Source organism: Streptomyces sp. HSS9-12 (genome assembly GCF_054963655.1).
Genome location: NZ_JBUEGC010000032.1, coordinates 1 through 83326 on the forward strand (window position 1 = coordinate 1; position 83326 = coordinate 83326).

The 83326-nt window shown below is 69.2% G+C and carries 54 protein-coding genes and 6 pseudogenes; 23 read left to right on the forward strand and 37 right to left on the reverse strand.

From position 1 onward, the window contains the following. Positions 1 to 23: 23 nt before the first annotated feature. The 8 genes from ACY34J_RS18190 to ACY34J_RS18225 form a co-directional block, all read right to left on the reverse strand. Positions 24 to 740 carry an ABC transporter ATP-binding protein gene (locus ACY34J_RS18190; RefSeq protein ID WP_462724785.1) on the reverse strand — a complete coding sequence of 239 codons (717 nt, stop codon included), beginning with the start codon at positions 738 to 740 and terminating at the stop codon, positions 24 to 26. After that, positions 737 to 1624: an ABC transporter ATP-binding protein gene (locus ACY34J_RS18195; RefSeq protein ID WP_462724784.1), complete on the reverse strand. Its 888-nt coding sequence runs from the start codon at positions 1622 to 1624 to the stop codon at positions 737 to 739. Before ACY34J_RS18195 ends, ACY34J_RS18190 begins: the two co-directional genes overlap by 4 nt. 5 nt (positions 1625 to 1629) lie before the next feature. Further along, positions 1630 to 3417, reverse strand: coding sequence for a branched-chain amino acid ABC transporter permease (locus tag ACY34J_RS18200; RefSeq protein ID WP_462724783.1), 1788 nt, complete (start codon positions 3415 to 3417; stop codon positions 1630 to 1632). Between the two features lie 5 nt (positions 3418 to 3422). Then, positions 3423 to 4352, reverse strand: a complete 930-nt coding sequence (locus ACY34J_RS18205) for a branched-chain amino acid ABC transporter permease (protein WP_462724782.1) — start codon at positions 4350 to 4352, stop codon at positions 3423 to 3425. A gap of 101 nt (positions 4353 to 4453) precedes the next feature. Next, a complete protein-coding gene (locus tag ACY34J_RS18210) occupies positions 4454 to 5668 on the reverse strand; it encodes a branched-chain amino acid ABC transporter substrate-binding protein (RefSeq protein WP_462724895.1) in 1215 nt (404 codons plus the stop codon). A 724-nt stretch (positions 5669 to 6392) separates the two neighbouring features. After that, positions 6393 to 6587 (reverse strand): hypothetical protein, encoded by a 195-nt coding sequence (locus tag ACY34J_RS18215; RefSeq protein ID WP_462724781.1) that lies wholly within the window; start codon positions 6585 to 6587, stop codon positions 6393 to 6395. 170 nt (positions 6588 to 6757) lie between these two features. Continuing rightward, positions 6758 to 7231 carry a PaaI family thioesterase gene (locus ACY34J_RS18220; RefSeq protein ID WP_462724780.1) on the reverse strand — a complete coding sequence of 158 codons (474 nt, stop codon included), beginning with the start codon at positions 7229 to 7231 and terminating at the stop codon, positions 6758 to 6760. An 83-nt stretch (positions 7232 to 7314) separates the two neighbouring features. Then, positions 7315 to 9588, reverse strand: coding sequence for an FdhF/YdeP family oxidoreductase (locus ACY34J_RS18225; protein ID WP_462724779.1), 2274 nt, complete (start codon positions 9586 to 9588; stop codon positions 7315 to 7317). Positions 9589 to 10125: 537 nt separating this feature from the next. On the opposite strand from ACY34J_RS18225, the gene polA reads away from it, so the two are divergent. From polA to ACY34J_RS18245, 4 genes and pseudogenes are all read left to right on the forward strand, one after another. Next, positions 10126 to 12858: a DNA polymerase I gene (polA, locus tag ACY34J_RS18230; protein ID WP_462724778.1), complete on the forward strand. Its 2733-nt coding sequence runs from the start codon at positions 10126 to 10128 to the stop codon at positions 12856 to 12858. 317 nt (positions 12859 to 13175) lie between these two features. Next, positions 13176 to 14471 (forward strand): lytic transglycosylase domain-containing protein, encoded by a 1296-nt coding sequence (locus tag ACY34J_RS18235; protein WP_462724777.1) that lies wholly within the window; start codon positions 13176 to 13178, stop codon positions 14469 to 14471. 185 nt (positions 14472 to 14656) lie between these two features. Beyond that, positions 14657 to 14792: pseudogene (locus ACY34J_RS18240) on the forward strand (SPW_0924 family protein). A gap of 46 nt (positions 14793 to 14838) precedes the next feature. Continuing rightward, positions 14839 to 15087: pseudogene (locus ACY34J_RS18245) on the forward strand (porin PorA family protein); the annotation flags it as partial. An 8-nt stretch (positions 15088 to 15095) separates the two neighbouring features. Here ACY34J_RS18245 and hrpB read toward each other — a convergent pair. Next, positions 15096 to 17687: an ATP-dependent helicase HrpB gene (gene hrpB, locus ACY34J_RS18250; protein WP_462724776.1), complete on the reverse strand. Its 2592-nt coding sequence runs from the start codon at positions 17685 to 17687 to the stop codon at positions 15096 to 15098. 74 nt (positions 17688 to 17761) lie between these two features. Next, complete coding sequence (locus tag ACY34J_RS18255) at positions 17762 to 18592, reverse strand: class I SAM-dependent methyltransferase (RefSeq protein ID WP_462724775.1); 831 nt, start codon at positions 18590 to 18592, stop codon at positions 17762 to 17764. A 360-nt stretch (positions 18593 to 18952) separates the two neighbouring features. On the opposite strand from ACY34J_RS18255, the gene rpsA reads away from it, so the two are divergent. The 4 genes from rpsA (at position 18953) to ACY34J_RS18275 (ending at position 22946) form a co-directional block, all read left to right on the forward strand. Further along, a complete protein-coding gene (gene rpsA, locus ACY34J_RS18260) occupies positions 18953 to 20446 on the forward strand; it encodes a 30S ribosomal protein S1 (protein ID WP_462724774.1) in 1494 nt (497 codons plus the stop codon). A 197-nt stretch (positions 20447 to 20643) separates the two neighbouring features. After that, positions 20644 to 21588 (forward strand): PAC2 family protein, encoded by a 945-nt coding sequence (locus ACY34J_RS18265; RefSeq protein WP_462724773.1) that lies wholly within the window; start codon positions 20644 to 20646, stop codon positions 21586 to 21588. Between the two features lie 170 nt (positions 21589 to 21758). Beyond that, on the forward strand, positions 21759 to 22364 hold the full coding sequence (gene coaE / locus ACY34J_RS18270) for a dephospho-CoA kinase (RefSeq protein ID WP_462724894.1): 606 nt from the start codon (positions 21759 to 21761) through the stop codon (positions 22362 to 22364). Between the two features lie 213 nt (positions 22365 to 22577). Further along, positions 22578 to 22946 carry a tetratricopeptide repeat protein gene (locus ACY34J_RS18275; RefSeq protein WP_462724772.1) on the forward strand — a complete coding sequence of 123 codons (369 nt, stop codon included), beginning with the start codon at positions 22578 to 22580 and terminating at the stop codon, positions 22944 to 22946. 59 nt (positions 22947 to 23005) lie between these two features. Here the strand turns inward: ACY34J_RS18275 and ACY34J_RS18280 are convergent. The 6 genes and pseudogenes from ACY34J_RS18280 to ACY34J_RS18305 form a co-directional block, all read right to left on the reverse strand. Continuing rightward, positions 23006 to 23287, reverse strand: a pseudogene (locus ACY34J_RS18280) (3'-5' exonuclease); the annotation flags it as partial. A 62-nt stretch (positions 23288 to 23349) separates the two neighbouring features. Further along, the gene (locus tag ACY34J_RS18285; protein ID WP_462724771.1) at positions 23350 to 24090 is read right to left on the reverse strand and encodes an SDR family NAD(P)-dependent oxidoreductase; all 741 of its coding nucleotides are present in this window, start codon (positions 24088 to 24090) and stop codon (positions 23350 to 23352) included. A gap of 533 nt (positions 24091 to 24623) precedes the next feature. Further along, positions 24624 to 24815, reverse strand: coding sequence for a DUF4236 domain-containing protein (locus tag ACY34J_RS18290; protein ID WP_462724770.1), 192 nt, complete (start codon positions 24813 to 24815; stop codon positions 24624 to 24626). Between the two features lie 194 nt (positions 24816 to 25009). Next, complete coding sequence (locus tag ACY34J_RS18295; protein ID WP_462724769.1) at positions 25010 to 25606, reverse strand: hypothetical protein; 597 nt, start codon at positions 25604 to 25606, stop codon at positions 25010 to 25012. Between the two features lie 59 nt (positions 25607 to 25665). Then, entirely contained in the window at positions 25666 to 26871 is a 1206-nt protein-coding gene (locus ACY34J_RS18300; protein ID WP_462724768.1) for an AAA family ATPase, read from the reverse strand. 351 nt (positions 26872 to 27222) lie between these two features. Then, positions 27223 to 27657 (reverse strand): ATP-binding protein, encoded by a 435-nt coding sequence (locus ACY34J_RS18305; RefSeq protein ID WP_462724767.1) that lies wholly within the window; start codon positions 27655 to 27657, stop codon positions 27223 to 27225. A gap of 442 nt (positions 27658 to 28099) precedes the next feature. Between ACY34J_RS18305 and ACY34J_RS18310 the strand changes: the two genes are divergently transcribed. Continuing rightward, positions 28100 to 28372 carry a helix-turn-helix domain-containing protein gene (locus ACY34J_RS18310; protein WP_462724766.1) on the forward strand — a complete coding sequence of 91 codons (273 nt, stop codon included), beginning with the start codon at positions 28100 to 28102 and terminating at the stop codon, positions 28370 to 28372. Between the two features lie 238 nt (positions 28373 to 28610). On the opposite strand, the gene ACY34J_RS18315 is transcribed toward ACY34J_RS18310, so the two are convergent. The 3 genes from ACY34J_RS18315 to ACY34J_RS18325 all read right to left on the reverse strand — a co-directional run bounded on the left by ACY34J_RS18315 (position 28611) and on the right by ACY34J_RS18325 (position 39431). Continuing rightward, the gene (locus tag ACY34J_RS18315) at positions 28611 to 30872 is read right to left on the reverse strand and encodes a UvrD-helicase domain-containing protein (protein WP_462724765.1); all 2262 of its coding nucleotides are present in this window, start codon (positions 30870 to 30872) and stop codon (positions 28611 to 28613) included. Further along, complete coding sequence (locus ACY34J_RS18320) at positions 30869 to 37795, reverse strand: DEAD/DEAH box helicase (protein ID WP_462724764.1); 6927 nt, start codon at positions 37793 to 37795, stop codon at positions 30869 to 30871. Before ACY34J_RS18320 ends, ACY34J_RS18315 begins: the two co-directional genes overlap by 4 nt. 196 nt (positions 37796 to 37991) lie before the next feature. Further along, entirely contained in the window at positions 37992 to 39431 is a 1440-nt protein-coding gene (locus ACY34J_RS18325; RefSeq protein ID WP_462724763.1) for a restriction system modified-DNA reader domain-containing protein, read from the reverse strand. Positions 39432 to 40058: 627 nt separating this feature from the next. Here ACY34J_RS18325 and ACY34J_RS18330 point away from each other — a divergent pair. From ACY34J_RS18330 to ACY34J_RS18355, 6 genes and pseudogenes are all read left to right on the forward strand, one after another. Next, positions 40059 to 40823: pseudogene (locus ACY34J_RS18330) on the forward strand (type ISP restriction/modification enzyme); the annotation flags it as partial. Between the two features lie 938 nt (positions 40824 to 41761). Continuing rightward, positions 41762 to 41887 carry a hypothetical protein gene (locus ACY34J_RS18335; RefSeq protein ID WP_462724762.1) on the forward strand — a complete coding sequence of 42 codons (126 nt, stop codon included), beginning with the start codon at positions 41762 to 41764 and terminating at the stop codon, positions 41885 to 41887. Positions 41888 to 42155: 268 nt separating this feature from the next. Beyond that, positions 42156 to 42524 carry an SseB family protein gene (locus ACY34J_RS18340; protein ID WP_462761965.1) on the forward strand — a complete coding sequence of 123 codons (369 nt, stop codon included), beginning with the start codon at positions 42156 to 42158 and terminating at the stop codon, positions 42522 to 42524. Positions 42525 to 42560: 36 nt separating this feature from the next. Next, a complete protein-coding gene (locus ACY34J_RS18345; RefSeq protein WP_462724760.1) occupies positions 42561 to 43172 on the forward strand; it encodes a hypothetical protein in 612 nt (203 codons plus the stop codon). Further along, positions 43172 to 47980: a putative T7SS-secreted protein gene (locus ACY34J_RS18350; protein ID WP_462724759.1), complete on the forward strand. Its 4809-nt coding sequence runs from the start codon at positions 43172 to 43174 to the stop codon at positions 47978 to 47980. Before ACY34J_RS18345 ends, ACY34J_RS18350 begins: the two co-directional genes overlap by 1 nt. Positions 47981 to 47987: 7 nt before the next feature. Beyond that, positions 47988 to 48425 (forward strand): DUF7919 family protein, encoded by a 438-nt coding sequence (locus tag ACY34J_RS18355; RefSeq protein ID WP_462724758.1) that lies wholly within the window; start codon positions 47988 to 47990, stop codon positions 48423 to 48425. Between the two features lie 125 nt (positions 48426 to 48550). Here the strand turns inward: ACY34J_RS18355 and mycP are convergent, their stop codons facing one another. From mycP to ACY34J_RS18370, 3 genes are all read right to left on the reverse strand, one after another. Beyond that, the gene (gene mycP / locus ACY34J_RS18360) at positions 48551 to 49843 is read right to left on the reverse strand and encodes a type VII secretion-associated serine protease mycosin (protein WP_462724757.1); all 1293 of its coding nucleotides are present in this window, start codon (positions 49841 to 49843) and stop codon (positions 48551 to 48553) included. Positions 49844 to 49933: 90 nt separating this feature from the next. Beyond that, entirely contained in the window at positions 49934 to 51382 is a 1449-nt protein-coding gene (locus tag ACY34J_RS18365; RefSeq protein ID WP_462724756.1) for a hypothetical protein, read from the reverse strand. Positions 51383 to 51442: 60 nt separating this feature from the next. Then, positions 51443 to 51778 carry a hypothetical protein gene (locus tag ACY34J_RS18370; protein ID WP_462724755.1) on the reverse strand — a complete coding sequence of 112 codons (336 nt, stop codon included), beginning with the start codon at positions 51776 to 51778 and terminating at the stop codon, positions 51443 to 51445. Positions 51779 to 52501: 723 nt separating this feature from the next. Between ACY34J_RS18370 and ACY34J_RS18375 the strand changes: the two genes are divergently transcribed. Next, entirely contained in the window at positions 52502 to 52852 is a 351-nt protein-coding gene (locus ACY34J_RS18375) for a hypothetical protein (protein WP_462724754.1), read from the forward strand. Between the two features lie 86 nt (positions 52853 to 52938). Beyond that, positions 52939 to 53173: pseudogene (locus tag ACY34J_RS18380) on the forward strand (hypothetical protein); the annotation flags it as partial. Between the two features lie 1023 nt (positions 53174 to 54196). Here ACY34J_RS18380 and ACY34J_RS18385 read toward each other — a convergent pair. The 3 genes and pseudogenes from ACY34J_RS18385 to ACY34J_RS18395 form a co-directional block, all read right to left on the reverse strand. Then, complete coding sequence (locus tag ACY34J_RS18385) at positions 54197 to 54361, reverse strand: hypothetical protein (RefSeq protein ID WP_462724899.1); 165 nt, start codon at positions 54359 to 54361, stop codon at positions 54197 to 54199. Between the two features lie 214 nt (positions 54362 to 54575). Continuing rightward, a pseudogene (locus ACY34J_RS18390) lies at positions 54576 to 55346 on the reverse strand (DUF262 domain-containing protein); the annotation flags it as partial. 4 nt (positions 55347 to 55350) lie between these two features. Next, a complete protein-coding gene (locus ACY34J_RS18395; protein WP_462724753.1) occupies positions 55351 to 55812 on the reverse strand; it encodes an ATP-binding protein in 462 nt (153 codons plus the stop codon). Between the two features lie 440 nt (positions 55813 to 56252). Between ACY34J_RS18395 and ACY34J_RS18400 the strand changes: the two genes are divergently transcribed. Both ACY34J_RS18400 and ACY34J_RS18405 read left to right on the forward strand, forming a co-directional pair. Continuing rightward, complete coding sequence (locus ACY34J_RS18400) at positions 56253 to 57071, forward strand: helix-turn-helix domain-containing protein (RefSeq protein WP_462724752.1); 819 nt, start codon at positions 56253 to 56255, stop codon at positions 57069 to 57071. Further along, positions 57068 to 57283 carry a DUF397 domain-containing protein gene (locus tag ACY34J_RS18405; RefSeq protein WP_462724751.1) on the forward strand — a complete coding sequence of 72 codons (216 nt, stop codon included), beginning with the start codon at positions 57068 to 57070 and terminating at the stop codon, positions 57281 to 57283. Before ACY34J_RS18400 ends, ACY34J_RS18405 begins: the two co-directional genes overlap by 4 nt. A gap of 173 nt (positions 57284 to 57456) precedes the next feature. Here the strand turns inward: ACY34J_RS18405 and ACY34J_RS18410 are convergent, their stop codons facing one another. The 3 genes from ACY34J_RS18410 to ACY34J_RS18420 form a co-directional block, all read right to left on the reverse strand. Then, entirely contained in the window at positions 57457 to 63129 is a 5673-nt protein-coding gene (locus ACY34J_RS18410) for a DNA methyltransferase family protein (protein WP_462724750.1), read from the reverse strand. A 28-nt stretch (positions 63130 to 63157) separates the two neighbouring features. Next, positions 63158 to 66154, reverse strand: coding sequence for an SNF2-related protein (locus tag ACY34J_RS18415; RefSeq protein WP_462724893.1), 2997 nt, complete (start codon positions 66152 to 66154; stop codon positions 63158 to 63160). A 200-nt stretch (positions 66155 to 66354) separates the two neighbouring features. After that, complete coding sequence (locus ACY34J_RS18420) at positions 66355 to 67677, reverse strand: serine/threonine-protein kinase (protein ID WP_462724749.1); 1323 nt, start codon at positions 67675 to 67677, stop codon at positions 66355 to 66357. 145 nt (positions 67678 to 67822) lie between these two features. Between ACY34J_RS18420 and ACY34J_RS18425 the strand changes: the two genes are divergently transcribed. Next, positions 67823 to 68032, forward strand: coding sequence for a hypothetical protein (locus tag ACY34J_RS18425; protein ID WP_462724748.1), 210 nt, complete (start codon positions 67823 to 67825; stop codon positions 68030 to 68032). Positions 68033 to 68054: 22 nt separating this feature from the next. Here the strand turns inward: ACY34J_RS18425 and ACY34J_RS18430 are convergent, their stop codons facing one another. The 5 genes from ACY34J_RS18430 to ACY34J_RS18450 form a co-directional block, all read right to left on the reverse strand. Then, positions 68055 to 68498, reverse strand: a complete 444-nt coding sequence (locus ACY34J_RS18430; protein ID WP_462724747.1) for a PfkB family carbohydrate kinase — start codon at positions 68496 to 68498, stop codon at positions 68055 to 68057. Then, a complete protein-coding gene (locus ACY34J_RS18435; protein ID WP_462724746.1) occupies positions 68495 to 69436 on the reverse strand; it encodes a pseudouridine-5'-phosphate glycosidase in 942 nt (313 codons plus the stop codon). Before ACY34J_RS18435 ends, ACY34J_RS18430 begins: the two co-directional genes overlap by 4 nt. 140 nt (positions 69437 to 69576) lie before the next feature. After that, complete coding sequence (locus ACY34J_RS18440) at positions 69577 to 70863, reverse strand: MFS transporter (protein ID WP_462724892.1); 1287 nt, start codon at positions 70861 to 70863, stop codon at positions 69577 to 69579. Between the two features lie 179 nt (positions 70864 to 71042). Next, entirely contained in the window at positions 71043 to 71576 is a 534-nt protein-coding gene (locus ACY34J_RS18445; RefSeq protein WP_462724745.1) for a methylated-DNA--[protein]-cysteine S-methyltransferase, read from the reverse strand. 178 nt (positions 71577 to 71754) lie between these two features. Next, the gene (locus ACY34J_RS18450; protein WP_462724744.1) at positions 71755 to 72660 is read right to left on the reverse strand and encodes a glycerophosphodiester phosphodiesterase; all 906 of its coding nucleotides are present in this window, start codon (positions 72658 to 72660) and stop codon (positions 71755 to 71757) included. A gap of 424 nt (positions 72661 to 73084) precedes the next feature. Here ACY34J_RS18450 and uvrB point away from each other — a divergent pair, with 424 nt between their 5' ends. Together uvrB and ACY34J_RS18460 are read left to right on the forward strand one after the other, a co-directional pair. Further along, on the forward strand, positions 73085 to 75208 hold the full coding sequence (uvrB, locus tag ACY34J_RS18455; RefSeq protein WP_462724743.1) for an excinuclease ABC subunit UvrB: 2124 nt from the start codon (positions 73085 to 73087) through the stop codon (positions 75206 to 75208). Positions 75209 to 75343: 135 nt separating this feature from the next. Continuing rightward, on the forward strand, positions 75344 to 75925 hold the full coding sequence (locus ACY34J_RS18460) for a TerD family protein (protein WP_462724742.1): 582 nt from the start codon (positions 75344 to 75346) through the stop codon (positions 75923 to 75925). A gap of 243 nt (positions 75926 to 76168) precedes the next feature. Here the strand turns inward: ACY34J_RS18460 and ACY34J_RS18465 are convergent, their stop codons facing one another. The 4 genes from ACY34J_RS18465 to ACY34J_RS18480 all read right to left on the reverse strand — a co-directional run bounded on the left by ACY34J_RS18465 (position 76169) and on the right by ACY34J_RS18480 (position 80117). Continuing rightward, complete coding sequence (locus tag ACY34J_RS18465; RefSeq protein ID WP_462724891.1) at positions 76169 to 77464, reverse strand: MFS transporter; 1296 nt, start codon at positions 77462 to 77464, stop codon at positions 76169 to 76171. 159 nt (positions 77465 to 77623) lie between these two features. Further along, entirely contained in the window at positions 77624 to 78682 is a 1059-nt protein-coding gene (locus tag ACY34J_RS18470) for a S66 family peptidase (RefSeq protein ID WP_462724741.1), read from the reverse strand. Between the two features lie 42 nt (positions 78683 to 78724). Beyond that, positions 78725 to 79381, reverse strand: coding sequence for an MBL fold metallo-hydrolase (locus ACY34J_RS18475; RefSeq protein WP_462724740.1), 657 nt, complete (start codon positions 79379 to 79381; stop codon positions 78725 to 78727). Positions 79382 to 79385: 4 nt separating this feature from the next. Further along, positions 79386 to 80117: a maleylpyruvate isomerase family mycothiol-dependent enzyme gene (locus tag ACY34J_RS18480; protein ID WP_462724739.1), complete on the reverse strand. Its 732-nt coding sequence runs from the start codon at positions 80115 to 80117 to the stop codon at positions 79386 to 79388. Between the two features lie 179 nt (positions 80118 to 80296). Between ACY34J_RS18480 and uvrA the strand changes: the two genes are divergently transcribed. Next, the coding region (uvrA, locus tag ACY34J_RS18485) for an excinuclease ABC subunit UvrA (protein ID WP_462724738.1) at positions 80297 to 83326 on the forward strand (3030 nt) is incomplete at its 3' end.

Consider the following 83326-nt stretch of genomic DNA (forward strand, 5'->3'; position numbering starts at 1 on the left):
GCCCCTTCACACGCGGTCTGGGATCAGTCCTCGCCGAGGTAGGCCTTGCGGACCGACTCGTCGTGCAGCAGGTCCTGGCCCGTGCCCGACAGTACGATCTTGCCGATCTCCATCACATGGCCCTGGTCGGCCAGCGACAGCGCCGCCTGCGCGTTCTGCTCGACGAGCAGGATCGTCGTGCCCTGCGCCTTCAGCTCGGCGATCGTCTCCATGATCTTCTGCATCATGATCGGAGACAGGCCCATGGACGGCTCGTCCAGCATCAGCAGCTTCGGTCGGGACATCAGCGCCCGCCCCATGGCCAGCATCTGCTGCTCGCCGCCCGACAGGGTTCCCGCCGCCTGGTTGCGGCGCTCGCCGAGGATCGGGAAGAGGTCGTATGCCTTCTGGATGTCCTTCTTGATGCCGTCGGTGTCGTTCCGCAGGAAGGCGCCGAGCTGGAGGTTCTCCGTGATCGTCAGCCGGGGGAAGATGCGGCGTCCCTCGGGCGAGTGGGCGAGGCCCAGTGCGACGATCTTGTGGGCGGGAATTCCGTTCAGCGGCTTGCCGTCGAAGCGGATCTCGCCGGCGAGCGGCTTGAGAAGGCCTGACAGGGTGCGCAGCGTTGTGGTCTTGCCCGCGCCGTTGGTACCGATGAGGGTGACCACCTGGCCCGCCTCGACGCTGAACGAGATGCTCTTGACGGCCTCGATCTTGCCGTAGGCGACCCGCAGGTCCTCCACTTCGAGCAGTGCGGTCATGCCTTTTCTCCCTCAGTGCCCTCGGCGCCTTCGGCGCGGGCCGTGCTGTGTGCCTCTGCCGCCTCGACCTCGGCGAGTTCCTCCTCGCCCGGGGCGCCCTCGAAGGGGGTGCCGAGGTAGGCGGCGATGACGCGCTCGTCGCCCTGGACGACCTCGGAGGTGCCCTCGACGAGCTTCTCGCCCTGGACGAGTACGGCCACCCGGTCGCAGAGGTTGAAGATGAAGCGCATGTCGTGCTCGATGACGAGGACGGCCGTGCCCTGGTCCCGGATGGCGAAGACGAGTTCTTCGGTGGCCCGGGTCTCCTGGGGGTTCATACCGGCGGTGGGCTCGTCGAGGAGGAGCAGGCCCGGGTCGCTGGCGAGGGCACGCGCGATCTCCAGCTTGCGCTGCTCGCCGTACGGGAGGTTGCGCGCCAGGTGGTCTGCCTTGTGGGCGAGACCGATGAACTCCAGGAGTTCCATGGCGCGGGCGTGCGAGGCCGCCTCGGCCTTCTTGAAGCCGGGCCCGCGCAGCAGCGCCGACCACAAGCCCTCCTTGGTTCTGGTGTGGCGGCCGACGAGGACGTTCTCCAGAACCGTCATGTTGGCGAAGAGCCGGATGTTCTGGAAGGTACGGGCGATGCCCGCCTGGGTGACCAGGTGCGGCTTGGCCGGAAGGACGGTGCCCTTGTAGGAGACCCTGCCCTCGGTCGGCACGTACAGGCCGGTGAGGCAGTTGAAGAACGTGGTCTTGCCCGCGCCGTTCGGCCCGATCAGACCGACGATCTCGCCGCTGTCTACGGTCAGGTCGACGGAGCGCACCGCGGTCAGGCCGCCGAAGCGCATCGTGACGCCCTTGGCGTCCAGGACGGTGGTCGTCGTGGTGGTAGCGGTTGTCGTCATGTCCTTCACGCCCCCGCCTTGGCGGCGCCGACGCCCGCGGTGTCGGGCAGCCGTTGATCCGGTACGTCGAGTTGGTCGGTCTCGTGGAATTCCAGCTGTGCGCGCTTGTTGGCCACCAGGCCCTCGGGGCGGAAGCGCATCAGCAGGACGAGTGCCACACCGAACAGGAGCAGCTGGTAGTCCTGCATGAAGTCCAGCTTGCGCGGGATGAGGTAGAGCAGCGAGGCGCCGATCAGCGGGCCGCTGATGGTGCCCATGCCGCCGAGGATCACCGCGGCGAGCAGGAAGGCGGAGTTGGGCGGCGTGGTGTTGGCGAACAGGTACTGCTCGGGTGTGATGCTGTACTGCACGTGCGCCTGGACGGTGCCCGCGAACCCGGCGAGGGTGGCGCCGAGCGCGAAGGCGATCAGCTTGACCCTGAAGCCGTTGATGCCCATGGCGATGGCGGCGGTTTCGTCCTCGCGGATGGCCACCCAGGCGCGGCCGATGCGGGAGTCGCCGGAGCGCCGGAAGACCAGCAGTACGACCGCGGTGAACAGCAGCATCAGGAGGAAGTAGTTGGCCGACCGGCCGAGTTCGTGACCGAGGACTTGGTGCGGCATCCCGAAGTCGAACCCGAGGATGTTCAGGTCCGGGATGTTGGGGATGCCCTGGGAGCCGTTGGTGAGGTCGGGGCCGCTGTTTCCGTTCAGGTTGTTCATGGTGATGCGGAAGATCTCACCGAAGCCGAGTGTCACGATGGCGAGGTAGTCGCCGCGCAGCCGCAGCGTCGGGGCGCCGATGAGGACACCGAAGATGAGTGAGACGACGGCACCGGTGAGCACGGCGGCCCAGAAGGGGAACTTGACGCCGAAGTAGGCCTGTGGCGAGCCGGAGACCAGGGCGGCGGTGTAGGCGCCGACGCCGAGGAAGGCGACGTAACCGAGGTCGAGGAGACCGGCGAGCCCGACGACGACGTTCAGGCCGAGGGCGACCGTCGCGAAGATCAGGATGTTGGTGCCGATCAGCGCGAACTCGTCGCTGCTCTGTGTGAAGGGGAAGCTGGCCGCGGCGACGAGGGCCGCGGTCAGGGTCACGCTGCGGTGCTTGGCGGTCAGTGTGGTGACCCGGTTCATCAGGCCGGCGCGGGCGACGGCGGTGAACCCGAAGCCCGTGGTGATCAGGAAGCCGATGAACAGCTCGGCGTAGGCCTCGATGCCGTACGAGAAGATGGACAGGCCGAGGCCGAAGGCGAGGGCGATGAGCAGGATCTCCGCCCAGGCGGGCAGCTCCTTGGCCCGCTTCGGCGCGGGCGCCTTGAGGGCGGCGCGGAAGCGCTGCCAGGGGTTCGGGCTCTCCTCCTCGGCGGGTACGTCACCGGGCAGGCCGAGCGCCGCGAGCGCGGCGAGGAGTGCGCCAATGCCGGAGACCCAGGCGCCGGGCTCGAGGTTGACCAGGCCGCCCAGCTGCACGGCGATGGCCCCAATGGTGTAGCCGGTGGTGCCGAGGACGGCCAGCGAGAACAGCAGTACGGGGCTGCTGGTGCCACCCGGGGTGAGCCACTTCAGTCCGCGGATGCCGTATCCCGACAGGGCGAACAGCGCGGTGAGCAGGGCCCCGACGAGGGTGAGGACCTGCAGTCCGCCGGGGTAGCCGGTGATGGTCAAGTTGCCGGGGAACTTGTCGGTCCAGGTCCAGGCGAGGAATGTACCGGCGAAGGCGACGGCGGAGCCCGCGAGGACGCCGAGGCGCGCGACGGCCGGGGACAGCGGCAGCACGGCGGAGTTGGTGGTCTTGGTGAGGTTGGTGGTCATGGGTATCACGCCCGATCCGCGACGCGCTCGCCGAGCAGGCCTTGTGGCCTGAACAGAAGGACGAGGATGAGCAGGCTGAAGGCCCACACGTCCTTCCAGGCGCCGCCGCCGAAGAGTTCCATGCCGGGGATGTCGCCGACGTAACCGATGGCGAGGGACTCGGCGACGCCGAGCACCAGTCCGCCGAGCATGGCGCCGTAGATGTTGCCGATGCCGCCGAGCACGGCAGCCGTGAAGGCCTTGAGGCCCATGAGGAAGCCCATCTTGAAGCTCACCTGGCCGAAGTGCAGGCCGTAGCCGACCGCGGCGACGGCCGCGAAGGCGGCACCGATGGCGAAGGCCATGACGATGATGCCATCGGTGTTGATGCCCATCAGCTTGGCGGTGTCCCGGTCCTGGGCGGTGGCCTGCATTCCGCGCCCGGAGCGGGTCTTGTTGACGAACCAGGCGAGGACGACCATGCACACGGGCGCGGCGATGATGATGAACAGGTCGCTGCGCTGGATGCTCGCGCCGAGGATGTCGAAGGGGTCACCGTCGAACTGCGGGAAGGTGATGTCCTTCTTGGCGTCGGGGTACCACTTCCAGACTGCCTGCTGGAGCGCGATGGACAGTCCGATGGCGGTGATCAGCACCGCGAGCCGTGGTGCGCCGCGCAGTGGCCGGTAGGCGAAGCGTTCGGCGGCGGTGGCGACGGCGACGGAGCATATGACGCCGACGATGATCATGAAGGGAATGGCGGCGAGGAGGGAGAAGCCTTCCGGCAGCCAGAGGAAGACGGTGAGGGCGCCGAAGCCCCCGACCATGAAGAACTCGCCGTGGGCGAAGTTGATGAGCTGGACGATGCCGTAGACCATCGTGTAGCCGATCGCGATGAGTCCGTACATCGCGCCGAGGATGAGTCCATTGGCCAGCTGTTGCGGCAGTTCGTTCACCGCAGGGCCTCCGTGGAGTGGTTCGGATATGGCGCCGCGCGGGAGCGCTGGTAGCGCCCCCGCGCGGTCTGGGGCATTGCCTGTGCTTGTTCAGCACCCGATCAGGGCTGGTACTCCTCGCTGTGCTCCGGCTTCCACGTGCCGCCCTTGACCGCGTAGGCGGTCATCATGGTGTTGGTGGTGTCCCCGAACTCGTCGAAGGAGATGGTTCCGGTGACGCCGTCGAACTTGACCTTGCTCATGCTCTCGAGGACCTTGGCGCGCAGGTCGTCGGGCACCTTGCCGTTGTTGGCCTCGACGGCGAGCTTCACGGCCTCGATGATCGACCAGGTGGCGTCGTAGGTCAGGCCGCCGTAGGCCTCGTACGCGTCCTTGTATCCGGCCGCCTTGTAGTCGGCGATGAACTTCTTGGCGGAGCCGAGGAGTTCGACCGGCTTGCCGACGGAGGTCGCGAGGTCGCCCTCGGCCTTCTTGTTCAGCTTCATGAACTCGGCCGAGTAGATGCCGTCGCCGCCCATCAGCGGGACCTTGGCGCCGCTCTCCTTGAGCTGCTGGCTCAGCGGGGCGGCCGCCGGGTACTCACCACCGTAGTAGACGGCCTTGGCCCCGGTGCCCTTGACCTTGTTGACGACAGACTTGAACTCGCGCTCCTCGGGGTTCACGTGGTCGCTGCCCACGATCTTGCCGCCCAGCTTGGTGAACTGGTCCTTGAAGGAGGCGGCGAGCCCGGCGCCGTAGGTCTTGTTGTCGTCGATCAGGTAGACCTCTTTGATCTTCGCCTCGTTGTAGAGGTACTTGGCGGCGAAGGCACCCTGGACCTGGTCGGTGGTCGCGGTGCGGAAGTAGCTCTTGAACGGACGCTTCTTGTCGCCCGACTTCCAGTTGTCGCCCTGGGTCAGCTCGGTGCCCGTGTTGGCGGGGGAGACCTGGGTGAGACCTGCGTCAGTGAAGGGCTTCTGCATCGACTGCGCGACGCTGGAGTTCAGCGGGCCGACGACGCCGACGACGTCCTTGTCGGAGATGAACTTCTGGGCGTTCTGCTGGCCCAGGGACGGCTGCGCCTGGTCGTCAGTGGCCTGCAGCTCAAACTCGACGCCCTTGACGACCTCGTCCTTGTTGGCGTTCTTCACGGCCAGGTCGGCCGAGTTCTTGATACCCAGGCCGAGGGCGGAAAGGTCGCCGGTCAGCGGAGCGTCGACACCGATCACGACGGTGGTCTTGCCTCCACCGCCCCCGCCGTTGCTGCTGTCGTCGCGCGATCCGCACGCGGTGAGGGTGAGGGCCCCTGTCGTGATCGCGGTGGTGAGTATGAGCAAGGAACGCTGTCGCACGAGAATTGTGTCCTCTCCCTGGCGCGGCCCTCTCCTGAGGTGCCGTGTCCGTACCGGACGTCTGCCGGCTTCTTTATGGCTGAGCTGTGAAGCTGCTGTGTGGCATCCGGCGGCGCGGTGACTGGCGGTGACTCTAAGCGCGGGCGAGGGCGGGGGGGCAGAGTGCGAGCCATGATGTGACTCTCTTGTTATGACCCGGGTCGAGCAGCGCTGTTGCTGTAGCAGCGATAAGGGTTCTTATAGGGAGAAAACGGGCTATACCCCACTGCCCATATGTTGAGAAGATGCAGTTCCGCTAAGACGTTGTGCATGCCGCGGGCCACATCGGGCGGAAAGTGGCGGACGGCGCCAGGCTGTGAATTTGCATGTATGTGCCACGGAGGTGTACGCGGGCATTTCGCATTGCGTGAGTGTTACGCAGCGTTACGAACGTCGAGATGGGGTGCCAGTGCGTGCGTACCTATTCCGGACGAACTCGGTTGCCTATCACCGGAAATCGGACTCTCCATTGCCTGCGAGGAAGACGGGTTTGTCCGCGGCCGCTACGCAGTGCTGTCGTGCCTGATGGACTCCCGCGTCTTCTGCGGCGGACCTACTGTGCCGCTCGCGCTCGGCCTGAGCCGCCGCGACGACATGGCCGAGGATGTCCGCTGGACGGTCGAGACCGTCTGCTCCCAATCCTGCCTGGCGCCCCGTCCAATCACGAGTATCACCTTCGCCCGTAGGTGGCCAGGGTGGTGCACGGCTCTTCCGGTGAGGTGGAGCGCGGGGCGGGGAAGTCGGTACCGGGCTGCCGTACGGCGGGTTCCGAGCCGCCGCAGCCCGACACGGCGATGACCGCCGACGGGGGAATCCCGGCGGCGGCCGTCCGGCTCCGAGCGGTGGTGCCCGGGGCAGATCTCATACGGGCACGCTGGTGCCGCGTCAGTCAGGGTTTGCCCCGCTCGCCGCCCTGGCACGGCCATCCGCTGCATTGCCCGATCGACCGAGTAGGCCCACTACGAGGCCGATCCGGCGCCTTGCAGCTGACCGCACCAGGTCACCTCGCTACCGGACACCCTGGCTGACGCGGCACTAGCCCGCCGAGGTCTCCTCGGCCGCAGTGCGGAGCAGGCACGTGAGGCGGGCGCTGCAGATGCGCCGGTCCTGCTCGTCGGTGATGACGATCTCGTACGTGGCGGTGGAGCGGCCGCGGTGGACGGGGGTGGCGACGCCGGTGATGAGTCCGGAGCGGATGCCGCGGTGGTGCGTGCAGTTCAGGTCCACCCCGACTGCGAACTTGCCGGGGCCGCCGTGCAGCATCGCGCCCACCGAGCCAAGGGTCTCGGCCAGCACCGCGGACGCGCCGCCGTGCAGCAGACCGTACGGCTGGGTGTTGCCCTCGACGGGCAGGGTGCCGACGACGCGCTCCGGGGAGGCCTCCAGGACCTGGAGGCCCATCCGCGCGCCGAGGTGGCCGGCGGAGAACAGGGCGGGTAGGTCAAGGCCGAGACCGGCCCACTGGTCCACGATCTCCTGCGGGAACTTGGTGCTGCTCTGCTCGCCCATGCGGCGTGGCTCCGATTCGTCCTCGGTCGGTATGTGTGCCCTACACGTGTGTACACCCGTCTTATCAGAAGCTGAGCGTCCGCTTAGGCTGGAGTGAGCTGGATCACTACGGACTTGCTGGCCGGGGTGTTGCTGGTGTCGGCGGTCGCGTCCAGCGGAACCAGGACGTTGGTCTCGGGGTAGTAGGCGGCCGCGCAGCCTCGGGCCGTCGGATAGTGGACGACCCGGAAGCCGGGGGCCGTACGGGTCGAGCCGTCGGTCCACTCGCTGGTGATGTCGGCGTAGTCGCCGTCGGCCAGGCCCAGTTCGCGGGCGTCCTCGGGGTGGACGAGGACGACGCGGCGCCCGCTCTTGATGCCGCGGTAGCGGTCATCGAGGCCGTAGATGGTGGTGTTGTACTGGTCGTGCGAGCGCAGTGTCTGCAGCAGCAACCGCCCTTCGGGGACCTTGGGGTATTCGACCGGGGCCGTGGTGAAGTTGGCCTTGCCGGTGGCTGTGGGGAAGCGGCGGTCGTCGCGCGGCGCGTGCGGCAGGGTGAAGCCGCCGGGGCGGCTGACCTTGGTCTCGAAGTCCTCGAAGCCCGGTACGACACGCGAGATACGGTCACGGATGCGGGCGTAGTCCTTCTCGAACTCCTCCCAGGGCGTAAGGCTGTCCGGTCCGAGGACACGGCGCGCCAGCCGGCAGATGATGGCCGGCTCGGACAGCAGGTGGCTGCTCGCGGGCTCCAGCCGGCCGCGGGAGGCGTGGACCATGCCCATGGAGTCCTCGACCGTGACGAACTGCTCGCCACCGGCCTGCAGATCCCGCTCCGTGCGGCCGAGGGTGGGCAGGATCAGGGCGCGGGCGCCGGTGACCACATGGGAGCGGTTGAGCTTGGTGGAGACGTGGACGGTGAGCCGGGCCCGGCGCATCGCCGCCTCCGTCACCTCGGTGTCGGGGGTGGCGGCCACGAAGTTGCCGCCCATGGCGAAGAAGACCTGCGCCTGGCCGTCCCGCAGGGCGCGGATGGACCGTACGACGTCCAGGCCGTGCTCGCGCGGCGGCGCGAAGCCGAACTCCTTCTCCAGAGCGTCGAGAAAGGCCGGTTCGGGGCGCTCGAAGATGCCCATGGTGCGGTCGCCCTGCACATTGCTGTGGCCGCGGACGGGGCAGACCCCGGCGCCGGGGCGGCCGATGTTTCCGCGCAGCAGCAGGAAGTTGACCAGTTCCCTGATGGTGGGCACGGAGTGCTTGTGCTGGGTGAGACCCATGGCCCAGCACACCACGGTCCGCTTCGACTCCAGGACCATCCGCAGCGCCCGCTCGATCTCGCCGCGCTCCAGGCCGGTGGCGCGCAGCGTCTCGTCCCAGTCGGCGGCGCGGGCGGCCGCCGCGAACTCCTCGAAGCCGTGGGTGTGTTCGCGGACGAACTCCTCGTCGACGGCTCCGTCTGTCTCCAGGATGAGCCGGTTCAGCATCCGGAAGAGGGCCTGGTCGCCGCCGAGCCGGATCTGCAGGAAGAGGTCGGTGAGGGCGGTGCCCCGGCCGGCGAGGCCGCGGGGGGTCTGCGGGTTCTTGAACCGCTCCAGGCCTGCCTCGGGCAGCGGGTTGACGCTGATGATGCGGGCACCGCCCGCCTTGGCCTTCTCCAGGGCGGAGAGCATCCGGGGGTGGTTCGTCCCCGGGTTCTGCCCGGCCACGATGATCAGGTCGGCCTGATGGAGGTCCTCGAGCAGCACACTGCCCTTGCCGATGCCGATGGTCTCGGTGAGTGCCGAGCCCGAGGACTCGTGGCACATGTTGGAGCAGTCGGGGAGGTTGTTGGTGCCGAATTCGCGGGCGAAGAGCTGGTAGAGGAAGGCGGCCTCGTTGCTGGTGCGCCCCGAGGTGTAGAAGACGGCCTCGTCGGGGGAGTCGAGGGCCAGCAACTCCTCGGCGACGATGTCGAAGGCGCGCTCCCACGGCACCGGTTCGTAATGCGTCGCCCCCGCGGCCAGGTACATGGGCTGGGTGAGGCGGCCCTGTTGGCCCAGCCAGTAGCCGCTGCGGGCGGCGAGGTCGGCGACCGAGTGCGCGGCGAAGAAGTCGGGGGTGACACGGCGCAGGGTCGCCTCCTCGGCGACGGCCTTGGCGCCGTTCTCGCAGAACTCCGCCGCGTGCCGCTTGTCCGCCTCGGGCCAGGCGCAGCCCGGGCAGTCGAAGCCGTCCTTCTGGTTGACCTTGAGGAGGGTGAGGGCGGTGCGCTTTACGCCCATCTGCTGCTGGGCGAGGCGCAGGGTGTGACCGATGGCGGGCAGCCCGGCGGCGGCGTGCTGCGGGGGTGTGACCTGCGGTGCGTCCTGGACGGGGTCGCCTGCGGGCGGCTTGCCTGCCATGTCCTCTCCCTTGCCATCGAGCGATGCGGATCTGTCCGCACGATCCTGCCACGACCAACTGACAGCACCACCCCAGCCCCTTGCGGCGTCGGCCCCTGCGGGCGCCCGTCCCGGGTCCTTGGGGAGCTGTTACGCCCAGGACTCCCACCCGCCCCCGGCCTTCGGCATGGGGAACCCCCACCGACACCCCACCCCTCCCGTCGGCCCAGCACGCGGTGTCCGGGGCCCGTTGGGCCGGCGCGGGGAGACTCTCCCGCCAGTGGTCGTCTTGCCACTGCTGCGGCCTGCGGCGCCTTGGCGCAAGGCGCCGAGCTGGGCAGTGGGCCCAAGGGGCTGGGTCGACGTCCGGTTCCCCCCGGCGCCGGGGGGATCAGGGCGGCGGGTTGCGAGCAGCCCCGCCGGCGCCGAGATCGGAGTCGGCACGATCCGCCGGGCGACTGGGCGAGCGGGCGCGGGGGCAGGGGCCCGCCCCTGGTTCCCGGCTCCGGCGGAGCCGGAGTCGGCCGGGTGTCAGTGGGCCGTGGCAGGATCGGGTGCGTGGCAGAGAAAGCATCGAAGAAGACCGCAGCGACCTCCCCCGGAGATGTGCAGGGCGACCGGCCCCGCCTGCTCCTGTTGGACGGGCATTCCCTGGCATACCGGGCATTCTTCGCGCTGCCCGCGGAGAACTTCACCACGACCACCGGACAGCCGACCAACGCGATCTACGGCTTCACCTCGATGCTGGCGAACACGCTGCGCGACGAGCAGCCTACGCATCTGGCCGTCGCCTTCGACGTCTCGCGGAAGACCTGGCGAACGGAGGAGTACGCGGAGTACAAGGCGAACCGCTCCAAGGCCCCGGACGAGTTCAAGGGCCAGGTCGAGCTGATCGGCGAGCTGCTGGACGCGATGAACGTCACCCGCTTCGCGGTGGAGGGCTTCGAGGCGGACGACGTCATCGCCACCCTCGCCACCCAGGCCGAGGCCCAGGGCTTCGAGGTGCTGATCGTCACCGGCGACCGCGACACCTTCCAGCTGGTCACCGACCATGTCACCGTCCTCTACCCGACCAAGGGCGTCTCGGAGCTGACCCGCTTCACCCCGGAGAAGGTGCAGGAGAAGTACGGCCTGACCCCGAAGCAGTACCCGGACTTCGCGGCCCTGCGCGGCGACCCGTCCGACAACCTCCCCGGCATCCCGGGCGTCGGCGAGAAGACCGCCGCGAAGTGGATCAACCAGTTCGGCTCGTTCGCCGAACTGGTGGAGCGGGTCGATGAGGTCAAGGGCAAGGTCGGTGACAAGCTCCGCGAGCACCTGGAGGCGGTCAAGCTCAACCGGCAGCTGACCGAGCTGGTGCGGGAGATCGAGCTGCCGGTCGGCCCGGACGCCCTCAAGCGCGCCCCGTACGACCGGCAGGCGCTCTCCGTGGTGCTCGACGCGCTGGAGTTCCGCCATCAGAACTTCCGCGACCGGCTGATGGCCGTCGACCCGGGTGCGGTCGAGGAGGAGGAAGCTCCGGCCGCGGGCGTCGAGGTGGACGGGCAGGTGCTCGCCACCGGTGAGCTCGCCCCCTGGCTGGAGCAGCACGGCGCCGGCCCGGTGGGCATGGCGACCGTCGACAGCTGGTCGCTGGGCAGCGGCCGGGTCGCCGAGGTCGCCCTGGCGCTGGGCTCGGGCCCGGCCGTCTGGTTCGACCCGACCGAGCTGGACGAGGCGGACGAACGGGCCTTCGCCGCCTGGCTGGCCGACGCCGACAAACCGAAGGTGCTGCACAACGCCAAGGGCGTCATGCGGGTCTTCGCCGAGCACGGCTGGGACGTCGCGGGCGTCACCATGGACACCGCGCTCGCGGCGTACCTCGTCAAGCCCGGGCGGCGCTCGTTCGCCCTGGACGCCCTCTCCGTCGAATACCTGGGCCGCGAGCTCGCCCCGCCCGCCGCCGACAGCGGCCAGCTGGCCTTCGGCGCCGACGAGCAGGCCGAGAAGGACGCGCTGATGGCCCAGGCCCGCGCCGTCCACGACCTGGGCGAGGCATTCGAGGCCAAGCTCCAGGCCGTGGGCGCCGCCGAGCTGCTGCGCGATGTGGAGCTGCCGACGTCCGCGCTGCTCGCCCGTATGGAGCGAGCCGGCATCGCCGCCGACCGGGGCTGGCTGGAGCGCATCGAGCAGCGGTTCGCCGACGCCGTCCAGCAGGCGGTGAAGGAGGCGCACGGCGCTGTCGGCCATGAGTTCAACCTCGGTTCCCCGAAGCAGCTGCAGGAAGTGCTCTTCGGCGAGCTCGGCCTGCCCAAGACCAAGAAGACCAAGACCGGTTACACCACGGACGCCGACGCCCTGGCCTGGCTGGCCACCCAGACCGACCACGAGCTCCCGGTGATCATGCTGCGCCACCGCGAGCAGGCCCGGCTGCGCTCCACCGTCGAGGGCCTGATCAAGACGATCGCGCCCGAGGGCCGCATCCACACCACCTTCAACCAGACGGTGGCCGCGACCGGCCGGCTTTCCTCCACCGACCCGAACCTGCAGAACATCCCGGTGCGTACGGACGAGGGCCGGGCGATTCGCCGCGGCTTCGTCGTCGGCGAGGGCTACGAGGCGCTGCTGACGGCCGACTACAGCCAGATCGAGCTGCGGGTCATGGCCCATATGTCGGAGGACGAGAGCCTGATCGAGGCGTTCACCTCCGGTGAGGACCTGCACACCACGGTCGCCTCCCAGGTCTTCGGCGTCGCCAAGTCCGCTGTGGACCCGGAGATGCGCCGCAAGATCAAGGCGATGTCGTACGGCCTGGCGTACGGCCTGTCCGCCTTCGGCCTCTCCCAGCAGCTCAACATCTCCGCCGACGAGGCGCGCAAGCTGATGGACACCTTCTTCGAGCGCTTCGGCGGGGTCCGCGACTATCTGCAGCGCGTCGTGGAGCAGGCGCGGGCCACCGGCTACACCGAGACGATCCTCGGCCGCCGCCGCTACCTCCCGGACCTCAACAGCGACAACCGGCAGCGCCGGGAGATGGCCGAGCGGATGGCGCTCAACGCCCCCATCCAGGGCACCGCGGCGGACATCGTGAAGATCGCGATGCTGCGGGTCGACGAGGCCCTCACCCGCGAGCAGCTGTCCTCGCGCCTACTGCTCCAGGTGCACGACGAAATCGTGCTGGAGGTCGCGCCCGGTGAGCGTGCGCAGGTGGAGGAGCTGGTGCGCCGCGAGATGAGCGGCGCGGTCGAGCTCCGCGCGCCGCTGGATGTGTCCGTGGGTTCTGGCGGGGACTGGGAGTCCGCCGCGCACTGACAGCCCTGGTGAGCCCCCCAATGAGCATTCAGGAGACGTTCATTGGGGGTTCGCTGCAAGGCGGTCCGCGGAATGGAAGCCCGTGTTGGGTGGATTCGCAAATCGGGCAACGCGTGCGTGCAAATGTGGTGAAGTATGGTCAGCGGTCGGTGACTTCGCGGCCGATGGTGTCGTAGTGTCACCTGAGTTGTCGCGCGGGGAGCGCGCATCGGGGCAACGGCGGACAAAACCGCCAGGGTCGGGGGCGCGGTCACCCATGCCGCGGTCTCTGGCCTTCGGGCCTTCGATATGGGTGACCCCCAGGGGAGGACGGACGTATGGCAGCGCAACTCGCTCGGCGGCTGCGCAGAGGGGCGGCGACCACCGCCGTGGCGGCTGTCGCGATGGCGGCGCTGACCGCATCGCAGGCCCCCAGCCTGCTGGGCGTGGACCGGCAACAGCAGTCGGAAGGCGCCACGCCGGCGACCGACGTCCCCATCGACGGTGGTTCCCCGTACCACACCGACCTGCCACCGCTGATCACGCCTGGCAAGCCCGGGACTTCCACCGAGCTGCCGGAGAGCGGCGCGGCGGAGGCCGGCATACCCGCGACCGTGCTGGCCGCGTACAAGAAGGCCGAGGCGGCACTCGCCCAGAGCCATCCCGGCTGCCACCTCCCCTGGGAGCTGCTGGCCGCGATCGGCAAGGTCGAGTCCGGCCAGGCGAGCGGCGGTCGGGTGGACGCCGAGGGCACGACCATCAAGCCCATCCTCGGACCGCAGCTCAACGGCAGTGGCTTCGCCCGCATAGCCGACACCGACAACGGCGCGTACGACAGCGACAGCCGCTACGACCGCGCGGTCGGCCCGATGCAGTTCATCCCGTCCACCTGGGCCACCTGGGGCGCCGACGGCAACGGCGACGGCAACAAGGACCCGAACAACGTCTACGACGCGGCGCTCGCCGCCGGCCGCTATCTGTGCGCCGACGGCCGCAATCTGTCGGTCCGGGCCGACCTTGAGCGCGCCATCCTCGGTTACAACCACTCGCAGGAGTATCTGCGCCTGGTTCTGACCTGGTTCGAGTTCTACAAGAAGGGCACGCACGAGGTGCCCGACGGCAACGGAGTGCTTCCCTCGGGCAGCGGCCCGGGCGGCGACGGCTCGGGTGGCGGCAAGGGGGCCAAGGGCTCGAGCGGTTCGAAGGACGCGAAGGGTTCCGGGGGCGGCGGCTCGAACGGCAGCGGCTCGGGCGGAGCAGGTGGCGGGTCCAGCCCGCGGCCCACGCCCTCGTGGACCGGCAGCATTTCGCCCGTGCCGGGCGGTGGCGGCGGTTCCAAGGCGTCCGACGCGCCGAGCAGCTCGAGTAATCCGGATGACCCCAGTGGGACACCGACACAGTGCCCGACCGGCTCGGCATCGCCGTCCCCCAGCGGAAGCTCCAGCCCGTCCCCGTCCGGCAGCGCGAGCCCCAGCCCCTCGCCCAGTGGCAGCGCGGGCGGATCGCCGTCACCGAGCCCCAGTGCCGGCGGCGACGACCCCTGCGGCAGCCCGGACAACGGGCAGGCCGCTCCCGAGCCGTCCCCGTCCTCCAGCGGTACGGCCGCGGGCAGCGGCGCCGCAAGCATCGCCTGAACCGCCCGGGGCAACTCGCCTCCCCTTGCCTCGCGCAACCGCCGTAGGCCGGAGCCCGGCCGCACATCCACCGTGCGGCCGGGCTCCCCGGTTCATACGGCGCGACGTGTTCTCATCTGCGCCCCCCATTGCTACGGTGCCTCACCTCTGACGACCCGTCAGGCATCGCCCACGGGAGGCCGACCATGCGCGCTCTCGCAGCCGCCGCCGTCGGACTGGCCGCCGCCCCCGCACTCGTCCTCATATGACGGCCATGGGCGCGCGCCCAGCGGCAAGACCTCTCCGAAGCCGCTGCTCACCACCGTCCCCAAGCACCCGTAGGCATCCGTACGCACCGCAGGCACCTGAACAGGGAGGGTCCACCGCCATGCGCCGCAAAGCCGGCCTGGTGCTGCTCGCCTTCGCCGCGTTCTTCACCGCCCTGTCGCCGCTCCTGCGGTGGTACGCCTTCCCCCGGTTCGTCAAGATCCCGGCCAATCAGTACCAGTCGGTCGTCCTGGAGGCGAAGAACGCCACCCTGCTCGACTGCGGCACCCTCCAGGCCAAGCAGGTCCCCCGGCCCAGCATCGTGCAGACCCTCCGCGGCAACGCCGAGGAGTCGCAATCATCGCCTGAGCCCAGGGATCAGCCCCGATTGAGGCGCGCCTTGGTGTGCCGGGTCGGTTCCGCGGTCGCCGGGTCCTCCGGCCACGGGTGCTTGGGGTAGCGGCCGCGCAGCTCGGCCCGTACAGACCGGTAGCCGTCTCGCCAGAAGGACGCCAGATCGGCGGTCACCGCCGCCGGGCGCCCGGCGGGCGACAGCAGATGAACGAGCAGAGGTACGCGCCCGCCCGCGATCCGCGGCGTCTCCTGCCAGCCGAACAGCTCCTGCAACTTCGCCGCCAGCACGGGCTGCTCGCCCCCGTAGTCGATACGGATACGCGAACCGCTCGGCACCTCGATCCGCTCCGGTGCCAGCTCGTCCAGGCGCGCGGCCTCGCCGGTGGCCCACGGCAGCAGCTGGGCGAGTGCCTTGCCCGCGTCCACCCGCTCCAGGTCCGCGCGCTTGCGGGCACGGTCAAGGCCGAGCCCCAGCCAGGCGTCTGTACGGTCCAGCAGCGCGGCATCCGACACATCGGGCCACGGGTCGCCGAGCTCCCGGTGCAGAAAGGCCATCCGCCGGCGCAGCGACGTCGCGTCGGCGGACCAGCGCAGCAGCCCCAGGCCCTCGCGGCGCAGGCCGTCCAGCAGGGCTGCGCGCACCAGGGCCGGATCGGGGCCGGCCAGCGGGCGTGTCTGCAGCTCGATGGCGCCGAGCCGCTCCACGCGTCGAGCCACCACATCGCGACGCTGCGCCGACCAGACCACCTCATCGGCGGCCTCGTACAGCGGCCCGGCGGCCAGGCGAGCGGTGTCCTCGTCGATCACCGCGGCGAGCCGCAACCGCGCCGAGGCCGCTGTGACGGGGCGGTCGGCGACGGCCACGGCCAGCCACCTGGCGGCACCGAGCCGCGACCCGCCCCCGAGCTCGGCGCCGGTCCCCGAGGCCATGAGATACGCCCCGCCTCTTTGCAGCCGTGCCACCCGCTCCGGAAAGGCCAGCGCCACGATGAGGCCTGCGGCGGCGTCATCACCAGGGGGTGGGCAGTCGTTGGTGCTCTCCGCGGCCGACTCAGCGCGCACCGCGCGCTCCAGGCGGCGGCCCTCCGCGCGCCAGCGGGCCGCGTACGCGTCGCCGCCCCGGCGGGCGGCGCGCCACACGGCCGCCACATCGTCCCCGTACTCGCGCGGCGGCTCCTCGCTCAGCAGCGCCACGACCTCCGCTGCCCGGCGCGCGCCGACCTCTCGCGCGCCGTCCAGGAGCGCCCGCGCCAACCGGGGGTGCACGCCCAGGCGTGCCATCCGCGCGCCCCGCTCGGTCGCGCGCCCGTCCGCGTCCACCGCGCCGACGGCGTGCAGCACCTCGCGCGCGGCGGACATCGCCCCGCCCGGCGGCGGGTCCAGCAGCGCCAGCCCCGACGCGTCCGGGTCACCCCAGCACGCGGCCTGCAGCGCGAACGCCGTCAGGTCCGCGACCTTGATCTCAGGCGACGGCCAGCGCGGCAGCCGGGCGTCCTCGGTCTCCGCCCAGCAGCGGTACACCGTGCCCGGCGCCTCGCGCCCCGCCCGGCCCGCGCGCTGCCGGGCCGAGGCCTGTGAGGCCCGTACGGTCGTCAGCGCGCTCAATCCGCGCGCGTGGTCCGTACGCGGCTCCCGCGCCAGCCCCGCGTCGACGACGACCCGCACGCCCGGCACCGTCAGACTCGACTCGGCGACCGACGTCGCCAGCACCACGCGCCTCGTGCCCGCACCGCCCGCGAGCACCGCGTCCTGTACCTCTGCCGAGGCGCGCCCATGAACCTGCAGCACTTCCGCACCAACGCCGCTCAGCTGCCCAGCCACGCGCCCGATCTCCCCGACGCCCGGCAGAAAGCACAGCACGTCCCCGTCCCGCTCGCGCAGCGCACGCCGTACGACAGCCGAGACATGCTCCAGCAGCGTGGGATCCACCCGCAGGCCGTGCGGCGGGCGTACGGGCCGCGAGGGCGGCGCCCACACCACCTCCACCGGGTGCGACACGCCAGGCGCCTCGACGACCGGCGCGTCCGCGCCGCCCAGGCCATCGCCACCGCCGCCGTTGACGCCGCCGCCGTTGACGCCGGCCCCGAGCAGCCGCGCCCAGCCCGCCGCGTCCGTCGTGGCCGACGCCGCGACCAGGCGCAGCTCCGGCCGCAGCGTGGCCCGTACGTCCAGCAAGAACGCGGCGACGGTATCGGCGTCCAGATGCCGCTCATGACACTCGTCCAGGACGACGACATCCACCCCGGCCAGTTCCTGGTCCCGCTGAAGCCGCTGCAGCAGCACGCCGGTCGTCACGACCTCGACAACGGTCCGGGACCCGGCACGCCGCTCGCCACGCACCGAGAAACCGACGCTCTCCCCGACGCTCTCGCCCAGGAGCCACGCCATCCGCCGTGCGGCGGCCCGCGCCGCGATCCGCCGGGGTTCGGCGACGACGACACGCCGCAGGGGTTCCCCGCCCCCGAGGAGCCCGGCGAGCGCCAGCGGCACGAGCGTCGTCTTGCCGGTGCCGGGCGGGGCGCACAGGACGGCGGTGCCGTGCCGCTCCAGCGCGTCCCGCAGCGCGGGCAGCGCAGCCCGTACGGGCAGTTGTTCGATGGCGTCGGTCCGGATCACGCGCTCCAGTCTCCCAGCGCGCCGTCGCCGACCTCGCCGCCCGGAAACAGGGCCATCGCGCCCCGATTCGAGCCTCAGTCCCGTACGCAGACGAAGATCGCCGTGCCCGGAATCACGTGCCCCCGCAGCGGGGACCAGCCGCCCCACTCCTGCTGGTTCCAGGCGGGCCACTCCGGCTCCACGAGGTCGACCAGCCGGAAGCCGGCCGCGACGATGTCGCGTACCCGGTCGCCGAGCGTCCGGTGGTGCTCCACGTACACCGCCCGCCCCGACGCGTCCTGCTCGACGTACGGCGTGCGGTCGAAGTACGAGGACGAGACCGACAGGCCCTCCGGCCCGGGCTCGTCCGGGAAGGCCCAGCGGATCGGGTGGGTCACCGAGAACACCCAGCGGCTGCCGGGCCGCAGGACCCGCCGCACCTCGCGCATCGCCCGCACCGGTTCGGCCACGAACGGAATCGCCCCGTACGCGGAGCACGCCAGGTCGAAGGACTCGTCCCGGAAGGGCAGCGCCCCCACATCCGCCTGCACCAGCGCCACATCAGCCCGGTGGCCGGCGGCGGGGACCTTGTCGCCGATCCGGAGCGCGTGCTGCAGCTGGCGGTGCGAGAGGTCGATGGCCACGGGCCGGGCGCCTTGAGCGGCGAGCCAGCGCGAGCACTGTGCCGCGCCCGCGCCGATCTCGAGCACGTCCAGCCCCTTGAGCTCGTCCGCCGGCCCGAGCAGCCCCGCGTCCTCCTCGTCGAGACCTTCCGGACCCCACACGAAGCGGTCGTCCCCCAGAAAGGCGCCGTGCTCCCGCTGGTAGTCGTCAGCGTTGCGATCCCACCAGCCGCGGCTCGCCCGGCTGCTCTCCGACTCCGACGCGTTACGCCGAGTGGCCTCAGGTTCGTCCTCTTGGTTCATGGCGCCTGTCGTCGTAGTCTTCCCCCGGTCCTGTAGCTGCGTCAGCGCAGCGCGGCCCTGGTGGCCGTGCAGAACGCGCGTTTTGCCAGGTGTTGGGGCGTTCGCCCCAGGTGTGCTCTTCGCGCATTGACCATGCCCGGCTGCCCCCGTATGCTACAAGTTGCGCTGCGGGCCTGCGCGCCTCGGACGGAGCAGGCTGCGCTCGCATCTGTTGTATGTCCCCTCGGTTGTCGAGGCGCGACTCCCACCTCGGGGTAGGTGACGCGTCTCCTTGGCTGTCCGGCTTCGGCGGTGCGATAAACGGGCTCTCGGCGTAGCAGTGCCTACGACACAATGTCCGTACCCGGAGCCCTTTCCCACATGACGAGCAGCACCGAGACCACCGCCACCAGCCCGCAGGTAGCGGTCAACGACATCGGTAACGAGGAAGCCTTCCTCGCCGCGATCGACGAGACGATCAAGTACTTCAATGACGGCGACATCGTCGACGGCGTCATCGTGAAGGTCGACCGGGACGAGGTCCTGCTCGACATCGGCTACAAGACCGAAGGCGTCATCCCCTCCCGTGAGCTTTCGATCAAGCACGACGTCGACCCGAACGAGGTCGTGGCCGTCGGCGACGAGATCGAGGCCCTTGTCCTCCAGAAGGAGGACAAGGAAGGCCGCCTGATCCTCTCGAAGAAGCGCGCCCAGTACGAGCGTGCCTGGGGCACCATCGAGAAGATCAAGGAAGAGGACGGGATCGTCACCGGCACCGTCATCGAGGTCGTCAAGGGTGGTCTCATCCTCGACATCGGCCTCCGCGGCTTCCTCCCCGCCTCCCTGGTGGAGATGCGTCGCGTCCGCGACCTCCAGCCCTACGTGGGCAAGGAGCTCGAGGCGAAGATCATCGAGCTGGACAAGAACCGCAACAACGTGGTCCTGTCCCGCCGCGCCTGGCTGGAGCAGACCCAGAGCGAGGTCCGCCAGACCTTCCTCACCACCCTCCAGAAGGGCCAGGTGCGCTCCGGCGTCGTCTCCTCGATCGTCAACTTCGGTGCCTTCGTGGACCTGGGTGGCGTCGACGGTCTCGTCCACGTCTCCGAGCTGTCCTGGAAGCACATCGACCACCCGTCCGAGGTCGTCGAGGTCGGCCAGGAGGTCACGGTCGAGGTCCTGGACGTCGACATGGACCGCGAGCGCGTGTCCCTGTCGCTCAAGGCGACCCAGGAAGACCCGTGGCAGCAGTTCGCCCGGACCCACCAGATCGGTCAGGTCGTCCCGGGTAAGGTCACCAAGCTCGTGCCGTTCGGTGCGTTCGTCCGCGTCGACGAGGGCATCGAGGGCCTGGTCCACATCTCCGAGCTGGCCGAGCGCCACGTGGAGATCCCGGAGCAGGTCGTCCAGGTCAACGACGAGATCTTCGTCAAGGTCATCGACATCGACCTCGAGCGCCGTCGCATCAGCCTCTCGCTGAAGCAGGCCAACGAGTCCTTCGGCCCGGACCCGATGGCGGTCGAGTTCGACCCGACCCTGTACGGCATGGCCGCGTCGTACGACGACCAGGGCAACTACATCTACCCCGAGGGCTTCGACCCGGAGGCCAACGACTGGCTGCCCGGCTACGAGAAGCAGCGCGAGGAGTGGGAGCGCCAGTACGCCGAGGCGCAGGCCCGCTTCGAGCAGCACCAGCAGCAGGTCGTCAAGTCCCGCGAGGCCGACGCCCAGGCTGCGGCCGAGGCCGGCCAGGCCGCTCCGCAGGCCCCGGCCGGCGGCGGCTCGTACTCTTCGGAGTCGACGGACAACTCCGGCGCCCTGGCGTCGGACGAGGCGCTCGCCGCGCTGCGTGAGAAGCTGGCGGGCGGCCAGAGCTGACAATGCTCTGACCTCCGCGGTCTCCGCTCCGGCACACGCCGGCTGAGCTGACAGTAAGGCCCGCTCCCCTGGGGGGCGGGCCTTACGCGTGCTCGATGCCGATGCGTTTCTTGTTGTGCGCGGTGTCGTGCTCCCTGGCGGGAATGCCCATGACAGGGCAGGGCGTTGGCGAAAGGGACACAGGGAGGACGTTCACGGTGCAGGATCCGCAGGGTTTGTACGAGTGGGAGCCGAACGGGCTCGCGACTGTCGATGCGATCAACAGCGATGACTCGGCCGGACTGGTGCTTCTGTACCACTTCGACGGCTACATCGATGCCGGGGACACCGGCGAGCAGATCGTGGAGCAGCTCCTGTACGGCGGGCTGCAGCGCCAGACGGTCGCCCGCTTCGACGTAGACCGGCTCATCGACTACCGGGCCCGCCGCCCGCTGCTCACCTTCCGGCGCGACCGCTGGACCGCGTACGACGCGCCCAAGCTCGAGGTCCATCTCGTCCACGACGCCACATCCGCTCCGTTCCTGCTGCTCGCCGGGCCCGAGCCGGACGTGGAGTGGGAGCGCTTCGCCGCCGCCGTACGCCAGATCGTCGAGCGGCTCCGCGTCCGCTTGGCCGTGAACTTCCACGGCATCCCCATGGGCGTCCCCCACACCCGCCCGGTCGGCATCACCCCGCACGGCAACCGTCTCGACCTCATGTCCGGCTACCGGAGCGTCTTCGAGGAGGCGCAGGTGCCCGGCAGCGCCGAGTCCCTCGTCGAGTTCCGGCTGGCCGAGGCCGGCCACGACGTGCTGGGTGTCGCCGCGCACGTGCCGCACTACATCGCGCGCTCGCCGTACCCCGACGCCGCGCTCACCGTCCTGGGAGCGATCACGGCGGCGACGGGCCTGGTCCTGCCGGGCGTCGCCCACGCCCTCCGAACGGAGGCGCACCGCACCCAGACCGAGATCGACCGGCAGATCGAGGAGGGCGAGGAGGAGCTGACCGCGCTCGTACGGGGGCTGGAGAACCAGTACGATGCCGCGGCCGGCGCCGAGACCCGCAGGAGCTTGATCGCCGAAGCGGTGGAACTGCCGTCGGCTGACGATCTGGCGCGCGATGTCGAGCGCTTCCTGGCGGAACGTGAGGGCGAGAGCCCCTGAGGGGCTGAGCCGACCGGCTGCCGTGTCGGCCTCATCAGGTAACTTGGCGTTGTTCCTCGCCTGGGCGGGCCCTCGCCCGGGCGGGGTGAGCCGGTGGCCTGACCGGCGGTATCGGTGCTGGTGAGGGCCCCGCACAAGGCGGGGTGACCGAGCGAGGGGAGGCGGGGGCCATGCTCTCCGTGGGCCTGACGGGCGGCATCGGAGCCGGCAAGAGCGAGGTGTCCAGGCTGCTCGCGTCGTACGGCGCGGTGATCGTGGACGCGGACAAGATCGCCCGGGAGGTTGTGGAGCCGGGGACTCCGGGACTGGCGGCCGTGGTCGCCGAGTTCGGCCCCGACGTCCTGACCGAGGACGGCCGGCTGGACCGCCCGAAGCTCGGCGCCATCGTCTTCGGTGACCCGGACCGGCTGCAGGCACTGAACGCGATCATTCACCCGCTCGTACGGGACCGCTCCGCCGAGCTGGTCGAGTCGGCGGGCGAGGACGCGATCGTGGTCCAGGACGTACCGCTGCTCACCGAGAACGGCCTGGGGCCGCTGTACGAGGTGGTGGTCGTCGTGGACGCGGCTCCGGAGACCCAGCTCGACCGGCTGGTACGGCTGCGGGGCATGGCCGCCGAGGAGGCCCGTGCCCGTATGGCGGCGCAGGCGACGCGGGAGCAGCGCCTGGAGATCGCCGACCTGGTGATCGACAACGACGGCCCGCTGGAGGCGCTGGAACCGCAGGTCAGGAAGGTGTGGGAGGAGCTGCGGGAGCGGGCGGCGGAGCGAGCCTGACGGTCTGGCCAGGCCGCCGAGGGACTGAGCCGGGGCAGTACGCCGCCCGGCTTGGCTCCCCACGACTGTGAGCCCTCCCAGCCGCCGGGCGCGCGGCGGAGGCATGATCGGGGCGCCGGGGGGAATAGGCGCACCCAACGCGACGTTGCATGCAACCGTCCGGCCCCACCGGCCCGGACAGGTCGTTGTGTGCCCACCTGAAGGAGGCGGCACATGCCCGAGCGCACGCCCGAGACCAACGTCATCGCCTTCCGCGCCGCGGAGCAGCTGCTGGACGCCCGCGACCCGCGGGGCGCGATCAAGCTGCTCGACTCGGTCATCGCCGCCCACCCGGAGAGCAGAGCGGCTCGTCTGCTGCGTGCGCGCGCCTACTTCTTGGCCGCCCAACTCCGCTCGGCGGAGCGCGAATTCCAGCACATCGTCGACCACGAGCCGGACAACGCCTTCGCCCACTTCGCCCTGGGCCGTACGCTCGAGCGCGCCAACCGCTCGCATGAGGCGCTGCGCCACTTCCGCCTGGCCGCGGCCCTGGACCCGCGCCCGGACTACGTCGAAGCGGCCCGCTTCGGCGAGATCGCCTGACGAACGCCGCTCCACTCCGCCGCCATGGCGTGGGGGCCCTCTGACCGCGGTGCATCCCGTCAGTTCTGCGTGGAGTTGATGAGCGGCTCGAGGAAAGGGCTCGGCGTGCCGTGCCAGAAGATGGCGAGACTGTCGCGGGAGCGGGTGGCGGCGACGAAGAGCAGCGAGCGCGCGCGCTGCACTTCCCGTCGGTGACGCGCCGGGTCCGACCGTCGCAGCTCGTTCACCGCGGCGCGAGGGACCAGGCCGTCGCTCACCGCGGCGATGATCATGCGCTGGTACTCCAGGCCCTTGAACCGGAACATCGTGCCGATGTGGACGCCGCATGAACCCCGCGGGCCTTAGGGGCCGATCTCGGTAGGGGGCGGGCCTGCCTGGGACAGCCGGCAGCCGAGCCTGCCCGTCAGGCGGTGAATCCTCCGTCGACCGTGATCGCCACTCCGGTGATGTACCCACCATCCGCGCTTGCCAGATGGGCGACGGTGGCTGCGATCTCCGCCGCCTCCGCATAGCGGCCCAGTGCGGTGAAGCCGGCGATCGCCGCGGCGTTCGGACCGTCGGCGGGGTTGGCGTCCGTGTCGGTGGGACCGGGGTGCACGAGATTGACGGTGATGCCGCGCGGGCCGAGCTCCCGGGCCAGGCCCTTGGTCATCCCGACGAGGGCGGTCTTGCTCATCGAGTACAGCGCGAAGCCAGAGAAGACCGCGCGCTCGGCCATATTGCTGCCGATGCTGACGATGCGGCCGCCCTGGCCCATGTGGCGCGCAGCGGCCTGGGAGGCCACGAACGGAGCCCGGACGTTCACCGCCAGAGTGCGGTCGATCTCCTCCGCCCCCATGTCCTCCAGCGGTCCGACGAGGAAGACCCCGGCGTTGTTGACCAGGACGTCCAGCCTGCCGAACGTCTCGGCGGTCTCGTCCACGGCCGCCGCCAGAGCCCCGGGAACCGCACTGTCGGCCTGGATGGCCAGCGCCCGGCGACCAACGGTTTTGATCTGCCCCACGATCCGGGCGGCACGCTCCACGCTGCTCTCATACGTCAAGGCCACGTCCGCACCCTCTTCGGCCAGCCGCAGCGCCACGGCAGCACCGATGCCCCGGCTTCCGCCGGTCACCAAGGCCACATTTCCTTCGAGTCGGTTCATGGCGTCGAGCATCGTGGAGACTGCCGCTGGATGCTGGCGAAAATCGGACCTCGCGGTGGGTCTACCGCGTCCAGGGCAGAAGCGGGGAGGAGTACGAGGGCCGGCGTCCGCAGGGTTGTCAACGCATTGGTCGAACCGCTGGACAACAAAGGAAAGCTGGTCCCCTACACCCATCCTGCGGGCGTACTCCGAATCCGAGTCGCCATAGCAGGCTCGGCGCGTCCCACGGAGGGGGCGACGCCGGCGCCGCTCCTCCGGCGAGGCGAAGGCGTAGCGCCGGCTGGAGAGGCCAGGCCGGGCCCCCGGCCCTCCGTGCTGCTGTTGTTGGCTTGTTACACGCTGCGGTAGACGGCGTCGATGCCGGGCAGCCTCTCGGTCGAAGTGGAAGCTGAGCGTGGCCATGGGCCCCCTGTGGATGCCGCTGTCCCTACGGGCAAACATCCTTTTCTCGTGTTGCTTGATTCTCTCGTAGTTCGCAGAAAAGCAAGGGGGTTGGCCTGTTCCTCGTGGACCGCTGCTTGTTGCGGAGAGGATCAGCCGCGGCGTGAGGTGGTTTTGCGGTAGCCGAAGGGGCCGGGGAGGTCCATGGAGGTCGTCTTGCGGCCGGTGGAGGAGTAGGTGCGCTTGGCGTCGCCCTTTCCGAGCGTGACGGAGACGGACTTGCGGTTGATGTTGAGCCGGACGCCGGGCAATACGCGGAAGCTCTTGCGGAAGGTAACGGGCACGGGATCTCCTTTCGTTGCCTCTTCGCCTTCCCCGCACGCGGGTTGGTACGCGGCCCGGACGTGAGTAATGGCTCCACCAGCGGTGCTGCCGTGTGTCGGCGATCCTGTTCCGTTCGTTGGACGCCATCGCTTGGGCGATCCACCAAAGCGGAATCGAAGCCGCATGCGGCTCGGGGGTGGGAGACGGCAGGCACCTAGCGAAGCTGCTGGAGATCTGCGACGAAGTCCGTGTAGGACTGGTTGCTGCCGACCGGACCGTTCAACAGCCCTCTCTCCTGAGCCGCGCGTGCGATGGGAGGGCCATCGCTCTCCCGGTATTTCGGATTGCCGAGCTTCGTTTGTAAGAGCTCCTTGGGGTCGCGCAGCAGTCCCGTGTTTCGGCCGGCCAGTCCCGGAGGGACGCGCCAGCCGGGACGTACGGAGGCGAAGGCTTCAGGGAACAGGAGCAGCCACGCTTCAGTCTCCCAGGCCGGAAGCGCCAGACACGTGGCACAGCCGACGGCCTTAGCCAGTTCACTGGATATGGCTTGCCGGACCTTGACGTAGTGCGGCCCGGTAACGGCGTCGAGATCCTCGTGAACGACAAGAGCCGTCAGTGCCGCGTCATCGCGTTTCGCGCGCGCACGCGCCTTGCCGACAAGGACTCCGACGCGCTGCCGAAGTGTGGCGTCGGTTGCCGACTTCAGCCTCACAGGGTCGCGGATCTCCACGATGGCACCCTGCAGATCGGGGCATAACCCGCGTATCAGTATCGAGACGATCTTGCGGTCATTGGTGTCCTCGCCCGCCACGACCACGACGGAACGGGAGGTCTGTGCCCCCTTGGCCTTCGAACCCTTTGCGTGACCGCTCAAGAGATCTCACCGCCGAGCGCGCCCGAGAACCACAATTCGCCCAAGGGCAGGTCCTCACTCTCGTCAACGATCTCCCGAACCCGCTCGGTGGTGATAGCGGGAATCACCGACGCCCCGGAGCTGTCCCGCTCACAGACCACGAACTCCTCCGGCCGTAAACGGTCCACCAGCGCCGGCGAATGGGTGGCCACGAGGAACTGACTGCGTTCGCTCGCTTCTCTCAGCCGCTCCACCAGGAGCTCCAGGGCCTGAGGATGCAGACCGTGGTCTATCTCCTCGACACAAGTCAGCGCCGGCGGGTCGGGGTCATACAGCAAGGCGAGGAGTCCCAAGAGCCGCACTGTGCCATACGAGGCATCACGCAGAGGGGTCGGTCGGCGCAGGCCCCGCTCGTTCAGCTCGACAACGAGATCCCCGACGTGTCCCACTTGAGAGAACTGAATGTGCTCCAGTTGCGGGAGAACGGTTCGAGCGTCGTCCAGCAGCCGTTCCCAAAGGTCCTCGTGGCGCTGCAGCGAAACGAGGAAATTCGCCAGGTTGCTCGCATCGGATGCCAACGGAGCCCAGTTGGAGGAGAGGCGCGACGGCAGTCGCGCTGAATCAACCTTTACGTCGAAGACCCGGAAGGAGGACAGCCGTTGGGCGACATTCGCCACTTCGGAGCCACCGGCATGGGCCGCCAGTCGCGGCAGTGTTGATAGGCCGCTGCTCAGTCTCTGCAGTCCGATCTGACTCTGCCGCGGCTCCTGACCGGTCCGGGTGTCCTCCACCGTCGCACGCTGGCCCGAAATCTTGATGCGTCGTCCCCGGCCCTGAGTGCGCTTGAACTGGAAGCTCTCCTCGCGCGAGAGGGTGTACTCGGCCTTTCCCCGCGAGGATGCCCGACGACGCACCGTCAACTCGTACTCGTCCGGAGCCCTGAGGCTTGCATGCGAGGTCCAGACCGCTTTGAGATTGATCCGCAGACTGCTGGGCGGACGATCGCCACCCCAGAACGAGACTTCGTCGAATCCACCGCGTGCGGTCAGAGCAGGTTCGAGGTCCGTGCGAATGATGTCGGCGAGGAAGTCGAAGACCTTGAGCACATTGGACTTGCCCACGCCATTCGGTCCCACGAGTACCGTGAGGTTGCCGAGAGGCAGGGAGATCTTCCGCAGGCTGCGGAAGTTCTCCACGTCGAGCTGGAGCAGTCGGCCGGTCATGGCGTGCAGCCTATCGGTGCGGGCCCGAAGGCCGATTGGTGATCCCGGCGCGCGCCGCCGTCGGTGAGCCGCCGCGTCTCGGCTCCTCGCAGCCCACATCGTCTCGACTCGGGGCCGAGGGCAGTGCCGTCTTGACGGAGCGAGTGGTCACCGGGGGTGGAGGGGGCGGTCACCGAGCGTCCTTGATCATAAAGAGACCATGCCACGCCGTACTGACAGTGCAGGCTGCGCCGGTTTGCGCCGCAACCGCACGCCGGGCGCCGCGGCCGGGCCCGCCCAGCCTTGTCTGCCCAACGCATCCCCTGCGTAGGGCCGGAGCGGCGCGGAGGGGGCACTCGCCGCGGCGAACGGTCATCGGCGCGGGAGCGTGGTGTCGAGTTCGGCCCATACCGTTTTGCCGACGGGGACGCGGTCGGTGACGCCCCAGCGGGTGGCGAGTGCTTCGACGAGCAGCAGGCCGCGGCCGGACTCCGGCGGAGGGACCGCGAACGGTTCGGTGAACGCGGGGATCGGGGCCGGGCGGACGGGCCATGATTCGCCGCGTGCGTCGGACACCTCGATACGGATCGTGGCGGGCGGGGTGGTGGCCCGGGTGACGGCGAGGCGGAGGGCGAAGTCGCGGCCCGGTACGTGGCCGTGGCGTACGGCGTTGGCGGCCAGCTCGCCGACGAGCAGCGCGGCGGTCTGCGAGTCCTCGCCGTCGTACGGGTACCCCCAGTCGTCCAGCCGCTGCACGGCGAGCCGGCGGGCGAGGCGCGCTCCGCGCGTCGTGGAGGTGAACTGCATCCGGAACTCGGGGCGGGTGGGGGCCGGTTGGCTGCCGTGGGGGCGGTAGAGGACGGTGCCGGGGGCGGCGATGGCGCAGGTGGGGGCGTGTTCGGGGCTGGGGTGCGGGCGCGCGTGGGGGGTGGGGTGGAGTGGTGGCGGAGGGGGCGAGTCTCGCGGTTCGGGCGTCGAGTGGAGGGGACGTTGGGGGAGCGGCGGGCGGGAGCCGGTGGGAGCGGGCAATTCCGCCTGGTGGGGGCGGGGTTGAGCGGTTGGCTCGGTCGGGGGAATTTCGGACTGCATGCCCACAACGATCTTCGGCTGTCCCTAGCCTGACCATGACCGCCGGGCGTACGCGGCCAGTTGTACGTGTCTGTAGGCGACGGGTACGAGCCGTTGTCCGTGACGCTGGACCCGGCGGGCGAGTTGATACGCGGTGCGGTGTTTCGGGGCGGTGGTAGCGGTGGGCCAGAACAACAACGACGCGGGGACGGCGACCCTCAAGTACTTCGGCAGCCAGATGAAGCTGTTCCGCGGCCGGGCGGGCCTGTCGCGGGCGGAGTTGGGGTCGAGGGTCGGTTACTCGGAGGCGACGGTCGCGAGCGTGGAGCAGGGGCGGCGGATCCCGCAACAGGAGTTCATCGATCAGGTGGATGAGGTGCTGGGGGCGGGAGGTGTGCTGCGGGCGGGGGCGCCGTTCGTCGGCTTCGCGACCGGGCAGCCGATCACGGACTGACCCACCAACGACGGCGCCCCGCCACCGGCTTGCGGGCCGGTGGCGGGGCGCCGTGCTGTTTGCGTCCGCTCGCCCCAGTCACTGCGTCGCTACCGCGAGTAAGTGGCCCTGATCACGGCCGTGGTGGCTTCAGAGCTGAGGGTGAAGAGGCCAGGCTGGTCAAGCAAAGAGGCGGCCCGCTTCGGCGAGAGCGCGTGACGAACGCCGCTCCCACTCCGCCGTCCCCGCTTGCCTCGCCTCATCCGGCCTGCCGGGGGACGGAGTTGATGAGCGGCTCGAGGAAGGGGCTCGGAGTGCCATGCCAGAAGATGGCGAGGCTGTCGCGGGAACGGGTGGCGGCGACGAAGAGCAGGGAGCGCGCCCGCTGCATTTCGCGTCGGTGACGCACCGGGTCCGACCGTCGCAGCTGGTTCACAGCGGCGCGGGGGACCAGGCCATCGCTCACACCAGCGATGATCATGCGCTGGTACTCCAGGCCCTTGAACCGGAACATCGTGCCGATGTGGACGCCGCCCGAACCCCGCGGGCCTTCGGGGCCGATCTCGGTTGCCTTGATCCCGGATTCGGCAAGGGTGAAGGCGATCTGGCCGGCCATGTCGTTGGTCGGCACGCAGATGGCGATTTGTTCGTGGGGGATGTCGGCCCAAGAAGCGATGCGCTCGGCGATGGCCTCCCGTTCGTCGTCCCAATCGGCCGTCGGGTGAAGCTCGGGGAGACTGCCGCTGAGCACCGAGCGGTATCCGGCGAGGTTTTCGTCGTTGCCGTCGAGGTCGTCATAGCTCTCGCCGCTCAGGAGGCCGAGGGCCGATCCGAGAATCTGGCGAGTGGTGCGGTAGCTCAGTGTCAGCTTGGCGGAGCGGCCGCGGATGTTGAGGCCCAGGCTGCTGAGTGTCACATGGTTGTTGTAGATGCGCTGGTGGGTGTCGCCCACCAGGAACAGGTCGTTCCGGCCGCGGGCCGTCATCGCCCGCAGCATCTTCCAGTGCGCGGCGTTCAGGTCCTGCGCCTCGTCGACGACGATGTGCCGGTACGGGTACCGCATCCAGCCGCCGGAGCCGGCCTGAAGATGAATGTTGTCCAGGCCTCCCGCATCCTCGCGCTGCTTGTCGATGGCTTGCATACGCCGTTCGCGTTCCATCTCCAGGCGAGCGGCTCGCTCCGCGACCTGACGCCAGGTCTGCTTGCCGAGCCGGTCCAGGCGCTGGGTGAAGCGCTCGGCGAGCTGCCAGATGTCCGCCCGTTCGGTGCGGCTGATGCTTCTGCCGCGGCCGGCTCTGCGGGCCCGGAAGTACTCCGTACGGGAGGCGATCGCCTGGCCGAGGATGATCTGTGACCACTCGTCATGGAGGAATTGCGGATCCCAGGTGTCCGAGCCGAGTTCGTCGAGCAGGGACCGCCATTCGCGCAGGGCCTGGTTGTCGTCGATGATCTGCTTCGCGTTGCCCGGCTCGGCCTGCCGCACCGTACGCAGGGCGAGTTGGTCCACATGCGTGATTTCGACGCGGGACAGGAGGGCTTCGCCGCCGAGTCCGAGCAGGCGGGAGCGGAGGTCGGCGGCCAGATTCTTGTTGAAGGTGGTGAGGAGCACCGGCTTGTCGTGGCCGGGGGGCAGCTGGTCCACCAAATGCCGGACCCGGTGCAGGGCGACGATCGTCTTGCCGGTGCCCGGGCCGCCGCCGACGCGGGCGGGCCCCGAGTAGTCGCGGTCGACCAGCTTGCACTGGGTGGGGTGCAAAAAGACCTTCCAGCGGCCGAAATCGCCGCTCTCCAGCGCCTCGCGCAGCGCGTCGTCCGTGGTGGTGACCACAGTCGCCGGGCGTTCGGCAGCGGCCCGGTAGTCCTCGGTGTCGACCGGTTCCGGTGCGGCTACGGGTGCGGTGACCTGATCGAGGACCTCGTCGTACGAGGCACCGTCGAAGAGGGCGAGGAGGACTTCGGCGGTGAGTTGCGGGGCGTACTCGGTCAGGCCGAGCAGTTGTTCCTCGGTGGTGAGGGTACGGATGACGGGGACCAGCGGTTCGGCGACGCCCAGGTCGATGAGTTGCCGGTCGGAGAAGCGGGCGAACAGCGTCTTGGCCTCTGACGGCGCGATGGGCTCCGCCCGCTGGGGGGCCGCTGCCGGCGGAGCGGGCAGCACCCGCCCCAGGATGCTGTCCTCCACGACCTGCAGATCGACATATTCGATGCCGCCGGTGATCTGGTTGATGCCGTACGCGAGCCGGTCGAGGTTCTCGTAGACCTGTTTGCGGTGCTTCACCGAGACGATCAGCCAGTCGCCGTCGTCGAGGTGGAGCAGCAGCGCGCGGTACTCGTCGTTGACCCGTGCGGACCACAGTCGGCTGTCGCCCTTGAGCTGCTTCAGCTGGAGCCCGGTCGCCTTCGGGTTCCCCTTGAACTTGTGCTGGAAGTCGTAGACCGCCCCCTTGACCGATCGGGGGAGCTTCAGGATTTCCTTGTCCGCCTTGTCGAGCAGACGCAGGGTCACGCTCGAGTTCTTCATCGCCGCTGCTCCCCGAGGGTTGTCGTGCTGCACTGCTGATCACGATGCGCGGCGGGGCCGGATGGTTGTACGCCGAGCAGGCTCGCCAGCTCCTCAGCGGTCCAATCGGCAGCGGGCCGGACCTCCCAGCCGGCGGCACCGAACGCCTTGTCGCGGTCCTCCGCCTCGTAGTCCGCCTCCTCTCCCTCCGGGCGGTGCGCGAGAACGACGCCGATACGGGCCGTCGGCCAGGCGAGCTCTGCCATCCAACCGTGGTCGTCGAGCTCGAAACCATCGGCCGGCGCGCGGACGCCCAGGTCGGCCAAGGCCTTCGAGAGCGCGAGAAGACCGGGCTCGTCCGGGTCGAGGTACTCCAGGACCCGGTCCCAGGCCGGGTCGCAAGCGGGTGCCGAAGGAGCCGCCGTCTCGGCGGTGGCGGCCGGCTCCGGGAGGGGCGGCCGCAAGGTGTACTCCATCACCGACGCCGAGACCGGCTCTTCGCCGGGGCCTGCGCAGGCTTCCTCCTGCGGCACGGCCAGGCGAGCGGAGGTGAGCCACCCCGCGCCGCCCGCAACCGCCAGTTCCTCGGGGGAGAAGCCGGCCAGGCCACTGGTCGTCAGCTGGGCGCTGTCGCCGCCGCCGTGTTCGAGGAACTGAAGCAGGTTGCTCCAGTACAGCCAGGACTGCCAGCGGCGTCGGTGCGCCGTCTCGTCGCGGGTGATCGCGGCCGTGCTGTCGTCGAGGACGGTGACAGCTGTCCATGCCGGGGGTTTGTGACGGCCGTCCGCCGCAGCCGTGAGCCGTCCGCCGGAGGCGTCAACGGCGGTCAGCACCTGGATCGGTCCCTGTGGGCCCGTCCCTGTGGGGGACTCGCCCCGGAGAGCGGCGCGGATGTGCTCGGCGACCTGTCCGGCCGCCGGTGCGGCACCACGCGCGCCCGCCCCGGTCAGGCCCGCGACGGCGGCTTCCGCGCGCCACAGCCAGCGGTCGGCGTCCGGGTCCCGAAGGTAGGCGATGAGCAGGTCCGCAGGGTTGATCCACATCGTCTCGGCCAGCTCACCGGGCATGCCACGCCGTACCTTCGCATAGTAGGAGCGGGCCTTGGCCTGAGCTTCCCTGCCATACGGCTCCCAGGCCGGAGAGGCAGGGCCCGAGGTCGCGTACCCGGCCTGGCGGACCCGCCTCTGCCACTCCTTGACGTCGCCATAGGCGAGCTGGAAGACCCGCAGGCCGGCGGCGCGCAGCCGGGTGCGCTTGGCCGCGTCGTCGGCGAGCCGGTTGTGCCGGGCACTCGCGTGGAACTCGTAACCGTCGAGGTAGAGGGCCAGTCGTCGGCAGGGTGCGTCGAGACGTTCGAAGAGCACGTCGGGCCGGGTACCGTCGAGCACGCGCTGCTGGGACACCCGCCAGCTGAGGGTCTTCCCATCGGCGGCGGTCAGCCGGAGATCGAGAGAGTACGTACCGGCGGTGGTGGTGTACGCGTCGGCACTGGCTCTCGACTCGGGCTGCTGGGCCCACTCCTGCAGAGTGTCGATGTACATCAGCTCGAGATCGCTCTCGGTCTGCCGTTCCAGCGGGATGTGACGGGCCGAGGCGACCGCGGAGGTCTGCCATGCCTCACCGCTCTCGCCGAGCAACTCCGCCAGCATCCACCGCACTTCATTGCGGCTGACCTTGTCGTAGTCGGCCGCCGGCACCCGGCGCAGCAGGCATCGATGGCAGCCGTCCAGGCCCTTCTGGATGCACGGGCAGCTCTCGATGACGTGACGGGCCGCGAGCAGGACCTCCCGGAAACCGTCCGCGCCGGCGAGCCGGTGCAGATAACCGGTGCCGCCGGGCAGCCGGTCATAGACGACGAGGAAGCGGCGGGGCCAGTCGGAGTGGCCGCCGTCCGGCATCGACGCGGGAGCTATGTCGATGTGGTCGGGGTCTCCGCCGTAGCGCGCGGCTATGCCGGTGAACATCGCCGCGGTGAACGAAGCCAGGCGCTCCTTGGCCCGGGCGACGGACGCGGGCAGCAAGATGCGCACGGCTTCGGTGACCAGCTCGTGGGCGAGCAGCAGCGGCACGTCCTCGCCTCTGCCCTGGCCGGTGGTGCTCATCGACGTGGTCCTGCGGCGAGGACACCACAGCAGATGGTGGGCACTGGCTCTCGTGCTGGCGGCAAGGGACTCGGTGAGCGCGTCCTGCGGGCGGTCGGCGACAGGATGGCCGTCCGCGGTGGCGCCGCCACAACTGGTACAGACGTAAAAGGGATTGAGCCGGACGTCGTCTCCGGCGATCGGGACGGTGCTGCTGCCATCCTGGCGGTCCAGGCCGAGGTTGAGCGTTCTGACCACGGCACGGCGGGTGAAGTCGACGCCGAACACGGCGGTGTCGTGCCGCCACGATCCCGGAGCCAGGTGAACCGGGTCGATGTCGACGGTGGTCAGCATCGCGTAGCGCCTGCTGTCCCGCTCGTCCTTGTCATCGCGCACCCGGGCGTCGTCGCGCTTGTCGCGGGCGATGACCCGCTTCGGTTCCAGTACGCGCTGCACACAGCCGGCGTCCGCGATCTCCCGGCCCGCGCACCGCGGGCACGGGGAGGTGTCGGCCAGGGCATTCTCCGTGCGCGCATAGCCGCAGGCCGGGCACAGGCGCCACACGGACCAGGCACGGCGCTCGGGGCTCCCGATGTCCAGGGCGCGCACGACGTGCTTGTAGCCATTGACGTAGAAGCTGTTTCCGGGGGCCAGCTCGGACAGGGCCGGTTTGCGCGAACGCTCGTAGTCGCGCACCTCGCTGCGGTAGGTCTTCCCCGCGCCTGCCTCCTCGGCGCCGTCCGGTTCCGCCGTCCAGTAGAGGGTGGCTTCGAGCTGTGTGGTGGTGTCGGCAAGGCTGTAGTTGGGGAGCAGGCCCAGTTCGACCAGGGCTCCGTGGGCGCTTGCCTGGCCCAGGTCGCGCAGCAGATCTCCCGTGGCGCGGCGCTCGGCCAGCAACTCCCTGCGCTCCGCGTTCTGTTCCGGATCGGTGCGTACCAAACCGTCCACGGCCTTGTCGATCGCCGCGATCCGCCGTCGCAGCTCCTCGCGCCGTCCGGTCCACTCCTCCTCGGCCTCCTGCACCGCCCGTGCGATCCCGCCCGTCGCGTAAGCCCGCAGCTCCTCGGCGGCATGCTCCGAGACACCGGCCTCCTCGGTGCCCGCGACGGAGGGGACCAGCGCGAGGAAACCTTCCGCCAGCTTGCCATCGTGGGTGAGCGCCGCGTCCGCCAGGTCCTGGCACCATCCGCTCGTCCCGAACAACGCCGACGCCAGGCGGGGTGCGGGCTGAAGCCGCTCACCGTCTGCCGTCGTCAGCCGGCCACGGGCGGCGAGGTCGAGCAGATGCGCCAGGTACTGGCGGCGCAGGATCTCGACGGCCGACAGGTAGCAGCCGGGCGGCACGATGGCTCCGGCGATCATCTCCCGCGGCTCGTCCAGGTAGTACAGGTCACGGGCCCGGCGGCCACCGAAGGCGACGACCAGGGCGTTGCCCGTCTTACGGCCCGCGCGCCCGGCCCGCTGGACGTAGTTCGCCGGTCCCTTGGGGAGCGAGCCGAGGAGCACGGCGGACAGGTCGCCGATGTCGATGCCCAACTCCAGGGTGGGCGTGCAGGACAGCACGTTGGGATCGGTGTAGTGGGTCCCGGCCCGGAAGGTCCGCTCGACGCGCTCCCGTTGCGGACGGGTCAGCATGCCCGTGTGCTCGGCGGTGACGACCCGGAAGGTGCCGCCCGTGAGGTAGAGGTGCCGGTAGTAGTCGTCGCGGTAGTCGCGGGGGCGGGTGCCACCGAAACCCGACGTGCTGCTGCCGGAGGAGGACATACCGGCCTGCGGAGGCGTCAACCGTCCGGCGCACCGGTACCGCGGGCACGGGTGCCCGTACCAGCGGGTGCGCCGCTCGGGGTGGACGACCTGCTGCCAGCCGCAGAGCTCGCAGCTCACGAACGCCTTGTTCACGGCGTCGTCGTGCAGCAGCCGCACCGCGATGTGCCCGGGCTGCAAGCCGTACACCCGGGTCGTACGATCCTGGGCGGTACGCACCGCGAGGACGCCCTCGTCGGCCAGCACGGACAGCAGGCGCCGCAGGTACTCCGTGGCGCCTGCCGCGTCCAGTCCGAGGCAACGCCGTGTCCAGTCCTGGTACCAGCCCAGCCGGCCGGTGGTCGTGTCGAAAGCCGACCTTTCCTTCTGCCCGTCCAGCAGGAAGCGGGGCGGGGCGATGCCGTCGGGGAAGGCGGGCATGCCGTCGGGGCGGCCGCCCCAGATCTTGAACCGGGCCACCCCGGCATCCCTCATCCACGGCTCCAGCCACCGGTGACGGACGCCGCCGCGCTGCCTGATCCGCTCCAGCAGGCCGCGGACGAACGCCAGATACCGGTCCGGCGTCGGCAGTCCGCCGGAGGCCACCAGCTGCCCCGGCAACGACAGATGGAGATCCCTGGCCAAAGCGGTGATCCGCTCCGGATCCTCGACCGTCACCTCGGCCGTCGCCGTACGCGTCAGCTCCAGCGTCCGGCCCTGGCGAGACCTCAGCCCGAACTCCATCACCGTCGCGAAGGCCAGCCGCTCCCCGATCAGCTTCCACGTCCGCAGATCGCCGGTGCCGCGCCCCGACAACAGCCGGTCGACACCCGGCTCGTCGTGCAGATCCGGTGGCACCACGGCGGCCAGTGCCTGGGCGTCGTCCACGGAGTCCAGCACGTTTCCGATCAGATCGTTCAGGGGGAGGGGCTCTCCGGACTCCTCCAGGTTGTGCGCCAGCAACGACCGCAGGGAAAAGGTGTAGGAGCGGTTGGCGACATAGCCGGCGCGATGGGCGGCGTCCTGCGTGGAGTCGTTGAACAGCAGCGTCTTGCGCTCTTCCGGCACGAGCGCGATGTCGCCGCCCGTGAACAGCTGGGTCACCGAGGCGGCTGCCAGAGCCGCCAGCCGGGTACCGAGGAAGCGCATCGCGTTGTCGCTGCCACAGGCCGGGCAGCGGTCGTCCAGAGCCGCCCTGTCGGCGGTCTTGCTGTCGGTGATCGCCAGGGCGAACCAGGCGTCCTGCAACGCCGAGGCATCCTCCGCCACCGGGAGTCGGTAGGTCCCCTGAGCGCCGTCCAGCAGCAGAACGAAGGCGGCGTCCCCGCTTCCCCCGGAGGACGGCTTCGCTCCCGTCAACGCGTCCAGCGCCTCCTGGGCCTCGGCGGCAGTGGCCGCGACGAAGTAGCGAATACGCCGCTTGTCGCGGCCCAGCCCGGCCCGCCAGATCTTGTCCTGAGCCATCACCAGCTGCTGCGGATCAGCCTCCGGCGAGATCGCCGCCCAGCCCGAACGCCCGCAGTTACGGCAGTACACGGCCGGCAGATGGACCTCGGCCGGGCGCGGCGCGGTGTCCGTGCCCGGAATCGACTGGGCACGTCGTGAGTCCCGCACCGGCCAACCGCCCGAGGACCCGTCCTCGCCGTCACCGCTCGCGGGCGGAGCCGCGGCCAGTCCTGCCCGGCGCGCCGCCGTACGGTCGTCCTCGTACCAACGGAACTGCGGGGTCCGCCCCACCCCCCGCACTATGCGCCCCACCGGCCGCACCCACAGATGCGCTTCGATGTGCAGTAACGGGCGCGGCCGATGCTCGTCCGACTCCGGGTCCCGAGCCGCCGACAGCAGCGCGACGAACCGCGACAGCGCCTGCAGCGCGAGCCGCGGATTGTCCCGGGCCGCCCGGCCCCACGCCCAGCCGAACCGGCCCAACCGGTCCCGCAGTTCCCACTCGCCCAGCGGTTCCCCGTTCAGCAGGGACAGCACGCCTTGCGTGAAATCGTGCCGCTTGAGGAGCCGGCCGACCTGGAAGGCCGTCAGCCCGGACTTCCCCAGCAGCCTGGCCGCCAGCGTGTCGAGATCGAGCCGGTCGGGGCGCGCCTCGACACCCGGTCCGCCCGAGCAGGCGATGACCTCCTCCGGAGATGGCGGTTCCGGGAGGCTGTAGTCCACGGCGCCGGTGAACCGCTCCGGCGACATCCGCTCCTCGCCGATCACCGCATCCGGCGGGAACGGCATGCCGAAGACCTGGGCGGCCACTTCCAGCAGCCCGGTCGAGCCGCTCCCTTGGGCGGCTCCCGCACCCGGCCCGTCCTGACCCAGGGTCGCCGAGGTGGCCACCGGGCAGATCGCCCCCAGCGGACGACCCGGTTCACTCCGGCCGGTGGCCGCGGCCAACCGCCGCAGCAGCATCGCCACATCGGTGCCCTGCGCGCCGTCGTAGGTGTGGAACTCGTCGAGCACCACATACGCGATCTCGGCCCCCTGCCACAGCGGGCGGTCCTCGCCGCGCTGCAGCAGCAGGTCGAGCATCTTGTAGTTGGTGATCAGCACATCGGGGGGCGCAAGACGCATCTCCTCCCGCCGGGTCATCACCCGCCGGAAGTCGGTGTCCGGCCGGTCGCCGATGTAGAGCCCCGCCGTCACCCGGGCCAGCTCCGGCTGCGCCAGATACTCCCCGATACGACCCGCCTGGTCGGTCGCCAGGGCGTTCATCGGATACAGCAGTACGGCCTTCACCCCGCCGCGGCCCCGGGCCCGCTCCCGCCGGCAGTGATCCAGCACGGGGATGAGGAACGACTCGGTCTTCCCGGACCCGGTGCCGGTGGTGATCAGCGTGGGATATGCCGGCCCGTGCAGGGTGCTCAGACGCTCGAAGGCCTTGGCCTGGTGCCGGTAGGGAGCGAAGCCGGGCGCCCACTCGAGATGCTTGCGCCAGCTGTCATCAGCCCTGTGGAAGGGGGTACGGATCCGCAGATACGGCCCACGGAAGATGCCGCCCTCCGGATCTTCGAGGAACCGCTCCAGCGCGACCCTGGTGTCCTCGTCGGTGAGGGCGTACGTCGTCGTCAGGTACTGGGTCAAACTGCCCCGCAACTGCGCGGCGGCCAGCGTCGGCCTCATGATCGGTCCCCTCCCACCCCGTACCTGACCAGGACGGCGGATCACACCGTATAACGGACCACTGACAGCGGAACCCGGGGTTCACGGATTGGTTGGTGGCCGGACCTGCGGGGACGGGCCGCATGGTGGGCCCGTGCGGCGGCGGACGCTTCCAGGCTGCCGGTAGCCTGCGGACCGCGGTGATCCTCCGGCGAGTTCAGGACTCGTACTCCCGCAAGACTTCGATCATCTTCCGCAGTTTGTGGACGGCGTCCCGGGGGAGCGAGTCCGGGTTGAAGTGCATGACGTCGTTGCGGATCTTGCGGATCTCGTCCAGACGCGCGCGGAAGGAGTTGCGGTGGAGCGACCAGCCGAGCCGCTGCCAGAGCTCCTCGTTCTGAAGGACTCGCTGGTAGTCGCCGATCGACATGTCGTCGAAGGAGGTGATGCGTGTCCGGCCCGGATCGCAGAGGGAGATCACCTCCTCTGTGGTGAACGTACGGCTGATCGCCAAGCGGAGCCTCTGGTCGAGTTCGCCGATCAGGAAGAAGGGCGCGGCCATGTCGCCGTAGGCCTGCACGACGTCCGTAGACGTGACGATGCCGGAGATCTCGTTCTTCTCATTCCTGACGAAGACGAAGTCCGATTCCTTAAGCACCGGCAGGATGTCGATCAGATCGTGGTCGTAGGAGATCTCCGGAACTGAGGTGATGATGGCGTCGGAGAACCGGGCATTCGGGCTGGCGTTACGAGCCCGGGCGATGGACTCCCACGTGACCGCGCCGCGCAACGAGCGCGTGCCCACCTGCACGGCGAGTTGGGAGTAGCCGTTGAGGACCATCAAGGTGATGGCTTCCTCAAAGGTGGCGTCGGGTGCCACGCCCACGACGCCCCCCATCGCGGAGGGGAGATTGCCGACGGTCAGGCCCACCTCGGAGACCTCGTCGTCGGCCGAAGCGATGGAGGCGGAGGTCGAGACGGGGACGAGGACGGGCGCAGCGGCGGCTGCGGAAGCCGCTCCGGAACTGTGCGAGTCCTCCAAAACCGCTGCCACTTGCCGCCGTGAAGCGCTGTCCAGCTGCACGGTCGCATTCAGTGGTACCGCGTGAAAGCTGGGCAACGTGACCAGGCCGTGGTTGGCGAGATCGGCTTCGATGCGCCGATTGATCACCGTCCCCCGCGCCTTCGCGTCCCAGTGGGCGATCAGCTTGCGCACCGTCGTGTGGACAGGCCTGTTCGCATCGGCTCGGCGGCGGGCGTCCTTCAAGAACGCGTGGCGCTTGAGCTCCGGTGCCGACGCCTTCGCGGCTGTGCTGCCGCCGGGTGAGGAGCCAGTCGCCGCCTTGTCGAGGAGCTGCTGGCGCAGCGCGTCCAGTAGGGCTCCCGACGGTACGACGAACCAGGCGTTCCATCCGTCATACGGGCCTGCTCCCGCCGCCACCGCGGCGGCCCGGGAAGGCGACTTGAACTCTTGGCCGTCTGCCAGCCTTATGCTGCCGCTCTCTGTGACCTCCGCTGTGTGCTCCATGCCGCGCTTGGGCTGTGGGAACCGCAACTTCGCCCCGACGTCGATCAACTTTGCGTCGATGAGGTCGGAAAGTGTCACCCTTCGACCGTCGAGCAGGTAGGACGCCTTGGCGTTGCGTTCGGTGGGCACGTCGGTGGCGGACCTTTCGGTGGGGTGGCCCCGGACCGGGGGCGATGACGAGGCAACTGCTGGCCGAAGCTGCATGGTAGAGAGCCCGCGAGGTGCTACGCGGGGGTATCGCCAAACGCTGTAAGGACGCGCCCCTGCGCGTTCCGTTGAAGGTCCACGACACGACGGCCACGTGCGCCCGTCGTGTCAACGTGCGCCCCATTCAGCGCGCTTGGTGTTTCCTCACCCCTTTCCTACCGTCTGAACCGGGGGAAGTCCCGGTGCCCGATTGTCGTAAGGGCGCGGCCGGTGGTCCCAGTGTCCGCTCGGCAGGCCGCCTCCACCGAGCCTCGCGTGCACGGGAGGGGTGGGCGCTCGTGGGAGACGACTGGCTTCAGGCCCTGGTCGCGGATTTCGGGGCCGAGTGCAAGGCACGCCTGGGGACCGGCGAACCGGAGGCGGCGATACGTCGCCCCGTCGAAGCCCTCCTGGAAGCCGCGGGTGACCGCTGGCGGCTCCAACCGCGGCTTTACCCGGAAGTCCGTCGGCCGGAGCTCGGCATACGCCCGGATTACGCCGTGCAGACTGCTGGTCACATCACCGGCTACCTGGAACTGAAGAGCCCGTACAAGGACGATGTGACCCCCGGTGGCCTCAAAGGCCGGGACCGGAGGCAATGGGAACTCATGTGCCGGCTTCCCAACGTTCTCTACACCAACGGGCGCTCGTGGGTCCTCTACCAGGGCCAAACAGAGCCCGTCCGCATCGTCCATCTCGAAGGCGACCTCACCCGATCCGGCCGGAAGCTGCGCGCTCCCGGCCCCGACGGCGCCACGTTCGGCCGCTGCACAGACGGACGGGTCGCCCAATGTGGCTCCCGGGCTGCTCCAGCACCTCAGCAACTCCTTCGGAGGAATACTGGTGACCGCTGACGACCTGGCCGCCTATATCGCGGCGGTCACCGCCCACCCCGCGTTCACTCGCTGCTTCGCCGATGATCTGAACACGCCCGGCATCCGCGTCCCGCTCACTGCCGACCGGGCGCTGTGGGCGGAGGCGCTGCCGATCGGCAGGAGGCTGATCTGGGCGGCCACCTTCGGTGAACGCTTCGCCGACGAGCGGGATGGGCGGCCCGCAGGAGCGAGCGCGGTCTGGGAGGCCGCCGAGCCGCACGTCCAATACCTGACCCCCGTGGGCAGGGATGAGCTTCCCGGCCGCGTGGAATACGACTCCACACATCGCGTCATGCGGATAGGCAATGGGGCATTTGGCCCCGTGACCGAGCGCATGCGCGCCTACGACCTGGGTGGTCAGAACGTACTCGATGGATGGTTGAGCCGCCGGGGCAGCCGACGGTCCGGACGCCGCGGCAGCGAATTGGACCTGATCCGCCCTCAGCAGTGGCGGCCGGAAAAGAGCACCGAGCTACAGGAGGTCCTTGCCGTCCTGTGGCATCTCACCGAACTCGAGCCCGCCCAGGCCCGCCTGCTCGACAGCGTTCTGGCGTCTCCCCTGATCACCGTTGCCGAACTCCGCCGACGTCGTATCCTCGCAGTCGCCGAGCGTGAGACCAAGCCGCGCCCCGCCCCGGAAGCCGACGATGTGCTGCCGGGGCTTGGAAGAGGCGGACGGGCGGGAAGCCCACCCCGTACAACCCCTCTCCGTGGAGCGGGAGAAAGAACGCGCACCGGAACCGTGGCAGCGGAGGGGGCGACGCCTTCGCCGCTCCCCCGGCGAGGCGAAGGCGTAGCACCTGCCGGAGAGGCCAGGCCGGGCCCCCGGCCCCTCCGTGCTGCCGTTGGCCTGTTACACGCTGCTCGACGCCAGGCAGCCTCTCGGTCGAAGTGGAAGCTGAGCGTGGCCATGGACCCCTGTGGATGCGGCTGTCCCCGACGTGCTCGCCGCCCAACGCAAGGAACGCGCCCGCATCCGCAGCGAGAAAAGGCATCCGCTGGGGGGCGCCCCCTCGCAACCGCAGCCTGACCAAGCGCGGCAGCGGAGAACGTCAGACCCTCGTACTACGGGCGATGCGGTAGAGCACGTTCGGACGCAGTGGCCCTTCGGGCACTCGGCGATGTTCGAGCGGTCGCGCTGGAGGTCCTGCGGGAACGCAGGGCCGCCCTGGTCGCCGATCCGCTCTCAGCCACGGTGCAGGGAGTCGCCACCGTGAACAATGCAGAGAACGTCCGTGCATTGGAGCGACAGATCGCAGACCTTGACGTAGTCGAAGAGCAGGCCCCAAACACGGTGACTCCGGTCGCCCTGGCCCGACGGCGCACACGCTAGGTCGTCGCGCATTCGGCGTTCCCTGCCGCGGCCTTCGCGGAGCTGGCAGACTTATCGGCACGGACATGCAGGCCCGGCTCGAGGAGTTCCACCGGCTGCTGGACCGCGTCGACGAACTCCGCGATCAGCGGGACTACGAGGCTGCATGCATGAAGACGATCACGGGTGGCCAACGACGCGCTCGGCCGTAGCGCGATCGGCTCCTTCCCGCGCATGACCGAGGCTGCCGAGGCCCTGAAAGCCGACCCGGCCTGTGGCGGCTCGACATGAAGATCGCGGGGCGAGAACGGTTCGCCCTCCTATCGGCCAGGACCTCGCCCACGCCGTCGTTGCCGTGTGCCAGGGTACGGAGACAACCGATATCGTGCTCCTGTTCGTTGGGCGGGCCTGCCTGTACTGAGGCGAGTGGGCATGTGAGAGGGGAAGCCATAGGTGTCGTTGCCGGAGGAGATCGCCCGGATGCATCGGGAGCAGGGCGTTCCGGCGGCTCTGGTAGGGGAGTTCCGTCGTACGGCCGTGCTGGTTCCGGTGGTCGACGAGGGGCTGTTGTCGGCCGAATACGGCGGCATCCGGTGGCTGTTCGCCTTCTCGGACGAGGCGGCGCTGGTGCGGTTCGCCATGGCCCGGGGTGCGTCGGCTGAGGATGGCTGGGAGTACGTGTCGGTCTTCGGGGCTCGACTGTTGGACGTGGTGATTCCCGCTATTGGGGCCCCGGCCGGAGTGGCGCTGGACGCTGGCAGCGAGCAGGGCGCTCTGTTTCCACCGGTGAGCGGCATCGTCCCACATGCAGTGACGGTGGATGTCGAGTCGGTGACGGCGACTGAGTAAACAGGCGGCACGCGGGTGTCGCCCGGGGGGTGTTGCATGGGTGTTCAAGACGAGTACGGGGTTGACCCGGATGCTCTGGCCCACGTGGCGAAGGGCATCAACGGGGCGATCGGCGAGCTCAAGGAGCTCGGGTTCGACATCGACGCGCAACTTGGGCACGGATTTGACGAGCTCACCCTGTCCAAGATGCAGCTCGGCCACGCCGGACTGGCGGCTGGCTTCGAGGAGTTTTGCGACCGGTGGAAGTGGGGCGTGCGCTCCCTGATCGAGGACGGCAACGACTTCGCCTACCGTCTTGGCCTGTCCGCGGGCCTCTACCACGAGCAGGAGCAGTACGTCTCCGGCACGCTCAAGACCGCGGTCAGTGCCGGGATGGGCAACCCGACCATGACCGAGGAGCAACTCCACGACAAGACCTGGGGCCAGGTCTGGTCTGACAACCCGATCACCCAGGTCCAGCACGCGGACTTCGACCCGACGTCCAAGGAATCGCAGGAGGCGTTCGAGCGGCAGAAGCAGGCGTGGGGCAACGCCGGGGAGGCATGGGAGAACCCGTCTCCGTTGACCCTCGGACCGCTCGGGGTTGGCATCGCTGCGGTGGACGACCTCGAGGAGCAAGTGAAGCCCGGCGATGGGGGTGACCGCTGATGGGGTGGGGCGACGATCTCGAGGCCGGCTTTGATGGCTTCGTCGACGGCGTGAAGAAGACGGCAGGCGAGGTCGTCGAGGCGGACACCGACCTTCTCGCTGGCGGTCTTCAGACGGTCGGGCTGGACGATGCCGCCCACGCGGTCCGGTCCGGCGGCAACAAGGTCGCGGATGCACTGGGCGCCGACATCCCCGAGCTGCAGCTGGGGGGCACGGACGACCCCAAGGAGCTGATCCACGGGGATATTTTCGCGATTCATGAGACCGCCCGGCACTTGCGGAAGTTCTTCCAGGCGTTCGAGCGCGTCGGGCAGGGCATGCGGAAGCTCGACGCGAGCCACTGGCGCGGTCAGGCGGCGGAGGCGTTCCGGGAGAGGTTCGAGCCGCATCCCAAGCAGTGGCTGCGGGCCGCGGACGCCTGCGAGGCAGCGGCCAAGGCGCTGGAGTCGTATGCAGACACGGTGAAGTGGGCCCAGGGCAAGGCCCAGGACGCCATTGACAAGTACAAGGCCGCAGCGGCGGAGTCGAAGCGGGCCGAGGAGGCCCACCAGCACCTTGTCGATGTATATGAAAAGGAGGCCGACAAGTACGGTGCCGCTCTGTCTCTGGGTATCGATCCGGGCAAGGAGCCAGAGAAGCCGGGCCCGCTCATTGACCCGGGCGAGGCCGACAGGGCTGCGGCTCGCGAAATGCTGGCTGACGCGCGTGGCCAGCGAGACGACGTGGCCCAGCGGGCGCACCGTGCAATCCAGACCGCGATGGAGCTGGCTCCGCAGAAGCCAGACTTCATGCACCGGATGGCCGCCACCGGCGAGGACATGGTGGTGGGCAACGGGCTGAACCTGATGCATGCGGGCGCCGGTGCGATCAAGGGCGTGGCGGAGACCCTCAAGCTCGCCCGCACGCTGGACCCGCATGATCCGTACAACGTCACGCACCCGTATCAGTACAACGCGAACGTCGGGATGACCCTGGCCGGCCTGGTCGGCACGGCTGCCCATCCGGAGAAACTGCCGAAGGCGATGCTGGGCAAGGGTTGGAGCCACGACCCGGCGGAGGCGTCAGGGAAGCTGATCGTCGACCTGCTCGGCGGCAAGGGGATCGGCGGGGCAGCCAAAGGAGGCATGGAGGCTGCGGCCAAGGAAGGACTGGAGGCCGGCCTCAAGGACGGCCTCGAGACCGGAATGAAGGAGGGCGCGGAGACAGGGCTGAAGGAGAGCGCTGAGCAGGCAGGGCGGAAGCAGCTGGAGGAGGAGGGCTTTCGCAACGCCGCGCGCGACGAGGGAGCTGTGACGGGCGCCGGCGACCCGGTGGACATAGCCACCGGACGAGTCTTCCTCCCACAGACGGACCTTGCCCTGTCCGGGAGCCTTGCGCTGGCCTTCTCGCGCAAGTACGAGTCCTCGTACCGCGCGGGTCGTTGGTTCGGACCCAGATGGTCCAGCACGGTCGACCAGAGGCTCGAGATCGACGCCGAGGGAGTCATCTTCATCCGCGAGGACGGCGTCATCCTGTCCTATCCTCACCCGGCGCCTGGCGTGCCGACCTTACCGGTTGAGGGGCAGCGCTGGCCCCTGGAGCGGGACGACAACGGCGACTACGCCCTCACCGACCTCGCCACCGGACGGACCTGGCACTTCGACGCACCGGTCCGCGGCGAGGACGGAATCGCGTTCCTTGACGAGGTCTCAGACCGAAACGGCCACTGGATCAGCTTCGAATACGACGAGAGCGGGTCACCCAGCGGCATCGTCCACAGTGGTGGCTACCACCTGCGCCTCGTCACGGAGGGCGGGCGCATCACCGCCCTGCACCTGGTCGGCAGCGCCCAGGACGGCGGCGACCAGCTCGTCGTCCGTTACGGCTACGACACCGCAGGCAACTTGGCCGAGGTCATCAACTCGTCTGGTCTTCCAACGCGCTTCGACTACGACGCGGAAGGCCGCTTCACCGCCTGGACGGACACCAACGGCAGCCGTTACGAGTACGCCTACGACGAGCGCAGCCGCTGCGTCGCGCAGGGCGGCGTCGAGGGCCACTTGCGCTATCGGTACGACTACGACCAGACGGATCCGAACACCGGGTACCGCATCACCGCGGCCACCGACTCGCTTGGCCACACGACGCGGTACGTGATCAACGACGCCCTCCAGATCGTCGCCGAGATCGCCCCGAGCGGCGCCGTCACCCGCTTCGAACGGGACCGTTACGACCGCGTACTGTCCACCACCGACCCGCTCGGCCGCACCACCCGCTTCACCCACGACGAGGCCGGAAACATCACCTCGGTGGTCCACCCTGACGGTCTCGCGTCTACTGCCGTCTACAACGACTTCGGCCTGCCGACAACCGTTACCGGACCAGATGGCGCCACATGGCACCAGGAATACGACGAGCGGGGCAACCGCACGGCAGTCATCGACCCGAGCGGGGCCACAACCCGATACACGTACGACAGCCGGGGACACCTGACCGCGGTCACTGACGCGCTGGGAAGCACCACGCACATCGACTGCAACGAGGCCGGACTGCCAGTCACCGTGACCGACCCACTCGGCGCGGTAACCCGCTACCGGCGCGACGGCTTCGGCCGTGTCACCTCCGTCACCGATCCGCTCGGCGAGACCACCCACTTCGTATGGACCGTCGAAGGCAAACTAGCCGCCCGCATTGCTCCCGACGGCACCGGAGAGACCTGGACATACGACGGCGAGGGCAACTGCACCTCACACACCAACGCGGCTGGCGCGACCACGACCTACGAGTACACCCACTTCGATCAACTCGCAGCCCGGACCGACCCAGACGGCGTCCGCCACGAGTTCACCCACGACACCGAGCTCCGCCTCGTCCGAGTCACCAACCCACGGGGCCTCACCTGGGACTATCGCTACGACCCGGCCGGCCACCTCGCATCTGAGACGGACTTCGACGACCGGACCCTCACATACGAACACGATCTGGCAGGTCGACTCACCTCCCATACCAACGCTCTCGGCGAAACGATCAGCTACTCCCACGACCCTTTCGGCCGAATCGTGGAGAAAAACGTCGGCGGCCAGATCACCACCTACCAACACGACAATGCAGGGCGCCTCCTCCAGACCACTGGCCCCGACGCGACAGTGGCCTACCAGCGAGACAGCATGGGGCGCGTCACCGCCGAAGCCGTCAACGGCCGGACGATGACGTACGCCTACGACGCTCTCGGCCGCCGCACCCGCCGCACGACCCCCACTGGCGCGACGAGCATGTGGACATACGATGCGGCAGGAAACCGCACGACCCTGACGGCCTCCGGCCACACGCTGGATTTCGAGCACGACGCCGCAGGCCGCGAAATCACCCGCCACTTCGGCGAGACACTAACGCTGGCCACAATGTGGGATGCGACCGGCCGTCTGAAAGCTCAGACGCTTACGGGAGCGGAGTCTCGTACCCTGCAGCGCAGGGCCTACTCGTACCGCCCCGACGGCAGCCTCGTTGGCCTCGACGACCACCTGAACGGCCCGCGCACCTTCGACCTGGACGTGGCAGGTCGCGTCACCGCAGTCCACGCCCGAGGCTGGACCGAAACCTATGCCTACGACCAGGCGGGCAACCAAACCGAAGCTCAGTGGCCCTCCATCCATCCCAGCGCAGAGGCATGCGGCACCCGCACCTACACCGGCACCCGAATAGCCAACGCTGGCAAGGTCCGCTACGAACACGATGCCCAGGGTCGCATCACCCTGCGCCAGAAGACCCGGCTCTCCCGCAAACCGGACACCTGGCGCTACACCTGGGACGCCGAAGACCGCCTCATCGCGGTCATCACGCCGGACGGCCAGTCGTGGCGTTACCTGTACGACCCGCTCGGCCGCCGCATCGCCAAACAACGCCTCGCCGACGACGAATCGGTCCTCGAGCACATCGACTTCAGCTGGGACGGCACCACCCTCGCCGAACAAACCACCAGCACCCCGGACTCACCCGACCCGATCACCCTCACCTGGGACCACCACGGCCTGCGCCCCATCGCCCAAACCGAGCGCAAGATCCTCGCCGACGCGCCCCAAGAGGAAATCGACCAGCGCTTCTTCGCCATCGTCACCGACCTCGTCGGCACCCCCACCGAGCTCGTCGACGAAACCGGCACCATTACCTGGCGCACCCGCGCCACCCTCTGGGGCACCACCACCTGGACCCATACCAGCACCGCCTACACGCCCCTCCGATTCCCGGGCCAATACTTCGATCCCGAAACCGGTCTCCACTACAACGTCCACCGCTACTACGACCCCGAGAGCGCACGCTATCTCTCGCCAGACCCACTCGGCCTGGCGCCAGCTCCAAATCCTGCCACCTATGTCGACAAGCCCCACACCTGGAGCGATCCGCTCGGACTCTCGCCCTATGGCAAGGGCACCGCGCCGAGCTTCGTCGTCGACTCATCGGGCGTCGCGCAGGATGTCCGCCACTTGGGGCGGCCGGACAATGAATTGGTTTTTAGTGGCCACGGCGGCATCGCAGTAGGTGACGGCACAGCCGTGACCGTCCCCGAAGGGACGTATGTCGCCACGTATGGCCCCCATGCGGAGACCATTTTTGACGACGTCGGGAACGCTATTGAAACAGGCAACCCGAAACCTCTAGAAGTGTATGGCCCAGGGGAGAAATTGCCGGACTATACATTGTTCCCGCCCGACGACCTCAATATTCTGGGAAGGCCCAAAAATTTGACCGTAACCGGCCCGACGCGTCTATCAGAGTTGCTTCAGCCGAATATGGGCAGAGTACACTGGGCCGCGTGTAGGTCGCTGTTCTAGTAGAAGAATGGTGTCGATTATGGCGAGTTATGCCGACCTGACTCCTTACTCATACCTCCCACAAACAGTTCCTGTCGGCAAGACGGTGCTGAACGTGGGCTGGCTGGAGCCGGGTGACGCATTCCCGGTGGGAAGCGTTCCAGAGGGATTCCTACAGGCATTGATCAAACTGGCGCGCGAGCACCCTTCTGCAAGGACGCGGGGATGGCACGCATGTGGCCTTGAGCACCCAGAGGGTAGACTGCCTTACCCCTTCACCGTCGAGAGTGATGAGGGAGCAATTCGGCTCGGTTCGGCGGAAATTCGCGTCCTGTCAGAAGACGGTACCATCTTGGCGGCCCCAAACCTTGTCTATCACTACGTCAAGGACCACGGATATCTTCCACCGGCTGCCTTTGGTGAAGCCGTGTTGGCGCAGCGTGCATTCGATGCTGAGTCAAAATGAGACTGAATGATGTGTGGCTCAGAGTGTTGAACTGAGCAGGTATGATCACGTGAGGCGCATCGGGGCCGGCGGAGTGGGTGGAAGCATCGCTCCGCCGGCCCTTGTGATGGCAATACCGGGTTTTACTACTGGCCCGGGTGCGGGGTGGGCGGACCAGGCGGGTAGGCGCCGGGAGCAGGATGATTCGTGTACGTGCTGGGCTGCTGAGGCGGGAAGCCGACGGTGCCCGGTGCGCCGTAGCCACCAGGGCCACCGGGAGGTGGGCCGTTTCGGCGGTTCTTCCGCCTCACAAGCACGATGACCACGACCACCACGGCAACCAGAACAACGACGATTCCGCTGAAGAGAATCCAGCGCTTCGCTTCGGATTTGCCGCCGTCGGGACCGGGGGCGGCGCTTTGGGGGGCTTGCGACGCAGATGACACCTCCGGTGACTTGAGTGGACCATTCTTCGGGCCAGTTGGGATGTCGCGCTTGAGCGCGGCCAACGGCTGGATGAAGCCGTAGCCGTACTTCTCATCAGGAACGGAGAGGCCCTTGGCCGAAGGGGGGATCCCAGCCGTCTTTACCAGGCGATTGACGATCTGTCCCGCAGTCAGATTGGGGAACTTGGCGCGGAGGAGTGCTGCGGCGGCGGAGACGTATGCAGTAGCGTTGGAGGTTCCCGTACTTTTGTGGTAGGGGAACGACTCTGTCCCGCCTCCCGCGGAGACAATGCCAGTGGCCGGCGCGGTCAGCAAGACTGAGGGCCCGTAGTTAGAGCGTTGCCAGATCTCCCCGTTGCTCTTGACGCCCCCAACGTCCACAACGCCCGGATAGCTGGCCGGGTATTCCTGGGCCTCTGGGCCTTTCCCGTCGTTCCCAGAGCCCGCTACCACTAGGACGTCTTTTCCCAGGGCGTAAGCCACAGCTTGGCGCTCGGCATCAGCGTCGTCAGGGGTTGCCTGGGAGATGTTGATCACTGAAGCGCCGTGGTCCACGGCGTATCGAATCGATGCGGCGAAGCCATTGGCGCCCGCTCCGTTGTCTCGGATGGCAAGGATCTTTGCTTGGGGAGCCAAGCCCTTCACGCCCTCCGCGGCCCCCGGCCCATGACCATGTGCAGCGATGATCCCAGCAATACCAGTGCCGTGGTGTTCCCCCGCCTCCGGTTCAGTGGAACCTCCATCAATGAGGTCCTTACCTTTCAGGACATTGCCTTCTAGATCCGGATGCCGGGCATCGATTCCATCATCGATGACAGCGACAGTGACCCCTTCACCTGAAGAGATCGGCCAGATCTCCTCGGCCTTGAACGCCCTGAGTGGCCACTGGTCCTCTCTGACCTGATCTGCGGAAGCGGCTGGCGCGGATCCGATGAGCAGCGCTCCCGCCATCACCACGCTGCCCATCGCATGCAGCGTCCGCGTGAAGCTCATGCTGTAGTACCTCTCCCTCGCAGAACGGGGCCCGCAGCCCAGGAACTGCGGGCCCCATCTCGTCTCCGCTGATTGCTATCCGGCAGCTACTTACTCGACGACCCGGGGAGCCACGTTACGCTGCGGCGCCCACGTCTCCTCATCCTCCACGAGGTAGTCGGGGCGCTCTCCCCGGCGTTCCTTCTTCTTCTCGTTGGCGCCATGTGCACCAGGTACGCCTGCCGCGCCTGTGCCACGGCCGCCGGCCTTACCCGCTTGGGTGCCGCCACGGCTGCGGTGCAGACCGGATCCTCCCTGCTCACCTGCGCCGGGCTCGCCCTCAACAGCACCCACGAACCCGCCACGCTTACGAGCCCAACCTCCGCCACGCCCAGTACCCTTGGCGTCCTTTGCGCCCTTCGCGCCTGCTCCGGCGCCGGGCCCTCCGCCCATACCGGGCTGGCCGGCACGACCGCTGCGCGCGCCCACGCCCGCACCGCTGCGGACTGCACCTCCTGGCACTCCACCCGGCGTGCCAGGCATGCCCGGGGCCCCAGAACCGGCTCCAGCGCGTCCGGAACCCGCGCCCACACCACCACCAAGGCCACCACTGCCCAGGCCACCACCGGCGCCGACCTCCGCCGTGCCGCCAGAGACTCCTTCGAGGCCAGTCCCAATCTGGGAACCCGGCTTCGGGGTGCTGCCGATGCCACCGCTGATGCCCTTCGGACGGGGAACCGCTGCATTACCCGGGGAGGTGTAACCAGAGCCCTTCGCGGAGGGAGTACGCGGTTGGCGGCTCACCGGTTCCGGACTTGACGGGCCGACCGGGATGACCGCCGGCACAGGCGCTTCACCGCCCGGCTCGCCCGGATAGTCGTCGTCGTCACCTACTGGCTTCGGAGTACGCCGCCACGTCCCCATGGTCTTGTACTGGGAGGCGTACGCGCCCCCCAGCTGCTCCATCTTCACGGCCATTTCCAGCTGGGCTTCTTTGCCCTTGGACAGGGAATCGCGGTTGTTGTCCAGCGCCTCCTGGGTGGTCATGTTCGGGTCCCCCAAGTCGCGCCGCAGGCCGGAGTCGTCACGGTCGCCCAGGTTCTTGACATAGTCCACGCCGCTGGAGACCGTCCCCGGCGGCTCCATGGCCTCGACTTCAGGCTTGATCTTCTCCAGGACGTTCGCGGAGCTCTGCATGGCGATGGAGGTGTACCGGGCGTACTCGGCGCCGTCGGAGATCTTCTTGGCGATCTTCTTCGCCTCGGCGGCGAACCTGTCGGCGGCCTCCCCCTCCCAGTCCTTCAACACCTCGTCGACCGCTGCGGTGAAGACCTTCTTGATGCCGCCGTTGCCGCCGCTGCCCTTGGCCGCGTTGCCACCCACGAGCTGGATGTACAGGTCCGCCCAGCCCTCGGCCACATCGCGGACCTCGCCGGGATTCGAGTTGCGGACCATGGATTTCATGGTTTCCATGTCCAGCTCGGCGAAGTTGGTCTCGTGCTCCGCCTTGTAGCACATCGCGGCTGGAATGTACTCGTATTCGTAGTGGCTACCACTCACGACCGAAGTCCCCCTTGTCTCCTCGTGCCGCCACCATGGCTGGTCCCGCCTGCCACATCATCACGCGCCACCAGACATGTCGCTCACGACACTGGCGTCCTGGTCCTGGTAGTTACCATGCACCTTCTTGGTCTTCTTACCGAAGTCGTCCATGACCTGGTTGAGGTGATCAATAATGCCCTCGATGTGCAGCTTCATGGCCTCGTGAGATTTGGTGAGTTTGCGGGCCTCCTTGAACGTAACGCCATTCGCGTCCGCTCCGAGGGCATTGGGCGACAAGGCGGTCTGGTGCTTGGAGTGAGAATGCGCATTCCCCAGGTCCCTCAGCACGCCATTGAGCTGCCTGATGACATTGTCAAGCGCGCTCAGATCAACCCGGTAGCCCCTGTTACTCATTACGTCCTCCCCGTGAATCACGAATGAAGTCCTGCGGCCGCCCGTTCGTAGAGGGCGTTCGAGGAGAGCCGACGGCCATCGCGACGGCAGGCAGCCCCGACGAGTGCGCACCTCCCGGTCCCGTAGCCAATAAGCCGCCCCGCGCGGTTGGGCCAAGGGCGAGCGTTTCTTGGGGCCTGCCGACGGTCACTCCAGCCGATCTGGCACCGGTTCGGCTCACCAGTTGGCTTGGCATAGTGGTCACGGCCGCAGGGAAGGTCTGGCCGCTGCACGCGACAATCTGGTCACGAAACGCCCGCCGTCACGTCTCCATCCCCCTGAAGCTCGCATGCCAACCGCAGAAGCCGCCGCATGTTCGACACCGCACACCCAATGCCACGACCACTCTAGCCACCGCTCTTCGACGTCCCCAACGTATGAAGGGGCTGTGGCGGGTTCCAGTTGCAACCGCCAACCCGCCTTCCACATATGAGACTTGGTCGATGGACTGGGGTATATCCATCCAAACCCGGACCTCGCTTGGCCTGCCGCCAGCAGTACAGCGTGCCGGAGGCTGCATCGAGCGCTCCCGTACGGTCAGGACCGCGCAGTGCAGGGGAGGTCGCGTATGCGCCCCAACGGGCCGCCGCACACATCGAAAGGACTGGCGGCCTCGAAGTCGTGCAACGTACGCTCACCCTGATTCTCTTCAGACTGGAACCGACGGACGGGGGAGCCAATTCCATGGACATCTTGCGGGGTGGACGGTGGTTGGGGAGTAAGGTCGGCTTCGTCGAGGCGAACGGAACCGTCTGGCGGGGTCGCCGCTTGACAGGCAGCAAGGTCGGCTTCGTCGAGGCGAACGGAACCGTCTGGCGGGGTCGCCGCTTGACAGGCAGCAAGGTCGGCTTCGTCGAGGCGAACGGGACCATCCTGCGCGGTAGCCGCTCGACAGGCCGAAAGGTCGGCTTCGTCGAGGCGAACGGGACCATCCTGCGCGGTAGCCGCTCGACAGGCAGCAAGGTCGGCGTGGTCGAGAGCATGACCGACATCCAGAAAGCCGGCGGGGCCGCGCTGCTCCTGTTGCTGAGCTGATCAATGCCCCCATCGGGATATCGCATAACACCGGGACACACCCACCAGCGAGATCACACCCCGAACCGATAACCGTAGCCGCAATCTTGCCGTTGCCGATACGGGAAGGGTGCCTCCCGGAGGTGTGGGTTCGAGGGAACCGGGGTCGAGGAATGGCAGGCGGTTCTCGATCTGATCGTTGTCAATGGCTGGAGGAGCGAGTACTCCGAAGGCGGTGTTGTTATGCCGCTGCCGCAGGCTGCGCGGGTGTTGTCCCGGCCTGCCGATGCCGAATGCGCGGACCTGGGGGTCTGGCCGGCTCATGACGTGCTGGCGATCTTCGGCGCGTACTACGTGCGCACTGGCGCCACCCACGCTCGCACCAACATCACCAGCGGTATCACCCTGCGGGACCGGGTACGCAGCACAGTCACCACGTACGACGACTACGGCATGGCCAGCAAGGTCGAGGACCAGGGCGATGACTGTGGCGGCCTAAGGTGCGGTCACAAGGGAGACGACTGCAGCGACCCCGATGTCTACTGCCACGACGCCGACAAGAATGGCCATCCCGTTGTCGACTACGGCGGTGGTGGCGGTGGCACCGCTCACACCAGCAGCACCGGGAATACCGGCTACGTCCCGAAACAGGAATTTGGCGCAGTGTGGTCTGGCGAACTGCTCCCACCCGGCCATACCCGGCCCTGAAGGTGCGTACTACAACCAGGGATACCAGGGCGGCCAGGTAGTTGAGCAGCGTTCCTCCCTGACGGACCAATTGCTCACGTCAAGCAAGTAAGGGAGTGATCACGTGGAGTCAGGAGCGTCCGAGGCGCTGACCAGCCTAATCCGCTGGGTCAATTCACTGGAGGAGTTGATTGAAGTCGCCAACCGGTGCGATCGGCATGAGGGGCTTTCGGCGCGCCTGGATCGCTCCACTGTGAGGGATGTCCTGCACCGGTGCGTATCCGGAGAGCTGAACGTCAACGAATTGCCTAGGTGGGCCGGAGCTGTGCATATGCTGGATCGTGTGGAAATCGAAGAGCAGGACGTTGAGTTGCTGACTCGGTTCCTCTTCGAAGTCTCGAGCCCAGAGCTATTTGAGCCGGTTACCGTTGACGTATGTCGGCGGTGGATCGCTCGGCTCGCATAGACCGCAGCGGCTGACTTACGCAGAGACCCCAGAGGCCCGGACGGAGATACTTCCGACTGGGCCTCTGGGCGCTTGACGGAAATGGTGACGGCAACGTCAGCGGACGACGGTCCCCGGTTGCCAGATCGGTGGCGGTGGCACCGCGACCGTCCGCGGCACTGGAAAGACGTCCTCCGGAACCGGCCGACATGTAAGGGCACCGGCCTGACGTCCTACTGCACAAAGGGCAGGAGGATTCGGTCCACTTCGTGGAAGCGAAGTCGCACTTTGCGTACGTCGCCGGTGCCGGAGGAGATGGCGTTGGTGAAGTCGGGCCGTTCCATCAGGCCGAGGAACTTGGCACGTACGTCCTCCCGGCGCGCGGCGAGGATGTCCACCTGCTCCGGTGTGTGCGTTGCGAGAGGTTGACCGCCTGTGCCTCGAACAGCGCCTTGTTGACGGGTGAGCGTCGGCCGTTCCCCCAGAATTGCTTAACTCGGTCATGACCGCCATGAAGCGCAGGAGGTCGCGGGCCTGCCCGGGGATGAGGACGTGCCGCAGCTCCTGCCAGGTCAGCGGCCTCCCCCTGGTGTTGATCCGGGCGAAGATGTTGAACTTCACCTCCTCCGGAGTTCTCCGCCGGATGAGGAGGAGCACCAGCTCGGTTTCTTCGATACGGGTCTGGAACCGGCCCGGCAGGTCATCGAACGTGAGACCTTCGTAGTCCTTGAGGTATTCCAGACCCGTCAGTCTCAGGGGTTCCGCGTCGATGGCGTCCGGGTCCACGAAGCGCGCGATCGTGGTCAGACGCTGAACTCCGTCGACGATGGCCCACCGGTCGTCCTCGCCTTCGGCGGCGTAGAGGGTGGGAAGCGTGATACGCAGCAGCATGGACTCGATGAGGCGGCTTTGCGCCTTGGGAGTCCAGATGCCGGGCCGCCGCTGGACGTCGGGTGAGAGATCAATGTGCCCGCGCCGGATGCGGTTCAGCAGCAACCCCACGGTCGGGTTCCGCGTCTGCACTTCGATCTGATCAGGGTCGAAGGGACTGTCGATACGTTCGCCGATGTCCTCGACTTCGACTCCGGTGCTGCGCCCGGTGTCGTCGAGCTCGACGGCGTACCCGGCGGGCTCCTCGAACGGGACCCGCTGTCGGATACGCCCGCTCGCAGCTCGGAATCCGCCATCACCCACTCCTTCGGAGAGCGTCCCAGCCGGTGGCTGTCCACGACCGCTGACAGCGATCGACTGATCGCTGTCAGGGTACGTGCAGGTACGGGCTGTACGGCGGTAGTGCGCGATACCGGGGCCGGTGGTCGCGCCGCTCTTGTCCGGCGCCGATCGGGGAGTGGGGGTACGTGCCCGGTCCGCTGCCTTTCCCATGGGCTCAGGACGGACTCCGGGGTGCGGCTGCCGTCGGCGGGGCGGCGGGTGTGTCCAGCTCGGCCCACACCGTTTTGCCGACGGGTACGCGGTCGGTGACGCCCCAGCGGGTGGCGAGCGCTTCGACGAGGAGCAGGCCGCGGCCGGACTCCGGCGGAGGGCCGGAGAACGGTTCCGTGGCTGCGGGGATCGGGTTCGGGCGTACGGGCCAGGATTCGCCGCGTGCGTCGGACACCTCGATACGGATGGTGGCCGGCGGGGTGGTGGAACGGGTGATGGCGAGGCGGAGGGCGAAGTCGCGGCCCGGTACGTGGCCGTGGCGTACGGCGTTGGCGGTCAGCTCGCCGACCAGCAGCGCGGCGGTCTGCGAGTCCTCGCCGTCGTACGGGTAGCCCCAGTCGTCCAGCCGCTGCACGGCGAGCCGGCGGGCGAGGCGCGCCCCGCGGGTGGTGGACGTGAACTGCATCCGGAACTCGGGCCGGATGGGGACTGGTTGGCTGCCGTGGGGGCGGTAGAGGACGGCGGCCGGGGCGGCGATGGCGGGGGTGGAAGAGTGCTCGGGGGTGGGGTGGGGGCGCGCGTGGGGGGTGGGGCGGAGTGGTGGCGATGGGGGCGTGTCGCGCCGTTCGGGGGTCGAGCGGTGGGGGCGCTGGGGGAGGGGCGGGCGGGATGCGGTGGGAGTGGGCAATTCCGCCTGGTGGGGGGGGTGAGCGGTTGGCTTGGTAGGGGGAATTTCGGACTGCATGCCCACAACGATCTTCGGCCGTCCCTAGCCTGACCATGACCGCCGGGCGTACGGGGCCAGTTGTACGTGTCTGTACGCGACGGGTACGAGCCGTTGGCCGTGACCCTCTACTCGGCGGGCGAGTTGATACGCGGTGCGGTGTTTCGGGGCGGGTGGTAGCGGTGGGCCAGAACAACAACGACTCGGGGACGGCGACCCTCAAGTACTTCGGCAGCCAGATGAAGCTGTTTCGCGTCCGGGCGGGCCTGTCGCGGGCCGAGCTGGGGGCGAGGGTCGGTTACTCGGAGGCGACCGTCGCGAGCGTGGAGCAGGGCCGGCGGATCCCCCAGCAGGAGTTCATCGACCAGGTGGATGAGGTGCTGGAGGCGGGGGGTGTGCTGCGGGCGGGTGCGCCGTTTCTTGTGCAGGCGCGGTATCCGGCGTGGTTCCAGGACTTTGCGCTGCTGGAGGCGGAGGCGGTCAGTCTCCACTCCTACGAGAGCCACGTGATGCCGGGTCTCTTGCAGACCGAGGAGTACGCGCGAGCAGTCTTCGGTACCAACTGCCCGCCGCTGGAGGACGAGGAGCTGGAGCGTCGAATCGAGGGCCGGTTGGACCGGCAACGCCTCATCACCCGTAAGCCTGTGGCGGTCCTGGGTTTCGTGATCGAGGAGGTCGTGATCCGGCGTCCCTTGGGTGGCCGAGCCGTTCTGAGGGGACAGCTGCTTCGGCTCCTGGAGATTGCGAGCAGGCGCAACGTCTCGGTACAGGTGATGCCGTCGATCAGGGAGACGCACGGCGGGCTGAGTGGCCCGATGGTGTTGCTGGAGACCCCGCAGCGCCGCAACTTGGCTTACGTTGAGGGGCAGAGCGGAAGCTTCCTGGTCTCGGAGAGAGACGAGGTGGGAGCACTCGCGCAGCGCTATGGCATCATCCGCGCACAGGCTCTGAACCCGGAGGAGTCCTTGCGACTCATCGAACAGGTTGCGGGAGAACAATGAACACCGAGCAGACCGTACCGAGCGCTGAACTGGCGTGGATCAAGAGCAGCTACAGCAGTGAGCAGGGCGGCAACTGCGTTGAGGTGGCGGCCACGCCCGGCGTGGTGCACGTGCGGGACTCGAAGGACAAGAAAGGCGGAGCGCTCGCCTTCTCGCCCGAGGCATGGGCCGCGTTCGTCGACTTCGCGGCCATGCAGATGGTCACGGACTGACCTACGGAACGACGGCGCCCCGCCACCGGCTTACGGCTGGTGGCGCTGCCACCGCTCAGGATGTTGACCGAAGGCATGCTTTGGGTCAGGTAATTGGGGGAGGCGACCGTATGGAGACGAGGGGCGACCGGGAGGCTGGTGGCGGGGCGCCGTGCTGGTCGGTGCGCTGACCGTCAGGCGTCGGCGGTCACGTCCATATTTTCGCGGGCGGGTGGAGTCCACTCCCCACGCGCGATGGCCTGATCCAGTCGCGCCTGGAAGTGCGCGTGCGCGGCCCGCATCTCAGTCTCCCGATCGGCCTTGTAGAACGGCCCGCTGTAGCCCTCAGGCGGCGGTGTGGCGCCGGTCTTGTCCTCCAGGTGGGCGAGGAGATCGAGGTAATCCTGCTTGGTCTGGCCGTGCCCGTACGTGTTGAAGTCGCCTGCGGTCTTACGGCCGTTGGCGTCGAAATAGGTCGCCGACTCGTAGTCGTAGAGCTGCGGGTAGCGCGACTTGAAGATCGCTACGAGCTGGTCGGCGGTGATGCCGAGCCAGACGGCGACGAGTGCGTCGAGCTCGACAAGTGCGGCGCGGCGCTCGTGCTCGGTGCGGAGCGGGGTGGAGTACTCCCAGGTCGGCTTGAGGCTGGCGGCGAGAGGCTTCAGGTGGGGCCAGCGGGGGTTGGCCCAGTCCTCGTAGCCTGCCCAGCGAGGGTCGAACAGCTCTGTCCAGAGCGGGGCGTAGTGAGCCGTGAGGGCGTTCAGGCGAAGGGTGCGGAGGAGGAGGGCGGGTGCTAGGGGGTGCTTCGGGTCGGGGGCGGGCATTTTAAGGGCTTCACCGGCCATGAGGTTTGCCCGGCCTGTGATGCGGAGGAGGTAATCGAGAGGGAGAGCGGCCCAGAAGCCTCCGTTAAGGACAGTTAGGCGATTGTGCGCTAGAGCGAGTGAGTGGACGCCGTGGATATGGGCGGGACCGGGCGGAAGAAGAGCAGCGTGCAGACTGCGGCTGGTATTGAAGGGAATCATGACTCGCCAGGCCAGCCGGAAGTACGTGGTGAACGGCCTCCCGAGCCAGGAGTCCTGGGCCGCGAGGTACGCCGCCTCGTCGGTGGCCCGCACATAGTTGGTCACGGGGACGCACGCCTCGGGCAGCTCCACCGGTACGAGCGAGTCCCAGTCCCTGTTGCTCCGGCAGGGGATCCTCGGTTCCTTCGAGAAGGGAAGCGACAATGCGAAGTGGGGCCCTTGGAGGATGACATCCGAGAGTTCGGGGACGGCCTGGTTGCCCCAGCGGATCAGTCCATCCTTCGTGGCTCCGGTTTCGTGGTACCCGCTTGAGATCATTGGGCGGTAATCAGCCAGGCTGCTGCGATGGGCAGCCAGCGCCTCGATCGCGCCTTGCTCGCCAACGAGAACCGGGTACAGCAGAGGGGTCTGTGCCGCTCCACGCGTCGAGCCCGTAAGAACCTGCCAACTTTCCAGCAGGACCGTGTTTACATGCACCACGCGTTCGCGGTGTGGTCGGATGTCCCACGAGCCGTTGTGCTTGATGCCGGGCGCCGCGCCTCGTCCGTCATGAGCCAGCGAATTGGGCAGGACCTCGGCGTCGCGGAGCTCGCTGACGTGCAGGAAGTCAGGATCCTGTGACGTGCCGTAAATGTGCATCCCGAATTGCTGGGCCCGGTCAAGATCTTCGAACGCCCAGTTCGCCGAGTTCACAAAATGCGCGTGAACCCGGAGGTGCCGGTACGCGGCGGCCCGGATGACACCCTCGCGTACGCCGCCGAAGTGTGTGTCCGGGTGGATCAGGCCCGCGCTGCCGTGCGGTGCGATGTGCTGCCACACCCGAGCCATGAAGGCCCGGTAGAGGTCGCCCTGCGTTCCAACGAGGAGCGGATACGTAGCCGCGCTGCCCAGCGTGGCGACGGCGCCAGCATGGGCGGCTAGCTCATTGAGAAGGGCATCTTGGCCGTCCGCACGCGTGGCCAGCACGTCTTCCTTACGGAGGTGCCATTCAGCCGGGCTCGGCTTGTCCGCCAGCACGAACCACGGCTCCAATTCCGCCAGTACCACATCCTCCTGCCACCGCGGCCTTACCCAAGGCGGATTCCCCACCTGCAAGTCGTACCCGCCCCGCTCAAAGACCTGCGCGAACTCCAATTCCCAATGGAAGAAGCCCTGCTGCTTCGCGATGTCCCTCGCGGTCGCCGCCCACGGGAAGCGGCTCTCCAACCAGTACGACCGGTCCATGCCCATGAGGTCCGGGAGCATGTCCTCGTAGGACTCCAGCTCGTCCAGCCGCTCGAAGTGGGCGACCAGCGATTCCCTCGGGACGTCCTGCGTGCCGAGCAGCGCTTCCGCGAAGTCCAGCCAGTCGTCAAGGTTCGCAAGCGGGATGACCGCCCGCCGCTGTTCCTTGATGGCCTCGGCCCGGCGGCCCGTCCGCTTCTTCTCGACCTTCTCCCGCGTCAGCGAGAGCTGCTTCGTCTCCGGCGCAAGACCCTCCAACGGCAGGGAGTCCGCCTCCCACGCCAGCAACACGTCATCGCCCGACCGCTCCTCGGCCTCCGGCTCCTCGTCCGCCGCGGCCTCAACACCGTCGCCCTCGCCGCCGTCGTCGTCCGGCCCGGCAGCCCCCACCACGGCCTCCACCACCGCGGACGCCTGCGCCAGTTCTGCCGCGTGCCGGTACCGCTCGTCCGTACCGTCCAGCAGAGACGCCGACTGCACCGGCCAGAACCACAGCGCGCACCAGGCGTCCATCAGCGTCTTGAGCCGCCAGTATGGGGTGTCCACCGCCTCCAGATCCGCCAGCACCTTTTCCCGAGGTACGGCTTCCTCCGGCCGCCGCAGCCACTCCGGCTCCGCGCCCCACACATCGATCTTCCGGCTGATCTCCCGTTCGGAGATCTCCAGACGCCGTACCACGAGCTGCCACAGGTACTCCGCCCGCCGCGCCAGTGCCTGCAACCGCGCGATCTGCTTCGCGCTCGGCGCCTTCGTGATCGCCCGCCGCCAGGCGCCCAGCGCCTTCGCCGCCTCCGGCGCCAGCGCCCTGGCCTCCTTCTCACCCGCGACCGCGCCCCACTCCTTCGCGGGCAGCAGGAAGTGGTGAACGGCCCCTTCCGGCAGGGCGTCCGCGCTCGGACGGCCGTCCCCGTCCCGCGCGTCGGTCAGCGGAAAGCGTTGCGGTGTCGTCCCCAGCCAGGCCGCCTTCTTCAGTTTGTCCGCCGGGTAGATCTCCCGCCGCCCGCCAATCAGTGAATTACCCCGCCGCAAATGCAGCCCGAACCAGGGGGCCTCCATGCCCGGGTGCATGGTGTTGAGCCACAGCGAGACCTCGGCCAGCTCAACAGCGGTCGAGTTGAGGTCGACGCCGTAGCAGTTGTGGAGGGCGATGTACGCCTTGGCCTTCTGGAGTTCGACCGGGTACTTCTCGGTGTCGATGGCCGTACCGAGTTCGTCCTGCCGTCGGCGCAGGTACTCGGCGGCGACCTGGTTGATGGCCTCGTTGAGGAACGCGCCCGACCCGAGCGCCGGCTCGCAGATCTTCCAGTCCAGCAGCTCGCGTGCCTGCGTGGTCGTACCGTCCTGGTCCAGCCGGTGCTGCAGGGCGAGCTGGACGGTGACCTTGGTCAGGGACTCGGGCGTGTAGTACGAGGCGGAGGTCTGGCGGTCGCGGCCGGAGAGGCGGTAGACGAAGGAGCCGACGGGGTAGCGGACGCGCTTGTCCTCGCCGGTCGTCTCGTCCTTCCTCCGCACGAAGACCTTGTCCTCGTACTCGTCGGCCCTGGAGGCCGGGACGAGCCAGCTGCCGCCGGAGGGGTCGCCGTTCTTGGCGACCTCGTACAGCTCCTCGCCGGCGATGAAGCCGGAGTAGGACATCAGGCCCTCGTACACCGCGCCGAGCTGGTTGATGCCGAGCTGGGCGTAGGAGATGAAGCCGCCGCGCTCGCCCTTCTTCTTGCTGCGGGTGAGCATGAGCAGCCGCAGCACGCGGTAGAGGGTGGCGTTGCGCAACCGGGTGTCGATGTACGGGGCCGTCGCGGGCTCGCCCGCGACGGCTTCGGACCGGAGACCGGTCCCGGCCATCGCTCCCGTTCCGGCCGCTCCGGCCGGGGCCTCGGGGCCGGTTTCCGTAAGGGCAGCCTCGGCGGGGGCACTTGTGCCCGGACTGGCGGTCACGGTCCCGGACGTGCGGGGGCCGGGCACCGTGCCGGCGTGCGGGCCCGAGACCGTGGCGGCCTCCGCAAGGAGGCCGGTCCCCTGTCCCGTACCGGCGGCCGCCCCGGCCTCGTACGCGGCCTCGTCCTCGTCGTAGCGGGGGTTGCGTACGGACTCGCGGCCGATGAGGCGGATCGACTCGGGCTCGAAGAGCTTGGAGTGCAGCGGTTCGAAGCGCAGGCCGATGTCCTCGGACACTTCGCCGTTCGTGTCGGTTTCGCCGTCGCCGCCCTCGCCGGAGGCGACCCCGTGCGTACGACGTGGGCGGTAGCCCTCCTGGACCTTGCGGAAGAGGAGGTCCAGCGACTCGTACAGGTAGAAGCCCTCGCGGGTCTTCTCGCCGACGAGATCGCGCTCGGCGACGAGTTCGCCGAGGCGGCCGAGGCCGTAGCCCTGGTGGTACTCGGGATAGTCCGAGGGCAGGATGCCCAGCTCGGGGCGGGCCTCGGCGTACAGCAGGAACAGGATGCGGTAGAGGTAGCGCAGGGACTCGCGGGTGAGCTGGTCGGCCAGCTCGGGGAGTTCCCCCACCTCCTCCAGCGGGGTGCCGGAGGCGCGGATGCGGTCCAGGACCTCGTTGGCGATGAGCTCCACGCTCCAGCGCAGGCCGTCGCGGAGGTCGGAGGAGACGCCGACGGCGTGCTTGGTCGACTTGTCGACGAGTTCGGCCAGCGGGTCCGTGCCGCCCTCCTCCGGGACGCGCAGCGAGTCGGCGCCGAACAACGCTGCTGCTGTGTCCAGTTCGCCGCCGGGCTTGGTGTCGTTGCGCTCCAGGGCGGCGTCCAGCGACGCGGCGAGGTAGCGGCCCTCGCCCCAGGCGGCGCGGTCGGCGAGGACGATGACGCCGCCGATGAGGAGCAGGATGTAGCGGGGCGCGGACTGGCCCAGGCCCTCGTACTCGCAGGCGAAGAGGAACGAGGCGAGCTTGGAGCCGGTGGTGATCCGCTCGGTGCCCTGGAGGGGGACCGGGTGGAGCAGCCGTCCGGGGCCGGCCGGGTCGAGGGCGCCGTCGGGTTCGGCGGCCCAGCCGCAGTCCAGGGCGATGAGGCCCGGTTCGGCGTGGGCGACCTGGACCTCGTAGGTGTGGTCGGCGCGCTGGACGGTGAGGGTCTGCGGCTTGGCGTCGTAGCCGAGGGCACGCAGCACGGACGCGTTGAGGCCTGCCGCGCGCTCGCGCCACTCTGGGCTGGCGTAGGTGACGGCGTCGGCGAAGGCCTCCGGGTCGGCGGAGGCGCCCCGGTCGGTGTCGATGCCGGCGTCGGCGGTGCTGCCCGCCGCGCGTTCGGCGAAGAACGAGCGGGACGTGAAGTACGGGCGGCGCAGCTCGCGCAGGCCCGCGCGGGGGGTGACGGGCAGGGCGTCGGCAGGGCGCGGGGTGGCCTCCGGGCTGGTCCGGGCGTGCGGGATGCGGGCCGCCACGCCGGACGCTTCACCGGATGCCGCCGCCCGGGGCGCGTCGGGTTGCGCCTCGCCGGGGGCCACGGCATCGGCTGCCGCCTTGGCCGCGTCCGCTTCGGCCTTCGCCGCCTCTTCGCGCTCCTTCCACTTCGCCAGCAGGCCCGACTTGAGGTCCTTGGGGAAGACCTCGGCGAGGTAGTGGGCGGAGAAGTAGTCGCCGCGGTTGACCAGGGAGTCATACGTCATGGTGCGGGAACCTTCCGGGGCGGCGCGGTCAGGCGGTGGCGGCGGGGGCGTCGACGGTGCCGCTCGCGGCGCCCGCGGCGCCTTCCGCGCCGGTGATGGGTGCGGCGTTCGCGGCGTCGAGGACGGCGAGGACGCGGAGCATGGGGCGGCCGGTGGTGAGGAGTGAGTCGGCGAGGTCCGCGAGGTGGCCGGCGGTCTCGTCGATGCCGCGCCGCGCCCTGCCCGTACGAGCGGTACGGCCGGTGGCGCCGCTGCCCGCCGGGCTGCCGGGGCCGGTGAGCTGGAGCTGACGCCAGTCGCCGAGGCGCAGCTTGTACTGCTCGATGGGGTCGCGCAGCGCCTGGTCCCAGCTCTTGCTGTGCTCGGTCAGGAACCGCTCGGCCTCGGCGAGCGCGTCCGGGATGAGGGCGGCCAGGCGGGGGAGGTCGTGCGCGGCGCGAGGGTTGGCCATCTCGGGGCCGATACCGGCGCGGCGGAGGACGCCGACCATGTCATCGGTGACCTGTGGGCCGGTGCCGCCCTGCCCGAGGCCGGTGACGGTCATCCATGTGACGACGGTGGGGCGGCCCAGGGCGTTGGAGTAGATGCCCTGGACGAGGAAGACCGGCTCGGCGACGTCGGCCGTGACGACCGGGGCCTGCTGGCGGCCGAGGCGGACCAGCACCTTGTCGGTCAGCCACTCGACAACCGGGTGGAGGTCGGTGAGCAGGGAGATGTCCGGCCAGCTGGACGTACTGGACTCGCGGGCGCGCTGGAGGCTGCGGTCGGCGAGCTTGCGGTTGAGGGTGACCTTCAGGCGGTCGGCGAGGCCCTGTTCGCGGCGGTAGTCCGGGGGGAGGGCCTTGAAGCGGTGGACCAGGTCGGCCGGGGGCTTGAAGGAGAGCAGGCCGGTGGCGGGGTCGCGGCTCAGGTCGAGGTCGCGGACCGGGTCGGCGTAGACCTCGCGCAGGGCCTCGTCGATGAACTCGCGGGTGCCGGTGAACAGGCGGGGCACGTCGGCCGGCGGCGGAGGGTCGTACGCGCCGCCGTTCCCGTCGCCGCCTGGCGGCTCGGCGCCGACGGAGCCGAAGAAGTCGGCAAGGAAGTCGGTCGTGGCGTCCGACTCCGCCTGCTGTGCGGAGTGGTCCAGGGACTCGTCGACCGTACGGCCGCTCAGCAGATCCTGGATGAGGGAGCGCTCCTCGGCCTCGGCCCGGTACAGCCCGGACACCGCCTCGGCCGTGCCGAGGCTGCGGTGGGCCTCGTCCTCGCGCTCCAGCAGGCGTTCGGCGACGGTGCGGTCGTCCTTCGCGCCGGGGACGGCGGAGGTGAGGATCAGGGCGCGGAACTGCGGCTGGTGCGCCTGCCCGTAGCGGTCGATGCGGCCGTTGCGCTGCTCGATGCGGATCAGCGACCACGGCACGTCGTAGTGGATCAGCTGGTGGCACTGGCGGTGGAGGTTGACGCCCTCGGAGGCGACATCCCCGGTGAAGAGGATACGGACGGGGGTGTCGGCGAGACCGAAGTCCTCCACGCACTGCATCTGCTGCTCGTCGGAGAGTCCGCCGTGCATCACGCGGGCGGCTTCCTGGGCGGCCTTGCCCTTGAAACCGAGCGCCGCCGGGACCTTCTCCCGCAGCCATTCGAGCGTCTGGACGCGCTCGGAGAAGACGACGACACGCTTCTCGCTGCCCGGGCCGACGCCGATGGTCCTCAACTGGCCGATCAGAGCCTGGAACTTCGCGGAGCCGGACTCGGACATGCCTGCGGCCAGCTCCCGGAGCCGCCCCAGCGCGGCGGTCTCCGCGGCCACCTTCTCGACGGCGGAGGGGTAACCGTCCTTGGCGGCCTGGGTGGCAAGGGTCTTGATGCGCGTGTCCACGGTGGAGGCGAGCGCGACATGAGAGGAGAGGAACGACTTGAGCAGGGTGTAGGGGAACAGGCGGCTGCCGCTCACCGAGGTCGCGCCTGGCTTCCCGCTGGGCAGCCAGTGCTGGGCCAGCTCCTCGAAGATCCTCTCCTCGGCCGGGGTCGCCGGGCAGTGCACCGACTCCGACGGGCCGCGGTCCGCCCACTGGCCGCGCATCTGGTCGCGGACCTCGGGGCTCACCTTCGTACGGCGGATGAACAGGTGCTCGATGTCCTTGGCCTCGTAGCGCTCCGGGTCGGCGATGGCCGCCGGGTCGAGGAGGGCGATCAGCTCGGCGAAGGAGCGGGCGTCGCCGTTGTGCGGGGTGGCGCTGGCCAGGAGGAGCGCGTCGGTACGCGGGGCGAGGAGCTGGGCGAGCTGGTTGCGCAGGCTGCCGCGGTTGATGAGGTTGTGGGACTCGTCGATGACGACCGCGTCCCAGGTGATGCGTTCGAGGTGGTGCTTGTACTGGTCGGTGTTCTTGAGGGTGTCGATGGAGACGATGACGCGCTTGAAGTAGGTGAACGGGTTGCGGCCGGCGGGGATCTCGCGCTGCACCTTCTCGATTCCGGCTGAGTCCAGGCGGATCAGCGGGATCGCGAACCGCGTCCACAACTCGTGCTGGAACTGCTCCAGGACGTGCTGCGGGGTGACGACGAGGATGCGATCGCCACGGCTGCGGCGGATCAACTCGGCCAGTATCAGGCCGATTTCAAGGGTCTTCCCGAGGCCGACGACATCGGCGATCAGCAGGCGGGGGCGGAGGTTGCGCAGGGACAGCGCGAGCTGCGCGGGCCGCTGCTGGTAGGGGAGAGCGTCGAGGAGGAAGCTGTCGGCGAGGGCCAGGCCCTTTTCGGACTGGGGGAGCGGGGTCTTGCGGAGCACGGCCTCCAGGAAGAGGCGGCTGCGGCGGAAGTTCGGGGAGTCGTCGGCGATCAGCTCAGTGCGCCGGGGGTCCATCAACTGGACCGGCTCGAGGCCGGTGAAGAACACCGCCTCCTGGTCGCGTACGAACTCCGAGACACCGACGGCCTCGATGCGGTCTCCATCGTGTGCGGTGCGCGTGACGTTTCTGACGAGCCACTCCTCGTCGCGTACGACGATCTGGGCGCCGGGCGGGAACTGGGTCTGCTCCATGCGCTGGGCTGCGCTGCGTACGTGGGTCGCGCTGCGTACGTCCTGCTCGACGGTCACCCGCGGTTCCTCCTGTTGGCGCTGCGGTCTGCGGGCCTTCATCGCTCAGGTGGGGGCAGCGCGAGTCCGGCGAATCGGGGTGAGCCGGTCACCCCTGATGGATCTTCTGTACGGCCTCTTGTGACGTCAAGAGGCGGGCCGGGCTAGAACGGCGCCTTCTGGGCGTAGGCTTCGCGCAGCTGCGCCGCGATCCGGCGGGCGGCGGCGGAGCGAACGGCGGGCCGACTGCCTGGGAGCCGTGAGGCTTTGACATCCTCCGCGGGCTTTGGCCCGCTGTGCTCATCGCGTTGTACGGACGTTTCCGACGGCGAGGCCGATCTCTCCGCCACGGGTGAGAGCACCGTGGGGATGCTGTCGGCTCGTGGGGTGGGGGCGTGCGTCGTCGTATCGACGCCGGTCTCGGTTGCGGGCAGCCGGTGGGTGAGGTCGGGGGACGTCGGCATCGGCACGGTTGCGGTGAGGCGCTCACGGGCATCCGCGTCGGCCGAGGGCGAGTCCGTACCCGCCGCGGGCATCGGCAGCGTTGCGTTCACCGCGACGGTCGTGGCCTCGGGAGTTACGACCGGCGGGAGCCGCGGATCCGGACCGGTGGGCGCGGTGAGTGTGGTCAGACGTCGTCTGGCCTGGGCGACGGTGCACCCCTGTGTCTCGATGATGGCGCGGCAAGCGCGGATCACGTCCTCCATCGACGGCCGGTCCTTGGGCGCGTGGGCCAGCATCGAGGAGAGAAGCGGAACGAACTGCTCGGGCGCTCCGGACAGATCGGGCTGCTGAGACGGGTCGACGATCCGGTGGAACAGCACCTGCACATGGTCGGCCCGGTACGGGTAGTGCTCGGTGAGTGCGAGCAGCAGGACCGCGCCCAGGGCGTAGACGTCCACGGCCGGGGTGAGGGGCTTCTCCCCGTTCGCCTGCTCAGGGGCCATGCAGGCAGGTGTGCCGACCACGACGTTCGGCGCGGTCAACGACGCGTTGGACTCGGTGAAGGCCGCCAGCCCGAAGTCGATGATTTTGGGACCGTTCGGGCCGAGCAGGATGTTGGCGGGCTTGAGGTCGCGATGCAGCAGACCCTGTCTGTGCACGCTGCCCAGCGCCTCGGCGAGAGTCGCGCCGAGGGAGGCGGCGAGCAGAGCGGACAGGGGGCCGTGGTCGGCGATATGACGGCGCAGGTCCGGGCCTTCCACGTACTCGGTGGCGAGCCAGGGGCGCTCCGCCTCGGGGTCGGCGTCGAGGAAGGCGGCGATGCGGGGTCCCCACACGGTCTTGAGGACCTCGATCTCCTGGGCGAAGCGTTGGCGGGTCTCGGAGTCCACCACCGAAGGCTTGATCACTTTCACCGCGGCGGGCTCACCACCGGGGGATTCGCCGAGGAAGACCTGGCCCATGCCGCCGGAGCCGATCCGCCCGAGGAGGGTGAAGCCACCCAGCGAGACCGGGTCGTCCGGGCTCAGCGGTGTCGCGCTCACGCAGGGCCTCCCCATCGCTGCTATCGGCCGGTACGTGCCGATCGCAACGGTAGTCCACGGGAGTGGCAGGACGCTCCGGGGTCAGGGCTTTCACCCGGAATGCCGCGGTGTCGCGGACGAAAGATGTCCTCTGATCGCCTCGCAGGTGACCAAACGCACCGGCCCTGGCACCTCGTACGCGTCGGCCGGAGTACTGCCCACCGGCGGACTCGCCTGGGTGGTCTGCCAGGGGCCGGGGAGCAGGGTCGGTACGACGTCGGTGTGGGACAAGCTGGACGACAGCCGCCGGGTGTCCGACTTCTACGTCGCCAACCCCGGCAACACCACCTTCAGCGGCCCCGCGCCCCGGTGCTGAGCGGCTTCGGCGGAGCTCCGGTTCAAGGCCGGGCCGGCGGGCGGCCGCCTGGGTGGGTGACCGATTGGGCTGCTGTACGGCAGGCGGACGTGGCGGCCGATGACGGGTCGGCGCCCGAGAGGCGGGCCGCCAGGAAGGCGCCGGTGAAGGCGTCGCCCGCGCCGGTGGCATCCACCAGGGCGATGACGACGGCGGTCGGCGCCTCACAATCGACGCACAGGTGCGGTTGCAAGCCGGCGCGGATGAGGGCTTCCCGGTGCCAGCCGGCGGCGTCACCGCCCACGCGCGCCAGCAGCCGTACGTCCGCGGCGCCCGCATGGGCAGCCCAGCAGGCCACGTTGGCGCCCGCCCCGCCCGGCAGCATCGCGATGTCGACCGCTGTGTCGGTCGCCGGGGCCAGTGGCGTACGGTGCCGGGCCACGATGTCGGTGACGACATCGCCGACGACCAGCAGCCCGTCGCTCATGCCGACCAGGCCGCGGCGATCCGGGCGGCGAGGCCCACGTTGCCGCGGACCGCCGCCAGATTGGCCTCCAGCGAGGCGCCGCCGGTGTGGCGGACGAGGTAGTCGAGCAGGAACGGCGTGACGGCCTGGCCCGTGACGCCCTCGCGTTCGCACGCGGCCAGCGCCTCGGCGAGGACCCGGTCGTGGAGCACCGGGTCGAGCTGTTCCGCCTCGGGAACCGGGTTGGCCACGATGAGGGCCGAGTCCGGGCCACCCAGCGCATCCTGAGCGCGCATCACCGCCGCAACGTCGGCCGGAGTGCCCACCGTCCAGTCCAACGGCTCGCCGCTGCTGCTGAGGTAGAAACCGGGGAAGCGGCCCGTACCGAAGCCCAGTACGCCGACGCCGAGCGTCTCCAGCCGCTGCAGCGTGGCCGGCACGTCGAGGATCGACTTCACGCCCGCGCAGACCACGGTGATGCGGGTCCGGGCGAGCAGGCTCAGGTCGGCGGACTCGTCCTGCGTCGTCGTCCACTCCCGGTGCACCCCGCCGAGCCCGCCCGTGGCGAAGACCCGAATCCCGGCCCGGGCGGCCAGGAATGCCGTACCGGACACGGTGGTCGCACCGCTGGCGCCCGCGGCGAGGGCCGGGGCGAGGTCGCGGTGACCGAGCTTGCGGATGCCCTCCCCGCCGGCGACGCGCGCCAACCCGGCCTTGCCCAGGCCGATGTGCGCCCGGCCGTCCAGTACGGCGATGGTCGCGGGTACGGCGCCGACGGCCCGTACGATCGCCTCCAGCTCCTCCGCCACCTGAAGGTTGCGGGGCCGGGGCAGGCCGTGAGCGATGATCGTCGACTCCAGGGCGACCACCGGATGCCGCCGCTCCACCGCGTCCCGCACCTCGTCGGACAGCACCACCGGCGGCTCTGGTTGATCCGGCAGTCCAGGCGTCTGCGGCATCCTCTTCGCACCTCCCGGCTCGTAGGCCACGCTCGTCCCATCCCTGGCGTACCAGGCCCGGCCTCAAACCTCCTCGCCGTCTGCGGGAGCGAGACCGTAGACCTGGACCATGGACGAGACCCCGTGGAGGGCGTGTCACCTCAGCTGGTGGCCGAGCCGGTGGCGGGCGGCGAGCTCCGATCGCGGCGGGTGAGCAGGGCCAGCGCGGCCACCGGCAGCAGCAGGGCAGCCCCTGCCACATTCAGCCAGCCGTAGCTCGACTGCGCGACGACGAGCCCGGCCGCCGCGCCGCCCGCACCCGCCGCTGTGTTCATGCTCAGGTCCGACAGACCTTGTACGGCCGCGCGTGCGGCCTGCGGTACGGAATCGGTCAGCAGCGCCGAGCCGGACACCAGGCCCGCCGACCAGCCGAGCCCGAGGAGGAACAGCCCCGCCGCCGTCTGCCCGTGGCTCCCGCCCGCCGTGCCGGCCAGCAGGGCCGCGCACGACAGCAGCGCCACGGCCAGGGCGATGACCGTGAAGCGGCCGGCGCGGTCGCACAGCCAGCCCATCACCGGCGCGAACGCGTACATGCCCGCGATATGGCCGCTGATCACCAGACCGATCAGCTGGATGCCCGCACCATGATGGCTCAAGGACACCGGGGTCATCACCATGATCGCGACCATCGCGGTGTGCGAGGTGCTGACGGTGACCAGGGCCAATCGCGCCCGCGGGGACGCCGCGACGGCGGCCAGGCCCGCGCGCAGCGAGCGGCCCCCGCGCGCGTGGTCGTCGGACGGTTGGAGCCTGCGGGCCGTGAGCAGCGGGTCCGGGCGCAGGAGCGCGAGGACCAGCAGGGCGCAGAGCACGAACACGGCGGCCGCCCAGAGGAAGGGACCCGCGGCGGCCGGAACGCCCAGCCCGGACACACTGCGGCCCGCCGGGGCGGCGATGTTCGGGCCGAGGATCGCGCCAATGGTCGTTGCCCACACCACTGTGGAGATCGCCCGGCCACGCTGGTCCGCAGGCGCCAGGTCCGCGGCCGCGAAACGTGCCTGCAGGTTGGCGGACGAGCCGGCACCGAATGCCGCCATACCCAGCAGAAGCACCGGGAAGTTCCGGACGACGGAGCCGAGGACGACGAGGCCGGCGCCCACCGCGCCGATCACATAGGCCAGGGTCAGACCAGGGCGCCGGCCCCGGGCGCTCATCAGGGCGGCGAGCGGAACGGACAGGACGGCGGTACCGGCCACGGCTGCGGTCGGGGCCAGGCCGGAGACTGCCTCCGAGCCGCCGATCTGCTGGGCGAGGACGGAGGAGAGGGCGATGCCGATGGCCACTCCCAGGCCGCCGAGCACCTGACTGGCGATGAGTACGGCGGCGATACGGCGACGCAGGGCCGGCAGGTCGAGCGCGGCTGCTGCCGGCGGCAGGTCGGCGGGTATGTCGCCGGGTTCGCGCGAGCGCGCGGCGGAGGGCGGGTCGGAGGCATCGGGCACGGGCGGCAGTGTGCCAGCCCGGATACCGGTATGGCCATGTATCGGACGCCAATCGGTCTCCGGCGCGGTCGGAGGACAGACTCCGAGTACGGATCAGGGGTCGCAGGCGCGGTCCGTCCGTCTGGTCAGAAAAGCGGCTGCGGCAGTACGCCCTCGAGTGCCAGCAGAGCTCGCTTGGTCTCCAGGCCCCCGCCGAACCCGCCGATACCGCCGTCGCTCTCCACCACCCGGTGGCAGGGGACGACGACCGGCAGCGGATTGGACGCCATGGCCACGCCCACCGCCCGCGCGGCCCCCGGCTCACCGACCCGGTCGGCCAGGTCCTGGTAGCCGACGACCGTGCCGTACGGAACGCCGGTCGCCAGCTCGCGGAGCACCCGGCGGTTGAATCCGCTCGTCAGGGACCAGTCCAGCTCGAGCTGGAAGTCGCGGGAGGTACCGGCGAAGTAGGTGCGCAACTGGCGGACGGCCTCGGTGAGCACGGGGCTGTCCGTGTCCTCCGCCGGCTCGCTGCCGAGCCGGCCGGCCAGGCGCTGCAGCGCCCGGCGCGCCGTGCTCTCGTCGGCGTGGAAGACGACGTTGACCAGTCCCTGGCCGGTCGCCGCGAGCAGCAGCGGCCCGACGGGGGTGCCAGTCACGGTCCAGATCACTGCGCTCATTCACGCAGCGTAGTAGGCCTGGCGGTCACGCGCGCGCGGGACGGCGGTTGTGCCGGTGTGCGAGCACCAACCGCGGAGAGCCGACGGCCACGCGCGCGTGGACGGCGGCGGGTGCGGCCGCGCCCGGGAGATACGCGGCCGCACCGAGCGCCGTAATCCGTGGCCTTGTGCCGTCGGGCTACGACGCGGCGCCGACGAGGGCGTCCGAGAGTCTCCTCGTCGCCGGATCGCGGACGACGTCGGGGTTGTTGGAAATGATGCCGTCCACCCCGAGTCCCGCGAGCCAAGCTGCTGTGGGCCTGTCGTTCACCGTCCAGGTGTAGACCTCCAGCGGCCTGCCGTGAACGCCGTAGAGACGGTGCACAGCCTGGATGTACTGGGGCGTCACCGTCCGGTAGCTGGGGTTGATCTGGTCGGTGAATTTCGCGTACGCCGGCAGCTCAGCGACCGGGGGAGTGCCCAGGAACCCCGTCTTCACGGCCGAGTTGAGCTTGTGAACCATCCTCACGCAGTTCACGCTGAAGCTCTGGATGATCAGTCGCTGCGTGACGTGTTGATGGTTCAGCCAGCCCTTGCGCCACAGCAGGAACAGCGTCTGGGCCTCGATGGCCGGGTACCGCTCGGGCGACTTGAGCTCCATCAGGAGACTCTGGTGGTTGCGCTCGACCGCGCTGAGATACTCCTCCAGGGTCGGGACCCGCTGGCCCTTGTACCGCGGTGAGAACCAGCTGCCGGCGTCGAGCCTCTTGATCTCCTTCAGGGTGAAGTCGGAGATCCTCCAGGGGGCGCGGCCCGGGAAGACCTGCTCCACGTTCGTGGTACGCGCGAGAGTGGTGTCGTGCATCACGATCAGTGCGCCGTCCCTGGTGCGCTGGACGTCGTTCTCCACCCAGGTGATGCCGAGCTGACGGGCCTTGTCGACGGCCGCCAAGGTGTTCTCCGGCGCATAGGCGGAGGCGCCTCTGTGGGCGACGGGCACCGGATGATTCGGAGCGTCGACGGCGTGGGCCGTCGATACAGGGACGCACAGAGCCGAGAACCCCAGAAGTGCGCCGACTACGGCTGCGACCGAGCGTGTGTGCACGTGGACTCCTCGCGTCGTTCTTCGCTGATGCGCAACAGGCGGATGCGCAACAGAGAGTCGCAGCAGTGGCACGACCTGTGACAGGCGCTGAAGGGACAAAGGTTGAACGTGAACACGCATGGGGGAATGTGGGCTGTTCCATTTGCCGATAGTCGGCAGTGTGTTCCCGTGCGCGGTGGTCGGAGGCCCGGTGAGTCACGAGGGACGACCGGGCCGGCACGGTGGACGCCGACTCCACTGGGCGGGCCGGAACGGACTGCAGCCACGAGATGGAGCGGAGCCTCTCGGCCGGCGCCGCCGAGGCGGCCCCATGGCCGGTGTGAGGGGCTCTCCAAAGCCGGTATCAAGCCCATCCGCCCTGGTCAGGCGGCCCCCGACGGCGCTCGCTCCGCGGGTTGTCAGCGGCGAGTCGTACGGTGGAGCCATGCGGCCCGTAACCCAGATCGAACGCAAGGTGGCGCCCTTCGAGGTCGTCAGCCCCTATCAGCCCAGTGGCGACCAGCCCACGGCCATTGCCGACCTGGAGCGGCGGATCCGGGCGGGTGAGAAGGACGTGGTGCTTCTCGGCGCCACCGGCACCGGCAAGTCGGCGACCACCGCCTGGATGATCGAAAGGCTCCAGCGGCCGACGCTCGTCATGGCGCCGAACAAGACCCTCGCGGCCCAGCTCGCCAACGAGTTCCGCGAGCTGCTGCCGAACAACGCCGTCGAGTACTTCGTCTCGTACTACGACTACTACCAGCCCGAGGCGTACGTTCCGCAGTCGGACACCTACATCGAGAAGGACTCCTCCATCAACGAGGAGGTCGAGCGGCTGCGGCACTCGGCGACGAACGCGCTGCTCACCCGGCGTGATGTGGTGGTCGTCGCCTCCGTGTCCTGCATCTACGGCCTGGGTACGCCGCAGGAGTACGTCGACCGGATGGTGCAGCTCAAGGTCGGCGACGAGATCGACCGGGACGAGCTGCTGCGCCGCTTCGTGAACATCCAGTACGCGCGCAACGACATGGCCTTCACCCGTGGCACCTTCCGGGTGCGGGGCGACACGATCGAGATCTTCCCGGTCTACGAGGAGCTCGCCGTCCGGATCGAGATGTTCGGCGACGAGATCGAGTCGCTCATGACCCTCCACCCGCTCACCGGTGAGGTCATCAGCGAGGACGAGGAGCTCTACGTCTTCCCGGCCAGCCACTACGTCGCCGGGCCGGAGCGCATGGAGCGGGCCATCTCCGGCATCGAGGCCGAGCTGGAGCTGCGGCTCGCCGAGCTGGAGAAGCAGGGCAAGCTGCTGGAGGCGCAGCGGCTCCGCATGCGCACCACCTACGACATCGAGATGATGCGGCAGATCGGCACCTGCTCCGGCATCGAGAACTACTCGATGCACATCGACGGCCGTGCGCCCGGCTCCGCGCCCCACACCCTCATGGACTTCTTCCCTGAGGACTTCCTGCTGGTGATCGACGAGTCGCATGTCACGGTGCCGCAGATCGGCGCGATGTACGAGGGCGACGCTTCCCGCAAGCGGACGCTGGTCGAGCACGGCTTCCGGCTGCCGTCCGCCATGGACAACCGGCCGCTGAAGTGGGAGGAGTTCCTGAAGCGGATCGGCCAGACGGTCTACCTCTCCGCCACCCCCGGGCCGTACGAGCTCTCGCGCTCCGACGGCCACGTCGAGCAGATCATCCGGCCGACCGGCCTTGTCGACCCGGAGGTGGTCGTCAAGCCGACCGAGGGCCAGATCGACGACCTGGTGCACGAGATCCGCACGCGAGTGGAGCGGGACGAGCGGGTCCTGGTCACCACCCTCACCAAGAAGATGGCCGAGGACCTGACCGACTACTTCCTGGAGCTGGGCATCCAGGTCCGCTATCTGCACAGCGACGTCGACACGCTGCGGCGCGTGGAGCTGCTGCGCGAGCTGCGCTCCGGCGAGTTCGACGTCCTGGTCGGCATCAACCTGCTGCGTGAGGGCCTCGACCTGCCGGAGGTCTCGCTGGTGGCGATCCTCGACGCCGACAAGGAGGGCTTCCTGCGCTCCGGCACCTCGCTGATCCAGACCATCGGCCGCGCGGCGCGCAACGTCTCCGGCCAGGTCCATATGTACGCGGACAAGATGACCCCGGCGATGGAGAAGGCCATCGAGGAGACCAACCGCCGCCGGGCGAAGCAGATCGCGTACAACACGGAGCGCGGGATCGACCCGCAGCCGCTGCGCAAGAAGATCAACGACATCGTCGCCACCATCGCCCGCGAGGAGGTCGACACCGAGGAGCTGCTCGGCAGCGGCTACCGCAAGGCGAAGGAAGGCGGCAAGGTTCCGGTTCCGGCCATGGCGGGCAAGGGCGGCGGCCGTGGCGGAGCCGGCCGCAAGGACGGTGCTCTCACGGACCAGCCTGCGGCCGAACTCAGCGCGCTGATCGAGGAGATGACCGAGCGGATGCGGGCTGCCGCGGCGGAGCTGCAGTTCGAGGTCGCCGCGCGGCTGCGGGACGAGGTCGCGGAGCTGAAGAAGGAGCTCCGGCAGATGAAGGAGGCCGGTGTGTCCTGACCTGCGGCCGTGGTGTGTTGCAAGAGCGCCACAAAACGCCCCGCGGCCGTCGCCGCGTCCCCCTGTCGCTGCGTAGTGTTTCGTTCCAGACCGCTCATACAGGCGGTTGTCGGGGCGTTTGAGAGGGGACACCGCGTGAGCGTGAACTTGTCCAAGGGGCAGGGCATCAGTCTGCAGAAGTCCGACGGCGGCGTCCTGACCGCGGTGCGGATGGGCCTGGGCTGGCAGGCGGCCCCGCGCCGGGGGCTCTTCCGGCTGCGCGGGAAGGACATTGACCTCGATGCGTCGGCGGTGCTCTTCGCTGCCGAGAAGAAGCCGGTGGACGTGGTGTTCTTCCGTCACCTGGTGAGCGACGACGGCTCCGTCCGGCACACCGGTGACAACCTGGTCGGCGGCGCCGGCCGCGGTGACGACGACGAGGCGATCCTCGTCGATCTGCAGGGGGTGCCGCAGCACATCGAGCAGATCGTCTTCACCGTGAACTCCTTCACGGGGCAGACTTTCGCCCAGGTGGAGAACGCCTTCTGCCGCCTTGTCGACGAGACCAACGGCCAGGAGCTGGCCCGCTACACGCTCACAGGCGGCGGCGAGTACACCGCGCAGATCATGGCCAAGGTGCACCGGATGGGCACCGGCTGGCAGATGACCGCTGTCGGTGAGCCGGCCAACGGCCGTACATTCCAGGACCTGATGCCGTCGATCGCGCCGCACCTGTAAGTCCGTTTGCGGGAGTGAGCCGAAGGGCGCTCCCCCAGAGCTTCGCCTGGGCGGTGCCCCCATGCCGAAAGGGAGTGGGGGCACCTCCCAGCGGTGGCTGGGGGAGGGGCTGGGGTCCCCCAGCGGTATTCCCCCCTGGGCCTTGCGGCCCGGCTGGGGGGACCCCAGCGGTAGCTGGGGGAGTGCCCCAGGGGGAGCCCGGAGGCGAACCGAGCGCCAAAACGGGGCGCCGGCCGTCGGGGCTCAGGCGGGTGCGCCCTCGGCGGCCGCCGCCGCTTCCGCCCCGACGACGGGCCGGGTCTCCGGCAGCAGCGCGAAGCACCCCAGGCTCAGCAGAGCGATCCCCATCAGATAGGCGGCCACACCCCACGGCGTCCGCCCCGAGCCGCCGTCCGTCACCGCCGTCGCCACGATCGGCGTCAGCGCGCCACCGAGCACACCGGCCAGGTTGTAGCCGACAGCCGCACCCGTGCAGCGCACCTGCGGCTCGTACAGCTCGGGCAGATAGGCGGCGATCACGCCGAACATCGTGATGAAGGCCAGCAGGGCGCCGAGGAAGCCCAGGAACATCCACAGCGGTTCGCCTGTGCTCAGCAGAGCGATCATGGGGAACATCCACAGGGCCATCGCGGTGCAGCCGGCCAGACACAGCGGCCGCCGCCCGTACCGGTCGCCGAGCACTGCCGCGATCGGCGTGCACACGCCTTTGACCGACACCGCCGCCATGATGCAGGCGAGCATCACCGTCCGGCTCACACCCAGCCGCTCCGTGGCGTACGCCAGCGACCACGTGGTGACCGTGTAGAACACGGCGTAGCCGACCGCGAGGGCGCCCGCCGTCAGGAGCACCAGCCGCCAGTGCCCGCGGACCACCTCGACCAGCGGCACCCGGGCCCGTGCCCCGCCGGCCGCCAGCTCCTCGAACTGCGGGCTCTCCGCGAGCGAAGTACGTAGCAGCAGCCCGGCCAGAGCCAGCGCCCCGGCCGCCCAGAACGGCACCCGCCAGCCCCAGGAGCGGAACTGCGCATCGGTGAGCGCGGCGGACAGCGCCAGCATGATGCCGTTCGCGAGCAGGAAGCCCACCGAGGGCCCGATCTGCGGGAAACTCGCCCACAGCGCGCGCCGCCGCTCGGGCGCGTGCTCGGCCGTGAGCAGTACCGCACCGCCCCACTCACCACCCACTCCGAGCCCCTGGAGGAAGCGGAGGGCGAGCAGCAGGACGGGTGCGGCGACCCCGATCGTGCCGTACGTGGGCACGCAGCCGACGGCGACGGTCGCGATCCCCGTGAGCAGAAGCGAGGCCACGAGTACCGGCCGCCGCCCGTACCGGTCGCCGATGTGGCCGAAGACCACGGAGCCCAGCGGCCGCGCCACGAAGCCGACGCCGAAGGTGCCGAACGCGGCGAGCATCCCGGCCACCGGGGAGAATGTGGGGAAGAACAGCGGGCCCAGCACCAGGGCAGCCGCGGTGCCGTAGATGAAGAAGTCGTAGAACTCGATGGCCGTACCGACAAGGGATGCCGCGGCCAGGCGCGTCATCGAGGGGCGCCGCCGGCCGGTGGGGGTGTGATCATCCATGCCGCGCTCAACGAGCCCGCCGGCTGCCCGGTCACCGGGCGTGCGGCCGCGCTCCCCGGCGGCCCGGAAGCACTCCGAAGCACGCGGATGCGCAGGTGGGGCGCGTGCGGAACGCAGCGGTCAGTAGGTGACCATGATGCGCCGGGCCGGGCCGTCGACACGGATGGTACCGCCGTACGGGATCACCAACTGCGGGTCGGTGTGGCCGAGGTCGACGTCGAACACCGCCAACGTGTCGGGGGCGTACGCACCCAGCGCGCGCAGCACCGCCTCGCGCTGCTCCCGCACATACCGCGCCTTCTCCTCCGCGTCGTTCGGCCGGTTGAACGCCCACGCCTTGGCCCGCCCCATGAGCAGCGCGGGAAAGCGCCGAAGCAGGCCGCGCTCGCCCATGTTGCGCAGAATCCGGAAGACCTCCTGGGCGGTGGGCAGCTCCTCCGAGGTCTCCAGGAACAGCACGCAGCCGTCGTACGCGCTCTCGTCCGGCTGGATTTCGCGGCCGGCCATCAGCAGCCAGGACACGATCTCCAGATTGCCGCCCCAGCTGATGCCTTCGACGACCCGGTCGGGGTTGTGCCACAGCCAGCCGCTCGCCGGCTCCATCGCCGGCTCGGAGGCGAACGTCTCCGGATCCGCCCAGTCGCGGTCCTCGTCGCGGTACCGGTAGACGGGCGACAGGTCGTACGGACCGGACCGGAAGAGTGCGGCACGCAGCGAGTCGGCCGTCAGCGGGTGGATGGAGCCGGGGCGGCCGAGTTCCGTCATCACGCTCGCCCCGTGATAGCCGACGATGCCCGTGTTCCACAGGAACATCAGCAGATTGGTGTTGTCGCTGAAGCCGAAGAACGGCTTGGGGTTCGCGCGGATCAGCTCGCGGTCCAGCAGCGGCAGCACGGTGATCTGGTCGTCTCCGCCGATGCTCGCCATCACCGCCCGCACGGACGGGTCCTCGAACGCCCCATGGATGTCGTCCGCGCGCTCCCGCGGCGTCGACCCCATCGCGCGCGTGGTCGGGTATTCGACCGGCGTCAGGCCGAACTCCTTCTCCAGCCGCGCCAGTCCCAGCTCGAAGGGCATCGGCAGCAGCCCGGGCAGACCGGACGACGGTGACAGTACGGCGATCCGGTCACCGGGCCGCGGCTTCGGCGGGTACACGGGGATCACGGCGGGCGTCGGCATCTGCCGGAGCGTAGCCGCCCGCCACAGGCCGCGCGAGCTGGTTCACCAGCCGCGCTTGCGCCACTCCGGCAGGTGCGGCCGCTCCGCCCCGAGCGTGGTGTCGTCGCCGTGGCCCGGGTAGACCCAGGTCTCGTCCGGCAGTTGGTCGAAGAGCTTGGTCTCGACGTCGTGAATCAGAGTGGCGAAGGCTTCCGGGTCGTTGTGGGTGTTGCCGACGCCGCCCGGGAAGAGGCAGTCGCCGGTGAAGACGTGCGGATGCCCGTGCGGGTCGTCGTAGATCAGGGCGATGCTGCCCGGCGTGTGCCCGGCGAGGTGACGGGCCGTCAGCTCAATCCGGCCGAAGTGGATCGTGTCCCCGTCCTCGACCAGGACGTCCGTCGGGACCGGGATGCCGGGGGCGTCATAGCGGCCGGCGTAGGTGCGGGCGCCGGTCGCGCGCACGACCTGGCGCAGCGCCTGCCAGTGGTCGCCGTGCTGGTGGGTGGTGACGACCGCCGTGATGCCGCTGTCGCCGATGAAGTTCAGCAGGGTCCGCGGCTCGTTCGCCGCGTCGATCAGCAGCTGCACATCGGTGGCGCGGCAGCGCAGCAGATAGGAGTTGTTGTCCATCGGACCGACCGCGATTTTTGAGATGATCAGGTCCGGAAGCTCGTGAACGTCCGCAGGTCCGCCGACCTTGACTTCTCCGCTGTACACCATGGCGTCAGCCTAGCGGCGGCAGATCGGGCAGGGCAGAGCCAGGGGCATCGACGTCCGCGCCCTCCGTACGGCCGGTGAGCCAGCCGAGCAGCGCGGGCGCCGGGCCGCTGACGGCGACGGGCTCGCCGTCCGCCCGGCCGGTACGCCAGCTGCGGCCGTCGTCCGCGGTCACCAGCAGCGCGGGTACGTCGGCGCGGCCGGCGAAGCGCTCGCCTGCGACGTACTCCAGGTCGCGGTCGACGAACGCTGCCGGCAGGTCGCGGAGGGTGCAGCCGATGCCGAGGTCCACGTGGTGCAGCTCGATCTCGATGAGCCTGCGGAAGGGCACCCGCGCGGCGAGGTCGGTCACGCCGTTGCGCAGCTCGACCCGGCGCTCCCAGTGTTCGGGAGCGAGCGCGGCAGCGGCCTCGTCGAAGCGCGCGGCGCTGCTGCGGACGTCGTCGAGGTGGACGGCGAGGGTGCGGTCGGCATCCCGCTCGATGTCCGCGTCCCGGGACTCGTTGCTGGGATACATCGGGATGGGAGTGCCGGTACGGGCCGCGGTGAGGACGTTGACGAGCGCGTCGGCGTTGCGCGCCAGGTGGGCGAGGATGTGACCGCGGGTCCAGCCGGGGAGGCGGGAGGGCTCGCGGGCGGCCGCGTCGTCGAGCTTCGCGGCGGCGCCGAGTAGCCGGTCGGTCGCTTCGCGTACGGCAAAGAGGTCCGCTGCGTGATCCGTCGTGACGTGATCGGTCATGACTCGACGCTAGCGCCGCCACACGTTCGGGTGAAGCATGTCCATAGGCCCCGTAAATCGAATGTGCGTGCTATAGGCTCGGGAAAGGCATCACCAAGACATCGCTGTGGCGGCCCCCGTACCCTGGACGGCTGGGGGCCAGGCGCACCCCCGCTCTCTCAAGAAAGGTGCCGACCGGCGTGGCCGACCGTCTCATCGTCCGTGGCGCTCGCGAGCACAATCTCAAGAACGTCTCGCTCGACCTCCCCCGTGACTCCCTCATCGTCTTCACCGGGCTGTCGGGGTCGGGCAAGTCCTCCCTCGCGTTCGACACGATCTTCGCCGAGGGGCAGCGTCGCTATGTCGAGTCGCTTTCCTCCTACGCCCGACAGTTCCTGGGGCAGATGGACAAGCCCGATGTGGACTTCATCGAGGGCCTGTCCCCGGCGGTCTCCATCGACCAGAAGTCGACCTCGCGGAACCCGCGGTCCACGGTCGGCACGATCACGGAGGTCTACGACTACCTCCGGCTGCTCTTCGCGCGCATCGGCAAGCCGCACTGCCCGGAGTGCGGCCGGCCCATCTCGCGGCAGTCGCCGCAGGCCATCGTGGACAAGGTGCTCGAGCTGCCCGAGGGCAGTCGCTTCCAGGTGCTCTCGCCGCTGGTGCGCGAGCGCAAGGGAGAGTTCGCCGACCTCTTCGCCGACCTGCAGAGCAAGGGCTACAGCCGGGCCCGGGTCGACGGCCAGACCGTCCACCTCACCGAGCCCCCGAAGCTGAAGAAGCAGGAGAAGCACACCATCGAGGTGGTCGTCGACCGCCTCACCGTCAAGGAGAGCGCCAAGCGGCGGCTGACCGACTCGGTGGAGACCGCGCTCGGGCTCTCCGGCGGCATGGTGATCCTCGACTTCGTGGACCTCGACGAGGACGACCCGCAGCGCGAGCGGATGTTCTCCGAGCACCTCTACTGCCCCTACGACGACCTGTCCTTCGAGGAGCTGGAGCCGCGTTCCTTCTCCTTCAACTCGCCCTTCGGCGCCTGCCCGGAGTGCACCGGCATCGGTACGCGCATGGAGGTCGACCCCGAGCTGATCGTCCCGGACGAGGAGAAGTCCCTCGACGACGGCGCGATCACCCCCTGGTCGTACGGGCACACCAAGGACTACTTCTCGCGGCTGGTCGGCGCGCTCGCCGACGAGCTGGGCTTCCGTACGGACATCCCCTGGGCCGGGCTGCCGCAGCGGGCGAAGAAGGCCCTGCTGTACGGTCACCGGACGCAGATCGAGGTCCGCTACCGCAACCGCTACGGCCGCCAGCGCGCGTACACGACCTCCTTCGAGGGCGCGGTGCCCTACGTCAAGCGGCGGCACTCGGAGGCGGAGAGCGACAGCAGCCGGGAGCGCTTCGAGGGCTTCATGCGCGAGGTGCCCTGCCCCACCTGCAACGGGACCCGGCTCAAGCCGATCGTGCTCGCCGTCACCGTCGAGGGGAAGTCGATCGCGGAGGTCTCCGCGATGTCGATCAGCGACTGCGCCGAGTTCCTGCGGGGCCTGAAGCTGTCCGCCCGCGACAAGAAGATCGCCGAGCGGGTGCTGAAGGAAGTCAACGAGCGGCTGAGGTTCCTGATCGACGTCGGCCTCGACTACCTGTCGCTCAACCGCGCCGCCGGCACGCTGTCGGGCGGCGAGGCGCAGCGCATCCGGCTCGCCACCCAGATCGGCTCCGGCCTGGTCGGCGTGCTGTACGTCCTGGACGAGCCGTCGATCGGCCTGCACCAGCGGGACAACCACCGGCTGATCGAGACGCTGGTACGGCTCCGTGACCTCGGCAACACCCTGATCGTCGTCGAGCACGACGAGGACACCATCAAGACCGCGGACTGGGTCGTGGACATCGGGCCGGGCGCCGGTGAGCACGGCGGCAAGGTCGTGCACAGCGGTCCGCTGAAGGGGCTGCTGACCAACAAGGAGTCCATGACCGGGCACTACCTGTCCGGCAAGAAGGCCATCCCCCTTCCGAAGGCGCGCCGGCCCGTGGACGGCGAGCGGAAGCTCACCGTGCGCGGCGCCCGCGAGAACAACCTGCGGGACATCGACGTGTCCTTCCCGCTCGGGGTGTTCACGGCGGTGACCGGTGTCTCCGGTTCCGGGAAGTCCACGCTGGTCAACGACATCCTGTACACGCACCTGGCGCGGGAGCTGAACGCCGCCCGCACCGTGCCGGGGCGGCACACGCGCGTGGACGGCGACGACCTCGTCGACAAGGTCGTGCACGTGGACCAGTCGCCGATCGGCCGTACGCCGCGCTCCAACCCGGCCACGTACACCGGGGTGTTCGACCACATCCGCAGGCTCTTCGCCGAGACCATGGAGGCGAAGGTGCGCGGCTATCTGCCGGGCCGCTTCTCCTTCAACGTCAAGGGCGGCCGCTGCGAGAACTGCTCCGGCGACGGCACGATCAAGATCGAGATGAACTTCCTGCCGGACGTGTATGTGCCGTGCGAGGTGTGTCACGGCGCGCGCTACAACCGGGAGACCCTGGAGGTCCACTACAAGGGCAAGTCCATCGCCGAGGTGCTGGACATGCCGATCGAGGAGGCGCTGGACTTCTTCGAGGCGGTCCCGACGATCGCCCGGCATCTGCGGACGCTGACCGAGGTGGGGCTCGGATACGTACGGCTGGGGCAGCCGGCGCCGACGCTGTCCGGTGGCGAGGCCCAGCGCGTCAAGCTGGCGAGCGAGCTGCAGAAGCGCTCCACCGGCCGGACCGTCTATGTCCTGGACGAGCCCACCACCGGGCTGCACTTCGACGACATCAACAAGCTGATCAAGGTGCTCGAAGGCCTGGTGGACAAGGGCAACACGGTGATCGTCATCGAGCACAACCTCGATGTGATCAAGACGGCCGACTGGGTCGTGGACCTGGGGCCGGAGGGTGGCAGCGGCGGCGGCCTGGTCGTGGCCGAGGGCACCCCCGAGCAGGTGGCCGCCATCCCGGCCAGCCACACCGGCAAGTTCCTGCGGGAGATCCTGGGCGACCGCGTGAGCGACGGGATTCCGGCTCAGGCGGGGGAGCAGGCAGCCGTCGGCAAGGCTCCGGCGAAGAAGGCGGCCGCGAAGAACGCCACCCCCCGCAAAACGGCGGCGAAGACGGTCGCGGCGAAGAGCACCACCGGCAAGCGGACCGTCGGCGCCCGGACGACGAGTGCGGCCGGGAAGCCGCGCCGCGCC

Bases quoted from the DNA above. Each gene is read 5' to 3' on its own strand.
- ACY34J_RS18375 (WP_462724754.1), top strand. From the start codon at position 52,502: ATGGACATCTTGCGGGGTGGACGGTGGTTGGGGAGTAAGGTCGGCTTC.
- ACY34J_RS18220 (WP_462724780.1), bottom strand. From the start codon at position 7,231: ATGGGCGAGCAGAGCAGCACCAAGTTCCCGCAGGAGATCGTGGACCAG.
- rpsA (WP_462724774.1), top strand. From the start codon at position 18,953: ATGACGAGCAGCACCGAGACCACCGCCACCAGCCCGCAGGTAGCGGTC.
- ACY34J_RS18255 (WP_462724775.1), bottom strand. From the start codon at position 18,592: ATGAACCAAGAGGACGAACCTGAGGCCACTCGGCGTAACGCGTCGGAG.
- ACY34J_RS18355 (WP_462724758.1), top strand. From the start codon at position 47,988: ATGGTGTCGATTATGGCGAGTTATGCCGACCTGACTCCTTACTCATAC.
- coaE (WP_462724894.1), top strand. From the start codon at position 21,759: ATGCTCTCCGTGGGCCTGACGGGCGGCATCGGAGCCGGCAAGAGCGAG.
- ACY34J_RS18430 (WP_462724747.1), bottom strand. From the start codon at position 68,498: ATGAGCGACGGGCTGCTGGTCGTCGGCGATGTCGTCACCGACATCGTG.
- ACY34J_RS18300 (WP_462724768.1), bottom strand. From the start codon at position 26,871: ATGACCGGCCGACTGCTCCAGCTCGACGTGGAGAACTTCCGCAGCCTG.
- ACY34J_RS18395 (WP_462724753.1), bottom strand. From the start codon at position 55,812: ATGCAGTTCACGTCCACCACCCGCGGGGCGCGCCTCGCCCGCCGGCTC.
- ACY34J_RS18225 (WP_462724779.1), bottom strand. From the start codon at position 9,588: ATGGCAGGCAAGCCGCCCGCAGGCGACCCCGTCCAGGACGCACCGCAG.
- ACY34J_RS18435 (WP_462724746.1), bottom strand. From the start codon at position 69,436: ATGCCGCAGACGCCTGGACTGCCGGATCAACCAGAGCCGCCGGTGGTG.
- ACY34J_RS18405 (WP_462724751.1), top strand. From the start codon at position 57,068: ATGAACACCGAGCAGACCGTACCGAGCGCTGAACTGGCGTGGATCAAG.
- ACY34J_RS18480 (WP_462724739.1), bottom strand. From the start codon at position 80,117: ATGACCGATCACGTCACGACGGATCACGCAGCGGACCTCTTTGCCGTA.
- ACY34J_RS18275 (WP_462724772.1), top strand. From the start codon at position 22,578: ATGCCCGAGCGCACGCCCGAGACCAACGTCATCGCCTTCCGCGCCGCG.
- ACY34J_RS18190 (WP_462724785.1), bottom strand. From the start codon at position 740: ATGACCGCACTGCTCGAAGTGGAGGACCTGCGGGTCGCCTACGGCAAG.
- ACY34J_RS18235 (WP_462724777.1), top strand. From the start codon at position 13,176: ATGGCAGCGCAACTCGCTCGGCGGCTGCGCAGAGGGGCGGCGACCACC.
- ACY34J_RS18410 (WP_462724750.1), bottom strand. From the start codon at position 63,129: ATGACGTATGACTCCCTGGTCAACCGCGGCGACTACTTCTCCGCCCAC.
- ACY34J_RS18470 (WP_462724741.1), bottom strand. From the start codon at position 78,682: ATGCCGACGCCCGCCGTGATCCCCGTGTACCCGCCGAAGCCGCGGCCC.
- uvrB (WP_462724743.1), top strand. From the start codon at position 73,085: ATGCGGCCCGTAACCCAGATCGAACGCAAGGTGGCGCCCTTCGAGGTC.
- ACY34J_RS18475 (WP_462724740.1), bottom strand. From the start codon at position 79,381: ATGGTGTACAGCGGAGAAGTCAAGGTCGGCGGACCTGCGGACGTTCAC.
- ACY34J_RS18465 (WP_462724891.1), bottom strand. From the start codon at position 77,464: ATGACGCGCCTGGCCGCGGCATCCCTTGTCGGTACGGCCATCGAGTTC.
- ACY34J_RS18335 (WP_462724762.1), top strand. From the start codon at position 41,762: ATGCAGGCCCGGCTCGAGGAGTTCCACCGGCTGCTGGACCGCGTCGAC.
- ACY34J_RS18370 (WP_462724755.1), bottom strand. From the start codon at position 51,778: ATGAGTAACAGGGGCTACCGGGTTGATCTGAGCGCGCTTGACAATGTC.
- ACY34J_RS18350 (WP_462724759.1), top strand. From the start codon at position 43,172: ATGGGGTGGGGCGACGATCTCGAGGCCGGCTTTGATGGCTTCGTCGAC.
- ACY34J_RS18305 (WP_462724767.1), bottom strand. From the start codon at position 27,657: ATGCAGTTCACCTCCACGACGCGCGGAGCGCGCCTCGCCCGCCGGCTC.
- ACY34J_RS18320 (WP_462724764.1), bottom strand. From the start codon at position 37,795: ATGAGGCCGACGCTGGCCGCCGCGCAGTTGCGGGGCAGTTTGACCCAG.
- ACY34J_RS18415 (WP_462724893.1), bottom strand. From the start codon at position 66,154: ATGGAGCAGACCCAGTTCCCGCCCGGCGCCCAGATCGTCGTACGCGAC.
- ACY34J_RS18445 (WP_462724745.1), bottom strand. From the start codon at position 71,576: ATGAGCGCAGTGATCTGGACCGTGACTGGCACCCCCGTCGGGCCGCTG.
- ACY34J_RS18215 (WP_462724781.1), bottom strand. From the start codon at position 6,587: ATGAGATCTGCCCCGGGCACCACCGCTCGGAGCCGGACGGCCGCCGCC.
- ACY34J_RS18195 (WP_462724784.1), bottom strand. From the start codon at position 1,624: ATGACGACAACCGCTACCACCACGACGACCACCGTCCTGGACGCCAAG.
- ACY34J_RS18345 (WP_462724760.1), top strand. From the start codon at position 42,561: ATGGGTGTTCAAGACGAGTACGGGGTTGACCCGGATGCTCTGGCCCAC.
- ACY34J_RS18315 (WP_462724765.1), bottom strand. From the start codon at position 30,872: ATGAAGAACTCGAGCGTGACCCTGCGTCTGCTCGACAAGGCGGACAAG.
- ACY34J_RS18200 (WP_462724783.1), bottom strand. From the start codon at position 3,417: ATGACCACCAACCTCACCAAGACCACCAACTCCGCCGTGCTGCCGCTG.
- ACY34J_RS18340 (WP_462761965.1), top strand. From the start codon at position 42,156: ATGCATCGGGAGCAGGGCGTTCCGGCGGCTCTGGTAGGGGAGTTCCGT.
- mycP (WP_462724757.1), bottom strand. From the start codon at position 49,843: ATGAGCTTCACGCGGACGCTGCATGCGATGGGCAGCGTGGTGATGGCG.
- ACY34J_RS18285 (WP_462724771.1), bottom strand. From the start codon at position 24,090: ATGAACCGACTCGAAGGAAATGTGGCCTTGGTGACCGGCGGAAGCCGG.